Genomic DNA, 115,343 nt, shown 5'->3' with positions numbered 1-115,343 from the left:
CGGCGCGTCCAACGGCCTGACCGCGCCCAACGGCCCCTCCCAGGAACGCGTCATCCAGCAGGCGCTCGCCAACGCCGGGTTGTCGGGGTCCGAGGTGGACGCGGTGGAGGCGCACGGCACCGGCACGACCCTCGGTGATCCGATCGAGGCGCAGGCGCTGCTGGCGACGTACGGTCAGGACCGTTCCGAGCCGCTGTGGTTGGGGTCGGTGAAGTCGAACATCGGGCACACGCAGGCGGCGGCGGGCGTCGCGGGTGTGATCAAGATGGTGATGGCGATGCGGCACGGGCAGTTGCCGCGAACCCTGCACGTGGACGCGCCGACCTCGCACGTCGACTGGTCGGCGGGCCGGGTCGCCCTGCTGACCGAGGCCCGGCCGTGGCCGGAGACCGGGCGTCCCCGCCGTGCGGGCGTCTCGGCGTTCGGCATCAGCGGCACCAACGCGCACGTGATCCTGGAGGCACCGGACCCGGACCCGGCGGAGGAGACATCCTCCGACTCCCCTGTCACCCCCACGTCCGCGCCCGCCGCCGTCGCGCCGGTGCCGTGGCTGCTGTCGGCCAAGTCCGCGCAGGCGCTCCGGGCCCAGGCCCGCAGGCTACAGGCGCACGCGGCCGGGGCCCCCGACGCGGACGCGGACGGAATCGCCGCCGCGCTCGCCGCGCGGGCCCGATTCGCCCACCGGGCCGTGCTGACCGGACCGGAGGCCCTGGCGGCCCTGGTCCGGGGTGAGGCGCATCCCGGGCTGGTGACCGGCGAGGCCCGCGACTCGGGGAAGTCGGCGTTCGTGTTCTCCGGTCAGGGTGGTCAGTGGGCGGGGATGGGGCGGGGTCTGTACGGGGTGTTTCCGGTGTTCGCGGGGGTGTTGGACGAGGTGTGCGGGGTGTTGGGGTTGCCGGTGGAGGTGTTGTTCGAGGACGGGGAGGGGGTGTTGGGGCAGACGCGGTTCACGCAGGCCGGGGTGTTCGCGTTGGAGGTGGCGCTGTTTCGGTTGGTGGAGTGGTTGGGGGTTCGGCCGGATTTCGTGGTGGGGCATTCGGTGGGCGAGGTGGCGGCGGCCCACGTGGCGGGGGTTTTGGGGCTGGAGGACGCCTGTGCCCTGGTGGGGGCGCGGGGCCGGTTGATGCAGGGGCTGCCCGGTGGCGGGGCGATGGTGTCGGTGCAGGCGTCGGTCCAGGAGGTGGCGGGGTCGCTGGTGCCGGGTGTGGAGGTGGCGGCGGTCAACGCGGCGGACGCGGTGGTGGTGTCGGGTGACGAGGCGGCGGTGCTGGCGGTCGCCGAGGTGTGGCGGGGTCGTGGGCGGCGGGTGCGGCGGCTGGAGGTCAGTCACGCGTTCCATTCGGCGCGGATGGATCCGGTGCTGGACGAACTCGCCGAGGTTGCTAAGGGGTTGTCGTTCGGTGTGCCGGTGGTCCCGGTGGTCTCCACGGTGGCCGGACATCCGGTGGACATGGGGGAGCCGGGCTACTGGGTGCGGCAGGTGCGGGAGCCGGTGCGGTTCGCCGACGCGATGGAGTGGCTGTCGGGCCAGGGCGTCACGGGGTTCGTGGAGGTGGGTCCGCATCCGTCGCTGGTGCCGAACGGCTTGATGCGGCGTCACGGTGACTCCGTGGAGCGGCTGTTCGCGGGTCTGGGGCGGTTGTGGGCGGACGGCGCGGTGGACTGGACCCCGCCGGTCGGTGAGCCGGACGCACGGGTGCCCTCGTACCCGTTCCAGCACCAGCACTACTGGCTCCGGCCCACCACCCCGGCGGAGGGCCCCGACACGCCCGACCACCCGCTGCTGCGGTCCCTGGTGAAGCTCCCCGACGGGCAGGGCGTGGTGCTGACCGGGAAGCTCTCCGGGTCCGCCCACCCGTGGCTCGCCGAACACGTCATCGCGGGCTCGCCCCTGCTGCCCGCGATGGCGTTCGTGGACCTGGCCGTCCACGCCGGCGGGCACGCGGCCAGCCCCGTCCTGTCCGAACTGGTCTTGGAGGCGCCGCTCGTACTGTCCGAGCGTGACGGCGTGCACGTGCAGGTCACCGTCGGCGCGCCCGACGACACCGGACGCCGACCCGTCACCGTCCACTCCCGCACCTCCGCCGAGCCCGACGAGTGGACCCGCCACGCGACCGGCGTGCTCAGCCCGCCGACGGACCGGGCCGACCGGGCCGACCGGGCCGACGAGCCCGGCACGGACGCGCCCGGCACGGACGCCGACGAGGCCGCGCCGATCGACATCGGCGCGCTCTACGACCGGCTCGCCGAAGCCGGCTACGACTACGGACCGACCTTCCGGGGACTCACCGGCGTCCGGCGGCACGGCGCGGACCTGCACGCCGAGGCGAGCTTCCCGGCGGACCCCGGGCAGCTCACCGGCTACCGCGTCCACCCCGCGCTCCTGGACGCCGCCATCCAGCCGCTGACCCTGCTCGCCGGTCCCGGGGCCGAGGACGGCGGCAGTCCGGCGCGGCTGCCCTTCTCGTTCTCCGGCGTGACGGTCACCGGGTCGGCCGCGACGGTCCGCGTGGTGCTGCACCCGACCGGGCCGGACACCTGCGCGGTGCGGATCACCGACACCGCCGGGACGCCGGTCGTCAGCATCGACGAGATCGTCCTGCGGCCCGTCGAAGCGGCGGGTCCCGGGGCCGGGCCCCGGCCGAACACGCTGTTCGCCGTCGACTGGATCCCGATGGCGGCACCGGACGGCCCGGGCACCGAGACGGTCCTCCACGAGGTCGCCGGCGAGGGCGAACCGGTCACCGCCGCCCACGCGGTGACCCGGGAACTGCTCGGCCGGGTCCGGGAGTTCCTGGCCACCGACACGCCGGCCCGGCTCGTGGTCCTCACCGGCGACGACCTGGCCTCGGCCGCCGCCCGCGGCTTCCTGCGCAGCGCGCAGCACGAGCACCCCGGGCGCATCCTGACCGTCCGGCACGACGGCACGGCCGCCTCGCGGCGGGCGGTCCCCGCCGCGGTGCGCGCCGCCGTGGCCGACGGCGAGCCCGAGATCCGGCTGTGCGACGGCACCGCCCTCGTACCGAGGCTGGTGCGGGCCGCCCCGCCCGCCCCGACCGGGACTGCCGGGCCCCTGGACGGCGCGCCCCTGGACGGCACCGTGCTGATCACCGGCGGCACCGGCACCCTCGGCGTCCTGGTCGCCCGGCACCTGGTCGCCCGGCACGGCGCCCGGCACGTGGTGCTCGCCGGCCGCCGCGGCGTCGAGCCGCCCGGGCTCCGGCAGGAGCTGGGCGCCGCCCTCACCGTGGTCGCCTGCGACGCCGGCGACCGCGCGGCACTGCGGGACCTCGTCGCCTCGATCCCCGACCTGCGGGCCGTCGTGCACGCCGCCGGGGTCGTCGACGACGCCCTGGTGGCGACAATGGCACCGGAGCAGGTCGACACGGTGCTGCGCGCGAAGGCCGATGCCGCGTGGCACCTGCACGAGGCCACCGAGCACCTGGACCTGCGGGCGTTCGTGCTGTTCTCCTCGGCGGCCGGGGTGTTCGGCGCCCCCGGGCAGGCCAACTACGCGGCCGCGAACGCGTTCCTCGACGCGCTCGCCGAGCACCGGCACGCGCGCGGCCTGCCGGCCGCCTCCCTCGCCTGGGGCCAGTGGGCCGAGTCCAGCGGCATCACCGGGAACCTGACCGAGGCGGACCGCCGCCGACTGGCGAGGACCGGCATGCTGCCGCTGGCCACCGAGCAGGCCCTCGGCCTGTTCGACACCGCCCTGGCCGGCGGACGCCCGGCGCTGGTGCCGGTCCGCCTCGACCTCGCGGCGATCGACACCCCGCCCGCGCTGCTGCGCGCACTCGCCCGGCCGCGGCGCGCGCCGGCACCGGGGGCCGGCCCGGGCGACCCGGGCGACCCGGGCGAGCTGCGGGCCCGGCTCGACACCCTGCCCGAGCCCGAGCAGCGCGCGCTGCTGCTCGACCTGGTCGTCGGGCACAGCGCGGGCATCCTCGGGATGGCCCCCGGCGGGATCGACGACCCGCGTCAGCCGTTCCGCGACCACGGCGTCGACTCGCTGACCGCCATCGAGCTGCGCAACCGGCTCAACGCGGCCACCGGGCTCCAGCTCCCGGCGACCCTCGTCTTCGACTTCCCGACGCCCGAACAGCTCGTCCACCACCTCTACGGGCAGCTGTGCTCGCCGGAGAACCGGGCCACCGGGCCGATGGAGCGCCTGCTGCGCAAGGCCCTCGACGTGGGCCGCGCGCAGGACGGCCTCGACCTGCTCGCCACGGCGTCCCGGCTGGCCCCGGCCACCGACGCGCCCGAGGCCGGGGCGGTCGCCCTCGCGACCGGCTTCCTCCAGCCCCCGCTGGTCTGCCTGCCGTCCGCGCTGGCGTCCGGCGGCATCGAGGAGTACGGGCGGTTCGCCGCCGCGCTGGAGGCCGCCCGCGACGTCACGGCGGTCACCCTGCCGGGCTTCGCCGGCGACCCGCTGCCCGCGGACGCCGACGTCCTGGTCCGCGCACTCGCCGATGCCGCGTCGGCGGTCGCCGCGCCGGTGCTGGTCGGCCGCTCGGTGGGCGGGTGGCTGGCGCTGGCGACCGCCGGGGAACTGGAGCGGCGCGGGGCCCGGCCCAGCGCGGTGGTGCTCATCGACGGCTACCCCGACGACCTGCCGGGCGTGCTCACCGGCATGCTCGACGCCGGCCACCAGGTCCAGCCGGTCGACGACGACCGGCTGGTCGCCATGGGCCGCTACCTCGACCTGGCCGGCGCCCCGGAGCCCGTCACCGCGCCGGTGCTGCTGGTGGGCACCGGGAAGCGTCCGTGGCCCCGGCTGTCCACCACCGCGCAGGACGTGCTCACCGTCCCGGGCGACCACTTCACCGTCCTGGAGGAGCACTCCGCGGCCACGGCGCTGGCCATCAGCACCTGGCTCCTCGACTTCACCGGCTACGGCGCCGGGCTGTCCGAACTCAGGGGAAAGGACCACGCATGATCTGGGACAACGTCTACATCGGCGGAACGGGACGGTACCTGCCGCCCCGCACGCCCGCGACGCGGGCCGTGCCGGACACCGCGACCATGCGGCGGCTGCTCGCGCTGTCGGACTTCGTGTCGTTCACCAGCTCCGACGACGTCACCGAGCACGCGATGGCCGTGCACGCGGCGATCGGCGCCCTGCGCGAGTCCGGCCTCACCGGCGCCGACATCGCCATGGCCGCCTACGCCCAGATGGACCACCAGGACCACATGGCGTCCTCCTGCCACCTGCAGCGCGTCCTCGGCCTCGGCCACGCCCTCGTCTACGAGGTCGAGGCGACCAGCAACGGCGGCTCGGCCGCGCTGCAGTCCGCCGCCGCGCACCTGGTGGCCGACCCGGCCGCGACCGCGACCCTGGTCACCGCCACCGCCCGGTTCCTGCCGCCGCGCTGGGAACGCTGGCAGCCCAGCATCGGGATCTTCCTGGCCGACGGCGCGGCCGCGGCCGTCCTCAACCGCGAGTCCGGCCGGGCGCGGCTGGTCGCGACCGCCAACAGCTCCGCGACCCAGATGGAGGTCCTCGCCACCCCGACGATCCCGGACCCCGCGGGCCACCGGAACCGCACGCCGATCGAGGTCACCGGCCTGGCGCCGTACCTGACGCTGATGAGCGGGGCCCTGGTCACCGCGGTCGAGCAGGCCGCCAAGGAGGGCGGCGTCGGCATTCCCGACATCACCAGGTTCGTCGTCACCGGCCTGGGCCTGGCCCAGCTGGAGGTCGTCGTGCTGGAACCGCTCGGCATCGACCTGGGCCGCACCACCTGGCCGATGCTGCGCGAGCTCGGCCACGTCGGGCCGTGCGACCAACTGCTCGGCATCGACCACCTGCTGCACGACGAGACGCTCAAGCCCGGCGACACCGTCATGTCGATCGGCCTCGGCATGGGGTCGCGGTTCACCGCGGCCCTGCTGGAGGTCACCGAACCGCCCCGGCCCCGCACCGCCACCACCTTCACCGAACCGGTGCGCGCGGTGCGCGCGCAGGCCCCGTCCGCCGACGCCTACGTCATCGACCCCTCGGGCGGCGACGTCTTCGGCGAGGCCACCGCCCTGCGCGAGCGGGGCCCGGCCACCCGCGTCCGGCTGCCCGGCGGGGTGCCGGCCTGGGCCGTCACCGGGCACGACCTGGCGAAGAAGCTGCTGCTCGACCCGAGGGTCTCCAAGGATGCGAACAAGCACTGGCCGATGTGGCGCGACGGGGACATCCCGCCGGACTGGCCGCTGATCATGTGGGTCGCGATGCAGAACATGTTCACCGCCTACGGGGCCGACCACACCAGGCTGCGCAGCCTGGTGGCCAAGGCGTTCACCCCGCGCCGCATCGAGGCGACCCGGCCGCGCGTCGAGGAGATCACGGCCGGCCTGATCGCCGACCTGGCCGCGGTGCCGCCGGGGCAGCCGGTCGACCTGCGGGCGCGGTTCGCGTTCCCGCTGCCGATCCAGGTCATCACCGGACTGTTCGGGGTGAGCGCGGCGACGGGCGCGGACCTGCGCCGGCTGGTGGACGCGGTGTTCAGCCTCGACGCGGACCCGGCGGGGGTGCAGGCCGCCTCCGGCGAGCTGTACATGCTGCTCAAGGACCTGGTGGCCGCCAAACGGCGCGACCCCGGCGACGACCTGACCAGCGACCTGATCGCCGCGCAGGAGGCGGACGGCACCCGGCTGTCCGAGCGGGAACTGCTGGACACCCTGCTGCTGACCATCTCCGCCGGCTTCGAGACGACGGTCAACCTGCTCGACCACGCCGTCCACGCGCTGGCCACCCACCCGTCCCAGCTCGCCCTGGTCCGGTCCGGGACCAGCACGTGGGAGGACGTGGTGGACGAGACCCTGCGCTGGCAGGCACCGGTGCCGAACCTGCCGCTGCGCTACGCCGTGGAGGACATCGCCGCGGACGGCGTGCGGATCGGCAAGGGCGAGGCGATCCTGCTGTCCTTCGGCGCGGCCGGCCGCGACCCGGCGCAGCACGGGGCCGACGCGGAGGACTTCTCCGTCGCCCGGCCGTCGCGGGCCGACCACCTCGCCTTCGGGCACGGCGTGCACTTCTGCCTCGGCAGTCCGCTGGCGAAACTGGAGGCGACGACGGCGCTGTCCGCGCTGTTCTCCCGGTTCCCCGGGCTGCGGCTGGCCGTCCCGTCGTCCGCGCTCGAACCGCTGGGTTCCTTCTTCACCAACGGCCACAGGACCCTGCCGGTCATCCTGGAGGAGGACTGATGGCCCACTTCGCCTTCGTGAGCGCGCCCGCGTCCGGGCACGTCAACCCGACCCTGCCGCTGGTCGAGGAGCTGGTCCGGCGCGGTCACCGGGTCAGTTACGCCACCGGACCGGCCGCCGTGGGCGCCGCCGTCGCCGCCGGGGCGTCGCCGGTGACCCTGCCCTCGCAGCTGCCGCCCGGCATGGCGGAGCGCGGGGAGTTCACGGCGGAACAGCTCGCCGTGACGATGGAGTACTACCTCGACGACGCGCGCGCCGCCTTCCCGGTCCTGGCCGCGCACTTCGCGGCCGACCCGCCGGACGCGGTGTGCTACGACTCGGTGACCTTCACCGGGAGGATGCTGGCGAACCTGCTCGGGGTGCGGGAGGTCGCCCTGGTGCCGACCTTCGCGGAGAACGAGTCCTTCTCGGCGGCGCAGGTGTACCTGCCGGCCGACTTCGACCACGCCCACCCCCGGCTGGTGGCGGCGGTCCAGGACATGGGGAAGTTCGCGCAGGGCCACGCCTTCCTGGACGGCCCGGACCTGATGTTCGGTCACGTGCCCCCGACGAGCCTGGTGTTCGTCCCCCGCGAGTTCCAGCCGGCGGGGGACACCTTCGACGGGCGCTTCCACTTCGTCGGGCCGTCGCTGAGCGGCCGGCAGGCCGCCGAGGAGTGGAGCCCCCGGTCGCGGGCCCCGGTGCTGCTGATCTCGCTGGGAACCGTCTTCAACGACCGGCCCGCGTTCTACCGGACCTGCGTCGAGGCGTTCGGGGGCGGCGACTGGCAGGTCGTCATGGCGGTGGGCGGGCTGGACCGGGAGTCGCTGGGCCCGGTCCCGGCCAACGTCGAGGTGCACGCGCACGTGCCGCAGGTGGCGGTGCTGCGGCACGCCGAGGTGTTCCTGAGCCACGCCGGGATGAACTCGGTGATGGAGTCGCTCCACCACGGGGTGCCCGTCGTGGCGGTGCCGCAGATCCCGGAACAGCGGGCGATCGCCCTGCGGGCGGAGGAGCTGGGGGTCGGCAGGACGCTCGCCGAGCCGACCGTGCGGGGCCTGCGCGACGCCGTCCGGGAGGCCCGGTCCTGCCGCCCCCGGGCGGCGGCCCTGCGCCGGATCGTGCGCGGGGCGGGCGGCGCCTCGAAGGGGGCGGACGTCCTGGAGGAGCTGCTGACGCGGTAGCGGCCGGGCTCCCGCCCGGTGCCCGGCGGGGCGCGCGGCCGTCCGGCCGCGCGTTCTGCGGGGCGGGCCGGGCCGGGGCTGCCGGGCGGGGCGTACCCGGGTCACGGCCTGGGCACGAGGGTGTTCTCGTTGGTGCGGCCGCCGGCGTGGTCGTCGACGTTGCGGACGGTGGTGTCGATGATCTGGTGGACGGCGGTGTGGGTGTAGTAGGCCTGGTGGCTGGTGACGAGGACCTGGGGGAAGGTGATGAGGCGGGCGAGGGTGTCGTCGGTGATGCCCTGGAGGGACTGGTCGGTGAAGAAGACGCCGGTCTCCTCCTCGTAGACGTCGAGGCCGACGCCGGAGAGGCGCCCGGTGCGGAGGGCCTCGACCAGGGCGGCGCTGTCGACGAGGCCGCCGCGGCTGGAGTTGACCAGGATGGCGTCGTCCTTCATCCGGGCGAGGGCGGCGGTGTCGATCAGGTGGTGGGTGGTGGGGAGGAGGGGGACGTGCAGGCTGATCAGGTCGGCCCGGGAGAGGAGTTCGGGGAGTTCGGTGTAGGTCATGCCGAGTTCGAGGCAGGCGGGGTTCTCGGCGATGTCCCAGCCGAGGAGGCGGGTGCCGAAGCCGGCGGCGATGCGGGCGAAGCACTCGCCGATCTTGCCGGTGCCGATGACGCCGACGGTCATGCCGTGGACGTCGCGGCCGAGGAGGCCGTCGAGGCGGAAGTCGAACTCGCGGGAGCGGTTGGCGGCGCGGGTGAGCCGCCGGTTGACGGCGAGCGCGAGGGCCCAGGCGTGCTCGGCGACGGCGTAGGGGCTGTAGTGGGAGACCCGGGCGACGGTGAGGCCGAGTTCGGCGGCGGCGTCGAGGTCGATGTTGTTGAAGCCGGTGGAGCGCTGGGCGATCAACTCGGTGCCGCCCGCGGCGAGCACGGTGAGCACGTCGGCGTCGAGTTCGTCGTTGACGCTGGTGCTGACGGCGGGGTAGCCGGCGGCGAGGGGGGCGGTGTCGCGGTTGAGGAACACCGCCAGGGCGCGCAGGGCGTGGCGGTCCGCGAAGGCCCGTTCCAGGAGCGGTCGTTCGTCTGCTTGGACGCCGTAGGCGAGGATCTCCATGCGGTGAGGCTATCGCCGGGGGAGCGGGCGGGCGGGCCGCGACGCGCCCCCGGCGCACCGTTCGGTGGGGCGGGAGCCGACCGGCCGTCAGATGACGGTCTCGGCCTCCCGGTAGCGCTCCGCCGGGACGGTCTTCAGCTCCGCCACCGCCTCGCCCAGCGGCACCAGCTTGATCTCGGTGCCCTGCAGCGCCGTGATGTGGCCGAACGCGCCCTTGTGGGCGGCCTCCACCGCGTGCCAGCCGAAGCGGGTGGCCAGGACCCGGTCGTACGCGGTCGGGGTGCCGCCGCGCTGGGTGTGGCCCAGGATCACCGGACGGGCCTCCTTGCCGAGCCGGTGCTCCAGCTCGCGGGAGAGCTGGGTGGCGATGCCGGTGAACCGCTCGTGGCCGTACATGTCCTTGGTGCCCTCCTCCCACGGCATGGTGCCGGGCTCGGGCTTGGCGCCCTCGGCGCAGACCACGATCGCGAACTTCTTCTGCCGGTCGAAGCGCTCGCGCACCATCTCGGTCAGCTTGTCGATGTGGAACGGGCGCTCCGGGACGACGATGGCGTGCGCACCGGCCGCCATGCCCGCGTTCAGCGCGATCCAGCCGGTGTGCCGGCCCATCACCTCGACCACCATGACGCGCTGGTGCGACTCGGCGGTGGTCTTCAGCCGGTCCAGTGCCTCGGTGGCCACCGAGACGGCGGTGTCGAAGCCGAAGGTGACGTCGGTGCAGGCGATGTCGTTGTCGATGGTCTTCGGCACGCCGATCACCGGCAGGCCCGCGTCGCTCATCAGCTTCGCGGCCTTCAGGGTGCCCTCGCCGCCGATCGGGATGACCGCGTCGATGCCCAGGTCGGCGCAGTGCCGCTTGGCGCGCTCCACACCGTCGCGCAGGTGGCTGGGCTGGACCCGGGACGAGCCCAGGATCGTGCCGCCCTGGGCGAGGATGCCGCTCACCGAGTCGAGCGTCAGCGGACGGTGCACGCCCTCCAGGAGACCGCGCCAGCCGTCCTCGAAGCCGATGATCTCGTCGCCGTGGTCGACCACCCCCCGGTGGACCACGGAACGGATGACGGCGTTCAGGCCGGGGCAGTCACCGCCGCTGGTCAGGACACCAATACGCATTGCTTTGCCAACTCCCGAGCAGGATCGGACGGCCGGACTGGTGGGTGGGAATCGGACATCTCGTCCGAAACTGACCTGCTGCACAGCATACGGTTCCTGCGTCCGGCCGGGCCGAAACCGACGCGGGAGCGGCTTCCTCGACGCACCACACGTAACTGCGACCCGACCGCCGAGGAGGGTGTTGCGTCCGGGCTCTCCTATTCTCCTATGAAGTTGTCCCACGGGGGGACGGCTGACCACATGGCGGTCAGCCGTCCCCCACCGTGACCTCGGCTTACGCGCGGATGAACGCGCGGCCGAGCCGTACCGGGCCGCGCGCCCGGGCCGGGCGGGCCCACCCGCTCACGCCGGGCGGGCCGCGGCGATCCGCTCGGTGCGCAGCGCGTCGTACCAGGTGGTGTCGGCCGGCGGCAGCGCGTTCACGTCCAGCGCCAGCTTGATCAGCATGTCGGCGACGGCGGGGTTGCGGGCCATCACCGGGCCGTGCAGGTAGGTGCCGAACACGGTGTCGCGCCAGGCGCCCTCGGTGCCGTCGCCGGTGCCGTTGCCCCGGCCGACCTGGACGGTGGCCAGCGGGCTGACGCCCTCGCCGAGGTGGGTGATGCCCTGGTGGTTCTCGAAGCCGGTCAGCTGCGGCAGGTTCAGCTGCGGGTCGACGTCCGCCAGCACGTCGCCCACGCAGCGGGCGCCCTCGCCGCGCGCGGTCCACACGTCCAGCAGGCCCAGGCCCGCCTCGCGCTCGCCGAGGTCGTTGACGAACTCGTGGCCCAGGATCTGGAAGCCCGCGCAGACCGAGAAGATGATCGCGCCGTTCTCGGCCGCCCGGACCAGCCCGCCGTCGTTGCGCAGCCGCTCCGCCGCCAGCCGCTGCGGCCGGTCCTCGCCGCCGCCGATCAGGTAGATGTCGCCGCTGGTCGGCACCGACTGGTCGGAGCGCACGTCGATCCGCTGCACCCCGAGGCCGCGCTGGCGCGCCCGCCGCTCCACCACCAGCGCGTTGCCGCGGTCGCCGTACGTCGACAGCAGGTCCGGGTACACCCAGACCACCCGCAGGCTGCTCTCGCTCATCCTCGAAGACCTCCCGAACTGCTGCTGGGACGCGGGCCGCTGCGGCGCGCCCCCGCCGTACTGCTGCTGCGGCGCCTGCTGCTCGTACTGCTGCGGCGGCTGCTGTCCGTACTGCTGCTGGTGCTGCTGGTGCTGCTGGTGTTGCTGCGGCTGCGGCTGACCGTACTGCTGGTCGTACTGCTGCTGCTGTCCGCCGTACTGCTGCTCGCCGTACTGCTGTCCGGGGTAGGGCTGCGGCTGGCCGTAGCCCCCCTGGTCACCGAACTGCGGCTGCTGCCCGTAGTACTGGTCGCTCATCAGACCACCACGGCCTTGCGCAGCTGCTGGAAGGCGGTGTAGTTGGCGATGGCCTCGATCCGGCCGGCCGGGGCGGCCTCCACCGCCTGGGCGAGCGAGTCGACCACCTGGAACTGGAGGTTGGCGACCTCCAGGCGGACCGCCAGGTCGAGCTTGCGCTGGCCCATCACGAAGATCGGGTGGCCGGACAGCCGCTCGTAGTCGACGTCCCACAGCCAGGAGGTGTCGGTGCCGTCGGCGTCCAGCGCGTTCACCGACAGGACCACCGGGGTGGGCGGCCCGTCGATCAGCGAGAAGGTCTCCAGCCAGCCGGCCGGGTTCTTCGCCAGCAGCAGCCGGATGTCCCGGCCGCGGAACTGCACCACGTCGTAGCGGCCGGCCACCGCGGCCACCGCCTGCATCCGCTCCAGCGCGACCTGCGGGGCCACCCCGAAGACCGCCGCGACGGCGGCCGAGCTGGTGGCGTTCGCCAGGTTGGCGCGGCCCGGCAGCTGGAGCTGGATCGGCCAGGCGCCGCGGTGCGGGTCGATCACGTGGGTGCCCTGGAGCGCCCAGTGCGGGTTCGGGCGGCGGAAGCCGCACTCGCCGCAGAACCAGTCGTCGCCCGGGCGCTGCATCACGCCGCCGCAGGACGGGCACGACCAGGCGTCCTCCTTCCACGCCTGCCCGGCGGCCACCCAGACCACCTTCTTGCAGGACGAGGCGGCCCAGGTCACCAGCGGGTCGTCCGCGTTGGCGATGATCACCGCGTCGGTGTCCTTGAGGCCCTCGCGCCACTTCTCGGCCATCATCCGGGTCTCGGCGGCGCGGTCCAGCTGGTCGCGGGAGAGGTTCAGCAGCGCTATGGCCTTCGGCCGGGTGTCCCGGGCGACCATCGGCAGGTACTTCTCGTCCACCTCGATCACGCCGAAGCGGGCGCTGGTGCCGCCGGCCAGCGCGCCGGTGATGCCGGCCGGCATGTTCGCGCCCAGCGCGTTGGAGACCACCGGGCCGGCCGCCCGCAGCGCCTCGGCGATCAGCCGGGTGGTGGTGGTCTTGCCGTTGGTGGCGCTGACCAGGACCACGTCCAGGTGCTCGGTGAGGGTCGCCAGCAGGTCCGGGTCGAGCTTGAGCGCGACCTTGCCGCCGATCACCGAGCCGCTGCCGCGGCCCGCCTTCTGGGAGAGCGCTGCGGCCATCTTGCCGGCCGTCACGGCGATCTTCGCGCGGGCGGGCAGCGAGGCGTCGCGCGGGGCTTCCGAATCGGTGCCTGGCATGCTCAGGGGTTCCTCCTTGCTGCGGCACCGCCCGGGGCGTTCGACGATCCGCGGGCGGCGGGGACGGGCTCAGCCTACCGACTCCCGCCCGCACACTTGAGCAGGGGCGACAACCGGCGGCGCGAGCTCAGCCCTTCGGCAGCAGCGCGGCCCTCCGCCGGGGGCCCGGGGGAGAACGGCGGGGCCCGCCGCCGGGGCTCCCGGCGGCGGGCCCCGGGCGGGAGCCTCAGCGGGCGGGCCAGGGAGCGGGGAGCTTCTCGGTGGCCTCGGCGAGGTGGGCGGTGATGACCAGGGTGCCGTCCTCGACCTGGTAGTCGAGCGGGGCGGAGAGCCGGCGCATGGTGGAGATCAGGCCGGTGTTGGCGGAGGTGGTGACGGCGTAGACGGTCCGCACGCCCGCCTCCAGGGCGAGGGCGGCCATCCGGCGCACCAGGTCGACGCCCAGGCCGCGGCGCTGCCAGGCGTCCTCGACCAGCAGGGCGATCTCGGCGCCCTCGTCGTCCCACATCAGGTGGGCGAGGGCGACCAGGCGGCCGTCCGAGGTCTCGACGGCGAGGGTCTGGCCGTGGCGCGGGTCCAGCAGGTGGTCGAGGTAGCGGTCGGCGTCCCGGACCGGGCCGTGGTAGCGGCGGCGCAGCGACTCCGCGGAGCAGCGGGCGTGCATGGCCAGCGCGGCGGCCTTGTCCCCGGGGGAGGCCCGGCGGACGGTGAGCTCGGCGCCGTCGAGCCGGCCGATCCGGGCGGCGACCGCGGGGACGCGCGGGCCCAGCACGGTGTCCAGTTCGACCAGGGCGCGGGCCCGGGCGAACTCGGTGGGCGTGAACGGCAGGTGCGGGCGGGAGAGTTCGAGCAGGTCGCCGCCGGGCAGCGGCAGGCGCATCAGGTGCCCTTCCAGGCCGGCCGGGGTGTCGTCGCCGCGGCCGGGGTACTGCCGGATGGTGGCGCGTCCGAACAGCTGGCGCAGGGCGACCGGGAGTTCGGCGGCGTCCAGGGCGGTGCGGGTGGCCAGGGCGAGGACCTGGCGGGGGACGTCCACGAGTTCGTGGGCGTCGGCCTGGTCGGTCCAGATGTCCCAGCCGCCGGCGGCGGCGACGGCTGCGGCCAGCTCGGTGCGGGGCAGCTCCGCCGGGGTGCGCAGGATGAACTCGTCCACGGTGCAGTCGGGCAGCGGGTGGGCCTGCATGGAGACGATGTTGACCCGCAGCGCGGCCAGCGCCGTGCACACCCGGGCCAGGCTGCCGGGGGCGTCGGAGACGCTGGTGCGCAGCCGCCACAGCGCGGTCGGCTCCTCCGGCGCGTTCACCGCCCCGCCGCCCGGCGGTGCGGACGCCCCGGGCGGCCCGTGCGGGTGCCGGTGGGCGAGCCAGCCGCGGAACAGCGCGGTGGCGAGCATGGCCGCGGCGGAGGCGCCCAGCAGCACCGGTCCGTCGTTGCCGTGCACGACGACGTTGGCGACCAGGTCGGCGGCGGCGACGGCGGCGAAGACCGCCGCCAGCTCGACCGTCTCCCGGCGCCAGCGGTGCCCCCGCTTGCGCCGCCGCTCCTGCTGGTCCTCGGTGCCGGTGCCGTGGGTGTACGCCATGGTGTCCATGCCTGCATGGTGGCGCTCCGCTGTTTCACGATCACGAATCCCCCGTGACCTGACGGTAAATGTCTCCGCGGGCCCGCTCGGATCGGCGCTGATCCGCGCCCGCGATCAGTTGGACGTACGGCACCGGTCCAGGAGTTCCGCCCCGGCGGACTTCACCTCGTCCAGCAGCAGCCGCAGGTCCGCCTCGGTGGTGGAGGCGTTCAGCAGGCAGGCCCGGAGCATCTCCCGGCCCTGGTGCACGGCGCCGGTGACGAAGACCCGGCCGCGCCGCTGGACGGCCACCGGGAGCAGCGAGTTGAGCTTCTGCACGCCCTCCTCGTCCAGCCCGGCGGGGCGGTGGCGGAAGGCCACGATCGAGGTCTCCACCGGGGCGACGAGCTCCAGCTCCGGGTCCGCGTCGATCCACCCGCCCAGCTGCCGGGCCTGCGCGGTGCAGTGCGCGATGTCCCGGGCGACGCCGGAGCGGCCGCGGTGGGCGATGGACGCCCAGACCTTCAACGAGCGGAACGGGCGGGTCTGCTCGGTGCCGTACTCGGAGAACCAGCCGAGGTCGCCGGCCGCGTCGTCGCGCAGGTAGGACGGGACGAGGCTGAAGGTGCCGCGCAGCTCCTCGGCGTCGCGCACCAGCGCGCAGCCGCAGTCGACCGGCACGCCCAGCCACTTGTGCGGGTCCAGGGCCAGCGAGTCGGCCCGCTCCATGCCCGCGTAGCGGTGCGCGATGGTCCCGTCCAGCACGCCGAACGCCCCGTACGCGCCGTCCACGTGGAACCACAGGCCCTCGCGCTCGGCCAGGTCGGCGATCGGGGTGAGCGGGTCGACCGCGCCGGTGCCGACGGTGCCCGCGGAGGCCACCACCAGGAAGGGCAGCCGGCCGGCGGCGCGGTCCTCGGCGATCGCGGCCTCCAGGGCGTCCAGGCGGAGGCGGCCCTCGGCGTCGGAGGCGACGGTGCGCAGGTGCTTGGAGCCCAGGCCCAGCAGCTCGGCGGCCTTGCGCACGCAGCTGTGCGCCTCGCCGGTGACGTAGCCGACCAGCGGGGGCAGGCCCGCCAGGCCGTCCTCGCGGACGTCCCGGCCGGCCCTGCGGGCGGCCCGGCCGCGGGCGGCGGCCAGGCAGACGATGGTGGCCATCGAGGTGCCGGAGGTCAGGACGCCGCCGCCGGGCGGGTGCGGGAAGCCGACCAGCTCGGCGATCCAGCGCACCACCGCGCGCTCCAGGTGCACGTCGGCGTGGTCGCCGCCGGCCGAGCTGGGGTTCATCGCGCTCGCGGCCAGCGTGGCGAGCACGCCGGCGGGCTGCGGGGCGGAGTTCACCCAGCCGAAGAAGCGCGGGTTCCCGTTGCCCATCGGGTGCGGCATGATCCGCCGCTCGACGGTCTCCAGCAGCGCCGCCAGCGGCGCGCCCTCCTCGGGCAGCGGGAGGTCGAGCAGCGCGGTGCGCTCCGCCGGGTCCATCGGCTGCCACACCGGACGGTCCGGCAGCGCGTCGAGGTAGTCGGCCACCAGGTCTGCGGCCGCCCGTGCGGCCCCGCGGAAGTCGTCGTTCACAGCACAGATCGTAGGCGCGCCCGCCCCCGTGACCTGCGGCGGGTCCGCCGGGGCCGGGCGGGCGCCGCGGCGGCGGTCCTCCGCGGCCGGGCCGACCGCACCTCAGCGGCCGGGCCGGGGGCGACGGCGGTGGTGGTCCGCGCCGACAACCCGGCCGCGAGCCCGTGCCCGCGCGCGAATCGGGGGTACAAGGCTCTCGTGGCACCGGGCAGCGACCGGGCGGTGCCGGACCGGCGTCGGGCCGGTCGGGGTGCGGCCGCCCGGTCCGACCAGGTCGCCGAGCGCGTACCGGCGAGTACCAGCGAGTACCAGCGAGGAGGAACAGGTGGCACAGCAGCAGAGCACCGAGTCGGCGAGGCACTACCTGGACGAGAGCAAGAAGATGATCGAGAAGACCACGGACCCGGGGCAGCGCGCGATCGCCCTCGGCCTGGCCGCCCTGACCCACGCGGTCCTGGAGGCCGGCTTCGACCTCGCCGCCCGGCCCCCCGCGACCGCCGCGCCGGCCGAGGACGTCTGAGACCCCGCTGCCGGACGGGCCGTCCGCACCTCCGTACCGGAGGCTCCACCGCCGGCCCGGCGGGTTCGCGCGGTCAGTCGGTGCTCTCGCTCTCGGAGCCCCACAGGCCCACGATCCCGTCGAGTTCGGCCAGCTCCGCCAGCAGGCGGTACACGTCGCCGGTGCCTTCGATGGACAGGTGCACCTTGGTGCCGCCGGTGTCGGGCCCGGCGTCCTCCCCGCCGTCCTGCGGCGCCCGGTCGACCCGGACGCCGAGCACGCGGAAGCCCTGCGCCGTGCAGTGTTCCAGGGCGCGGCGCAGGGCTCCGCGCCCGGGCAGGTAGAGCAGGCGCAGGTCGGTCGCCGCGGGGGTGGAGATGGCCGGGATGCGGCGGGTGATCAGGGGGTAGCCGCGCACGATGAGCAGGTAGGCGCCGGTCACGGCCAGGGCCAGCACCCACAGCCCGCCCCCGCACGCCATCCCGACGGCCGCGGTCAGCCAGACCGTCGCGGCCGTGGTCAGGCCGCGGACGATGTCCCGCCGCACGAAGATCAGCCCGCCGCCGATGAAGCCGAGGCCCGAGACGATCTGCGCCGCCACCCGCGACGGGTCCAGGGAGACGTGCGGCAGGCCGAGCACGTTGTCGAAGCCGTGCTGGGAGACCTCCATGAACAGCGCCGCTCCGAGCCCGACCAGCGCGTGGGTGCGCAGGCCGGCGCTCTTCTGCTGGAACGCCCGCTCCAGGCCGATCAGCGTCGACAGCACCAGGGCCAGGCCGAGTTCGGTGAGCTGCCGGAGGCCCTGGCCGCTGCCCGGGTTCCACGGCGGTGACGCACTCAGGTGCACGAGCCCCTCCATCGGCTGACGCTCCGTTCGACGATCCGGCCCGGTCCGGGTCGGCCCGGTCCGGGTCGGTCCGGTGCGGGTCGGTCCGGTACCAGCCTGGCACGGCCGTCCGGGGCGGAGGGGCGCCGCCGGGCGCTCAGTCCAGGGTGGTGGACAGGCCGCCCGCCGAGCGGCAGTAGCCCTGGATCTCCTTGTCGCCGATCTGGGCGCACAGCCGCCCGGCGGCGCCCGCGCTGGTGTCGTTGACGGTGTAGTAGCTGACCAGGCCCTGGGTGCACGCCTTGCGCTGCCAGGTGTCCTTGGCGGTGGCGCACTGCTGGGCGGCCCAGTCCGGGCGGTCCAGGTTGTACTTCATGGTGCGCGAGCCGGCGCCCCGCGAGCAGTCCTCGCCGCCCCCGGCGGCCTGCGCGTTCAGGCACCACTGGAGGGCCTGGGCGAACGCCTCGGGGTGGTTGGCGTAGTCGTGCGAGGAGAGGAAGAAGGTCGGCGCGTAGAAGAAGCAGGCCGACTGGTAGAGGGCCGGCTGCTCGGGGCACGGGTAGAGCGGCTCGGCGGCCAGCTTGTCGGCGGGGAGGTTGGCCTTGGCCTTCTCGTCCTCCTCGTCGGGCGCGAACAGCTGCATGAAGACGCCCTCGGAGCAGGTGATCCGGCGGCTCTGGCTGGGGAACTTGTCGCACAGCGCGCGGGCGGCCGGGATGTCCTGCTTGGTGACGAACATGATGCCGTGGCCGACGCCGTGGATGCACGGGCCGGTGTTGGCGGGCGCGCACAGGGTCAGGATGTCGCTCTGCGGGTCCTTGGAGTTGGCGAGCATCTCCTCGACCGCGCCGTGCAGGTAGCCCGCCGCGCAGGTCTCGTGCGGGAAGGAGATCACCTTCTGGAAGTCCTGCTGGTAGCGCGCCACCGCGGCGTGCCCGAGCTCGTGCGCGATCGGGTGGCAGAACCGCACCGTGTACGGCTTGTCCTTGGTGATCTTGTCGAGGTCGGCGAGGGCGACGCCGGGGTCGGTGGCGGCCATCTCGGCCATCAGCTTGTTGCGCAGGGTCGACCTGGTCCACACCGCCGGGTCGCCGGTGGGGGAGGGGGAGCCGGCGGCGTCGGGCACGGCGCCGGGCCGCTGGCCGTCCGCGCCGGTGGCGGCGCTCGCGGCGGCGGGCTTCGGCGTCCAGTCGGTCACCATGACGGACCCGAGACCGAGGACGGCCAGCAGGACGGCGGTGACGACGGCGAACACGCGCGGTTGCATGACGGACGTTCCCCCTGTGATCGACACGGACGGTGCACGGCCCATCCTGCGGGGTGACCGCCGGAAACCGGGACAGGAACACCGCCGACGGGGTCAGCCGCCCGCCGCGATCACCCGAACACCGCCCGCGCGCCGTCCCTCCGACGGCGGCACCACATCATAGGTGCGCCCCCGGGCGCCCGGCCGCCCACCGCTCCCCGGCCCGCCGCGGCCCTCCCCGCCTCGCCCCGACCCGCCGCGGCCCGCCGGGAGGGCGCGTACGGCCGCCTTGTCTGGTGATCCTGCCCGGATTCGGGCAGGATCTTTGGCAAATGGACACTTCACGCCTAGGCTCCCGATCCGGACCTGCCTCACCGCACCCTCACGAGGACCTGCTCGCCCACCTCGCCAGGACCACTCCACTGGCCCCGGGGGAGGCCGCGCGGGTCGTCGCGGAAGTGCTGGCGTACTTCGCGGAGACCACCGAGGAGTACGTCCGCCGCCGTCACGGTGAGCTCCAGGCCCGGGGTCTGACCAACGACCGGATCTTCACCCGCCTCGCCGGGGAGCTGGCCGCCCGCCGGGTGGCCGCCCCGCAGTTGTCGGCCCGTCAGCTGCGGCGGATGGTCTACGGCTGACGGGAACGGCCCCGCCGCCCCCTCACGACTGACAGGAGCCCACGTCATGTGCGGAATCGTGGCCTACATCGGCCCCAAGGACGCCTCCCCCTTCCTGCTGGAGGGACTCCAGCGGCTGGAGTACCGCGGGTACGACTCGGCGGGCGTCGCGGTGGTCGCGCCGGCGACCAAGGGCTCCCCGGCCAGGCTGCGGATCTGCAGGACCAAGGGCCGGGTCGCCGACCTGGCCGCCGCCCTGCCCGCCCGCTTCAAGGGCGGCACCGGCATCGGCCACACCCGCTGGGCCACCCACGGCGTCCCCTCCGACGCCAACGCCCACCCGCACACCGACAACGAGGGCCGGATCGCCGTCGTCCACAACGGCATCATCGAGAACGCCGAGGAGCTGCGCGCCAAGCTCACCGCGGACGGCGCGGTGTTCCGCTCCGAGACCGACACCGAGGTGCTCGCCCACCTGATCGCCGCGCACCGCGCCCAGGGCGGCGAGCTGGAGGACGCGGTGCGGGCCGCGCTGGGCCTGGTCATCGGCACCTACGGCATCGCGGTCCTGGACGCCGAGCAGGCCGACCGGATCGTGGTGGCCCGCAACGGCAGCCCGATCGTGCTCGGCATCGGCGAGAAGGAGATGTTCGCCGCCTCCGACGTCTCCGCGCTGGTCCGCTACACCCGCCAGGTCGTCCACCTGGAGGACGGCGAACTGGCCACCGTCCGCGCCGACGGCTTCCGCACCTTCACCGAGGACGCCCGCACCGTCACCCGGCAGCCCTCGACGGTCGACTGGGAGGTCGGCTCCTACGACACCGGCGGCTACGCGCACTACCTGCTCAAGGAGATCCACGAGCAGCCCGGCGCGGTCGAGCGCACCCTCTCCGGCCGGCTCGACGAGCGCTTCGCCACCGCGCACCTGGGCGGCCTCAACCTGGACGCCCGCGAGCTGCGCGAGATCCGCCGGGTGAAGATCCTCGGCTGCGGGTCCGCCTACTACGCGGGCGAGATGGGCGCCCAGCTGATCGAGGAGCTGGCCCGCATCCCCGCGCACTCCGAGCCCGCCTCCGAGTTCCGCTACCGCAACCCGGTCATCGAGGCCGACACCCTGTACGTCGCGGTCAGCCAGTCCGGCGAGACGTACGACACGCTGGCCGCCGTCCAGGAGGTCAAGCGCAAGGGCGGACGGGTGCTCGGCGTGGTCAACACCGTCGGCTCGGCGATCGCCCGCGCGTGCGACGGCGGGATCTACCTGCACGCCGGCCCGGAGGTCTCGGTCGCCTCCACCAAGGCGTTCACCTCCACCGTGGTCGCCTTCGCGCTGCTGGCCCTGCACTTCGGCCGGGTGCACGACCTCTCGCCCGCCGACGGGCGGCGGATCGTCGCCGCGCTCAAGGCGCTGCCCGGCCAGATCCGCGAGGTGCTCGACCAGCAGGACGCGGTCGCGGAACTGGCCGCGGAGTACGCCGACAGCCAGGGGATGATGTTCATCGGCCGGGTCCGGGGCTACCCGGTGGCCCGCGAGGGCGCGCAGAAGCTCAAGGAGATCTCCTACGTCCACGCCGAGGCGTACCCGGCCAGCGAGCTCAAGCACGGACCGCTCGCCCTGATCTCCCCCGAACTGCCCACCGTCGCCCTGGTGCCCGACGACGAACTGCTCGACAAGAACCTCACCGCGCTCGGCGAGATCAAGGCCCGCGAGGGCCGCGTCCTGGCCGTCGCCCACCGCCCGATCGAGTCCCGGCTCGCCGACCACTGCCTGGTCGTCCCCAAGAGCGAGCCCGAACTCGACCCGCTGCTGCTCAACATCCCGCTCCAACTGCTCGCCTACCACGCGGCGGTGGCGCTGGGCCGGGACGTCGACAAGCCGCGCAACCTGGCCAAGAGCGTGACGGTCGAGTAGCCGCCGCCCCGGTGCGGGCACGCGAACGGCCCGGGCGCGCTCCGTGGCGCGGCCGGGCCGTCGATCGTCGGGGTGGGGCCGGGGGTCAGGCGCCCCGGCGGGCCCACAGCGGGGTGACCAGCAGGATGAGGACGGCGGCGGCGCCGATCTGGAAGATGTGCCGGATCCAGTCGATGCCGTTGGTGTCGGCCACGCCGAACGCGCTGGCCAGGGCGTTGCCGATCAGGCCGCCGACGATGCCGAGCAGGATGGTGAGCCACAGCGGGATCGGCTGCCGCCCGGGGATGACCAGCTTGGCCAGCACACCGATCACCAGACCGGCGATGATCGCCCAAAGGATCGACATGGTTCCTCCTCGTCCTACGGATTGACGGCCCCAACGGCGTCGTGCCGAACGCATGCCCGGCCGACGGCCGCTCATTCCTGTGAATTCGCTGGGAGAACGCGGTTGTTCGGCGCGGCATGGAACTACCTCCGGCGGGCAATCGTTCCGGGCGGCCGGCGGCGGAGGGTCCGCCCGCCAGGGGTCGCGCGAGCGGAGGCACAGCGTGAGCGAACAGCGGGAGGAACAGCGGGAGGACCTCGACGTGTGGGCGTACCAGGACGCCTCCGGACGTCCGGTGGGCGACCTGGTCGGGTACCACGTGGAGGCGGTCGACGGGCCGATCGGCAAGGTGGACCGGATGGCGGAGGACCTCGGGCCGCAGTACCTGGTGGTCGACACCGCGCCGTGGATCTTCCACCACCGGGTGCTGCTGCCGGCCGTGACGGTCCGCCAGGTCGACGAGGAGCGGCGGACCATCACGGTCGACCGCACCAAGGAGGAGATCGGGGCCGCCCCGCCGCTGGTCCGGGCCGAGCAGCACGCCGACCTCGACCTGAGGGCCGAACTGGCCCTCTACTACGGCCCGTTCTACGGCAACCGGCTGCCCTGAGGGGAGTGGGGGCGTTCGTCCGGACGGTGGGGCGCGGCGGAGTCGGCCCCGCCGCCCGGAGCCGGGCGGCCGTCGGGCCGGAGACCGTCCGGCCGGGCGCGTGCCGCCCCGGCCCGCACGGCCCCGGACGGTCGGTGACGACCGGGGCCGGCGGAAGGATGGAGTACGACCCGGCGCGGTCGGCGCCGGGGGTCTCCCGAGGTCGTGCGGGCTGGTGGTCGGGGCGAAGAAGTTGCTTGTACGTGCAATCCTAATGACCCCTTAAATCTTCGGAAAAGGAAAATCCGAGGCACCAGGATCTTGCATGCGCATGTACTCTTCTGCCAGGCGACACCTTGCAACGGAGGCCCCCATGGCAACGTCATCCCACGCGCCCCTGCGCACCTCCGACCAGGCCGCATGGAACCGGGTGCTCGCGCTCCACGCGTACGTGGAGCGGGAGCTGGCCCTGGCGCTGCAGCGGCGGCACGGGATCGGGCTGTCGGAGTACCGCTCGCTGGAGCACCTGCACCACTCCAAGACGAGCGAGCTGCGGATGCAGGACCTGGCGGACAAGGTCGGCCTGGGGCAGTCGTCGGTGACGCGCCTGGTGGGCCGCCTGGAGACGGCCGGCTTCGCCTTCAAGGACCTCTGCCCGTCGGACAAGCGGGGCGTGTACGCCGTCATCACGGACGAGGGGCGCCAGCGCTACCAGGCCGCCCGCGCCACCTACGCGGAGGTCCTGTCGTCCGCGCTGAACACCTTCACCGCCGACCCCGGACTGGGCCCCACGGTCCAGGCCCTGCGCGCCATCCAGGTCTGACCCGCGCCGGCCCGGCGGCCGGCCGCCCCGACCCCACCCCGAACGCGTCCCGCGTTCGGGGTTTTTGCTTGAACATGCAACTCTTGTGGTCTACGTCACACTCACTTCGCCAAGTACATGCTTGACCAAGCATCCAGTTGGTTCGGTAACTTCAACGTCGACACCGCACGAATTCGAACAGCCGGTCGGCTCTCGATCCGACGGCTGAGCCGACCGCGAGGAATCCCGCCGTGCCATCGTCCCTCCTGGCCGAGACCGTCGCCGCTCACGGCGAGAACCGGCCCCACCGCACCGCGTTCCACTTCACCGACCGGGCCGTCACCTACGGCCGGCTGAACGACCTGACCGGGAGCCTGCGCGCCCAGCTGGCGCGGCTGCGACTCCCGGCGGGCAGCACCGTGTGCGTTCCGGCGCACAAGGACCCGCAGACCATCGCGCTGCTGCTGGCCGTCTTCCGCGAGGGCCACATCGCCCTCGCGCCCTCACCGGGCCTGGGCAGCGCGGCACTCGAACGCCTGGCGCACCAGGCCCGCGTCTCCCACCTCCTCACCGCCGCCGCCGACGGCACGCTCACCGCGCTGCCGGTACGGGCGGAGCACGGCGAGGCCGAGGGGTTCGCGGTGCCGGACCCGCAGCGGACCCAACTGCTGCTGACCACCTCCGGCTCGACCGGCACGCCGAAGATCGTGCCGATCGAGACCGCCGGGTTCGACGCCTTCGCCGACTGGGCCGTCGACGAGTTCGCGCTCACCCCGGACGAGACCGCCCTGTCCTACGCACCCCTCAACTTCGACCTCGCCCTGCTCGACGTCTGGACCTTCCTCCGGCTCGGAGCGAGCGTCGTCCTGGTCGAACAGCAGCGGGCGACCGACGCCGCGCACCTCGCCGCGCTGGCCGGCCGGCACGACGTCACCTTCGTCCAAGGCGTGCCGATGATGTACCGGCTGCTCCTAGAGGGAGGCGGCACCTTCGCCGCCGTGCGCCACGCGGTCTTCACCGGCGACCGCATGCCGGTCGACCTCCTGCGCCGCGTCCCGCCGGCGTTCCCCCGGGCCGCCTTCCACAACGTGTTCGGCTGCACGGAGACCAACGACTCCTTCATCCACCGCGTCGACCCCGCCGCCGTGGACGGCCCGGTGCCCATCGGCCGCCCCATCCGCGGCACCGACGCCCTGGTCGTCGACGCCGAGGGCGCCCGCCTCGACTCGGCGGGCACCGGTGAACTCCTGGTGTCCACGCCGTTCCAGACCGGGGGCTACCTGCGGCAGGACCTGAACGACGCGGTGTTCACCCACCTCGACGGCCGGGTCTTCTACCGCACCGGCGACATCGTCACCCGCACCGCCGAGGGCCTCCACTTCCTGGAGGGGCGCGCGGACTGGCACGTCAAGGTCCGGGGCGTCCGCACCAACCTGCAAGAGGTGGAGAACGTCATCACCGCCCACCCGGACGTCGCCGAGGCGGTGGTCGTGCCGCTGCCGGACCCGCAGGCCGGCGTCCGGCTGCACGCCCACGTCACCCGGCGCCCCGGCGCCGACCTCACCAGCCTCCGGCTGCGCACCCACCTGGGCCGGCAGCTGCCGCGCCACGCCATCCCGGCCTCGGTGCACCTCACGGCCGCTCCGCTGCCCCGCACCTCGACGGGCAAGCCCGACCGGAACCTGATCAAGCAGAACCTCACCAAGGGGAGTGACGCATGAGCACCACCGCCATCGCCGCCGAGGTCCGCGCCTACATCGTGGACCAGTTCCTGGCCGGGGAGGACGTCTCGGACCTCACCGGCGACTACGACCTGCTCGACTCCGGAGTCATCGACAGCCTCGGCCTGGTGAAGCTGCTCGGGCACCTCACCTCCGTCTACCGGCTGCCGGTCGACGACATCGACTTCGGACCGGACGACTTCCGCACCATCGACGCCATCGTCGCGATGATCGCGGACCACCGCCCGGCCGCGGCCGCCTGAGCGACCGCTCCGACGGTCCGGCCCCCGAGCCGCCCGGGCCGACCGTTCCAGCTGTCCGGCCGCTCCGAAACCGCTCCACCCGCTCCCCCCGGTCCGGCTCCCGCACCGTCCCGCCCGACCGGCCGCACCGAACCGACGCACCACCCGATTCCGAAGGAGAACCAGAGAGATGTTCACCCGCAGCCTCGATGACGTCGCCGCAGTCGAGTGGGGCAACGGTCTGAGCTACCGGCTCCTGACCAAGCGCGACGGCATGGGCTTCGCCGTCGCCGACACCCTCGTGCGCAAGGGGACTTCGAGCGCCCTGCAGTACCGCAACCACCTGGAGGCCTGCTACTGCATCGGCGGCTCGGGCGAGGTCGTGGAGAAGGACGGCACCCGCCACAAGATCGTGCCGGGCACCATCTACGTCCTGGACCAGCACGACCCGCACTACCTGCTGGCCTCCCCCGACGAGGACCTCCACCTGGTGTCGATCTTCAACCCGCCGATCAACGGGGACGAGAAGCACACCCTGTCCGAGGACGGGTTCTCCCAGTACTGAGCCGCCACCGCCCCTCCGGCCGCCGGTGCGCCGCCCGGCCCGGTTCCCGCGCACCGTCGGGGCCCGGGCCGGGCACCCGGCCGCGCGCGTCCGCGTCCGCGGCCGTCCGCGCGGGCCGGCGGCCGTCGTCATGGCACGACCCCGATCCACCGCTGCCCGATCCCCTGCCGAAACGGACCCCAGGATCTCCCGTGACCGATGACCTCTTCCACCTCACCGCCCCGTGGGCCGAGCAGCTCAACGCCGACACCCGCGAGCTGGACGCGGCCGGCGCCTTCCCGTACGGCAAGTGGAAGGCGATCCAGGAGAGCGGCCTGCTGCGCGTCCCCTTCGCCCCGGAGTTCGGCGGCGCCGGCCGCAGCCTCACCGAGACGATGCGCGCCCTGGAGGGACTGGGCCACATCTCCCGGGACGCCGGCCTCTCGTTCTCGGCCTCGACGCAGATCGTGTCCGTGGGCACGCCCCTGCAACGGTTCGCGAGCCGCGAGCTGAAGGAGGAGCACCTGCCGAGGATCGTCTCCGGCGAGGCGATCACCGCGCACGCGATCACCGAACGGTCCGGCGGGTCGGACGCGGTGAACCTGGCCACCGTCGCCCACCGCGACGGCGACCACTACGTCGTCACCGGCGACAAGATGTTCATCACCAACGCGCCGGTCGCCGACCTCTTCCTGCTCTACGTCCGCACCGGGAAGCCCGGCCCCTTCGGCCTGACCACGCTGCTCGTCGACGCCGACACCCCCGGCCTGACCGTGGGCCCCGCGCTGGACAAGATCGGCCTGCGCACCAGCCCGATCGGCACGCTCGCCTTCGACGGCATGCGGGTACCGGTCAGCCGGCGGGTCGGGGCGGAGGGCGCCGGGTTCCGGGTCCTCGACTACGTGATGAAGCGCGAGGTCCTCTTCGGCTTCTCCCTCACCCTCGGCGAGATGACCCGGCGCCTGGAGGAGACCGTCGCCTTCGCCAAGGAGCGCCACCAGTTCGGCCGGCCCATCGGCTCCTACCAGGGCGTCTCCCACAAGATCGCGGACATGAAGATCCGGGTGGAGACCGCCCGGAAGTGGCTCACCGACACCGGTGCCAAGGTCGAACGCAACGAGGACGCCGCGCTCGACCTGGCGGCCACCAAGACCGTCGTGTCCGAGGCCAACCTGCAGACCGCGCTGGACGCGGTGCAGATCCACGGCGGACGGGGCGTGCTCACCGAGCACGGGATCGAGCGCGACCTGCGCAACTCGATCGCCGGAACGATCTACTCCGGCACCTCCGAGATCCAGCGCAACCGCATCGCCATGCTCCTCGGACTCTGAGCGACAGGAATCCCGACATGACCGACCGAACGGACCACCTCACCCGCCCGACCGAGTTCCTCGACCACCAGACCGAGGAGGTGCAGACCTTCATCGACCACGCCGTCAAGGACCGCTCCGCCGACCCGCGGACCAACGCGGTCGAGCTCTACTACGCGGTGCGCGACGGCGTCGACTACGAGGTCTACGGCGCCCCGCTGACCCGGGAGGGCCTCCGGGCCTCGCACACCGCCACCACCAAGTCCGGCTTCTGCCTGCACAAGTCCGTGCTGTACGCGGCCGCCGTGCGCGCCCTGGGCATTCCGTCCCGCCTGGTGTACGGCGACGTGCGCAACCACCTCGCCTCGCCCCGGCTCCTGGAGCACGTCGGCGGCGACGTGTTCTTCCACGGCCTCACCCAGGTCCACCTCGAAGGCAGGTGGGTCAAGGCCACCCCGGTGTTCAACAAGCTGCTCTGCAAGCTGTACGGGATGCGGGCCCTGGAGTTCGACGGGCTCAGCGACAGCCTGCACCACCCCCACGGGGGCGGCGGCGCGATGGAGTTCCTCACCGACCACGGCGCCTTCGACGACGTCCCGTACGACTTCGTCCTGGAGGCCATGCGCCGCAAGCACCCCAAGTTCCTCGACGCCGGCGGCACCGGCACCGTCAGCGGCGGCCGCCTGGCCGACGAGTCCGCCCCCACCCGGTAGGAGAGAAGCCCGTGACCAGCACCCCCTCGCCCGTCGACGGATGGGACGCCTCGACCCGCATCGGCGTCGTCGTGCCGCATGCGGACGTCGGCCCCGAGGCCGAACTGCAGGCCGTCGCCCCGGCCACGGTGTCCGTCCACGGCTCGCGCGTCCACTTCGCCGCCATGCGCGCGGGCGGCGAGATGGACGAGAAGATCCCGTACGACCCGATCCTGTCCTTCGTCCAGGCGCCGTACCTGGACGACGCCGTGGAACTGCTGGCGGCCTCCCCGCTGCACGCGCTCGCCCTGGGCTTCACCTCCTCCAGCTACGCGTTGAAGGCCCGGGGCGAGCGGGAGCTGTACGAGCGGCTGCTGCCCGTCACCCGGGGCCTGCCGATCACCGGGACCACCAAGGCCGCCCGCGCCGCCTTCGACGCGCTCGGCGCCCGCCGCATCGCGGTGGTCAACCCGCCGTGGTTCGACGACGCGCTGTCCGGCCAGGGCGCGGACTACTTCCGCGAGTTCGGGTACGACGTCGTCCACCACGGCCCCTGCGGGCTGCCCTCGAACCAGAAGGCCATCACGCCCGAGAACCTGTCGGAGTGGATCCGCACCGCGGTGGCCGCCCACCGACCGGAGGCCGTTCTGGTGGCCGGCAACGGAATCCGGGCGGTCGGCACCATCAGGGCCCTGGAGCAGGAGCTCGACTTCGACGTCGTCACCGCGAACCAGGTGATCCTCTGGCACGCCCTCCACCTCGCCGGTGCCGCTGCCACCGCCTACGGCATCACCGACTACGGACGCCTGTTCACCACGACCCCCGACGACGACCACGCGTGACCCCGCCGGACGCCAACCGGACCGGTGCGCGCCGTTTCGCGATCCGATCCGCCGGGATCGCGCCACGGCGCGCGGGGAGTTGGCGAAGTGGCGACTGGAATCCCTTTTCCCCCGGAGAAAAATAGTGGTCATTCCTTAATGTGGGTGGCTGTGCGGAAATTTCGCAGCCGCGACACGGGAGGGAAAACTATGAGGGGATGGGACTCCGTGGCCCTGTTCACGGATCAGCTCTTCGGCCACCTGCGCAGGGCCGACCAGCGCAGGTGGGCCCACGCGTACGTCAACGGCCTCCTCAGCACACCCGGCAAGAAGTCCATCCGCCGGCTCGCGGCCGTGGCGTGTGACTCCCCGACGGCATCGCAGGCCCTGCACCAGTTCATCAACGAGAGCCCCTGGGAGTGGGAGCCGGTGTGCGACGAGTTGCGCCGGTGGGCCGAAGCCCAGGTCCGGCCCAGGGCCTGGACGGCCGCCCCCGTGGTCCTGCCCAAGCGCGGTGAGAAGTCGTGCGGAGTGCACCGCCGATTCATTCCGCAGACCGGACGCACCGTCAACTGCCAGGTGAGCGCCGCCGTTTTCATGTCGACAGACGCGGGCGAACTTCCGGTCGGCTGGTGCCTCGTCCTGCCCGAGCCGTGGGCCCGGGGCCCCCTGCGCGAACGCGCCCGCATCCCGTGGACCGTCACGTCCTCGCCTGAGGGCCAACTCCTCGACGTGCTCGACGCGGTGGTGCGGCGTTCGCAGTACGAGCCGGTGCCGGTCGTCGTCGACCTCGACGGCTACCTGGACCCGCGCCGGCTGCTCGACGGACTGATCGAGCGCCGGCTGGACTTCGTCGTCGCGATCCCCGACGGCTTCCCGCTGGCCCCGCTGGAGCCGCAGTCCTCCGGTGCGCGCCGGCCGGTGATCGCGGCGGCCCGGGTGCTGAGCGACTGGGGCGCGGAGGCCCGTCCCGCCGGCGCGAGACCCGGCCGCGGGCCGGTCCAGGACGGCATGGTCCAGGCGCCCGGAGTCCTCGCGGCCGACCAGAGACCCCGGCCGCTCCGCCTGTTCACCCAGCCCGACGGCCGTCCGGAGGGTCCGGGCCAGCTGTGGATCACCAACATGGCGCACCGTCCGGTGGAGGAGCTCTTAGGGTACGCGGAGCGGCACCCGGCGACCGGCGAGGCCGTCGACCTGCTCCAACGGCGCTTCGGGCTGCGGGACTTCGAGGGCCGCTCGTTCCCCGGCTGGCACCACCACATGGCGCTGGTGTCGGCCGCCTTCATCTACAGCCGTCTGGCGGCCGACCCGGCCCGGCGGGGCGCCCGGCCCGGCCCGGACGGGGGGAGCGGCGACGGGCCGAGGCCACCGCTCGGGCCCGGCGCACGGTGGGCTGAGGAGAAGGCTCCGAGCTATCCCGTCGCGGTCTGAACCGGCCGCGCGGGGCCGGGGAGGCGGGCCGGCGGCCAGCCTCCCCGTTCCGGCGGTGACGGCCCGTCGGTGCCCGCCGGCCGTCCCGGCCCGTTCCGGCGGTGCGATTGACAGCAAGATGTATGTTCATGCAAACTCTATCCGCGCGCCCGATTTTTCTGCGGGCTCAGATAATTTGTACATACAAGCAACTACTGGGGATTCCATGCCTGACGTCACGGCGCCCATCGCCCGCCCCCCGGCCGCGGTCTGAGCGGGGGAGCAGCGGTGCGCACTTCCGAGCTTTCACAGAGCGAGCTGACCGAGTACGCACGTGAGGCGGTACGGATCAGCCGCGAGCACGTCGCCGGGGGCGGCATCCCGTTCTCCGGCGTCGTGGTCAACCGCCACCGGATCCTCGGCACCGGCGTCAACCGGGTGCGCGAGGACAACGACCCCACCGCGCACGCCGAGGTGACGGCGCTGCGCGAGGCCGCCGCCGCGTACGGGCTGCACGCCACCGCCGGGGCCACCCTGTTCGCCTCCGGCGAGCCGTGCGCCCTGTGCTACATGGCCTCGCTGTACTTCAACGTCAGCCACATCGTGAACGTGGTCGACCGCAGGACGGTCGCCCGGTACGGCTTCGACTACACGAACTCGTACGCGATCTTCGCCGACGATCCGGAGAACTGGCCGATCAAGGTCACCCGGCTCCAACTCCCGGAGGGGACGGAGCCGTTCGAGGAGTTCCTCGCGATGGAACGGGGGCGGTCATGACCGGTACGGCGACCGGCAAGGTCGGCATCAAGGTCTGGTCGGACTACGTCTGTCCGTTCTGCATGCTCGCCGAGGGGCCGCTGCAGGAGGCCGTCCGCGACCTCGACGTCGAGATCGAGTGGATGCCGTTCGAGCTGCGGCCCCACCCGACCCCGACCCTGCGCCCGGAGGACCCGTACCTGCCGGCGATCTGGGAGCGTTCGGTCTACCCGATGGCCCGGCGGATGGGCGTGGACCTCACCCTGCCGACGGTCTCCCCGCAGCCCTACACCCGGCTCGCCTTCGAGGGCTACCAGTACGCGGCCGAGCACGGCAGGGCCGCGGAATACACCCCGCGCCTCCTGCGGGCCTTCTTCCAGGAGGACCGGGACATCGGCCGGATCGACGTCCTCGCCGACATCGCCGCCGAACTCGGGCTCGACGCCGACGAGTTCAGCCAGGCGCTGATCGACGGCAGCTACACCGAGACCCACCGGGCGGCGCTGCGGACCGCCGAAGCCTTCCGCATCTCCGTCGCTCCCACGATCATCATCGACGGGCGCCACCGCATCGAAGGCGTCCCCACCGCGGCCCAGCTCCGCAAGGCCGTGCTCGACGCCCGGGCCGAACAGGACGCCGCCGGCGAGGCCCCCGCCTGCCGGATCGACGGGTGCTGACCTGACCCGGGCACCGGGCCCCCGCACCGGCCGGCCGGCGGAACGTCGCTGACGCCGTCGACCGGCCGGGCCACCCGGGTGCGGCGCGACGCCCGACCGCATCGGCCCGCCCCGCCGTCCGCTCCCGCCCGCCCCGCCGTCCGCTCCCGCCCGTCGGCGCGCAGCGGCACACCGCCCCGCCGCGACCTCCCGTGCCGCAGACCGTTCCCGTTCCCTCGTCCCCCGGCGCAACACCGACCTCCAACGAACGAAAGGACCAGCCATGCAGTGGTTCTACCTCGCGATCGCGGACATCTTCGAGATCGCCGTCGCGATCGCGGCCGGCAAGGCCGAAGGCTTCAAGAACCGCCCGTGGACAGCCGTCACCCTGATCACCGGCGCACTCGGAACCTTCTTCCTCAGCCGGGCGCTGCTCACCTTCGACGTGGGCGTCGGTTACGCGATCTGGACCTCCGTCGCCGGCATCGGCATCACCCTCCTCGGCGCGCTGCTCTTCGGGCAGCGCCTGAACTGGCGCAAGGCCGTGGGCATCGTCGTCATCATCGCCGGGGTCGTCGGCCTCCAGCTCAGCGGCGCCGCCTGAGAACCCCGGCTCCGGCCCCGTCCCCGTTCCCGTCCGACCCCCCTCGAAAGGACTTCCGCACATGTCCGACACCGGGCGCAACTCGGCCAATTCCTGGATCGTGCTCCTCCTCGCCGGCGTGTTCGAAGTCGGCTACGCGCTCTCCGTCGGCGGAAGCCACGGCTTCACCCGCCTGACGTGGTCCCTGGTCGCCGTCGTCTTCTTCCTGCTGACGCTCTGGGCGCTGAGCGTCGCACTGCGCACTATCGACGTCAGCATCGGCTACGCCGTGTGGGCCGGTATCGGCTCCGTCGGCGCGGCGCTGCTGGGCCCCGTCATCTTCGACGAGACCCTCACCGCGGTCCAGGCCGTGTGGCTGGCCGTGATCATCGCCGGAGTGATCTGGCTCAAGCTCGCCGACCGGCCGGCCAAGACCCCGCAGGACACGGCCGTGCCGCTGGAGGCCAAGACCGTCGACGCCTGACGGGTGCCGCCGCCGCGAGCGCCGCGCTGCCGCTCCCCGGCCACCCGACCGAGCCGGGCCCCGATCGGGTGGCCGGGGGCGGTCGGGGCGCCGGGGAGACGCGGTCGTGCCCGCGCCCACACCCCCTGCGGCCCCGTCCGGCGCGGTGACAAGGTCACGGGCTCACCGCCCCTCGCGGGGGCACGGCTTCACGGGCTCACGGCCAGGACCAGGTACGCGCCGAGGATGGCCAGGTGGACGCCGCCCTGGAGCGGGGTGGCCCGCTTGGGGATGACGGTGAGGGTGCCGACGGCGACGGTCAGGGCGAGCAGGACCATGTGGTTCGCGCCCAGGCCGAGTTCGAGCGGCCCGGAGAGCCAGCTGGAGGCGATCGCCACGGCCGGGATGGTCAGGCCGATCGAGGCCAGGGCGGAGCCGAGGGCCAGGTTGAGGCTGATCTGGACCCGGTTGCGGACCGCGGCCCGGACGGCGGCGATCGACTCGGGCAGCAGCACCAGCAGGGCGATCACCACGCCGACCACCGCGTTGGGCAGGTCGGCGGCGGCGACGCCGCGCTCGATGGTGGGCGAGACGCCCTTGGCGAGGCCGACCACCGCGACCAGCGCGACCGAGAGCAGCGCGACGCTGACCAGGGTCTCCCGCATGGTCGGCGTCTCGGAGTGCTCGTCCAGCGGGTCGACGACCTCGCCCGCCGCGGTGACGGGCAGGAAGTAGTCCCGGTGGCGGACCGTCAGGGTGGAGACGAACAGGCCGTAGATGACGATCGAGGCGGTCGCGGCGAAGACCAGCTGGGTGGTGGAGAACTGCGGGCCGGGCTGCGAGGTGGTGAAGGTCGGCAGCACCAGACTCAGCGTGGCCAGGGTGGCGATCGCACCGAACGCCGCGCCGGTGCCCTCCGCGTTGAAGACCGCCACCCGGTACTTCAACGCGCTGACCAGGATGGACAGTCCGAGGATGCCGTTGCAGGTGATCATGACGGCGGCGAACACGGTGTCCCGGGCCAGGCCGGCGCTCTTGTCGCCGCCGTCGGCCATCAGCGTGACGATCAGCGCGACCTCGATGATGGTGACGGCCACCGCCAGCACCAGCGAGCCGTACGGTTCGCCGACCCGGTGCGCGATGAGTTCCGCGTGGTGCACCGCCGCCACCACCGAGACCGCCAGGAAGCAGGCCACCAGGGCCACCACCGGCCAGGGCAGGTCCCGGTGCCAGGTCGCCAGGAGCAGCAGGAACGCCAGCACCGGGGCCACGGTCGTCCACTGCAGGTAGTGCGGTCGCGGGGAGGAAGCCATACGGCCGAGCTTCGCAGATGGCACCGGCCGCGCCCGGAAGTGACACTCGTGGCGGTGGCCACGGCGGCCACGGTAGCCACGGCGGACGGCGAGGAGCGGCGCGGATGGTCGGACGGCGGGCGGTACTGGCGGCGGCGCTCGGACTCACGGCGGGCTGCGGCGCAGCGCGGGGAGGGTCGGGCGGACGGCCGCCGACGGCACCCGGCGCCGACGTCCCGTCCGCGCCGTCCACCGCGCAGCCGTCCACTGCCCCGTCCGCCGCCCCGTCCGCCGCGCAGCCGCCCGCGCCGCCCCACCGGGAGCAGGTGCTGGCCCGGTACGCCGGGCGGGCGCCGCAGCGCTGGGGCACCGACCTGCCGGGCGTGGTGGCGACCGTTCCGGGCGGGGCGCTGGCGCTGACCTTCGACGCGTGCGGCGGGCCGGGCGGGGACGGGTACGACGCGGCGCTGATCGGCACCCTGCGGCGCCTGGGGGTGCCCGCCACGCTGTTCCTGAACGCCCGTTGGGTGGACGCCAACCCGGGGCCGTTCGCCGAGCTGGCCGCCGACCCGCTGTTCGAACTGGGCAACCACGGCACCGCGCACCGCCCGCTCTCGGTGACCGGCCGTTCGGCGTACGGCATCACCGGGACGGCGGACCCGGCCGCCGCGTACGAGGAGGTGGCGGGCAACCGGGCCAAGCTGGCCGGGCTGCTGGGGCGGGCCCCCGGCTGGTTCCGGGCCGGGACGGCGCACTACGACGAGGTCGGGGTGGCGCTGGTGGGGGAACTGGGCGAGCGGGTGGCCGGCTTCGCGGTGAACGGCGACGGCGGCGCGACCTTCACCCCCGGCCAGGTCGCCGCCACGGTGACCGCCGCGCCGCCCGGATCGGTGGTGATCAGCCACCTCAACCACCCGGCGGCCGGCACCGGCGAGGGCTACGCGCGGGCGCTGCCCGCGATGCTGGACGCCGGGTGCCGCTTCGTCCGGCTCTCGGACCCGATCTAGACCGTGACGCCGGTCAGCTCGCGGGCGCCGCTCAGCCGGGAGGAGAGCAGCCGGACGGGGGAGAGCGCGGTCAGCGCGCAGGCCAGGGCCGGCGCGGCGGGGACGGTGCGCTGCCGGTAGGTGCGGGTCAGGATGCCGAGCACCACCACGGAGGCGCCGACCCCGACGTTGCCCAGCGCGAACAGCGGCAGCCCGGGCCCGCCGGGGGGCGAGCGGCACCAGCGGGGCCGCCGCCACGCCGACCAGCGAGCCGCACACCAGGGTGCAGGCGGTGCCGAAGCGGGCGGCCAGCCGGGGGTGAGCGCCGCGCCGAGCAGGCTTCCGGCGCCCTCGGCGGCCGTCAGCACGCCGGCCGGTGCGGCCGGGGCGTTGCAGGGGGCGCGCTCACCGCCCGCGGCACCACCGTGCACGGCGTCTGCACCCGGCGCCCCGACCAGCGGGCCGCGTCCGCCGCCCACCGGACGATCCCGCTCCCGCTGCTCTCGGACGCCGTGCTACGGCTGAGCGGCTCATCCCGGTGTTCGACGCCGACCGGACGGTGCGCGGGGTGCTCTACCCCGTCCCTGTCCCTGTCCCCGTTCCCGACCCCGGCGGCTCGGTGGGCGGAGCGCCGGCGCTGCTCGACGAGCTGACGGCCGCCCAGCGGTAGAGCAGCACCGAGGCGACGGCGGCCAGCGCGCACCAGGTGGAGACGAACGCGAGGCGCCACAGCAGGGCGCAGACCAGCGCGCCCAGGCCGGTGACCCACCCCAGCAGGCGCAGGTACCGGTCGCCCGAACCCAGCAGCGCCCCCAGGACGGCCACCAGGTACCCGGCCAGCAGCGGCCCGGCCGCCGGCACGCCGATCGCGTACCCCAGCGTGTGGCCGTGCACGTGCGCCACCACCGGGTGCCGGGCGACCGCGAGCGCCAGCGGGACGGCGACGGCCGCGCCCAGCGCGGCGCACCACAGCGCCGCGCGGCGGCGGGTCGCGCACCACACCGCCGCCGGGACGTACAGCGGCAGCAGCGGCAGCGCGATCACCGCCCACACCGTCCGGGCCCACGCCCAGCCCGACCAGACGCCCGCCTCCACCAGCTGGTGCCCGCCCAGCAGCAGCGGCAGCGCGGCCAGCGGCAGCCGCCGCGAGACCCCGGCGCGCACCACCGCGGCGGCGCCGACCGCCGCCACCGCGCCCCCGGCGATCAGATCGGCCTCCGCGCTCCAGCACATCCGGCCAGCGTACGAGCCGACGGCCCGTCAGTACGACCGCGCCGCGAGGGCGCAGGCCCGCGCCCCGCTCCGGGCGGTCGGCGGGCGCCGGGGCCGAGCTGCCGTCCGCCCGCACGGCCGATTCGTGCGCGGCGACCGCGTCCGCGACCCGGTCGGCGGATGCGCCGCCCCCGGGGCGGGCCCGGGGCCGCGCACCGCGCACCTGCGCCCTCGCGGCGCGGTCGAACAGGAGCCGACGGCCTGCGCCCGTACCACCACGCCGCGCCGGCCGCCCTCGCCGACCTCGGCTGGACCGACCGCACCCGCGACCCGGCAGACCGCCGCCGCCCCACCCTCACCGCCGCCGGCCGCACCCGCCTCGCCGCACTCCGGGCCGGGGCCCGGGCCGTCCAGGACGGCCTCCTCGCCCCCTCGACCCCGCCGAGCGCACCGCCCCGCACGGCCTGCTGCCGCGCCCGCACCCCGCGACGCCCGGCTGCGCCGGGGCTACCGTGGAAGTGCGTCGCGGCGGCCGGTCGCGTCGCGGCGGGCGCTCCAGGGGCGGTGACCCCCCGTCAGAGGGCCCCGGGCGCGGCACCGTCCGCACCATCCGGCCCCGGACGGGCGGGGCCCCGGCGAAAGGCAGCACAGGACCATGAGCGACACCACCGACCAGGCCCCGCCCCCGCCGCCGTACCGGCCGCTCGACGAGGACTGGGACAGCGCCCTCGCCGTCGTCGCCCACCCCGACGACATGGAGTACGGCGCCGCCGCCGCGGTCGCCCGCTGGACCGGCCAGGGCAAGCGGATCAGCTACCTGATGGTCACCAGCGGCGAGGCCGGCATCGACGGCCTGGACCCCGGGCAGTGCCGGCCCGTCCGGGAGCGCGAACAGGTCGAGTCGGCCCGGATCGTCGGCGTCGGGACGGTCGAGTTCCTCGGCCACCCCGACGGCACCGTCGAGTACGGGCTGCCGCTCCGCCGCGACCTGGCCCGGGCGATCCGGCGGCACCGCCCCGACATCGTGATCACCATCAACTTCCGGGACAGCTACGGCGGCGTCTTCCCCAACCAGGCCGACCACATCGCCGTCGGCCGGGCCGCCCTGGACGCAGTCCGCGACGCGGGCAACCGCTGGGTCTTCCGCGACCTCGCCGCCGAGGGACTCGACCCCTGGAACGGCGTCCGCCAGCTCTGGGCGGCCGGCTCCCCCGACGCCCGGCACGCCGCCGACACCACCGACACCTTCGCCGCCGGCGTCGCCTCGCTGGAGGCCCACCGCGCCTACCTCGACGGCCTCGGCGGGGAGATGGCCGACGCCGCCGGGTTCCTGGAGGGCATGGGCCGGGCGGCCGGCTCCCGCCTGGGCACCCGCTTCGCCGCCGCCTTCGAGGTGATCCCCCTGCGCTGACCGGGACCGGGACCGGGCCGACGGCTCACCGGCGGTCGCTGGGGAGGTCGCTGCCGTCGCTGTCGCCACCGTCCCCGCCGTCGCCCTGATCGCCGTCCGGGCCGCCCTGGCGCGGGATGCGGCCGGCGGCGGTGTCGCGGGGCGGGCGGTGGCGGCGGCGGAGCCAGGTGCGGACGGCCAGCAGGACGGCGAGGGCGGCCAGCACGGCGAACAGGAGCACCTGGTAGCGGACGGCCTCGCGGTAGAGGGTGTCGATGTTGCTGCCCGCGAAGTAGCCGACGGCCGACCACACGCCCGCCCAGAGGGCCGCGCCCGCCGCGTTGGCGAGCAGGAAGCGGCGCCAGGGCATGCCGGTGGTGCCCGCCAGCAGGCCGTTGGTCTGCCGCAGGCCGTCCACGAAGCGGGCGCCGGTGACCACCAGGGCGCCCCGGCGGCGGAAGAAGGACTCGGCCCGGGCCATCCGCTCCGGGGTGAGGCGGACGTACCGGCCCCAGCGCTGCACCAGGGCCAGGCCGCCGGTGCGGCCCAGCACGTACGCCAGCGCGTCGCCCGCGAACGCGGTCAGGACGGCCACCAGCAGCAGCACCGGCAGCGACAGCTGCCCCGCGCCCGCGTACACGGCGGCCAGCACCAGGATGGTCTGGCCCGGGACCGGGAGCAGGCAGTTGTCGAGGAAGACCAGCACCCCGACCGCGAGGTAGCCGTAGTCGTCGAGCAGCGGGGCGAGGTGGGCCAGCGGGCCCGGCAGGGTCGGCGACAAGGGCGGGTGCTCCTCCTACCGGGATCGGACGGGGACCGGGATCAGCGCTGCTCCCCGTCGGCGCGGTGCTCGACGAGGCAGTCGGGGCCGGGGTAGACGAGGCCGGCGTGGCCGTCCTCGAAGCGGACCAGGTAGGGCGGTTCGCCGTCGGTGCCGCGCACCTCGACGATCTCACCCGTGCGGTCGGCCATGCCGACCGACCTGCTGTACATGTGGACGTGGTCTCCCACGGTGGCTCGCATCGGACAACTCCCGCCGGCGGATCGGACAGGGCCTTCGGACTTCCCTTCCACTCTGCGGCGGCTACCCGGACGGCGCAAAGCCGAACCCGTCACCCGCGCGGCGGGACGTCGGCGAGGTAGCTGCGCACCAGCCGCTTGCACTCGGCGATCAGCGCCGGGTCGCCCGCCGGATCGGCCCGGAACGCCAGCTTCAGCACCGCGTCCGCGCACTCCATCGCCACCCGCAGGGCCAGCCCGTACCCGGGCGCCGCGAACAGCCCGCCGCCGATGGCGCGCAGCCGGACGGCGACCGCCGCGTTGTTGTCCAGCTCGGCGTCCAGCAGGTGCAGCTCGTCGACCTCGGCGGGGACGGTGCCGACCAGACCGAAGTCCAGGTGACCGAAGCCCGGCACGGAGCGCTTCATCGTGACGAACTCGTCCACCGCGTGGTCGGTGAAGGCGGCCAGGTCGGGGGAGCCGGCCGCCGCGACCCGGCGGGCCAGGCCGTCCAGGAAGCGGTCCAGGTTGCGTTCGGCGAGGGCCGCCAGCAGGCCCTCCTTGCCCGCGAAGAACTGGTAGAGGGTGCCGATCGGCACCCGGGCGCGCAGCGCCACCTCCTTGGTGGTCAGCCCGGCCGGCCCGGTCTCGTCCAGCAGCCCCGCGCAGGCGTCCAGCAGCCGCTCGTAGCGCTCCTGGCTGCGCTGCTGCACCGGCCGGCGGCGCGCCCCGGCGGCCGGGGCGCGGGCGGCGCGGGCGGCGGGCGCGGCGGGGGGCGGGGTCATGACGCCACTCTGCCGCATCCGGTCGGGCCGGGGCGAATCCCGGCCGCCGCGGTGTGGTTGGCTGGCGGACCATGAGCGAGGAGCGGGTGGCGGACGCGGCGGACGGGGCGGACGGGGTGAAGGGGACGGACCGGGCGGACGCGGCGGACGGAGTGGACGCGGGGGACCTGGTGGACCCGGCGGCCCCGGTGGTGACGGTGCAGCGGGCCGGGCGGATCGAGGACGGGGCGTGCCGGCACCTGCTGGTGTGGCGGGCCGGGCCGGGCTGGCGGATGGCCGGCTCCGGCGTCCTCGGCGGCGGCCTGGGCGAGCGGCACTGGGTGCTCAACGCCCAGGTCCGGGCCGGGTACGGGCGGATGGACCCGGCCCTGCACCTGGCCGAACTCGCCGCCGCGCAGGGCCTGACCGGCCCCGGCACCGGCCTGATGACGGCCGCCGAGGTGGACGCCTGCACCTGGGCCCGGGACGGCGGCGCCACCGCCGTGGTCACCACCGGCATCGGCGTCCCCACCTGGGCCGCCGCCCCCGAGGTCCCGGCCGCCCGCCACGCGCCCGGCACCATCAACATCCTGGCCGTCGTCCCCGCGCCGCTCTCCGACGCCGGGCTGCTCAACCTGCTCACCACCGCCACCGAGGCCAAGGTCCAGGCCCTGCTGGAGGCCGGGTACGACTGCTCCGGCACCCCCTCCGACGCGGTCTGCGTCGCGGTCCGCGCCCCGCGGCCGGGCGCGGCGGTCGAGCCCTTCGGCGGCCCCCGCTCCCGCTGGGGCGCCCGGCTGGCCCGGGCCGTCCACCGGGCCGTCCTGGCCGGGGCGCTGGCCGACCGCGAACGCCGCGCCGGGTACGACGGCCCCCCGACCCACCCGGCCACCGGGCCCGGCTGCGGGTGCGAGGACGTGCTGGCAGGCGGGGGGAGCCGGGCGGTCCGGGCGACGGCGGGGTGAGCGGGGGCCCTCGCCGGTCCGGTGCGGTCCGGTGCGGACGGGCGGGGGCTGACGGGGGGTCAGGTGCCCGGCAGGTGGTCCTGGTCGATGACGTAGACCCGGGTGGGCTCGGGGGCGTCGGCGCAGTGGCGGCCGAGCTTCTCCCAGCGGGACTCGGGGCTGTGCAGCGGGCGGTGGCAGCGGCGGCAGCGGACCACGGGGGCCGGGCGGCGCTCGACGGCCGTGCCGGGGAGCGGGGGTTCGGTGCTGTCGCGCTGATCACTCACCGCAACAGTTCACCACCGCCGGGCGGCGGGCGCGAGAGGGGGGTGCCGCCGGGGACCGTCGGGTGGCATTCAGGCGATCTTCACCGGAGCGTCCGATCTGATCGGATGAATGTTCACCGGCCGTCTCCGAACAGGTCATCTCGGGGCGTGAACCTCCATCGGGCGAAGGCGAGGTTCCGCTTCCGCACCACCACACCACGAAGGGAAATCCCGTGGACCTTCCCGGCTTCCGGGTGTCGCGCCGCCGGGCCGACGAGATGACCATCGCCGAGCAGTACGAGTACTGGCAGGACGTCCGCAAGGGCGTGTCGCGGCGCAGCGTGCTGCGGGCCGGGATCTTCGGCGCCGCCGCCGTCGCGGCCGGACCGATGCTGCTCAGCCGCCCGGCGTACGCCGACACGCCCGGCTCGGCCGTGGTGCCGTTCGGCCGGCACCTCGCCTTCGGCAACGACCCGGCCACCCAGATGCGGGTCGGCTGGCAGGTGCCGTCCGCGGTCACCAACCCCGTGCTGCGGGTGGGCACCTCGCCCACCGACCTGAGCCAGACCGTGCAGGCCGAGATCCGCAACCTGCACAGCGACTACGGCACCGGCGCCCCGCTGGAGCAGTACTACGGGCACGCCGCGCTCGACAAGCTCGAACCGAACACCACGTACTACTACGCCGTCGGCCACGAGGGCTTGGAGGCCGCGTCCGGCCCGGTGAACTCCTTCACCACCGGCCCCGCCGGCAGCGGCTCCGGCCTCAAGCCGTTCACCTTCACCGCGATGGGCGACCAGGGCGCCAGCGCCCAGGCCGCGCTGGAGAACGCGCAGATCACCGCGCAGAACCCGGTCTTCCACCTGCTCGCCGGCGACATCTGCTACGCCGACCCCAACGGCCAGGGCAAGCTGAACGACAGCTACAACCCGGCGGTGTGGGACGGCTACCTCAAGCAGATCGAGCCGGTCGCCCAGTCCGTGCCGTGGATGGTCGCCACCGGCAACCACGACATGGAGGCCTGGTACTCGCCCAACGGCTACGGCGGCCACGCCAAGCGCCTGGACCTGCCGACCAACGGCCCCGCCAACTGCCCCAGCGTGTACGCCTTCACCTACGGCAACGTCGCGGTGCTGTCGCTGGACGCCAACGACGTCTCCTACGAGATCCCGGCCAACAAGGACTACTCGGGCGGCGCCCAGACCAGCTGGCTGGAGCGCACCCTCGCCGACCTGCGGGCCAAGCCCGCCATCGACTTCGTCATCGTCTTCTTCCACCACTGCGCCTACGCGGTGACCACCAGCCACGTCTCCGACGGCGGCGTCCGGGAGAAGTGGGCCCCGCTGTTCGACAAGTACAACGTGGACCTGGTCATCAACGGCCACAACCACATGTACGAGCGGACCGACCCGATCCGCGGCGGCAAGCCGACCCGCACCGCGGGCGTCGGCGACACCGTCAGCCCCGTCACCGACGGCACCACCTACATCGTCGCGGGCGGCGGCGGCGCGAACCTGTACAGCCTGCCCTCGAACGGGCCGGAGAGCTACGCGGGCAACGTCAAGGACGCCTCCGGCGTCGCGGCCGGCTACTTCGGCGCCGGCGGCAAGGTCACCGAGGCCGTCGACTGGTCCCGGGTGCGCTACCGCGGGCACAACCTGCTCGCCGTGGACGTCAAGCCCGCCGCCCCCGGCGGCACCGCCACCCTCACCGTGCGCGGCATCTCGGTGGAGGGCGCCAAGGCCGGCACCGAGATCGACCGGGTCACCATCGCCCGCACCGCCGCCACCGTCGACACCCCCGCCTTCGGCTCCGGCGCGCTGCTGGCCGGCGCCGCGCTCGCCGCCGGCGCCGGGTACGCGGGCTACTCAGCCTGGCAGAAGCACCGCAGCGGACTCGAGGTCCCCGTCTCCTGATGAACGCCGCACACCGGCGGACCCCGGCCGGGACCACCCGTCCCGGCCGGGCCCCGCAGCTCACCGTCTTCGCCGGGACCCGCCCCGAGATCGTCAAGCTCGCCCCCGTCGTGCACGCCCTGCGCGCCGCCGGGGCCGGCGTCCGGGTCGTCGCCACCGGCCAGCACCACGACCGGCGGATGGCCGGCTCCTTCTTCGCCGACCTGGGCCTCCCCCCGGACGAGTCCTGGGAGCTGACCGGCGACGAGGCCGCCCGCACCGGCGCCCTGCTGGCCCACGCCCTCACCCACTTCGCCGCCGGGCCGCGCCCCGACCTGGCCGTCGTCCAGGGCGACACCTGGACGGTGCCGCTGGTCGCGCTCGCCGCCCGGCGGCACGGCGTACCCGTCGCGCACGTCGAGGCCGGGCTGCGCTCGCACAACCCGCTCTCCCCGGAGGAGAACAACCGCACCGTCGCCGCCGACCTCGCCACCGTACACCTGGCCCCCACCGAGGGCGCCCGGGACAACCTGCTGCGCGAGGGCGTCCCGGCGGACGCCGTGCACGTGGTCGGCAACACCGTGCTGGACGTGCTGCGGACCTCGGGCGTGGCGGCGGTGCCGGTCGAGCGGCGGCGCGGCGTCCTGGTCACCGCGCACCGCCCGGGCACGGTGGACGCGCCCGAACGGCTGGCCGCGCTGGTCGCCACCGTCCGGGCGCTGGCCGACAGTTGCGGGCCGGTGGTCTTCCCGCTGCACCCGCGCACCGCCGACCGGCTCGCCGCGCACCGGCTCACCGACGGCCTGCGGCACCCCGGCATCGAGCTGCTGGAACCCCAACCGCACGGCCGGATGCTGGAGTTGATCGCCACCTCGGCGCTGGTCGCCACCGACTCCGGCGGCCTCCAGGAGGAGGCCGGCTGGTTCGGCGTCCCCGCCGTCGTGCTGCGCGAGAGCACCCCCCGGCCCGAGGGCGTCGCCCTCGGCCAGGCCGCGCTCGCCGGACTCGACCCGGCCCGGGCGGTGGCCGCCGCCCGACGGCTGCTCGACCCCGCCGAACAGCGCCGGATCGCCCACCTGCCCTGCCCCTACGGCGACGGGCGCACCGGCGAGCGGATCGCCGCCCTCGTCACCACCCTGCACCGCGCGGACCGGCTCGCGCTGCGCGAACCCGGACCGGGGGCGGCCTGATGCGGATCCTCGCCGTCGGCGCGCACCCCGACGACATCGAACTCGGCTGCGGCGCCACCCTGCTGAAGGCTCGGGCGGACGGCGCCGAGGTCGGCCTGCTGGTGCTCACCGACGGCCGCCTCGGCCCCGGCGACCCCGCCCTGCGCGACCGCGAACAGCAGGCCGCCGCGCGTCAGTTGGGCGCCCGACTGTACCGGGGCGGCTTCCGGGACGGCGAGTTGGCGCACGACGCCGCGCTCACCCGGCGGATCGAGGACGTCCTCGCCGAGTTCCGGCCCGACCTGGTGCTCACCCACGCCGCCGAAGACTCCCACCAGGACCACCGCGCCGCCGCCCGCGCCACCGTCGCCGCCGCCCGCACCCACCCCCACCTGCTGCACTACGAGGGCCCCACCACCTTGGACTTCCACCCCACCGTCTACAGCGACGTCACCGGGCACGTCCCCGGCAAGCTCGCCCTGCTGCGCCACCACCTCTCCCAGGTGGTCGGCTCCCGCCGGGTCGACCTCGACGCGCTCGCCGCCCAGGCCCGCTTCCGCGGCTTCCAGGGCCGGCTGGAGGCCGCCGAGGCGTTCACCGCCACCCGCAGCCTGCTCACCCTCACCGTCACCGCGCCCGCCGCGCCCGCCGTCCCCCGGCAGGTCCGGGCATGACGCCGACGGCGGACTCCGGTGCGGGGGACGTGAGTTCCGGTGCGGGGGTAGTGGGTTCCGGTGCGGGGGCGGTGGGTTCCGGTGCGGGGGTGCGCTGCCGGGGCGTCCTGCTCGACCTCGACGACACCCTCTACCCGCAGGCGCAGTTCCTCGCCGCCGCCTGGGACGCGGTCGCGCAGGCCGCCCCCGCCGCGCTGCGCCCGGCCCTGCGCGCCGCGCTGGCCGAGGTGTGCGCCCAGGGCAGCGACCGGGGGCGGATCGTGGACCGGGCCCTGGAGCGGGTCGGCGGCTACGAGGCCCGGACGGCGGCCGAACTCGTGGACGTGTTCCGGGAGTTCCGGCCGGTGCGGCTCGACCCGTACCCCGGCGTCGCCGACCGGCTGGCCCGGCTCGCCGCGGCCGTCCCGCTGGTGGTGCTCACCGACGGCAACCCGGCCCAGCAGCGCGCCAAACTCGCCGCCACCGGCCTCGCCCCGCTGCTGCCGCACGTGGTGTGCACCGACGAACTGCCCGGCGGGCGGGCCGCCCGCAAGCCCGCCCCCGACGGCTTCCGGCAGGCGCTGGCCCTGCTCGGGTGCGCGCCCGGCGAGGCGCTGATGGTCGGCGACCGGCCCGACAAGGATGTCGCGGGCGCGGCCCGGCTGGGCATCCCGGTGCTCCGGGTCCGGCAGGGCGAGTACCGCCAGAAGGCGGACCACGGAAGCGAGTCGGCGTCCTTCGGGACGGTCGCGGAGGCGCTCGACGCCGTACGGGAGGCGCTGTGAAGCGGGCGCGGTGGGCGCTTTCGACGGTCGGGACGACGGTGGCGGCGGCGGTGGTGCCGGTGGCGGCGGTCCTGGCGGCGGCCGGGCTGCTGGGGTGGCGCCCGGCCTGGGCGCACCACGCACTGGCCGGCTTCCTCGCCGGGGTGTTCGGGCTCTACCTGCTGCGGCACCTGGTGCTGCTCGCCGGGGCGCTGCACGCCCGTCCCCAACCGGCCGACGAGCAGGGGGTGTTGCCGAGCGTCACGGTGCTGGTGCCCTGCCACGACGAGGCCCGGGTGGTGGACGGGCTGACCCGCGCGCTGGCCGCCCTCGACTACCCCGCCGACCGGCTGGACGTGGTCTTCGTCGACGACCGCTCCGCCGACGACACCGGCACCCTGCTGGAGCGCGCCGCCGAGGCGCACCCCCGCTGGCGGGTGCTGCGCCGGGCCGCGGACGCCGTCGGCGGGAAGTCCGCCGCGCTGAACGAGGCGCTGGAACTGGTGCGCGGCGAGATCACCGTCGTCTTCGACGCCGACCACCAGCCCGAACCCGGCTGCCTGCGGGCCCTGGTACGGGCCTTCGACGACCCCGGCACCGCCGCCGCGCAGGGGCGCTGCGTGGTGCGCAACCCCGGCGACAGCCTGATCGCCCGCCTGGTCGCCGTCGACTACCTGTGCGGCTACCTGGTCAACATGGCCGGCCGACGCAGCGCCTTCGGGCTGCCCGCGTACGGCGGCGCGAACTGCGCGGTGCGCACCTCGGTGCTGCGCGAACTCGGCGGCTGGAACGTCGACTCCGTCACCGAGGACACCGACCTGACCGTCCGGGTCTGGCTCTCCGGCCGCCGGGTCGGCTACGCGGAGGACGCCGTCGACACCGAACTCGCCGTCACCACGCTGCGCGGCTACTGGCGCCAGCGCTACCGCTGGGCGCGCGGTCACCAGCAGGTCTGCGCCGACCACCGGGACGCGCTGCTGCGCTCCCGGCACCTGGGCGTCCTCGGCAAGGTGGAGGCCCTGCTGTTCCTGTACCTCTACCACGTGCCGGTGCTGTGCGCCGTCGCCCTGCTGCTGGCGGGCGTCGAAGCCTCCTGGCCCGGACTGGCGCTCACCGTGCCGCTGTGGCCGGTCGCCCCGCTGATGCTGGCCGGGCCGGTGCTGGAGATCGGCGGCGGACTCGTCCGGGCCGGGACGCGGCGGCGGGAGGTCTTCCTACTGCTGCTGTTCCCCGCGCTGTTCGTGCTCTCCATGCTGCTGTGCACCCGGGCCCTGATCGACCGGCGGGTCGGCTCCGCGTACTCCTGGGTCAAGACCGAGCGCACCGCGGCCGCCCCCAACGCGGCGATCGGGGCCCGGCTGTGAGACTCCCGACCCTCCCCGGGGCGGCGCGCCCGTCCCGGCCCCGCCCGGCGGTCGGCCCGGCCCGGCCGCTGGCCCCGCTGCTACGGGTCCTGGCGGTCATCGCCACCACCCTCGCCCTCGGCCACTGGGCGGCCGGTCCGGTCACCCGGGCGGAGGCGGCGGCGACCGGGACGGTGGCCCGCTGGTGCGGGCTGTCGATGGTCCGCCAGCTGCCCGGCACCGACCTGGTGCACGGCTTCCACGGGTACCAGCCGTTCTTCATCCGGATCACCCCGTCCTGCTCGGCGCTCACCGTCGTGACGGCCTGCGCGGGCGTCTCGCTGCTGATCCTCGGCGGGACGTGGCGCCGACGGCTGGTCGGGGCGGTCGCGGCGGCGGCGCTGTTCGCCACCGCGAACCTGGCGCGGCTGGTGGCCGTGCTCTGGGTGGGCCAGGACTACGGCATCCCCACCATGGTCGGCTTCCACGACTGGGGCGGCACCCTCTGGTCCTACCTGATGCTGCTGCTGGCCGTGCTGCTGATGGTCGCGCTGCGGATCGGACGCCGCCCGCGACGGCCGGGCGGCACGGCCGAGGCGGACCGGGCGGGCGGGGCGGGCGAGGCTGACGAGACGGACCGGGCGGACAGGGCGGGCGGGGCTGACGAGACGGACAACGCGGACGAGGTGGAGGAGCGATGACGGTGCGGGTGCTGGTGACCGGGGGCGGCGGGCCCGCCGGGGTGGTGCTGGCGCGGGAGGCGGCCCGGGCCGGCCTGGTGCCGGTGGTGGGCGATGCGGACCCGCACGGGGTGGGCTTGCACCTGGGCCACGAGGGCGTGCTGCTCCCGGCGGCCGGCGAGGCGGACTTCGCGCAGCGGCTGCTGGCGACCGCGGTCGAGCGGCGGTGCGACGCGCTGGTGGTGACGGTCGGCGAGGAGCTGGAGCAACTGGCCGGACGGGAGCGGGAGTTCGCGGACAAGGGGGTCGCGGCCTGGTTCCCCGCGCCGGAGACGGTCACCGCCTGCCTGGACAAGTGGGCCTTCGCCCGGGCCGTCGAGGGCATCCCCGCCCCGGGGACGTCGCTCGGCGGGCCGGGCGAGCTGCCCGGCCCGTGGATCGTCAAACCGCGGCGCGGGCGCGGCTCGCGGGACGTCCACGCGGTGCACGACCCGGCGGACTTCCCGACCCTGCTGCGCCGCGTCCCCGAGCCGATCGTGCAGACCCTGCTGCCGGGGCGGGAGTTCACCGCGGACTGCCTGATCGGCCGGGACGGCACCGTGCACGCCGCCGTGCCGCGCTGGCGGACCCAGGTGCGCGGCGGCATCGCCACCCGCGGGACGACGTTCGCGGACCCGCGGGTGGACGTCCTGGTGGCGGAGCTGACCGGGGCGCTGGGCCTGACCGGCCTGGTCAACGTCCAGGGCTTCCTGGCGGAGGACGGCCCGGCCCGGGTGGTGGAGGTCAACCCGCGCTGCTCGGGCGGCCTGCCGATCTCGCTGGCGGCGGGCGCGGACCTGGTCGGCCAGTACCTGCGGCTGCTGCGCGGCGAACCGGTCCGGCCGGAGGCGCTGCGCTGGGCGGCCGGGGTGACGACGGCGCGCAGCTTCGCCGAGCACCGGGTGTCGGCACCGGCACCGGCACCGGCACCGGTGCCCGTGCCCGTGCCCGTGCCCGTGTCGGCGTCGGCGTCGGCCTGACGTCCGCTCGGGCGGCCCGGTGGGCGGGTTCGGAGACCTGCTCGACCCTACCGCCGCGGTGGACGCCGTCGCCGACGCGCCCGGACGGGACCTGCGCAACGCGGGCGACGTGGTGCCGCCGCCCGGCGGGTGGCTGCGCCGCTACCGGGTCGCTGGAGCTGTAGGGCGCGACCGTCGCGGTACGGCGGGGCCCCGTCACGTCACGGCGGGCTCCCGTCGCCGGGTCCCCGGCCGCGCTGCCGGGCCGGCGGGGCGCGCCGCCGCCCGACGGCGGTGCCGACGGTGCGGGGTCAGTGCGGGCGGCGGACGGTCAGGTCCCGGCAGCGCCAGGAGAGCCGGCCGCTGTTGGCGCGGGGGCTGCGGTGGCCCCAACGGCCGCCCGCGACCGACAGGTTGACGATGATCCAGGCCCGCCAGCCGGAGCCGACGCCCCGGCCGTCGGCGTACACCTCGCGGCCGTCCAGCTCCCAGCGGACCGAGTCGGGGCCGAACAGGCAGGCGAGGGTGAACCACCGGCCCGGCGTCACCAGGTCGTCCAGGTAGGCCGGGTCGCCGGGGCGGACGTGGTTGCTCAGCTCCAGCATCCGCGGGTGGTCGTCGTGGTACTCCATCACGTCCACCTCGCCGTGGCCGGGCTGCGACCGGCCGGGGGCGACGTCCCGCCCCCAGGTCCAGATCGCGGGCCAGACGCCCTGGTCGGCCGTCACCTGGCAGCGGGCCTCCAGCCGGTCCCCGGTCCGCAGCTCGAACCCGCCCGCGGTGCCCTCGGTGGTCACCAGCGGCGTCCGCCAGCTGCGCGCGCTCTCCCGCACCGCGGTGAAGCGGTCCCCGTCCGGGCCGTAACCGGGCACCAGGTGGTCGAGCTTGTTGTCGTCCGGGTTCCGCCCGCCCCGCGGGTACGCGGAGGAGGCGCCGGCCGCCCACTGGGAACGGTCCGAGAACGGCGCGTCGAACACGACCGGCGCCTGCGCAGGGTCGGTCGGCTGCGGCGCGGCGGTCGGCTGCGGGACGGTGGGCTGGTGGGCGGTCGCCTGCGAGTCGGTGGACTGCTGGTCGGGCGGGGGAGGGGTGCTCACTCGTTCACGCTCCGGTGGTGCGTCAGGTTCCGGCAACCCAGGGCATTCCCGGCCAAAACCCTCCCACACCCTCACCCGACCGGCGCACGGAGGCGAGCCGCCGAGCCCGCGCACGCCCCTTTCATCCGCTCAATGACGGTACGTCCGGTGTGCTGCCCCCCGCCCGCCCCGGGGCGGCGGCGCCGCGCCCGGTTCAGCCACCTCCGGGCGGGCACTCGGCGTCGACCAGGGCGGCCGCCCGGGACGGGTCCTGCCCGGCCCGGTCCAACAGGCCGTCCGCGTGGTAGGCGAGCGGACCGGAGCCGTGGTGGATCTCCAGTTGCAGGTCCGCGGAGAACCGCGGCCAGACCAGCGCGGCGTCCAAGTCCGGCCGCCGGACGTCCAGTTCCTCCAGCAGGCGCCAGGCCAGAGCGGACCGCTCCGCGCGCCGGACCGGGTCGCACGCTTCCAAGGCCGCCGCGATCCCCGGATCGTCCGGGTCTTCCGCCGCCAACGCGGCCAGGACGGGCAGCAGTTCGGGGCGGCCGAGGACCGCCGCGGCGGACAGCGTCAGCGCGTGCGGCCGCCGGTACGTCTCCAGCAGGTCGATCAGCCGGGGCAGCACCGAGACGTCCTGGCGGTTGGCCAGGCCGCGGACCGCCTCCTCCGCCACGTCCTCGTCCTCGTCGTCCAGCCGCTCGTGCAGCGCCGCCCGGACCGCCGGGCTGTACGCCTCGTCCAGGGTGCCGACCGAGAACACCGCCGCGTCCCGCACACCCGGGTCCTCGTCCCGGCACAGCGCCAGCAGGGCCCGCACCCGGGGCGAGTCCGGGACGGGCTCGCCCGCGAACGGCAGCGCCTTCGCCACCGCCCGGCGCACCTCCGCGTCCGGGTGCCCGGCCGACCCCAGCAGCACCGGCAGCGCCCGCACGTCCCGCGCGGACGGGTCTTCGGCCGGGGGCCGGGAATCGTCGGTCATGCGCCCGAGTGTGGCCCGTCCGGGGCGGTCGGCGCCACGTGATTGCCGGGACCTGGCGGGCGGGCGCGCGGCGCGGGTGGGCGGCGGGCGGGGCCGACGGGGCTACACTGGGCCGCGGTCGTGACGCCCCCGGGCGTCCGGAGCGTCGGGAGGTGAGAGCAGTGGAGCGCAGTAGTCCGGGTCGAAGTCGGCCCCGCTCCGGGACGTTCTCATCCGCTCCTGGCCCCCGGCACCACCGCCCGCGCCGCGCCGCCCGCTGAACCCCCGCGTTCACGCCCGGCCCCGCCCCGCGCCCGCGTGCGACCGCCACCGGGGCCCGCCGCCCCGCCCGCCCGTCCGCGTCCGTCCGGGCCCGGCGGCACCAGAACCGTGGAGGTACCGCCGTGTCCGACTGGCGTGTGCGCGCCGTGCGCGCGAGCAAGCGACCCTTCAGCCGTCCCGCCTCGCGGCCCGCCGACCGCACCGCGGCCCCCGAGCACTCGATGGACCCGCGCTCCGAACAGCACCCCCACCCCGACGAACCCGTCTCGCTGGAACGCTCCGTCGTCGACGCCGCCGTCTACCGCGACGGCCGCCGGATAGAGACACCCACCAGCCTCGCCGAGATCTACCGCGAACTCCCCGGCAAGCCCGGCACCATGGCCTGGATCGGCCTCTACCGCCCCGCCGAGGCCCAACTCGTCGAAGCCGCCGAGAAGTTCGACCTCCACGAACTCGCCCTCGAGGACGCCATCGTCGCCCACCAGCGCCCCAAGCTGGAACGCTACGGCGACACCCTGTTCGTCGTGCTGCGCGCCGCCCGCTACCTCGACGACGTCGAGGAGGTCGACTTCGGCGAGATCCACCTCTTCGTCGGCCCCGACTTCGTCCTCACCGTCCGGCACTCCCAGTCGCCCGACATCTCCATGGTCCGCAGCCGCCTCGAAGCCGACCCCGAACTGCTCGCCCTCGGCCCCGAAGCCGTCCTCTACGCCGTCCTGGACGCCGTCGTCGACGGCTACGCCCCCGTCATCGCCGGACTCCAGCACGACATCGACGAGATCGAGACCGAGGTCTTCGGCGGCGACCCCGAGGTCTCCCGCCGCATCTACGAACTCTCCCGCGAGGTCATCGATTTCCAGCGCGCCACCGGCCCCCTGCTGGAGATCATGCGCTCCCTGGAGGGCGGCTTCCAGAAGTACGGCACCGACGAGGAACTCCAGCGCTACCTGCGCGACGTCGCCGACCACGCCACCTACGCCGCCGAACGCGTCGACGGCTTCCGCCAGATGCTCCAGAACATCCTCACCGTCAACGCCACCCTGGTCTCCCAGCGCCAGAACGAGGAGATGAAGCAACTCGCCGAGGCCGGCCACGCCCAGAACGACGAGATCAAGAAGATCTCCTCCTGGGCCGCCATTCTCTTCGCCCCCACCCTCATCGGCACCGTCTACGGCATGAACTTCGACGAGATGCCGGAACTCCACTGGATGTTCGGCTACCCCTTCGCGATCGGCCTGATGGGCGTGGTCTGCGTCAGCCTCTACCTGATCTTCAAGCGCCGCAATTGGCTGTAGCGGCAAGCTGGTTGCGGCCCGAACCCGGTGCGGGGCCGGATCGAGGCCGGGCCGGGGGCGGGTCGAACCGGTCGGCGAGTGGGTCTCGGTGGAGCGGGTGGGGTCGGTGACGCCGCTGCCCAAGCTACCGTCGGGTGTCCGGGGACCGACGCGGCCGTCCGTCCGGGGGCCCCGGGGCGACACTGGCGGCGGGGCACGCCGGGCCACCCCGCGGGAGCGTCCGGGGAGCGGCGCGACCCCCGCCGGGTGGCGGCGCTCCATGGTCGTGCGTCGCGGCCCCGTCGCCACAGGGTCGATGGTCCCGTCGGCGGCGGCCTGAGGGCCCCGGTTCCGGGGCCGTTCCGCGACGGGAAGCCCTGGCCGGAGGGGTCTGGCGGGCCGTGGGCCGGGCGGGGTGCTGCGCGGCGCAGGGCGTGGGGGACGTGCTGGGCGGCGTACGGGGTGGCCCGGCGAGTGGTGGGGGCGGGCAGCAGTTCGGCGAGTTTCTGCGAGAGCCGGACCGTCACCGCGCATGGGCGTCCGCCACCGGTAGCAGGACGGGGTCCAGGGGGTGCCCGCACGCAACGGAGTGGCCCCGGGCCGGGGGCCGGGGCCACTCCGGCGTGGCGGGTCAGGCGACGGCGGGGCTCGCCACCCGTTCGCGGCGGCGCAGCAGGCTGCCCAGGGCGAGGCCGCCGGGGCCGGCGGCGGCGATCAGCAGGAACGCCCAGGCGAACATCGCGGCGGGCTCGCCGCCGTTCTGGATCGGCCACAGGGCGTGCTCCTGGTGGACGCTGAAGTAGGCGTAGGCCATCGAGCCCGAGCACACCAGCGCCATGGGCCGTACCGCGATTCCGAGCAGCACCAGTACGCCGCCCACCAGCTGGATCAGCGCAGCCCACCAGCCGGGCCACTCGCCGACCTGCGGCGCCTTGCCGTGGGCACCGCCGAAGACGCCGAACAGGGTGGCCGCGCCGTGGCAGGCGAACAGCAGGGACACCACGATCCTGCACAGGCCCAGGAGGATGGGTCGGGCACGTTCGGCGAGCCGCGAAAGGTCTTCGGTCATGGGAACTCCTCGTGTGGGGACGAGACCTGGAACGGGTGCTGGGAGCGTGCACCGGGACGGCGAACCGCCCGACTTGATGAGCTGCGATCAATTCTGGCGCGGCGTCAGTTCCGGGGCCAAGCTTGGAATGCTCTGAGAATCCTATGAATGCCCGCCCGTGCCCCACCGCCGGAGCCGGCGGCGGTGGTCGAACCGGGGCCGACCGCGCAGCCGCGCGGGATGTCGTACGGGACGGCGAGGCAGCCGTGCAGCGAGCGGGTGGAGCCGTCGCGGGCGGGCTGCTTGATCCGGAAGTCCAGCGGCAGCCGCACTCGTCGGTTGAAGTCCTCGAACCCGCCCAGGACTTCGGCGATGGTGTCGCGGATCCGGTCGTGGTCCTCGACGTACCGCTCCCAAGGGCGTGGCGCTGTCCGGCAGCGCCGCGCGGGCGATCCCGGCGACGATGGCGGGCTCGGAGAGCAGCAGCGGGGAGGCGGGCGCTTCATGCCGCGGGACAGGTGCACCATGCTCATCGAGTCCTCGGCGGAGCTGGATTGTTCGCCGCCGCGCCGGCGGTCCTTCTCGGTGCGGCCCGGGCAGGGCAGGATCAGCGCCCACCGCCCGTGCACGAGGTGGCTGCGGTTCAGCTCGGTCGACACGTGCACGATCCGCGCGCCCCGCTCGTGCGCCGCGGCGAGCGCGGTGAGCATCCGGGGCGCGTTGGAGGCGGCGTTCACGCCGAGGACGAACAGGGCGTCGGCGGTCTCCCAGTCCTTGAGGTCCACCGTCCCCTTCCCGGTGCCCAGCGCGGCCTGCAGGGCGCGTCCGCCGGCCTCGTGGCACATGTTGGAGCAGTCCGGCAGGTTGTTGGTGCCCAGCTCACGGGCCATCAGCTGGTACAGGAACGTCGCCTCGTCGCCCAGCCGTCCGGAGGTGTGGAACGCGGCCCGGTTCGGGTCGTCCAGCTTCCGCAGGGTCCGGCCGACCAGCTCGAACGCGTCCCGCCACGCGATCGGCCGGTACCGGTCGGTCTCCGGGCCGTACACCATCGGCTCGGTCAGCCGGCCCCGGTCCTCCAGCGCGAAGTCGCTCCACTCCGACAGCTCGGTGACGGTGTGCGCCGCGAAGGACGCGCGGTCCACGCGCTTGCGGGCCATCTCCCAGCTGACGTGCTTGATCCCGTTCTCGCAGAGGTCGAGCTTCAACCCCTTGAGGTCGTCCGGCCAGACGCAGCCGGGACGGTCGAAGCCGCCGTCCTCGTGGTTCATCCTCATGATCGCGCGCGGCTCGTCCAGCTATTCGCCCTCGCGGACCAGGAACTTCGCCACACTCTTCGCCGCGCCTCAGCCGGCCGCCGGGGCGCGTCCCCGACGCCCGGTCCGACGCCGTCGGGGACCGTGGCGACGGCAGGGTCGGCGGGGGCGGGCCGGGGGTCTTCGGAGGAGTGCACGGTGGTCGCCTTCCGGGGCGGAGCGGCGGGCGCCCGACGGTGGCACTCGGTCGGCGGACCCCTCGCTCGAAGCCTCGCCTCCCAGGAAGCCGGCTCCGCGGACATCGCGCCCGCAGAGGCGTCCCGGGGCAGGTCGTTACCGGGTCCGGGCGGGCCGCGACCGTACGCTCTCCCTCGGCGGCAGTGGCCGGTGCACGGGCGGGCGGAGGCGACGGGGTGAGTGACGGGCCGGCGGAGCAGCGAACCGGGACGGCGTCGGCCGGGACGCCACCGACCGGGACGGCGTCGGCCGGGACGGGGGAGGCCGGCGCACCGACGGAGCCGGAGGCGGCCCGGACGGAGCAGGCCGAAGGGACGGACCAGGCCGAACGGGCGATGGGCTTCGCCCTGGCGCTGGGGCAGCGGCTGTTCGAGGCCGGGGCCGAGACCAGCGCCGTCGACGCCGCGCTGGCCTCGGTGGCCGCCGCCTACGGCCCGCACGACGACCTCCAGGTGGACATCACCGCCCGGACGATCACCCTCTACCACCGCCCGGCGGAGGGCCGGCCGACGTCGATGACCCGGGTGACCCGCACCGACGAGAGCCGTTCCCTGGACGACCTCAACCGGCTCTACCGGCTGGTGCTGCGGATCCGCTCCGGACGCCTGCCGCTGGCCCGGGCCGAACGCCTGCTGGCCGACTCCGACCGGCTCTCCCGGCGGCCGTGGATCGCCGGCGCCCTCGGCGGGGCCACCCTGGCGGCCTCGATCAGCCTCCAGGCCGGCGGCACCGCGGGCGCGGTGGTGACGGCGTTCGTCCTGCAACTGCTCTCCGGCCGGCTGGGGTGGCTGCTGGGCCGGGCCGGGCTCCAGCCGTTCTACCGGTCGGCCGCCCAGGGCGCCGCCACCGTCGGCGCCTGCACGCTGCTCCTGCAACTCGACGTCCTCACCGGCCGGGAGGCGGTGGCCGCCGCCGCGGCGGTGCTGGTGCTGCTGCTGCCGATCCTGTCGGTGGTCTCGCTCGCCGAGGACGCCGTCAACGGCTACGCGCTGATGGCCGCGAGCCGCCTGATCACGGTGGCCACCCTGTTCGCCGGGCTGCTCGGCGGCACCGCCCTGGCCGGCCTCGCCGTCCGGGACTGGGCCGACAGCGCCCACTACGTGCACTTCGCCGCGCTGACCCCGCCGGTGGTGCTGCTGGCCTCCGCCGTCGGCGCGGCCGGGAACGCCGCCTTCAACGGGGGCGGGCCGCGCCTGCTGCTGCCGGCCACCGCCGCCGGGCTGGTCGCCGGGGCCGCCAACCTCGTCCTGCACACCGCCCTCCCGGTGCCCGCCGCCCCGGCCGCGTTCTGCTCCTCGGCGCTGCTGGCCCTACTCGCCGCCCTCGCCGCGCCGCGCCTGCACCTCACCCCCACCGTGATGATCCTGTGCGGCATCACCGGCGCCCTGCTGCCCGGCCCCGCGGTCTTCCAGTCGCTCGCCGCGGCGGCGGCCCGCACCGGCGGCGCGGGCGCCGGTTTCGCCAGCGCCCTGCTGACCACCGCCTCCCTCGGCTTCGGCGCGGTCCTCGGCACCACCCTCGGGCTGCGCCTGCTCGCGGCCCGCTCCCGGACCCGTCCGGCCGCCGCCGCCGCACCGTCCGTGCCCTGAACCGCGCCGCCGCCGTCCCGCTGTCCGCTCCACCGTCGCCGTCCCGCCGCCCGTCCCCGAACCGCGCCGCGACCGTAACGGCCGGGCCCGACCGACTGGCCCATCGGGGTGAGCCCGGCGGGTGTCGCGGCCGGTCGCGGTGCCCGCGGGTCCTATCGTCGGCAGGGCTCCCGGCCGGGGGCCGCGGGGCGACGAGTGCGGGGAGTGGCATGGCGACCGGAATCCCCCCGACCGAGCATGTCCCGCAGGCACCGGCGTCGCGGGTGCTGCGCCGGTGGCGGCTGTGGCTGGTGCCGGGGGTGCTGAGCGCGCTGGTGGCGCTGGTGCTGTCGCTGCTGTACATGGGCGGCATCCTGTCGCCGCAGGACGACCTGCACCGGATGCCGATCGCGCTGGTCGACTCGGACGCCGGGCCGCCGCTGCCCGGCCGCTCGGCGCCGCTGGGCGCAGAGCTGGCGGACGCGGTCGCGGCCGGGACGCCGCCGGGGCAGGTGCAGTGGCAGCGGCTGTCCATGGCCGAGGCGCAGGACCGGCTCTCCTCGGGCCGGGTGTACGGGGCGCTGGTGGTGCCGGAGGACTTCACCCGTAGCGTGGCCGCGCTGACCACCGGTCAGGCGACGGCCCGGCCGGTGCTGCTGACGCTCACCAACCCGGGCACCGGCTCGCTGGCGTCCTCGCTGGCCGGACAGATCACCCAGCTCGCGGCGCACCGCTCCTCGACCCGGCTGGGCGAGCAGCTGACGGCCGCCGCGCCGGACGCGCCCGCCACCTCGAAACTGCTGCTGGCCGACCCGGTGGACGTGCAGGTCCGGCAGGGGCACCCGATCGCCCGGCACACCGGGCTCGGCCTGAGCGCCTTCTACTACACGCTGCTGCTGGTGCTGGCCGGCTTCCTCAGCGCCAACCTGGTGCACAACGGCGTGGACGCGGCGCTCGGCTACGCGGACAGCGAGATCGGCCCCTGGCACTCGCGCCGCCCGACGCTGCCGATCAGCCGGACCCAGACCCTGGTGGTGAAGATGGCGATGACGGCCGGACTGTCGGCCGTCACCGCCTCGATGATCATGCTGGCCACGATCGGCATCCTCGGCATGGACGCCCCGCACCCGGCCCTGCTCTGGGTCTTCTCGTTCTGCGCCTGCCTCACGGTCGGCCTGGGCGTGCAGGCGATCAACGCGGCGTTCGGCTCGATCGGCCAGCTGGTCGCGATGTTCGTCTTCATCGCCCTGGCCCTGCCCTCCTCCGGTGCCACCATCCCGCTCCAGGCCACCCCGTCCTTCTACCGCTTCCTCGGCGCCTTCGAGCCGATGCGCCAGGTCGCCGGCGGCGTCCGCGCGATCCTCTATTTTGACGCCCGCGCGGACGCCGGCCTGACCCGGGCCTGGCTGATGATCCTGCTCGGCTTCGCGGTGGCCCTGGTCTTCGGCTTCGCCATGACCCGCTACTACGACCGCAAGGGCCTGCACCGGATGGTCCCGGCACCGTCCTGAGCGGGCCCGCGCGCGTCCGGGGAGGGTGGCCGGCCCCGGTCGCTGCTGCTGCGGCGGCGGCGCGGAACTACCGGTCGTGCGGCGGGAGTTCGCCGGAGCCGCGGGGGATGAGGCGGGTGGGGACGGTGACCGTGCGGGCCCGGCTGTGGTCGCCGTCGAGGCGGGCCAGGGCGATCCCGGCCGCGGCGGTGCCGATGGCGACCGGGTCCTGGGCGACGGCGGTGACGGCGGGTTCCAGGACCTCGGCGAACGGGAGGTCGTCGAAGGAGACGGGCGCGACGTCGCGCCGGCCGGCCCGGGCGGTGCCGAGGACCGTGCCCATGGCGGCGAAGTTGTGGGCCGCCAGGATCGCGGTCGGCGGCTGCGGGGCGCGCAGGACGCGCTGGACGGCGTCGGCGGCCTCGGCCTCGGTGCGGCCGTCGAGGACGAGCGCGCGGTCGTGGGGCAGCCGGGCGGCGTCGAGCGCCTCGCGGTAGCCGGCCAGGCGCTCGCGGCGGGTGTAGAGGGTGGCCGGGCGGTCGGCCCGTCGCCGTTCAGCACCCGGGAGACGGCCCCGGCTCTGTTCCCGCCCCCGCCCCCGGCTCTGTTCCCGCCCCCGCCCCCGGCTCTGCTTCCGCCCCCGGTCCTGCTCCCGGCCCTGGCTTCGAGCGGGCGGGGCTCCCTAATATGAGCACTCCTCGCGTTTACCGGATCGTGCCGTCTGGAAGGACCCCCATGACCGACCGCTACGACCTGCCCGCCGGCTTCCGCTGGGGCGCCTCCACCGCCGCGTACCAGATCGAGGGCGCGGTCGACGAGGACGGCCGGGGCCCGTCGGTCTGGGACACCTTCTGCGCACGGCCCGGCGCGATCCGGGACGGCGACACCGGACGCACCGCCTGCGACCACTACCACCGCTGGCCCGAGGACGTCGCCCTGATGCGCGAACTCGGCCTCGACACCTACCGGTTCTCGCTCGCCTGGCCGCGCGTCCAGCCCACCGGCCGCGGCCCCGCCAACCCCGCCGGACTCGACTTCTACGACCGCCTGGTCGACGGCCTCCTGGACGCCGGCATCACCCCGCTGCCCACCCTCTTCCACTGGGACCTCCCGCAGGCCCTCGAAGACACCGGCGGCTGGCTGCACCGCGACACCGCCCACCGCTTCGCCGACTACACCGCGCTGGCCGCCGACCGGCTCGGCGACCGCGTCCCCGCCTGGATCACCCTCAACGAGCCCTTCGTCCACCTGGTCTACGGCCACGCCCTCGGCATCCACGCTCCCGGCCACGCCCTGGTCCTCGACGCCCTCCCCGCCGCCCACCACCAACTCCTCGCCCACGGCCTGGCCGCCGCCGAACTGCGCACCCGCGGCCTCGACGTCCTGATCGCCAACAACCTCACCCCCGTCCGCCCCGCCACCCCCGACCCCGCCGACGTCGCCGCCGCCGACGCCTACGACGCCCTGCACAACCGCCTGTTCACCGACCCCCTCCTCCTCGGCCGCTACCCCGACCTCACCGCGTACGGCCTCGGCCCCGAACCCGACCTCGGCGGCGCCGTCCGCGACGGCGACCTCGCCCTCATCGCCGCCCCCGGCCTCGACGGACTCGGCGTCAACTACTACAACCCCACCCGGATCGCCGCCCCCACCGACCCCGGCCTCCCCTTCGCCGAAGCCCCCGTCGAAGGCGTCCCCCGCACCCACTTCGGCTGGCCCGTCGTCCCCGAGGGCCTGCACGAACTCCTCCTCGCCCTCCGCGACCGCTACGGCACCGCCCTCCCCCCGGTCACCATCACCGAGAACGGCTGCTCCACCGACGCCACCCTCGACGACACCTTCCGCATCGACTACCTCGCCACCCACCTCGACGCCCTCGCCCGCGCCACCGCCGACGGCATCGACGTCCGCGGCTACTGCACCTGGTCCCTCCTCGACAACTTCGAATGGGCCGAGGGCTACAGCCAGCGCTTCGGCCTCGTCCACGTCGACTTCACCACCCAAGTACGCACCCCCAAAGCGTCGTTCGCCTGGTACCGCGACCTGATCGCCGCCCACCGGGCCGACTGAGCAGGGAAGTCGGCCTCTGGCGCGTTGCTGGACGGATGGCCTTCGGCTGACGAAGGCGGGGTGTCTTCGGGGCGTTCGGGGCGTTCGGGGCGAGGGGCGGACCGTGGCGCCGCTCCACCGGCAACTGACCGCAGTGCCGGTGGAGCAGGGGCGACGGAGGGCGGGCTCAGCTCGCGGTGCAGGTGAGCGTCGGTACGGCGTTGGCGCCGGTGCGGGTGCCCTGGAAGCCGAAGGACGTGCTGCTCCCCGCGGCGACGGAACCGTTGTAGCCCATGTTCACGGCGGAGACCGACGCTCCGGTCTGACCGGCCGTGGCGTTCCAGGTGTTGGTGATCCGCTGATCGCCACCGTAGGTCCAGGTGACCTTCCAGGAGGTGACCGCGGAGGTGCCGGCCTTGACGGTGACGGCGGCGGTGAAGCCGCTGCCCCAGTCGCTGGTGGTGGTGTAGGTCGCGGTGCACCCCTTGTCGCCCGGCCCGGTGGCGCCGGACGTGGTGACGGTGACCGGGGCGGACGCGGCGGAGGCGTTCCCGGCCGCGTCACGGGCCTTGACGGTGTAGGTGTAGGCGGTCCCGGCGGTCAGGCCGGTGTCCGCGTACGAGGTGCCGGTGACGCTCGCGACCTTGCCGCCCCCGCGGTAGACGTCGTAGCCGGCGATGCCGGTGTCGTCGGTGGAGGCGGTCCAGGACAGCGCCACGCCGGAGGCCGTCGCGGTGCCCGTCAGACCGGTGGGCGCGGTGGGTGCCGTCGTGTCGCCGCCCGTACCCCCGCCGGTGTGCTTGAAGTCGCCGAGTTCGTCGAGGGTGATGACGTACGGGTCGTCGTACACCCGCTTCAGGAAGTCCGGCGAGTTGTTGCCGCCGTCCTGCTCGAAACCGGACCAGGCCACGAAGTACGACCAGTCGGCCCGGTAGGCGCGCAGCAGGTCCGGGTCCGGGACGGTGCCGACCTCCGACAGGGCGGCGATCCTGGTGTCGCCGGTCAGCGCCAGCTCGCGGTCGTAGGTGAGGGCCACCGGGCCGTGGTCGCCGGCCGTGGGGTAGGAGTCGGCGCTGACCATGTCGACCACGTCGTCACCGGGGTACCAGGCCGGGTCCACGGAGTTCCACTGCCAGATCAGGTTGTGGACGCCGTCGACCCCGGTGAGCCGGTCGTGCACCAGCCGGTAGAGGGCCTTGGCCGACTCCGGCCCCTTGGCCCCCCACCAGAACCATCCGCCCTCGGCCTCGTGCAGCGGCCGCCAGATGACCGGCACGCCCGCGTCCTGCAGCCGCTTGAGCTGGACGGAGATGGCGTCGATGTCGCGCAGCAACAGCTTGTAGTCGTTCGAGGTCGGGTCGGCCAGGGCCGCCTGGACGTCGAAGGTGGTGGAGTCGGCGTAGAAGCCGCGCCACCACTCCTTGCCGGGCTGGTCGATCAGGCCGCTGGGGGCGTTCCAGTGCCAGCAGAAGGCGACGATGCCGCCGCGCCTGTCCCAGGCGATGGCGTTGTCGGTGTCCTGGCCGGTGGTGCCGCGCTCCACCCGGCTGGGGGAGTAGTCCATCATGTCCAGGCCCTCGACGGCCGGTGCCTTGCCGACGTTGGCCTCGATCCACCGCTCGTCCGCGGAGTCCTGCTGGCCGCTGAGGATGTCCTTGCCGTAGTGCGCCGTCAGGTACTTCATCAGCGACTTGGCCTCGGGAGTGGCCCGGGGGTCGGTCAGCTCCCCGGTGACGGCGTGGGGCGGCCGGGCGGGTGCCGGGGTGAGGGAGATCGAGTCGACCAGGTACCAGCCCCAGTCGCTGCTGATCGTCACGGTGTTGGCGCCGGCCTTCAGGAGCACGTTGCCGGCCGCGACGTCCGTCCAGCCGGTGGTGGCGGGAAGCGCGATCTCCCCCACGGTGCCGTTGTTGACCAGCAGGTTCGCCTTCTTGTCGCCGTACGGTCCGGCGTAGCGGACCGACAGGCTGTAGAGGCCGCCGGGGCCGTCGGGCACGGTGACCGTCAGGCTGTCGCTCGACTGGTCGAAGCCCTCGACGTAACCGGTGCCCTGGAAGCCGGTGACCGACGTTCCGACGGTCACGCCGTTCAGCGCGCTGTCCTCGGCCTGGTACACCTGGGTCGAACCGGCTCCGGCCGCCTGGGCGGTGCCCGGTTGCAGGGCCGCCGCCGCCGGGAGGGCGAGCGCGGCCGACAGCGCCAGACCGAACAGCCTGATTGTGAACCGTGTGCGGGGGGACAAGAGGGGCCTCCTCGTTCCGTGGGCGACAGCGACGTGGGCCGGCTGTGTGGGCCAGCTGCGTGGGAGCGCTCCCAAAGAAGCGCGGGGTGACCCGGGTGTCAAGCCTTCGCGCGAGCGGTCGCGTTCACCTGCTCCGCACCACGTAACTTCCTGTTCCTGCGGATCGCCGCCGCGCGTCCGGCGCCGGCGGAGCGGGGCGCGCTGCCGGGCGGTCCGCCGGCCGCCTCCTGGTCGGCGCCCACCGCCCTGTGGGCGGGCGTCGCGCTGATGGCGGTGCCCGACGTCCTGCCGGCCCGCTCCCCGCTGCGCGGGTACCGCACCCTGCCGGCCGCGTGGGAGGAGGACCGGCGGAGGACCGGACGTGAGGGCGGACCGGCGCTCCGAATGGTCCGCGGGCCGCTCGGCGGGGTCATCCGGCCGAGCGGCCCACGGGCGAAGAGGGGGACGGGCGGGGCGGCGTCAGTGCAGGGTGCGGGCCGCCGCCGCGTCGTAGGGGCGGAGGTCGGCGGTGCGGCCGGAGAGGACCTTGGCGGCCCACTGCGGGTCCTGGAGGAGGGCGCGGCCGACGGCGACCAGGTCGAACTCGTCGCGCTCCAGCCGGTCGAGCAGGTCGTCGATGCCCTGGACCGGCGCACCCTCGCCCGCGAAGGCGCCGAGGAAGTCGCCGTCGAGGCCGACCGAGCCGACGGTGATGGCGGGCAGGCCGGTGAGCTTCTTGCTCCAGCCGGCCAGGTTGAGGTCGGAGCCGTCGAACTCGGGGGTCCAGTAGCGGCGGGTGGAGGCGTGGAAGGCGTCGACGCCGGCCTCGGCGAGCGGGGCGAGGACCGCCTCCAGCTCCTGCGGGGTCTCGGCGAGCCGGGCGTCGTAGTTGTCGGACTTCCACTGCGAGTAGCGGAAGATGACCGGGAACCGGGGCGAGACGGCCGCGCGCACCGCGGCGACCAGCTCGGCGGTGAACTTCGTCCGGGCGACCGGGTCGCCGCCGTACCCGTCGGTGCGGCGGTTGGTGCCCGCCCACAGGAACTGGTCGAGCAGGTAGCCGTGCGCGCCGTGCAGCTCGACGCCGTCGAAGCCGATCCGCTCGGCGGCGGCCGCGGCCTCGGCGAACGCGCCGATCACGGCGTCCAGGTCGGAGCGGGTCATCGCCTGCCCGGTCCCCTCGGTGCCGTCCAGCCGGATGCCGGACGGCCCGATCGCGGGGGCGTCCGGGAACGGCTGCTGGCCCTGCTTGCGCACCATGCCGATGTGCCACAGCTGCGGGACGATGGTGCCGCCCGCCGCGTGGACGTCCTCGGCGACGCGGGCCCACCCGGCCAGCTGCTCCTCGCCGTGGAAGCGCGGGATGCGGTCGCTCTGGCCGGCCGACTCGTGGCCGACGTACGTCCCCTCGGTGACGATCAGCCCGACGCCGGCGGCGGCCCGGCGGGCGTAGTACCCCCGCACGTCCTCGCCGGGCACGCCGCCGGGCGAGAACTGGCGCGTCATCGGCGCCATCGCGATCCGGTTGGGCACGGTCAGCCCGTTGATCGCGACGGGCCGGGACAGCACCTCGGCCGCCCGGGAGGCGGTGGAGCCCGCGGAGTCGGCGGAGTCGGTGCCCGGGGTGGGCTCGGTGACGGTCATCGAGGTTCCTCACGGTCGGTGGCGGCGGACGCCCGTGTGCAGCTGGTCCCACCCGTCAACCGCCCTGCGCGCCGACGCATTTCGCCTCCTCCGCCCGCCCCGCTGTGATCCGCGTCACCCGGGAGGGGGAGGGGAGGTGCGGGTCGGGGGTGGTGCCCGCCGAACGCCGCAGCCCCGGCCCGGGGTGCGGGACGGGGCTGCGGGGGAGCGCCGGAGGACGGACGGGGGTCAGGCGGCGGCCGGGGCCGGGAGGTCCAGGCCGCGGGTGGTGACCAGGTGGGCGGTGCCGTCCACCAGGCGGTAGGAGAGGCCGACGACGGCGGTGGTGCCCGCGGCGACCGCGGCCGCCAGCGTGTGCGAGCGGTCCACCAGCAGGGACACGGTGTGCCGTATGTGCTCGTCGATGAAGTCGGAGTTGTCGGTGTAGCCGGCGGCGTTGGCGGCCAGCACGCTGGGCGTGACCCGCTCGATGACGTCCCGGACGAAGCCCTCGCCGCTGGAGCCCGCGGCGACGGCCTCCCGGGTGGCGCCGACGGCGCCGCAGGAGTCGTGGCCGAGGACGACCACCAGCGGCGTGCCGAGCACGCTCGCGCCGTACTCGATGCTGCCGAGGACCTCGGGGCCCAGTACGTGGCCGGCGGTGCGGACCACGAACAGGTCGCCGAGGCCCTGGTCGAAGATGATCTCGGCGGCGAGCCGCGAGTCGGAGCAGCCGAACAGCACGGCGAACGGGGTCTGGGACGGCGCGGTCTGGGCGCGGCGGGCGGCGTCCTGGTTGGGGTGGTTCGGGGAACCGGCGACGAACCTGCGGTTGCCCGCCAGCAGCGTCTCGAAGGCGACCTGGGGGGTGAGGTGTGCGGCGTCAGTCATGCCCGCAGACTACGTCCCCCACCCGCTCCGGGCCATGCCCGGGCCACGTCCTGGACTCTCCCGCGCCGGGACCAAACCATGATCAAAGGGGCGATCCCGGCCGAAATCGTTCGGATAGCGGTGCCCCGGGGGCGATATTCGCAGCCGTTCCGGGCCGCCGGTGCGCACATCCTCCTCCGGACGGTCGGCGGGGGCGACGCCGACCGGTGTCGACCGGGCCGGACCGGGTCGCCCGGGCGTCAGCACATGTAGTCGGCGCTGCCCTGGTGGCGCCGGCCGGACCAGTTGATGAAGAAGATGTCGTAGACGCCGTGTCGGAAGCCGTTGCCCGCGACGTAGGTGGAGGTGCGGAACTGCTGGAACTGGCCGTCGCCGTAGTTGTTGGCGTAGGCGGCGGGGCAGCCCAGGCTGCTCAGGTCGGCGACGGGGGACGACGCCGCGGCGGGGCCGGTCGGCGTGAGGGCCAGGGCGCCGGCGAGGGCGGTGACGGTGAGTGCTCGGGCGGCGCGGCGCGGGGCCATCGGAACTCCTGGGGACGTCGGCGGCGGGGCCGCCGGGGCGGGGAGCGGCCGGGCCGGGGGAGCGAGGGCCGTCCCGGCGTGCAAGATCCTGCTGGGGTGCGGCCGCCCCGGTCAATGGTCTGGACCACTTGGCCGGAAGCGTGACCGGATCGCGCTGTCCGGGTTTCGCGCTGATGCGACGTCAGGATTGTTGTGCGGGACTTAGGTTGGAGACCGGCTCGGTGAACGCCGTTGCCTGGAAGGGTGGTTTCCTTGGCCGCCCGGGCGCACGCATGCCGGCCGATCGCCGGAAAGGGTGAACAGCGGGACGGTCGGCGAAAAGGCGGGGCGCGCCGGACGGTTCCGCGTCATGATCGGACGTCGGCAGAACGGAACCGGAAGGCGGCGGGACGCGTGGTCGAAGGCTGGAAATGGGACGACACGCTGTTCGCGGGGGCGGCCCCGTACTACGCCCGTGGCCGGCTCCCGTACGCGCCCGGGCTGGCCGACGCGCTCGCCGGGGCGCTGCGGCTGGACGGCACCGGGCGGCTGCTGGACGTCGGCTGCGGGCCCGGCACGCTCGCGCTGGGGCTCGCCGACCGGTTCGCCGAGACGGTCGGGCTGGACGCGGACGCCGCCATGGTCGCCGAGGCGGCCCGGTCCGCCGCCCGCGCCGGACTCGCCGGACGGACCCGCTGGGTGCACGCCCGGGCCGAGCAACTCCCGTACGGTCTAGGGACGTTCGACATCATCGCGTTCGCCCAGTCCTTCCACTGGATGGACCGGGAGCCGGTCGCCGCGACCGCCCGCGACATGCTCCGCCCCGGCGGCACCCTGGTGCACCTCGCCGACTGGAAGTCCGAGCCGCTCCCCGCCGACCCCGCCCCGCTGCCGTACCCGCCCGTCCCGCAGCCCGCGATCGACGCCCTGGTGCGCCGCCACCTGGGCCCGGTCCGCCGGGCCGGGCGCGGCGTCCTGCCGCACGGCACGCCCGGCGGCGAGTCCCGGGTGTACGCCCGGGCCGGGCTGCTGGGCCCCGAGCGGCTGGTCGTCCCCGGCGGGCAGGCGCTGGAGCGGGACGCGGACCAGGTGGTGGCGGGCGTGCTGTCGCTGTCCTCCTCTGCGCCGCACCTGTTCGGCACCGGACTGCCCGCCTTCGAGGCCGAACTGCGCGCGCTGCTGCGGGAGTTCTCGCCGTCCGGCCGGTTCTCGGTGCGGCAGCCCGGCAGCGAGGCCGTCCTGTGGCGCAGGCCCGGCGGCTGAGACCGGTGGTCGGGACCGGCGGTCGGGGCCAACGGCCTCCGCTCAGGCGCCGTGGGAACCGTCCGCCGGTTCGCGGTAGAGCGCCCAGGTGGCCGCGGTGAGGGCCGCCGCCGCGATCAGGGCCCAGCCGGTCTGCCCGTGCAGGACGAGCACGGAGCCCGGGACGACACCGGCGAGCATGGTCAGGGCGGCCAGGACGCGGCGCCGCCGGCGGGGCGAGTGCGGCTCGGCGGCGAGGCTGGTGAGCGTCATGGTGAGGACGGTGGTGGTCAGGTCGGGGACGCCGAGGCTGCGGACCGTCGCGTTGCGGATGCCCATGGCCACGGCCAGCAGCGCGATCACCCCGTACTGGACGTCCCCGCCGGTGCCGGCGGCGAACACCACGCCCGCCGCCGCCAGGTGCAGCAGCGTCTCCGCGACCAGCGCGAACCGCAGCCGCCCGGCGGTCAGGCGCCCGGCGAGGGCCGCGCCGAGCAGGAACGCGGAGAGCGAGGTGATCGACCCGAGGACGGAGAAGCCGGGCGCCCCGGCCAGGGCGAAGCCGATGACGACCACGTTGCCGGTCATGTTGGCGGCGAAGACGTGCCCGAGGCCGAGGTAGCTGACGGCGTCGATCAGCCCGCTGACCACGGTGAGCCCGAACAGCGCGAGCGCCAGCGGGTCGCCGTCCTCGGTACTCGCCCCGACGGCCTTCGCTGTGGACACGGCACTCCTCCCGGACGTTTCCCGACCCCCCGTCAGCAGTGTGCCGGACCCGCCGGGGCGGCGGCAGGTCCGGTGACGGCGTGTCAGCGGCCCGCCCGTCGAGGGCCGGTGGTGCACCGGAGGCGGGTCAGCAGCGGCCGGGGAAGTGCCGGGCCGGGCCGGCCGGTGTGCCGCGCGGTGGGCGGGCGGCCGAGGACGGGGTCGCGGGGAGGCCGATCGCGTGGCGGGCCTGGGTGAGGGCGGCGGTCCAGTCGCCGGTGAAGCGGATCGCCCGGTCGTCGATGTAGACGGCGGCGCCCAGCTTCTTGTTGGTCACCAGCAGGCAGTCGCCCTGCCAGTAGGCGCGCTCCGGGTCCTCGTCCACCAGCGTCTCCAGCCCGGAGTGCTCGCGCAGCCACCCCGCCACGGCGGGGTGGAAGCGGCGCGGGCGGGCGGTCATGATGAACACCGAACGGACCCGCTTCAACGCGCGCAGCGACTCGATCGCCCCCGGGACCGGCCTGCCGTAGATCCGGCCGTCCTGCCAGCCGTCGTCGTGCGCGACCAGCGTCTGGTCGAAGTCGATGCCCACGGCGTGCGAGGCGGGCGAGGCGGGGTCGAGCGGGACGACGGTCATGGGAGCGGTCTCCTTCGGTGCGGTCGCGGCCGGCTGTCGGCCGGTTCGAAGGAGGGGAGTCGGGCGGGCCGGTCCGCTTACCGGGTTCGGCCACGTTCGGTGATCAATGCACTCCATAGAGTGAACGGCTCCGGTAAGTTCCCTGCCGGACGGGGAAGTTGGCGGGAGCCGCGAACGTGCGAGGCCGACCGGGCCTCAGGCCGAGGCCCACCGCGCCGGGCCGAACCAGCGCTCCAGCGCCGCCACCAGCCCGTCCGGGCCCGCTGACCCCGCCCCCGGCTCCGCCCCGGGCGCCTCCGCCGCCTCCCCGCCGACCCACGCCACGTGCCCGTCCGGGCGCAGCAGCACCGCGGGGGCCGGCAGCTCCGGGCAGCCGTCCACCAGCACGTCCACCCGGTCCTTCCAGCCGCCCGCGTCCAGGCCCGCGTCCGCGGACAGCCGCCCCGTCCGGTCCAGCAGCAGGCCCCGCCCGGCGTGCATCCGCTCGTACAGCCGCCCCGCCCCCGGGTCGTCCACCAGCCGCACGTCCCGCAGGCGGCGGCCCAGCAGGGCCGGGCCCGGGCCGAGGTCGTACCGGAGGTCGACGCCCGAGATGACGCCGGTGATGTACCGGTTGACGTCCGGGAAGTCCATCAGCCGGGCGAACACCCCGCGCAGCGCCACCGCGCTCGGTGCCGTGCCCAGCAGCGTCATCTGCGCCCGGGTGTGCGCGATCACCGCCGCGCCGACCGGGTGCCGCTCCGCGTGGTACGTGTCCAGCAGCCCCGGCGGGGCCCAGCCGGCCACCTCGGCGGCCAGCTTCCAGCCCAGGTTGAACGCGTCCTGCACGCCCAGGTTCAGCCCCTGGCCGCCCGTCGGCGGGTGGACGTGCGCGGCGTCGCCCGCCAGCAGCACCCGGCCCGATCGGTACCGCTCCGCCTGCCGGGTCGCGTCCCCGAACCGGGACAGCCAGCGCGGCGAGTGCACCCCGAAGTCCGTCCCCGCCACCGCGCGCAGCCGGGCCCGGAACTCCTCCAGGGTCGGCGCCGCGCGGTCCTCCGACACCCCCTCCGCCGGAACGATCACCCGGTACACCCCGCCGCCCTCGTGGTGCAGCCCGAACCGCAACTGGGTGCGCCGGACCTCCGCCACCACCTCGGCGATCCGCTCCGGGTCCTCCGCCGCCTCCATCTGCCCCAGCAGCGTCTGCACCGTCGCCGGCTCGCCCGGGAACGCCACCCCCGCCAACCGGCGCACCGTGCTGCGCCCGCCGTCGCACCCCACCAGCCAGCGCGAGCGCAGCCGCGCCCCGTCCGCCAACTCGACCTCCACCCCCTCGCCGTCCTGGACCAGCCCGACCACCTCGCAGCCGCGCCGCACGTCCGTGCCCAGCTCCCCGGCCCGCTCCCACAGCAGCCGCTCCGTCACCGGCTGCGGCGTCGCCAGCCCGTACGGGTGCGCCGTGTCCATCCCCTCCGGCCACGGCCGCGCCTCCCCCGCGAACAGGCCGCCGACCCGGAACTCCTCGCTCACCGCCCGGAACCGCTCCAGCAGCCCCCGCTGGTCCATCACCTCCACGCTGCGCGCGTGCAACCCCTGCCCCCGGGACTCCCCGGTCGGCGCCGCCAGCCGTTCGAGCAGCACCACGCCCACCCCGTGCAGCCGCAACTCGCACGCCAGCATCAACCCGGTCGGCCCGCCGCCGACCACCAGCACGTCGATCATCAACTCTCCTCGACCGCCCGGCGGGTGAGAAAACACCACCTACCGGACTTCTCGCTTCTTCCCATCGCCGACCGGACATTCTGCGCCCCCACGGGGCCCTTGCGGCAAGGCCCCCCGTGCGCGCTACCTTGGAAGTGGCGGGGAGTGTCGGGAGCGCGGGGAGTCAGGAGCGCCGGGAGCCGGGAACGCGGGGCGGCTCAGCGGACCACGTCGAAGACGTTCTTCTGCACGCCGTTGGAGAAGGCCGCGAACTCGACCAGTTCCAGCTTCTGCACGTCCTTGTCGGTGTCGCTGAACAGCCGCTTGCCCGCGCCCAGCAGCAGCGGGAACACCAGCAGGTGGTAGCGGTCGACCAGGCCCGCGTCCGACAGCGCGTGGTTCAGGCGGGCGCTGCCGTGCACGACGATCGGGCCGCCCTCGGTCTCCTTCAGGGCGGCCACCTCGTCCACCGAGCGAAGGATCGTGGTCGGCCCCCAGTCGTCGACCAGGCCGTCCGGGCCCAGGGTGGTCGACAGCACGTACTTCGGCAGGACCTTGTAACGGGCGAACTCCGGCATGCCCGGCCACACCGGGCTGAACGCCTGGTAGCTGACCCGGCCCAGCAGCACCGCCCCGGCCTGCTCCTGCTCCCGGCCCTTGATCTCGAACGCCTCCGGGACGAAGTCGATGTCCTTGAACGTCCAGCCGGAGTTGCGGTAGCCCGGCTCGCCGCCGGGGGCCTCCATCACGCCGTCCAGGGAGACGAAAGCGGTGCTGATCAGCGTGCGCATCGGGGGTACCTCGTTCTGTCGGTGGTTCTGTCGGTGCTACGGGTGGCGGTGCGGGCGGGCGGGGTCAGGGGCGGTGGGCGGGTGGGACGGGCAGGGCGGACAGCCAGTGCTGCCAGGCGCTCCCGGCGGTGCGGGCGTCGGGGGCCGGCTCCGCGAACAGGTGGTGGAAGAGCAGCAGCACGCCCGCCGGGTGCAGGAAGGCGTACAGCCCGTCGGCGGTGCGGACCTCGAAGCGCTCGCCGTCCGACCACACCAACTCGCCGTCCAGCGGCGGCAGTCCGGCCGGTTCGGCGTGCACCCGGGCGCCGACCGGCGGGTCGGGCGGGAGGCCGAGGGCGGCGGTCAGCGCGGCCCTGACCTCCCCGGCGGGACGGTCGGCCGTCGGGCGGACGGCGAACACCGGGACGGCGGTGCGGCCCGCGAAGTGCGCCAGGTACTCGCGCAGGGTGTGCAGGTGGAACGGCCAGCCGCTGCGCAGCGCGTCGTACTCGTCCGCCCAGTCGTCGCCGAGCAGGCCGCTGTGCACCACCCGCAGGACGGTGCTGCCGCCGTCGCGGCCCTCGACCAGGTACTCGAAGGCCATGAACCGGCCGTCCGGGCCCGGTTCGGTACGGGTGGCGAAGCGCCTGCCCGGCTCGTACGCGGTGACGGTCGAGGTCGCTCGGTGGCCGCCGGTCTCCACCGCGGCGGTCCCGCCGACCCGGGGGTCCACCTCGTTGCGGCCCATGAACCACGCGTCGATGCCCGGGCCGGTGGCGATCGCCGCCCAGACCTGCTCCGGGTCGGCCGGCAGCGCCAGCTCGAATTCCAGCTCGAAGGGGTGCGGCACGGGATCAGCCCTCCTGCGGGGTCCGAGTCGGGGACGGGGGCGGGGACGACGGGTGCGAGGACGGGTTCCGAGTCGGGGGCGGGGCGCCGGGGGGTGCGGTGTCCGGGACCTGGTGCAGGCCGACCACCACCCGGTGGACACGGCCCTGCGGTGCCGACTCGTCGTGGTAGCGGCCCACCAGGGCGGTGACCGCCTGCGAGAGTTCCTCCGCGAACGCCGCCCGGTCGGCCGCCGAGGCGAACCGGACCCGGGCGTCGATCCCGAACGAGGCCACCCGCTGCCGGGCCCGGGCCGCGCCCGTCAGCAGCGAGCCGACCTCCTGCACCATCCGGGCACCGAGCGCCAGCAGCCAGCGCGCGGAGAGCTGGTCGGGCGAACGCGACGGGTCCGGGCTGACCGCCGCCAGCGCGGCCGGCGAGATCACGTACGAGGCCGCGGTGGCCCGGTACACCCGCTCCGTCATGCTCCCCCTGCGGCGCTCCTCGGCCAGCTCCACCAGGCCGTGCCGCTCCAACTCCTTCAGGTGGTAGTTGACCTTCTGCCGAGGCAGCCCGAGCCGGGCGGCCAGCATGGCGGCCGAGCCCGGCTCGGCCAGGGCCGCCAGCAGCCGGGCCCGCATCGGGTCCAGCGAGGCTTCGGCGGCGGCGGGGTCCTCGATCACGGCGACGTCCAACACCCCTCCAGGATCACACCGACAAATTTTTCTGTCAAGGAGGGGAAATTTTTCGGCGTGGTCACGGCGGGGAAGGGCTTCGACGGCGGATGACCGGGCCCGTTTCCGGTCGGCGGAGGCCGGGCAGGCGCGCTGGCACACGTGCCGGTCCGTCGCTCCGAGGCGGACCGGACCCGACGGGAGGTCACCACGATGGGACGGCAGGAACGCCCACTGCACGACATGGGTGGGGCGATCGGCCCCGCGGACACCGGCTGGCAGGAGCCCGAGGAGGATCGGGAGCCTGTCGACGACGGCACCGAGCGCGAGCCCGCCCCGATCGGCAAGGGCGGCACGGCGAATGTGGCGGGCAGCGACGAGCAGCAGCCCGAGATCGCCGAGGGGCCGGTGCCGGGCGTCCAGCCGGACGAGCGGCTCACGGGCGGCGGCGGTGGCGTCACCCGGGAGCTCGACCCGCCCGGCCCGCCGAAGGTCCCGTCCCGCCCGGTGCGCCCGGACGCGGTGGAGGACGCCCCCGCCGCGCTCGACCCCGAACGGGCCGACCCGCCCGACCCGGCGGCGTTCCCCGAGGACGAGGGCCTGCCGGACCTGGAGGACGGCTCGCCCACCGCCCGGGCCGCCGCCGACCCGCAGCGCCCGTCCGTCCCCGGCGACCGGCCGGTCGCGGCGGAGTCCTTCGGCGTGACGGGCGAGGAGCAGGCCCGCGGCGAGTCCCTGGACCAGCGGCTGGCGGCCGAGCGGCCGGACGTGGGGGAGCCGGGCAGCGAGGAGGAGGACGAGCCCGGGTCGCGCCCCGGGCTGACGGCGGAGGAGGCCGCGATCCGGGTACGCCGGGAGGGCTAGCGCGGGAGCGCCGACCCGCCTGCGGATGAAGGGACTCGGTAGGTGGGCGAGTAGGCGAGCGGGTGGTCGGGCGGAAGGCCGGTGCCGGAGGTGGGCCGGCCGGACCGGCCACCGCTCGGCGGTCGGGCGGTCGGGCGGTCGGGGGGTCGGGCGGTCGGGCGGTGGCGCCGATCGGACGGGGCGCGAGCCGGATGGTGCGGTCGGCGGGGGTATGCGGGCGGCGGGTGGAATCGGCGACGGGCATGTGCCACTCTCGGCGCAGCCGAGGAGCGGTGCGGGCCGGGGAGGCGGCCGGTTCGGTGATGGAGCACCAGGTCGGTTCGGTGATGGAGCGCCAGGTCGCCGGCCCGGCGACGCCGAGGTCCGCGCGGTCGTGGGACCAGGAGAACCAGCGGCACCGGTGGAACAGGTGGAACAGGTGGAGTGTGTCGGCGAGGCGGAGCACGCTGCCCCCGGTGGGTCCGCACAGGTGCACGTTCTCGGTCGGGCGAAGCGGGAGCGGGGTGTGCGTCCGCCCCGGGCCGCCGCCGCCGTCGCGGGTGTCGCGGCGGGCCGACCGGGCGGGCCGGGTGCGGCGATTGGGTGAACACCCCGGGGGTATGCGCGGGGCGGGGATGGGCGCGTGGTGGACGACGTCCTGGACGAGCAGGGCCGAGGTGGAGTCATGACAGGGCCGCACGGTTACCGGATCACCGTCCCCGGGCGACCGGGGGCGCACGCCCCGCAGGTGGTGGTGCTGGTATACCGCTCGGCGGAGACCACCGATGAGGGCCTCGCCGTCTACCTGAGCGCGGACGGTCTGCGGGTGACGGTGCACGGCACGGTCGCCTGCTTCCTGGAGCCCTACCCGCCCGGCCTGTGCCACCCCTTCGGGCACGCCTACCCGTTGGCCGAGAGCTGAGCGGACGGGCCGCGAGTCGGCGGCCGGACAGCCGGACCGGGCCGCCCGACGAGGTGTCGGTCGGCCCGGACGGCTGCGGCCCGGACGCCCGCCGGCCGGACCCGGCAAGCCCGGCGGCAGCGGGTCAGGTGGTGGCGGCCGACGAGGCGGAGAAGGCGGTGACCAGGGCGCGGTCGAAGGCCGGCAGGTCGTCCGGCTTGCGGCTGGAGACCAGCGTGTTGGGGCCGTTCGTGCAGACCACGACCTCGCGGTCGACCCAGTGCGCGCCCGCGTTGCCCAGGTCGGTGCGCAGGCTGGGCCAGGAGGTGACGGTGCGGTCGCGGACGACGTCGGCCTCGACCAGCGTCCAGGGCCCGTGGCAGATCACCGCGACCGGCTTGCCGTGCTGGAAGAACCCGGAGACGAACTCCACGGCCTTCTCGTCCGTGCGCAGGAAGTCGGGGTTGGCGACGCCGCCGGGCAGTACCAGCGCGTCGAAGTCGCCGGCCGAGACGTCCGCGACGGTCGCGTCCACCGTGAACGAGTCGGCCCGGTCCAGGTGGTGGAAGGCCCGGATCTCGCCCGGCTCGGTGGAGACCAGGCGCGGGGTGCCGCCGTGGTCCAGGACGGTCTGCCAGGGCGAGGTCAGCTCGACCTGTTCGGTGCCCTCGGGTGCGACCAGGAACGCCACGGTCACCCCCTCCAGCTCCTGCAGCTCGCCGGTGCTGCCGGTGCCGTTGGTGTCGCTCATGTCGGCTCTCCGTTTCTCGGTGGGTACGCGGGAGGGGTCCCCCTCCCGGCACGTTTCACCACGAACGGCATCGGCCAAACCGGTGTGAATGGAGCAAAAGGGGTGGCCCGGCGGCCTAGGGTGGAGGCGGCGGAACGGGTGGCGGGTCGGGCGGCGGAGGCGGTGAGGCACGGTGGACGGCGAGAAGTCCGGGCTGGAGGCCACGGTCGACCGGCTGCGCACCGAACTGGAGGGGCTGCGCACCGCGATGCGCACCCGGGCGGTGATCGAGCAGGCCAAGGGCGTGCTGGTGGAACGGCTCGGCTGCACGCCCGACCAGGCGTTCGACGCCCTGGTGCGCCGCTCCCAGGACGAGAACCGCAAGCTGGCGCAGCTCGCCGCCGACCTGGTCGCCACCGCCGCTCCGCCCCCGACCGCACGCGAGACCCCCGCCGTGGACACCCCGGGTGCCGCCGAACCACCGCCCGCCGCACCGGCACGGCCCGAGGCCGGGAGCAAGGGCAGAAGCGGCGGCAAGGACGGCAAGGACGGCAAGGACGGCAAGGACGAGGACGAGCCGGAGACCGAGGACGGGCTGGCCACCCGCTTCCACCTGGCCGCCGCCGCGCTCACCACCGCCACCGACCCCGACGAGCTGGCCGAACGCCTGCACCGGGCCGCCCTCGACCCGCTCGGCGCCCGGGCGCTCGTCCTCGCCGTGTGCGAACCGGACGGCGCGCTGCGGCTGGTCGGCGCGCACGGCGTGTCGTCGCGGCAGCTCAGCCAGTGGCAGCGGATTCCGCCGCGCACCCGGGTGCCGCTCACCGAGGCCGTCCGCACCGCCCGGCCGGTGTGGGTGACCGACCGGCGCGAGTTCGCGGCCCGCTACCCCGAGCAGGACGGCGGCGACCTGGTCCCCGGCACCACCGTCTGCGCCCTCCCGCTGCACGCCGGCGGGCGGCTGCTCGGCGCGCTCAAGATCGGCTGGCCGGAGCGCTACCGCCCCACCCCGGCCGCCGAGGCCCACCTGGCCGCGCTCGCCGACCTGGCCGCCGACACGCTGCTGCGCCTGCCCGTGGCGCTGCTGCCCGAGGCGCCGTCCGAGGTGTTCGACCCGGTGGACGCCCCGTGGTTCCGGGCCGTCCTGGACGGCCTGCTGGACCCGGTGCTGGTGCTGCGCGCCGTCCGCGGCCAGGACGGGAAGGTCGCCGACCTGCGGGTCGAGTACGCCAACGCGCCCACCGTCGACCTGGCCGGACGGTCCGCCGCCGAGCTGCGCGGCCGCCGGCTGACCGAGCTGTACCCCGGCACGGTCGCCTCCGGGACGTTCGACCGCCTGCGCACCGCCGCCGCCGACGGCATCCCCTACCGGGGCGAGGCGGAACGGTACGTCGAGACGGTCGCGGGCAGCCCCCGGGCCAGCGCGATGACGGTGTGCGCCACCCCGTTCCAGGACGGCCTGCTGCTCACCTGGCGGGCCCACGACGAACGCGACCGGCGGATCGCCCAACTCGCCCAGGCAGGCCGGCTGGCCCGGGTCGGCACCTGGGAGTGGCGCCCCGGCGAGCGCCGGATCTCCTGCTCGGACGGCGTCCCGCAGCTGTTCGGCACCCCCGCCGGAACCGACCTCCTCGACCCGCGCACCGCCCTCGACGCGATCGCCCCCGCCGACCGCGAGCCCGTCCGCGCCGCCGCCCTGGCCCTGCTGGACGGCCGCACCCCCGTCACCGTCGACTTCGCCGTCCGCGCCGCCGACGGCTACCGCAACCTGCGCGCCCTCGGCGAGGCCGCCGTCGCCGACGACGGCCGCCTGCTCGCCCTCAGCGGCGTCGTCCAGGACGTCACCCCGTGGCGGCGTGCCGAACAGGCCCTCAGCGACACCCGCGACCGCCTCGCCGACCAGCGCCGCCGCACCGGCGACGAGCAGCGCGCCGTCCACGCCCTCCAGCAGGCCCTGATGCGCGCCCCGGCCGGCCGCCCGGTCCGCGGGCTCGACAGCGCCGGCCGCTACCTGCCCGCCGAACGCGAACGCAAGGTCGGCGGTGACTGGTACGACCTGCTCGACCTGCCCGACGGCACCGTCCTGCTCGCCATCGGCGACGTCTCCGGGCACGGCCTGACCGCCGCCGTCGCGATGTCCCAACTCCGGTACGCGCTGCGGGGGATCGCCTATGACGGCGCCCCGCCCGGGCAGATCCTCGACCGGCTCGACCGGATGCTCTGCCACCAGCGCGCCGACCACATCGCCGCCGTCACCGTCGCCCGCCTCGACCCCCGCACCGGCCACCTCGCCTGGGCCCGGGCCGGCCACCTGCCCCCCGTCCTGCTCCGCGACGGCACCGCCCGCAGCCTCGACCCGCCCCCCGGCCTGGTCCTCGGCGTCACCCCCGGCGCCCACCGCCCCACCGCCGAACTCCACCTCGCCCCCGGCGACACCCTGCTGCTCTACACCGACGGCCTGATCGAACGGCGCGGAGCCGGCCGCCGGGGCGGCACCGAGAGCGGGGACCGCGCCGGGAGCGGTACCGGGAGCGGTGGCGGTACCGGGAGCGGTGGCGGGGCCGGGGCCGACCTGGACAGCGGTGTCGGCCGACTGCTCCACGCCTGCGCCGACTACCGCGCCGACCCGGACCCGGCCGAACTGCTCGACCACCTGCTGCGCCGCTTCGGCGCGCCCAACCCCTTCGACGACATCTGCCTGCTCGCCGTCCGCCGCCGCCCGGGCGCGCACCGGGGGTGAACCCCCGGTGCGGGGCGCGGCGCCGGGCAGGGGTGCACGCCGCAGGTGCACCTGCGGCGTGCACGTTCCGGGGTCACTCCTCGTCGCTGGCGATCTCGATGCAGGCGAGGTCGATCTGGTCGGCGAGCTGGCGGACCAGGTCGGCGAGGGCGCCGGTGGTCGCCGGGTCGAGCCGGCTGTCCTCGTGGGCCGCCCACTCCTCCCACTCCTCGGGCAGCGCCCGCAGCAGTTCGACCACCTGGAGGGCCGGAATGGCCAGGCCGCCGGACAATCCGCAGATCACCGGAACGCTGAGTCGCTCCACGGCGTCCACCTCCTCCTGCGCTTGCGTCGTACGTCCATGTGCGGTGTTCATCCGGGCGTCTGCCCGGGGCCGTCGGGGGGAAACGGGGCCGCGCCGCGGCCGCGGCGGCGGTGGCTGGTGTCGCACAGCGGGTAGCGGCGGCTGCGGCGGCAGGTGCAGACCGCGACGACCGGGCGGTCGCAGGGCAGGACGGTGCCGTCCGGCAGGAGCAGTTCCACCGGGCCGTCGATCAGCAGCGGGCCGCGTTCGGTCAGCCGGACCCGGGGCGGGGGCGGTCCGGCGGCGGGGGAAGGTTCAGTCGCGGACACCGCGGATCACCACCAACTCCTCGGTGCGGACGCCGGGTTCGATCAGCCCGATCTGTTCGAACCACGGTGCGCGGGCGGTCATCACCGGACCGAACTCCTGCCGCCGCCGGGCGGCGACCGCGGTCCGCAGCCCGGCGGCGCGCAACTGCCGCACCGTGGCCTCGGGCCGGGCCAGCGAGGACTGCACGAGCAGCAGCACCCCGCCCGGAGCGAGCAGCGCGGGCACCCGGCGGCACAGCCGGTCCAGCAGCAGGCGCCCGTCCGGCCCGGCGTCCCAGGCCCGGGCGGGGCCGGGCGGCGGCGGTCCGGGGCGCGGCGTGGGCACGTACGGGGGGTTGCTCAGCACCAGGTCGTACCGGTCGCCCGGGGCGGGCGCGGTGAGGTCGCGGTGCCGCACGCGCAGCGGGAGGCCGTGCAGGTGGGCGTTGAGCCAGGCGGTGGCGAGCGAGAGCCGCGACAGGTCCACGGCGGTCACCCGGCAGCCGCGCCGGGCGGCGGCCAGGGCGAGCGCGCCGGAGCCGGTGCCGATGTCCAGGCACCGGGCGCCGGGCCGCAGCGCTTCCCGGCCGAGTACGTCCAGCAGCAGGTCGGTGTCCCCCTGGGCGGGGTACACGCCGGGCGGTCGTAGCAGCAGCATGCGTCCGCGTATGCCCGACCGGCCGGGGGCGACACCTCGGGGGGCGGGGGCGGGGGCGGGGGCGGGGCGGCGCTGCGGTTCAGTGCGGGACGGCGGCGGTGCCGCTGGTCGCGGCGGTCGCGGCGGTGCGCCGGGCGAGGTCGTCGACGACGGCGGTGAGGCGGCCGTGCCGGGCGAGGGCGGCGCGCTGCCGGTCGGCGCCGCAGCCGGTGGCCAGCAGCCGGGCGGTCAGCTGCCGGGCGAGCCCGAGGTCGTCCGTGCGCAGCAGCGCGGGAGTGGTGAACTCGACCAGTGCGGGCAGCAGTTGGCGGGCGGGCCGGAGCGCGCCGGTGAGCGGGTCGGGCAGCCGGGCGTCGAGGGCGTCGGCCGCGGCGCGGCGGTGGGCCGACCGCAGCGGGCCGTCGGGCAGCGGCCGGACCCCGGTCCGCGGGTCGAGCAGGGTGTGGGCGAGGGCGCGCAGCAGGACGGCGAGCAGCAGGACGGTGTCCAGGTCGGCGTTGCTGTCGGCGATCCGCACCTCCAGGGTGGGCAGGTGCTCGGACGGCCGGGCGTACCAGTACAGCATCCGGCGGTCGAGGATCACCCCGTCCGCGATCAGCCGGTCCAGGGCGGCGCGGTAGCCGGGTTCGTCCAGGACGGGCGCCGGGCCGACGGTCGGCCAACTGGCGTGCCGTTCGGGCCGGAGGGCGGCGGTGCCCCGGTCGATCCCCTCGCAGAACGGGGAGTTGGCGCAGAACGCCTGGAACAGCGGCAGCCAGCCGCGCAACCTGGCGTTCAGGAAGAGCGCCTGACGGGGCGTCAGCTCGCCCAGGTGGACGTGGCAGCCGCACAGTTCGGCGCCGATCTGGTCGGCGACGCCGTCGATCCGGTCGGCCAGCCGCAGGTAGCGGGGCAGCGGGGTGACGGGCAGCGGGTGGCGGCTGGGCAGCACGGCGGTGCCGGTGGCGGCGAGCCGGCACCCGGCCCGGTCGGCGGCGGACAGCAGCACGCCCCGGGTGCCGGCCAGTTCGGCGCGCAGTTCGGCGGCGGTGCGGACCGGGCGGGTGCAGCCCTCCACCTGGGTGGCCAGGAACTCGCGCTGGGCGCGCGGCCCGAGGATGCGGGCGGCGTCCGCGACCACGGCCTCGGCGGCGGGCACGGTCACCCGGCCGCCCGGGCCGACCAGTAGGAACTCCTCCTCGACGCCGAAGCGCAGCAGCGGCGGCCGGGGGTCGGCCGGTGCGGTGCTCACGCCGGGCGCCCCGGGACGGGACCGGCCGCGTCGCGGAGGGGCGGGGCGGGTGTGGGGGCGGCAGCGGCGGCGGCCGGGGCCGTCCCCGCGTCGTCCGGCGGCAGCGGGTGCGCGGCGGGGCGCGGCGGGCGGGGCGGGCGGGGCGAGCGCGGGAGGCCGGGACCGGCCGGGCAGCCGGCCCGGGTGCCGACGGCCCCGGCGGTGGCCGCGTACCCGGACCGGTCGAGCGGGCGCGGGAACGCCCCGGAGCCCTCCGGCGTCCGGCTCGGCGGTTCGGTGCGCGCGGTCATCGACGGGTTCCTTCCGGCCGCAGGTCCGGGCGGGGCCCGGCCGCGGGCGCGGGTTCGGGTGCGGGCTCGGGCAGGGGGACGCGCAGCGAGGAGCCGGAGCCGGGCTCGGGGCCGGAGCGCCAGGCGGCCGTCAGGTGGTCGGCCAGCCGGTCCTCGGCCCGGGCGTAGGCCAGTGCGCCGAAGGCGATCTCCTGCGCGGGGCAGTCGGGCAGGGTGAGCAGCGGCTCGATCACGGTGTGCCGGACCAGCTGCTCGTGGACGGCGTCGGCGAGGACGTGCTCCCGGTAGAAGAGCGTCCCGCGCGGGCTGGCGCCGAGACGTTCGAACGCCTCGGCGAGCCGGGCCGCGCCCGGCGGGGAGGTGATCTCCACGGCCGCGAACTGCCCGACCAGCGCGGCCCGCAGGGACCGGTGCAGGCCGAACAGCGACATCGTGTTGACGACGGCCAGCGCGGGCGCGGGCACCGCGTCCAGGTACGCGCCGTAGGTCGGGTCGAGGCCGAAGTCCGCCATCATCCCGGCGAACAGCTCGGCGTGCGCCCGCTCCGGCCGCCCCGCCCCGTACTCGTCGTACTGCACCGCGACCAGGGCCGCCTTCGCCGGGTTCGGCAGCCGGGGCACCGCCCACATCTGCGGGTCGGCCTCCTTCAGGTGGTACAGCGAGCGGTGCGCCAGGTACTCGCGGGCCTGCTGCCGGGTGCCCGCCGACCGCAGGTGGTACGAGGGGCCGTCACCGTCCGGGGGTTCGACCAGCAGCCCGGCCAGCACGTCCGCCAGCGGCGGCGGCTCGCCCACCTCCCGGCGCAGCGCCTCCAGGAACGCCCGCTCCAGCCGCCCGCGCAGCGCGAGCAGCGGCGGCGACCACTCCCAGGCCGGATCGACGTCCGCAAAGCCCCGGTAGTGCAGCTCGTAGCAGACGTACAGGGCGAGCTGGACGTCCTCGCCCCAGGGGTCCGCGTCCCAGGGGTCCGTGTCGCGAGGGTCCCCGCTCCGGGAGTCCGCCGGGAGGCCGGTCGGCACCGACACCGGCAGCGGCGTCAGGTCGGTGGGCGCGGGGCGGCGCAGCGCGGCGAGGACGGCGGCCGAGAGCGGGCCGCGGGCGGCGGGGAGGACGGGGTCGGTGGCGGTGGTGGTGGCGGTCGTACGGGCATCGGTCGGCACGGGAGTGCACCTCATTCCGAACGCAGTTCCAGGACACAGCACTTGGGCCCGCCGCCGGCCTTCCGCAGCTCCGGGAGGTCGACCGGCACCGGGACGAACCCCGCCGCCCGCAGCTGCCCGGCCAGGCCCCGCGCCCCGTCCGGCAGCACCACGTGGCGGCCGTCGCTGATGGCGTTCAGGCCGAACGCGGCGGCGTCCGACGCGTCGGCCAGGATCGCGTCCGGGTAGAGGCGGCGCAGCAGGCGGCGGGCCTCCGGGGCGAACGCGTCCGGGTAGTACATCACCCGGGAGTCGTCCAGGACGGCCAGCGCGGTGTCCAGGTGGTAGTAGTGCGGGTCGGTCAGCCGCAGCGACACCACCGGTCGGCCGAACACCCGCTCGGCCTCCCGGTGGGCGGCCGTGGTGGTGCGGAAGCCGCTGGCGGCGAGGATGCGCGGCCCGGCCGCCAGCAGGTCGCCCTCGCCCTCGTTCACCTCGACGGCCGTCCGGACCTGCGGGAACCGCGCGGCGGCGAACCAGCGCCGGTGCGCCGCCGACTCGCCCGCGCGCTCCGGGTGCCGGAACCGCGCGACCAGCACCCGGCCGTCGACCACCGTCGCCCCGTTCGCGGTGAACACCATGTCGGGCAGGCCCGGCTCCGGCGCGAGCAGGTCGACCCGGTGGCCGAGGGAGCGCAGCACCGACGCCAGCCCCCGCCACTGCCGCAGCGCCGCCGCCCGGTCCACCGGACGGTCCGGGTCCATCCACGGGTTGATCGCGTACTCCACCGCGAAGTGCTCGGGCGGACACAGCAGGTAACGCCGCCGCCGGACGGCCGGACCGGCGAGCCCGGCGGCGGTGGGGGCGGGGGAGGCGTTCATGCGCCGCGTCTGTCCACCGCCGTCCGGAGCGAAACGGCGCACCGGGCGCGGCGGGGAAGGGGCGGGGGCAGGGACGGTGGGCCGGAAGAGGTCGTCCGGCGGGCCCGCCGCCGTTCGTCAGCCGTCCCGGTGCCCGCCGGCGGCGGCCCCCGCCCCCGTGTCGGTGCCTGCGCCCAGCCGGGTGCACACGGCGGACAGCGAGGCCCAGGCCGCCGCCCTGGTGCGGTAGCGGAACCGGGTCAGCAGCGGGCCGAGCCGCGGGGCCCGGCCGGGCGTCGTGCGCACTGCGGTCACCGCTCACCGGTCCGGGGGCGGGCCAGCGCGCTGTCGTCCAGGCCGGCCAGCAGTGCGCCCACCGAGGCGTGCACCTCCAGGGCGCCCGCGTCGCGCAGTTCCGCGGCGGCGAGACCGCCGGTCTCCACCCCGAGGCACGGGGTCCCGGCCCGGTTCGCCGCCTCGACGTCCCACACGCTGTCGCCGACGAACACCGAGCGGTCCGCCCGGGCGCCGACCTGTTCCAGTGCGGCGCGCACCAGGTCAGGGGCCGGTTTCGAGGCGGCCACCGCGTCCGCGTCGGTCACCGCGTGCACCGCGTCGTCGGCGTCCAGCACCTTCCGCAGCACGTCCAGTTCCCGGCCCGACGCGGAGGTCGACAGCACCACCCGCCACCCGCGCCCGGCGCACTCCCGGAGCAGCTCCGCCGCCCCCGGGAAGGCCCGCAGGCCGGGCCAGTGCTGGGCGTACAGCGCGAGGTGCGCGGCGCCGATCGCCTCGTCCTCCGACCGGTCCCGGTCGTCCCCGAGCAGGTGGTCGAGCAGTTGGTCGCTGCCCATGCCGATGGCCCGGTGGATCGGGGCCGCGTCCACCTCGTGCCCGAACTGCGCCAGCGCCTGCCACCAGGCGAGGGTGTGCAGGTACGTGGTGTCCACCAGTGTGCCGTCCACGTCGAACAGCGCGGCCGCGACGTCCGCTGCCATGCCCTTCGCCTCCTCCCGAACCGTTCCTCCGCCCGGAACCGTTCCGGTGCGGGCCCCCGTCTACCCGGGCCGCCGCACCCCACACCCCCGGCCTCCGACCGGGTCCCGGCGACCCGGCGGGCGTGCACCTGCCCTGCCTCGACCGGTACCGCCCTCGACCTGCACTCGGCCTCGGCGGATCCGGCGGCGGGGCGCCGGAGCGTCGACACGGACCGGCCGCCGCCCGTCGGTGTTCGACGGGCGGCGGCCGGGGTGCGGGGCTCAGCGCTTGAACGCGCCCTTGACCTTGTCCACGCCTTCGGCGATCCGGTCCTTGGCCTTGTCGACGCCCTGCTTCGCCTGGGACTCGGCCTGGTCGCCGCGGCCCTCGTTCTCCAGCCGTTCGTTGCCGGCCGCGGCACCGGTCTTCTCCTTCGCCGCGCCGACGGCCTCCTCGGCCTTGTGCTTCATGCGGTCGGATGCGTCACTCATGGGTCGGTCCTCCTCGATCGTGCGGTCGTTTCGTGCGGTCGTTCCCTGCGTCGTTCCGGTCCGGTCACGGGGCGGGGTCGCCGGGCGGCGGTGGCCCCGTCAGTGCGTGAAGCGGTGGCGCGGGCGGCCCTGCGGGCGCTGGGTCGTCGTCGTGGGCCGGTCGGCGGACGACAGGTCCGCCCTGGTGGCCCCCGATTCGTCGGTGCGGTCCAGCGCCACGGGGGTGTCCTGCACGGGAGCCGCCCGGTGGTGGCGGCGCCAGCGCAGGCCGCCACGCATCAGGGCGAGCCCGGCGCAGAAGAGCAGCGCGAGCGCCAGCCCGGCCAGGAACGCGCCGAGGGTGCTCATGGTGGCGATCTGGTGGCCGAGCACGGTGACGCCCGTCTCGGGCCCGCCGCCGAGGTTGTCGGCGATCAGCAGGCCCGCGAACGCACCGGACGCCGCGAACAGCAGAAGTCCGAGCAGCAGCATGGTCCAGGTCCTTTCGCTAGCTCCGTTGCTTCCTGGTCCCGTGGGGTCCGTTGCCCGGTTGCCCCTGGTTCGGTCGCGTCTGCCCAGTGCGCCCGGACCGAATCAGCCCCGCCGCGGCGGGTGGCGTCCGCCGGAACGGTCACGGCGGCCACGGCGGTCACGGTGCGGTGCGGCACGTTCCTCCCGCCCGCCCGACGGCACCGCCGCCGGGGTGTCCGACCGCCCGTGCCGGAACGGAGAGCCGGGGGAGGAGAAGGGCGGGGCCCAGGGGGGCGGTACGCGGAGGGGGACGCGGCCGTCATGGTGGCGGACCTGGCCGTCGGCTGCTGGGGCAACCTGCCCGGAGGGTCCGTGTGCGCCGCCGCCCCGCTGAGCCGGTTCTTCCGGGCGCGGGCACGGGCGCGGGGCGGGTGTCGGCGGGGCCGGGGCCGGCCGGGCCGGGCCGCTCGGGGCGGTCGGGCTCCGGCCGGCCGGCGGGAGTGGTCAGAGCTCCTTGATACGGGCCTTGAGCAGGCAGAACTCGTTGCCCTCGGGGTCCACGAGGACGTGCCAGGACTCCTCGCCGGTCTGCCCGATGTCGGCCGGGCGGGCACCGAGGGCGAGCAGTCGCTCCAGTTCGGCGTCCTGGTCGCGGTCGGTCGGGTTGACGTCGATGTGCAGCCGGGACTTGCCGGGCTCCGGCTCGGCCCGGGCGCTCAGGAACAGCGTCGGCTGCGCGCCGCCGAAGCCCTCGCGCGGGCCGATCTCGACGCTGCCGTCGTCCTCGCGGCCGAGCACCACGAAGTCCAGCACCTCGCACCAGAACCGCGCCAGGACCTCGGGCTCCCGGCAACCGAGTACGAGTTCACCGATCCGACACGCCATCGACCGAACCTGCTTCCGCTGAGGGGATGTGACGGTACGTCCGCACCCCGCGGCCCCACGGCCGCCGCAGCGCGGACCCGCCCGCGACCGTACCCGGGGGAACGGCCGGACGCGACCGGTTTTCCCGCCCGGAGTGTCGCGCCCGGGGCGCCGCGCGCCGCGCACCTGTCCGTGAGGGCCTATCACTCCCGTGAGACCCCGTAACGACGCCCCGCCCCGCCCTGCCGGGTGTGGCAGTGCGGGGCGGGGCGGTCGTCCGGGGTCACGGGCCCGGTGGTGGGGGGCTGGGCTGCGGGACGGGTTCGGGCTGCGGGTCGGGGTGGAGCGGGGGCCCGGGGCGGCCCGGCGGTTCCGGGTCCGGGAGCGGGTCGGGGCGACCGGGTCCGGGGGGTCCGGGGTTCGGGGGCTGCGGGTCGGGCGGGACCGGGGCGATCGGCGGGTCCGGGTCCGGGAGCGGCGGGGTGGGGGAGAGCGGGCCGGGCGGATCGGTCGGCCGGGGCGGGACGTCGGGCGGGTCGGGCGGCCGGACGTCCGGGTCGGCGGGCACCGGGATGGTCATCGCGGTCACCGCCCCAGGGCGTGCGCGAGCTGGTCCTTGTTCATCTTCGAGCGGCCCTTGACGCCGCGCTGCCGCGCCTCGTTGTACAGCTGGTCGTACGTGGGGCCGCCGGCTCCGCGGTGCGAGCGCTTGCCGCCCCGGTGGCCGGAGGAGACGTCGTGGATGGAGCTGCGGCTGGCCGTCCGGCTCTCGCCGTGCCGGGCGCGCTCCTTGTTGACCGTGCGGGCGGCGATCTCCTCGGCGCGCTTCTCGCTCGATCCGCGCTCCAGCTGGCTCTCCTTGATGTGCTCATACTGCCGCTCCCGCTTGGGGCTCGATCCGGCGGGCATGGTCGGACTCCTCTCGTCGCGGACGGTTCACTGGCCCGCATACCCGGATCAAGGCGGGTGAATCGGAGGAATCCGGTTCGCGGCGGCCGGACGGGGGTAGGAATAGGTCGCCATGCCGGGCGCACCGCCCGGCGCGGCCGACCCGCAGGGGTCCGTCACCCCACGGCATGCGAGCCGCGAGCCGCGTGCTGGGAGCCGTCGCCTGAAGAAGCCGGGTTCCACGGTTCTCCGCCCGCCCTGCCGCCGTGCGGCCCACCGAGTCCCGGACGGGGTCTTTCCACCGTCCGGAGCCCGGCACGCCGCAGTCCGCGCAGGGAGGGTCCCACCGTTCCCCGGAGATGACTCCCCGTGACCACCACGTCCACTCCGCGCGGCACCCCCGCGTCCGGCAGCGCCCCCGCGTCCACCCCCGGACCAGGGACGGCCGAGGTCGACCCGATGCACCGGCCCACCCGGCGGGAGATGCGGGCGATGGGCAAGTACGAGGCGCGCCGCCTCAGCGACGCGCTGTTCGCCCGACTGGCCGAACTGCCCCCCGAGGATCCCGCCCACAGCTACGTCCGCGGCACCCTGATCGAGCTGAACATGCCGCTGGTGCGGTTCGTCGCCGCCCGGTTCCGGCACCGCCCCGAGGAGCTCGACGACATCATCCAGGTCGGCACCGTCGGGCTGATCAAGGCCGTCGACGGCTTCGACCCGGAGCGCGGCGTCGAGTTCGTCACGTACGCGATCCCCACCGTCTCCGGCGAGATCAAGCGGTTCTTCCGCGACACCTCGTGGCCGCTGCGCGTCCCGCGCAGCGTGCAGGAGCGCTACCTGGCCGCCGCCCGCGCCTCCGACCGGCTCGAACAGAGCCTCGGCCGGCTGCCCGACACCGCCGAACTCGCCGAGGAACTGCACGTCACCGAGGAGGAGGCCGCCGAGGGGATCGACGCCGGACGGCTCTGCCGCTGCGACTCGCTCGACTCGCTGCGCGACGAGGACTCCGACGACAGCGGCAGCGCGCTGATCAACCGGCTCGGCGGCTGCGACCCCGAACTGGAGGTCGCCGAACTCCGGGTGATGGCCAAGCCGTTCATCAGCCGACTGCCCGAACGGGAACGCGCCGTCCTGCTGCTGCGGTTCTGGGGCGGACTCACCCAGAACGAGATCGCCGCCGAGATCGGCGTCTCCCAGATGCACGTCTCCCGGATCCTCTCCGCGACCCTCGCCGGACTGCGGGCCGAGATCGAGGGCGCGGCCGGGGAGGGCCAGACGCGGGGCGAGGAGGACGCCGACGGCATGCGCGACGAGCCGGGCGAGGAGGAGGCCGGGTGCGCGGTGCACGGCGCGGCTGATTGAGGTCCGGGCCGCCCGGGTAGCCGCGAGGCCGTGCCACCCGGGGGACGAGGAGCCGACGCCGAACGGCAGGAGGTGTTCGCACGTGGACGCACAGCCCGGCCCGGGCCCCGGTGTCCCGCTCACCGTCACCCCGCTCACCGTCGTGCTGCGCCACCCGCCCGGCGCGCTGGTGGTGCGGCCCGAGGGCGAACTCGACCACGACAGTGTCGAACCCCTCCTGGACGCGCTGGAACAGGCGGTCGACGACCGGCCCGGACGGGTGGTGGTGGACTGCGGCGGCCTCGAGTTCTGCGACTCCACCGGCCTCAACCTGCTGCTGCGCGCCCACGTCGCCGCCCGGCGGACCGGCCTGCCGCTGCTGCTGGCCGCGCCCGGGCGGATGGTCGGCCGCCTACTGGAGATCACCGGCGCGGACGAGGTGCTGGCCGTCCACCCCACCGTCGAGGACGCGCTCGCGGCGGACCTGGGTGAACCGGCGGACCTGAGTGGACCGGCGGACCTGGGTGGACCGGCGGAGCCCGGCAAGTCCGGCGCGGACGACCCGTCCGGGGCCCCGTGATGGCCGCGCACCCCGCCGACCCGGCCGACCCGGCCTACTCCGCCGCCCCCGCCGGGCCGGTCCCGGCCGGGCCGGAGCGGCGGTGCCTGCCGCTGGCCGCCGCGCCCGGGGCGGTCGCCCGGAGCCGGGAGTTCACCCGCGGCGCGCTGCGGACCTGGGGCTGGCTGGCCGCGCCGGACGAGGGCACCCGGGCCGCCGCCCAGGACGTCCTGCTGATGACCAGCGAACTGGTGACCAACGCCTGCCAGCACGCCGCCGGGCCCTACGCGCTGGAGCTGACCAGGTACGGGCCGCTGCTGCGGGTCGCCGTCCGGGACGCCGACGACCGCCCCCCGGTGCTGCGCCCGCCCGCGGAGCCCGCCCGACCCGGCGGGCACGGACTGCGGGTGGTCGACCGGCTGGCCGCCGCGTGGGGCAGCGAACCGGCGGTAGGCGGCGGGAAGACGGTGTGGTTGGAGATCGTCCGCCCCCCGGCGGAGCCCTGAACGCGGTGCCACGGCGGTGCCACGGCGGTGCCACGGGGGAAGCGGGGAGCGAGTCCCGCCCGCCGGGGCCGGGTCGGGACGGGGGACGCGCAGGTCCGGGCAGGTCCGAGGCCGGACAGGTTCGATCGACACGGGTCGGGAGCGGTCGGGAGCGGTCGATACCGGTGGGAGCGGTGCCCGGCGGGGTCGGCGGCCAGTACGCTCGTCGTCCCGGTCGGAGCAGGGTGCGGGGCGAGGACCCCGTACGCCCCCGGCCGGGCGGACGCCGAGACGTACCGGGAGGCGCCGTGGACCGTCGCAGCTTCGTGGGGTTCGGCGCGGTCTCGCTCGCCGCGCTGGCCGCACCCGGCGGGCCCGGCGGGGCGGCCGACCCCGGGCGGCTGGGGAGGCTGCTGGGCGGCACCCGGGTGGACGCCGAGTTCGTCGCCTGGCTGGAGAGCGGCGGCCGCGGACTGGCCGCCCTGCCCGCCGAGCAGCGCGGCCGGACCGCCCGCCTGCTGGACGCCCAGCTCGCCACCGTCCGCACCCTGATCACCACCGGCCGGTACGACGAACCCACCGGTCGGCGGCTGCACCGGCTGGCCGCCTCGCTCGCCACCACCAGCGGCTGGCACCTCTTCGACCGGGGCCGCCACCCCACCGCCGGACGCCGGTGGGAACTCGCCCTCCAGTCCGCCCACCGCGCCGGCGACCACGGACGCGCCGCCGGGATCCTCGCCGACGCCGCCTACCAGGCCACCTGGCTCGGCCGGCCCGCCGCCGCCACCGACCGCCTCGACTACGCCCTCACCGCCACCCTCCACCCCACCGCCCGCGCCCTGCTGCTGCTCCGCCGGGCCCGCGCCCACGCCGCCCGCCACGACCCGGCCGCCTGCCGGCACGACCTGGCCGCCGCCGAGCGCGCCCTCGCCACCCCGTCCCCCGACCCGGCCCCCGCCTGGTGCGCCTGGATGGGCCCCGCCGACCTCGCCGTCGACTCCGGCGGCTGCCTGCTCGACCTCGGCCGCCCCGCCGCCGCCCGCACCCGGATCGCCGAGGGACTCGCCCAGCTCCCGCCCGCCCGGGCCAAGACCCGCGGCGTCTTCCTCGCCTACCAGGCCCGCACCCACCTGCGCACCGGCGAGGTCGAACAGGCCCTCGCCGCCACCGCCGAGTCCCTCGACCTGGCCACCCGGATCGGCTCCCCGCGCTGCGCCGCCCTGGTCCGCGGCCTGGCCCCGGCCTTCGGCCCGTACCGCCGACAGCCCGGCGTCCCGGAGCTACTGGAGCGGATCGGCGCCGCCGGGGCAACCCGGGTGGGCTGATCGGGGGTGCGCCGGGCGCGGAGGTGTGCCGGGGGCCGGGCCAGGGCAGACGCGCCCCCGGCCCGCCCGGACGCACCGGGCGAGGGCCGGACGACGGAGGTCGAAGATGTCCGCACCGCACCGCCGCACCGCCGCTTCCGCCGCCGGGGACGGCCCGGCAGCCGTCGAGACCGACGTCCCGGGCCGGTTGGACCGGCTCCCCTGGTCACCCTGGCACTGGCGCATCCTGATCGGCCTGGGCACCGTCTGGATCCTGGACGGCCTGGAAGTCACCGTGGTCGGCAACCTGGCCGCCCGGCTGGCCGAGCCGGGCAGCGGCATCGCGATCAGCAGCGCCCAGGTCACCACCGTCGCCGCCGCGATCTACGTGGCGGGCGCCTGCACCGGGGCGCTGTTCTTCGGCTGGCTGACCGACCGGCTGGGCCGGAAGAAGCTGTTCATGCTCACCCTGGCCGTCTACCTGGTCGCGACCGGCATCACCGCGCTGTCCTGGACGCCCTGGTTCTTCTTCCTCTGCCGGTTCTTCACCGGCTTCGGCATCGGCGGCGAGTACGCCGCCATCAACTCGGCGATCGACGAACTGATCCCGGCCCGGGTGCGCGGCCGGATCGACCTGATCGTCAACGGCAGCTTCTGGATCGGCGCCGCGCTCGGCGCGTTCGCCTCCATCCTGCTGCTGAACACCTCGCTGTTCGCCACCGACGTCGGCTGGCGGCTGGCGTTCGGCATCGGCGTGGTGCTCGGCCTGGTCATCCTGCTGGTGCGCCGGCACGTCCCGGAGAGCCCGCGCTGGCTGTTCACGCACGGGCAGGGCGAGGAGGCGGAACGGATCGTCGCCGAGGCCGAGGAGATCGTCGAGCGCGAGACCGGCAAGCCGCTGCCACCGGTGGACGAGCCGCCGATCACGATCCGCGAGCGCGGCCCGATCGGCTTCGTCACCATCGCCCGGACCCTGGTCTCCACCTACCCGCGCCGCACCGTCCTGGGCCTGTCGCTGTTCATCGGACAGTCCTTCCTCTACAACTCGATCACCTTCGGGTACGCGGCGATCCTCACCCAGTTCTTCGACGTCCCGGCGGGCCGGACCGGCTACTACTTCGCGGTGATCGCGGTCGGCAACTTCCTCGGGCCGGTGCTGCTCGGCCACTTTTTCGACTCGGTCGGCCGCAAACCGATGATCGCGGGCAGCTACATCGGCTCGGGCGTGCTGCTGTTCGGCACCGCCTGGCTGTTCGACCACGGCTCGCTGAGCGCCACCACCATGACGGCCTGCTGGACGGTCGTGCTGTTCTTCGCCTCCGCCGGGGCGAGCGCCGCCTACCTGACGGTCAGCGAGATCTTCCCGCTGGAGACCCGGGCGCTGTGCATCGCCTTCTTCTACGCGGTCGGTACGGCGGCGGGCGGTATCTCCGGCCCGCTGCTCTTCAACGGCCTGGTCAGCAGCGGCGAGGTCGGCGACGCGACGCTGGCGTTCTGCATCGGCGCGGCGCTGATGGTGGCCGCGGGCCTGGTCGAGGCGTTCCTCGGCGTCCGGGCCGAACGCCGCAGCCTGGAGTCGCTGGCCGCGCCGCTCAGCCAGGTCGAACGGGCCGACGCCGGCACCTGACGCCGGGGCGGCGGCGTACGAGCGCGGTGCGGGGACGGCCTCCGAGACGGGCCGTCCCCGCACCGCGCCGCTCCGGGGGTCAGGAGAACTTGAACCAGTTGAGGTTGACGAAGTCGGCGGGCTGGCCGCTGCTGAAGGTCAGGTAGACCGTCTGCGACCCGGTGATCCGGCTCAGGTCGGCCGGGACGGTCGTCCAGGTCTGCCAGCCGCCGGTGTTGCCGACGGCGAAGCTGCCGACCGGGGTCGCGGTGGGGCTGCCCAGGCGGACCTGGACCAGGCCGCTGACGCCGGCCGCCGCGCCGGAGGCCACCCGGGCGTCGATCCGGGTGGCGCCGGCGGAGCCGAAGTCCAGCGAGTAGCGCAGCCAGTCGCCGTTGGCCAGCCAGCCGACGTCCGTGCCGCCGCCGGTGTCGGAGCACGTCTCGGTCTGGGCACCGGACTGCGCGGTGTACGACTCGGCCTGCACGGTGCCGAACGCGCTGCCGCCCCCGCTCGGCGGCGGGGTGGTGCTGCCGCCACCGCCGCCCGCCAGGCCGCCGACGGTGATCACCCAGCGGGTGGGCGCGCCGGACTGCACCTTGCCCTCGAAGTCGACGCCCGCCGGGTGGACGTCGTCGTACGGGAAGGCGTAGCCGAGGCCGTCGGGCGTGGTGGAGTGCAGGATCCGGGCGTAGTGGTTGGTGCGGGCCTGGGTGTAGAACGCGGCCGGGTTCTCACCGGTGGGCTGGTTGGGGTTGCTGAGCAGCGTGGTGCGGTTGAACGCGGCGGCCAGCCGGGCGCTCAGGTTGCCCATCAGGTCGTTGCCGGTGGTGAACGGCGCGTCGCTGCAGGAGAAGATCGCCAGCGTGGACGGCTTGGCGAAGGACCCGGCGCCGGGGAAGGTGAGCGTGTTGCCGCTGACCCGGCCGGTGAACGCGCCCCAGGTGTACTGGGTGTCGATCCGCAGGTCGGTGCTCGCGTACTTGCTCCACACCTGGTCGACGTAGGGCTCGAAGTACCCGCTGAACAGGGAGCTGTTGCCGCGGATCGCCAGGTTCGGGGCGAGCACCCGCAGGTCGCCGCCGCTGCGGTTGACGACCAGCTTGCTCCAGTCCGAGCCGTCGGCCGAGGACTGGGCGCGCAGCGCGGACGCCACCCGGGCCAGGCCGTCGGAGGGCAGGCCGCGCACCGTCTGGGTGGCGCCGCCGGAGACCTCCAGCTGGAAGGCGATCGGCAGGCAGACCATGTCGACGAAGGTGATGTTGCCGAACAACTGGTCGTTGTTGAAGGTGAATTCGCAGAAGTCGTGCCGGACGTCGATGTTCGGGTCGCTCGGGTTGACCACCGAGGGCAGGGCCAGGCCGCCGCCGCGGTTCATCAGGAAGGTCAGCTTGGCGCCGACCGAGAAGTAGATCCGTCCGCTGTCCAGGTGCGGCAGCGTCACCCGGCGCGGCGCGGCCCCCGAGGCGTTCAGCGCGATCGCGCAGTCCACGCCCAGCGGGGTCTGGTCGTTGGCCGGGTTCGGCGGGTGGTACAGGCTGGAGCCGTTGGACTGGAGGAAGGCCCAGCCGCCGCCGGCCGCCGGGTCGCGGCCGACCACGTAGGCGTAGACGGTGTTGTTGCCGGTGGTGTTGGCGAGGTCGAGCGCCAGGGTCGCCGGGGTCTGCGCCTGGGCCTCGCCGCCGCCGAACGCCAGGTAGCCGGCGGGCAGGGCGAGGGTGGCGGCGGCCAGCAGGGAGCGGCGGGAGAGCTTCGCCGGGGGGCGGTGCGTCATGGCGTGGGGGAGTCCTCTCGGGCGGGGGAGGGGAGGAAGGGACGCGTGGGTGGTGCGGTGCGGTGCGGAGGTGCGGTGAGGGGCGCGGCCGGCCGGCGGTAGGTGCCGGACGCGGCCGGCCGCGCGGGGAAGGGGCCGGTGGGGGACGGCCCGTGGTCGGAGTGTCGGAGTGTCGGGGTGTCGGGGTGTCGGGGTGCCGGGGTGCCGGCGGGTGGGCCGGGTCAGGGCTGACCGGGCGTCAGCCGAGCGTCCACTTCTGCGCGGCGGTGCCGTTGCAGGTCCACAGCTGGAGCCGGGTGCCGTCGGCGGCGGAGCCGTTCGGGGAGTCCAGGCACTTGCCGGAGCCGGGGTTGAGGAAGTCGTTGCCGGAGCGGTGCGTCCACTGCTGGGCGCTGGTGCCGTTGCAGGTGTAGAGCTGGATCGCCGCGCCGTCGTTGTGGGAGGCGGCGGCGACGTCCAGGCACTTGCCGAGGGCGCGGACGGTGCCGTCGCTGCCCACGGTCCACTGCTGGGCGGCGGCGCCGGTGCAGTTGTGCAGCTGGATCGGGGTGCTGTCGGCGCTGGAGCCGCCCGCGACGTCCACGCACATGCCGCCGGGGCCGGTGATCCGGCCGGTGGAGGTGCCGCCGGTGCTGCCGCCCCAGGTGGTGGTGTGCACGTAGTCGACGGTCATGGTCTGCGGGTAGGTGGAGGAGCCGTCGGGGTTGCCGGGCCAGTCGCCGCCGACCGCGAGGTTGAGGATCACGAAGAACGGGTGGTCGAAGACCCAGCGGTTGCCGCCCAGGTCGGCGGGGGTGCGGGTCTGGTAGGCGGTGCCGTCCACGGACCAGGTGATGGCGGTGGGGCTCCAGTCGACGGCGAAGGTGTGGAAGGCGTCGGCGAAGGACTGGCCGCCGGGCAGGCTGTACGGGGCGCCGATGCCGCCCGCGCCGGAGTAGCCGGGGCCGTGGATGGTGCCGTGCACGGTGCCCGGTTCGCGGCCGATGTTCTCCATGATGTCGAGCTCGCCGCTGGTGGGCCAGCCCGCGGTGGAGAGGTCGTTGCCGAGCATCCAGAAGGCGGGCCAGATGCCCTGCCCGCGCGGGATCTTGATCCGGGACTCGAAGTGCCCGTACGCCTGGGTGAAGGTGCGGGCGGTGTTCAGCCGGGCCGAGGTGTACTGGCAGGTGCCGTACCAACAGGACAGGCCCGGGTCGGAGTTGCGCTTGGCGGTGATCACCAGGTGGCCCTGGCCGTCCAGCGCGGCGTTCGCGGCGCCCGCCGTGTAGTACTGCAGCTCGTGGTTGCCGTTGCCCGAACCGCCGGTCTCCAGCGTCCACTTGGCGGGGTCGACGGCCGAGCCGGCCGGTCCGTCGAAGTCGTCGCCCCAGCTGCCGGCGGCCACCGGGGCGGCGGCCGGGGCGACGGCGGCGGCCCGGGTGGCACCGGTGGGGGAGGTGCCGAACGGTGCGGCGGCCACCAGGGTGGTGGCGACGAGGAGCACGAATCCGCCGAGGGACCAACGGCGCGTGCGGGTGGCAGCAGCCATGGAGGAATCCTTTGTCTGAGAGCGCTCTCTGCGGCGGGGCGCCTCCGCCGGTTGGCCTGAATCGTACGGACGGGATATCGGCATGGCAACGTCAAAGAACGGCCGATTTTCCCGAACTTCGGCGGTAACTGGCGTTCAGGACTTGGAGGCTGACGTCGGTTGGCCGGACGGAGACCCGTGAGAGCGCTCTCTCGGGCGTGACGGGTGCCTCGCCGGGGCGTGCTGGGCAGCGGTCCGGACGACATGTAAGGTAACCCTTGCCTAACTGACCGGGGTGGCGCTAGGAGCGTGGGAGGCGAGCGGTGGCCGGACTGTGCGCGGAGTCGTCGGACTCGGGGAAGGACTCGGGACCGAGGTCCGGACGGGGCCCGGAGCCGAGCCCCGACCTGCTGTCCTGCCTGGCCGGCCTGCGGGCCCACCGGGGCGCGACCGTGGTGCTGAAGTTCGGCGGGAACGCCATGGTGGACCGGGAGTTGAAGGCGTCCTTCGCCCGCTCCGTGGTGCTGCTGCGGTACGCCGGACTGCGCCCGGTGGTGGTGCACGGCGGCGGCCCGCAGATTGACGCGCACCTGAGCCGGATCGGCGTGAGCGCGCCGTTCGCGGGCGGGCTGCGGGTCACCACGCCCGAGGTGATGGACGAGGTCCGGATGGTGCTGGCCGGACGGGTGCAGCGCGAACTGGTCGGCCTGCTCAACGCGCAGGGCCCCTTCGCCGTCGGCCTGACCGGCGAGGACGCCGGCACCCTGGCGGCGGTCCGCCGCTGGGGCCGGGCGGACGGGCGGCCGGTCGACCTGGGCCGGGTCGGCGAGGTCGCCGAGGTGCGCACCGGGCTGCTGGACGCCCTGCTCGCGGACGGCCGCATCCCGGTGCTCTCCTCGATCGCCCCCGCCGCCGACCGCTCCGACGGCGCCGTCTACAACGTGAACGCCGACACGGCCGCCGCCGCGGTGGCCGGGGCGCTCGGCGCGCGGGCGCTGCTGATGCTCACCGACGTGCCCGGCCTGTACCGGAGTTGGCCCCCGCAGGGCGGCCCGATCGGCCGGCTGACGGCCGGTGAGCTGGCCCGGATGCTGCCCGGACTGGCGGGCGGCATGGTGCCCAAGATGACGGCCTGTCTGGCGGCGCTGCGCGCCGGGGTCGGCGAGGTGCGGGTGCTGGATGGGCGGGTGCCCGACGCGGTGCTGCGGGCGTTCGGCCCGGCCGCGCCCGGCACCCGGGTGGTCCGCGACCCGGCGGCGGGGGCGGTCGCGGGTGCGGGGGCAGGTGCGGGGGCAGGTGCGGGGGCGGTCGCCGGCGCGGGTTCGGACGCGGGCGCGGTGCTCGCCGGCCGGTAGCCCGCGGGCAAAGGCGCTGGCCGCGGCGCGGACTGAACTTGACTCAGCCGCCCGCGGTAGGGGAAGTTAGGTAAGCCTTACCAAAGTAAAAAGGGGGTGCGGGTCCACCCGCCCCCGCCGCACCGGTACCGGGAAGAGGGAAGGACGCGCATGTCGCTGGAGAACGAGGCGGTCCGCACGGACGGGGATGTCGACGACCTGGTCGGCATAGGCTTCGGCCCCGCCAACCTCGCCCTCGCGATCGCGGTCGACGACCACAACCGGTCCGCCGGCGAACCCCCGCTGCGGGCCAGCTTCCTGGAGCGCCAGGAGGGCTTCGGCTGGCACCGGGGCATGCTGCTGGACGGCGCGACCATGCAGGTCTCCTTCCTCAAGGACCTGGTCACCCAGCGCGACCCGCGCAGCCGCTTCACCTTCCTGTCCTACCTCCAGGAGCGCGGCCGGCTCGCCGACTTCATCAACCTGAAGACCTTCTACCCGACCCGGCTGGAGTTCCACGACTACTTCGAGTGGTGCGCCGCCGAGTTCGCCGACCGGGTCGGCTACGCCCGCACCGTCACCGGCATCCGCCCGGTCACCGGGCCCGACGGCCGCACCGAGCAGGTCGAGGTGGTCTCCGAGGCCCTCGGCGGCGGCGACCGCCGGGTCCGGCCCGCCCGCAACATCGCGGTCGGCACCGGCCTCACCCCCCGGCTGCCCGAGGGCGTCCGCACCGGCGCGCACCTTTGGCACACCCGCGACCTGCTGCTGCGCGCACCGGAGTTGGCGCAGCGCCCGCTCAGGCACCGACGCATCGCCGTGGTCGGCGCCGGGCAGTCCGCCGCCGAGGCCGTCGAGTTCCTGCACCGCGCCTTCCCCGAGGCGGAGGTCTGCGCCGTCCTCACCCGGTACGGCTACAGCCCCGCCGACGACAGCCCGTTCGCCAACCGGATCTTCGACCCGTCGGCCGTGGACGAGTTCTACGCCGCGCCCGAGACCGCCAAGCGGACCCTGCTGGCCCAGCACGCCAACACCAACTACTCGGTGGTGGACGGCGAGCTGATCGAGGCGCTGTACCGCACCGCGTACCAGGAGAAGGTCGCCGGGCACGAGCGCCTGCGGATCCTGAACGCCACCCGGCTGACCGCCGCCGAGGAGGGCCCCGGCGGCGCCCGGGCGCACGTCCGCTCGCTGACCACCGGCCGCGAGCAGGTCCTGGAGTGCGACGCGGTGGTGCTCGCCACCGGGTACACCCACGTCGACCCGCGCGAACTGCTCGGTGAGCAGCTCGCCGCCGCCTGCCGCACCGACGAGCAGGGCCGGCTGCGGGTCGACCGCGACCACCGGGTGCTCACCGACGACCGCCTCGACGTCGGCATCTACCTCCAGGGCGGCACCGAGCACACCCACGGCATCACCTCCTCGCTGCTCTCCACGCTGGCCGTGCGCTCCGGCGAGATCCGCGACTCGATGCTGCTGCGCCGGGCCGGCCGCGACCTGCGGGCCCGCGGCGCCGCGACCGCCGCCGCCACCGCCTGAGCCCCGCCGCGCCCGAACGCCGCCGGGGCCCGCACCGCGCGCCGCCCCGGCCCGGCCGGCCCACCCCGACCCCGCGTCACCTCCGGAACGGACCCCACGACATGACCGCCCCCGTCGGCTTCGACCCCGACACGCTGCGCGCCGAGATCGCCGACCTGCTCGGCGAGCGCCCCGAGGACATCCACGACGAGGACGACCTGCGCGACCTCGGCCTGGACTCGATGCGGGTGATGCACCTGGTCGAGACCTGGCGCGCCCGCGGCGCCCGGGTCGAGTTCGCCGACCTGGCCGACCTCGGCACCGCGCCCACCCTGCTGGCCTGGTCCGCGTACCTGACCCGGGCCTGACCCGGGCCCGCGCACCACCCGCCGTACCCCGCCGTTCCCGCCGCCCGCACCACCCCCCGCTAGGAGAACCATGAACACCCGCGCCCTGACCTCCCGCACCGCCAGAGCGCTCGCCGCGGCCGCCGCCGTCGCGCTCGCCGCCACGGCCTGCGGCTCCAGCGGCGACGGCGGCAGCAAGGACGCCGCCCCGAGCGGCGGCGCCGTCAACAGCGCCGGCCCGGTCACCGTCGAGGCCACCAACGGCAAGATCACCGTCCCGGCGGACGTCAAGCGGATCGTCAGCATCTCGTACGCCACCGGCGCGCTGCTCGACCTGGGCGTGCAGCCGGTCGGCACCAGCACCATCGACGAGAACAACCCGATGGAGCTGCTGCCCTCGCAGACCGAGGCCGCCAAGAAGATCGAGCCGATCGGCTCCGGCATCGAGATCAACATCGAGAAGGTCGCCTCGCTGCGCCCGGACCTGATCATCGTCGAGGGCGCCACCGCGTTCGACTGGGGCGTCAGCAAGCTCGAAGGCATCGCCCCCACCCTGTACTTCGGCATCGACAAGCCGGTCGACCTGCTGAACGCGCAGGAGAAGATCGCCACCGCGGTCGGCAAGCAGGCGGAGTTCAAGAAGCTGAAGTCCGACTACGACGCCAAGGCCGCGAAGATCAAGACCACCTACGCGGACAAGCTCAACTCGACCAAGTGGACCATCGCCTCCTCCTACGGCGGCGGCGAGTTCCTGGTCGACACCGCCACCTCCTGGGTCGGCCGGGTGCTGAACGACGCGGGCGCGAAGTTCTCCCAGGCGTCCGCCGACACCACCGACCACGAGGTCACCTACTCGGTGGAGAAGCTCGACGTGCTCGCCGACGCCGACATCATCCTGATCCCGAGGACGGCCGCCACCGGCGAGGTCCCGCAGGACACCAAGGACCTGGACAAGCAGCCGTCCTGGCAGAACCTCAAGGCGGTCAAGGCCGGCAAGGTCGTCCCGCTGACGTACGCCACCACCGACCGCTACGGCACCTCGATCGACGTCCTCGACCAGATCGAGACCGTCCTCAAGGGCCAGTAGCACCGGCGCAGTCGGGCGGGCCGCTTGCGGCAGCGGCCCGCCCGACGCGTTCCCCGCACCACCCCCCGCGAGAGCACCCCGTACGGGCACCCGTACCGGCCGACCTCGGGCGGGCACCCCTCGCGCGAGCACGACGCGCGAGCACGACGCGCGAGCACGACGCACGAGCACCACGCACGAGCACCACGCCGCGGCCCCGGCCCGCGCCCACACCGGGCCGGCGGCCGCCGACACCGGGAAGGGCCGGACCATGGCTGGCACCACGACCACGCAGGCCGAGCACGGCGACCGGGAGGAGCTGACGGCCGCCCAGGCCGGCGTCCTCTCCGCGCAACGGATCGACCCCGGCAGCCCGGCCCACAACGTCGGCCAGTACGTCCGGATCGACGGCCCGCTCCAGCCCGACCTGCTCGAAGCCGCCCTCGCCCGCACCCTCGCCGAGTCCGACGGACTGCACCTGGCCGTCGCCGAGGGCACCGACCGGGCCCGCCGGCGCCGCTTCGACCCCGACGCCTGGACGCTCGCCCGGCTCGACACCAGCGCCGCCACCGACCCCGAGCAGGCCGCCGTCGACCTGGTCCGCCGCCAGCTCGCCCGCCCCGCCGACCTGGAGCGCGAGGCGCTGCACGGCGCGCTGCTGGTGCGCACCGGCGAGCAGCGGCACCTGTGGTTCCAGTGGTTCCACCACCTGGTGATCGACGGCTACGGCGTGGCCCTGTTCACCCGCCGGGTCGCCGAGGTGTACACCGCACTGGTCGCCGGGGACGCCGTCCCGGACAGCCCGCTGCGGCCCGCCGCCGTCCTGCGCGAGGCCGAACGGGCCTACGCCGGGGGCGAGTCCGCGGCGGCCGACCGCGACTGGTGGCTGGCCCGCCACGCCGACCGCCCGGAGGTCCGCGCCCTCACCGAGCAGCAGGCCGCCGCCGCGCCCGCCGCGCTCCGCCACCGGATCACCCTGGACGCCGGGCGCACCGCCCCCGTGCTGGCCGCCGCCCGGGCCGCCCGAGCGACCTGGGCCGAGGCCGCGCACGCCGCCCTCGCCGCCTACCTGCACCGGATGACCGGCACCGCCGACCCCGTCCTCGGCCTGCACCTGATGGCCCGCACCGCGCCCGGCACCCCGCGGGTGGTCGGCATGGCCGTCAACATCCTGCCGCTGCGGCTGGCCGTCGACCCGGCCGACGGCTTCGACGCCCTGCTGCGCCGCTCGGCCGCCGAACTGAAGGACGTCCGGCGCCACCAGCTGTACCGGGGCGAGGAGTTGCGCCGCGCGCTCGGCCTGGTCGGCACCGACGGGCGGCTGTACGGGCCGCTGCTCAACATCAAGCCCTTCGACCTCGACCTGGACTTCGCGGGCAGCCCCGGCCACACCGTCAACCTCGCGGCCGGCCCGGTCGACGACCTCTCGCTCTCCGTCGCCAAGACCCCCGACCACCGGCTCCAGCTGGAGTTCGACGCCAACCCGCTGCTCTACACCGAGGCCGAACTCGCCCTGCACGCACGCCGGTTCACCGCCCTGCTGGAGCGCCTGGCGGCCGAGCCGCAGCGCCCGCTCGGCACCCTGGACCTGCTCGCCGACGAGGAGCGCGCGGACGTCCTGGAGCGCTGGAACGCCACCGCGCGGGAGGTGCCGCCCGGCACCCTGGCCGAGCGGATCGCCGCCCGGGTCGAGCGGACCCCGGACGCCCCGGCCGTGACCGCCCCCGACGGCGAGCTGACGTACCGTCAACTCTGGCTCCGGGCCGGGGACCTGGCCGAGGAGCTGGCGGCGCACGGAGCCGGTCCCGACACCGTGGTCGCGGTCGCCGTGCCGCGCTCCACCGACCTGATGGTCGCCCTGCTGGGCGTGGAGCGGGCCGGCGCCGCCTACCTGCCGCTGGACACCGACCACCCCGCCGAGCGGCTGGCCGGCATGGTCGAGGACGCCGACCCGGTCCGCGTCCTCACCGTCGGCGCCGTCCTGGACCGGCTCCCGGCCGGGGCCCGCGCCCGCGCCCTGCTGCTCGACGCCCGCGAGCCCGACGCGCCCCGGGCCGCGCCGGTGCCCGCCGGACCCGACCACGCCGCCTACGTCATCTACACCTCCGGCTCCACCGGCCGCCCCAAGGGCGTCGTCGTCACCCACCGGGCCATCGCCAACCGCCTGGAGTGGATGCAGCACGCGTACCGGCTCGCCGCCGACGACCGCGTCCTGCAGAAGACCCCGGCCGGGTTCGACGTCTCGGTCTGGGAGTTCTTCTGGGCCCTGTGCGAGGGCGCCACCGTCGTGCTGGCCCGCCCCGACGGCCACAAGGAGCCCGGCTACCTCGCCGACCTGATCGCCGAACGGGCCGTCACCACCCTGCACTTCGTCCCCTCCATGCTGCGGGCCTTCCTGGAGGAGCCCGGCCTCGCCGCCCGCTGCGCCACCCTGCGCCGCGCCTTCTGCTCCGGCGAGGCGCTGCCCGCCGACACCGTCGAGCGCTGGTACGCCGCCCTCCCCGACGTCCCGCTGCACAACCTGTACGGCCCCACCGAGGCCGCCGTCGACGTCACCCACCACCGCACCGCCCCCGGCGCGGGCACCGTCCCGATCGGCCGCCCGGTCTGGAACACCCGCCTGTACGTGCTGGACGCCGCGCTGCGCCCCTGCCCGGTCGGCGTGCCCGGCGAGCTCTACCTGGCGGGCGTCCAGCTGGCCCGCGGCTACCTGGGCCGCCCCGGCCTGACCGCGTCCCGCTTCGTCGCCGACCCCTACGGCGGGCCCGGCGAGCGGATGTACCGCACCGGCGACCTGGTCCGCCACCGGATCGACGGTAGCGTCGAGTACCTGGGCCGCACCGACGACCAGGTCAAGATCCGCGGCTTCCGGATCGAACTCGGCGAGGTCGAAGCCGCCCTCGCCGCCCTGCCCGGCGTCGACCAGGCCGCCGTCACGGTGCGCCAACTCCCCGGCGGCGCACGGCAGCTGGTCGGCTACGTGGTGCCGCCCGCCGCCGACCCGCAGGCGCTGCGCGACCGGCTGGCGCTCACCCTGCCCGAGTACTTCGTCCCCGCCGTGCTGGTCGGCCTGGACGCCCTGCCGCTGTCCGTCAACGGCAAGCTCGACCGCAAGGCGCTGCCCGCGCCGTCCGCCGACCCGGCCGGCCCGACCGCGCCGCGCACCGCGACCGAGCGCATCCTGGCCGCGCTGGTCGCCGAGGTCCTCGGCCTGCCGGTGGACCAGGTCGGCGCCGACGACAACTTCTTCTCGCTCGGCGGCGACAGCATCTCCGCCATCCAACTGGCCGGCCGGGCCCGGCACGCCGGGCTCGCCCTCACCCCGCGCACCGTCTTCGACCGGCGCACCGTCGCCCGGATCGCCACCGCGCTCACCCCGCTCGACACCCCGGCGCCCGCCGCCCCGGCCGCCCCCGCCGTCGACCGCGAGGGCCCGCTGCCCGCCACCCCCATCGGCGAGTGGCTGCGCCACCGGGGCGGCCCGATCGGCCGCTTCGGCCAGGCCGTCACCCTCACCGTCCCCGCCGGACTCGACCCGGACCGCCTCGCCGCCGCCCTCGACACCCTCACCGCCCACCACGACGCCCTCCGGCTGCGCCTGCACACCGCCCCCGCCGCCACCGCCGGGGCCGCGCCGGACTGGACCCTGGAGGTCCGGCCCGCCGCCGCCCTGCCCGGGGCCGAACTGCTGCGCCAGCTGCGGGTCGAGGCCGCCGAGCTGACCTCCGCCGCCGAGGTCGAACGGGAGGCCGCCGCCGGCCGGCTCGACCCCGGCCTCGGCGTGCTGCTCCAGGCCGTCCACCTGGACGCCGGGCCCGAGCGGTCCGGGCTGCTGGTGCTGGTGGTGCACCACCTCGCCGTCGACGGCGTCTCCTGGCGCATCCTGCTGCCCGACCTGCGGGACGCCTACCAGGGCCGCCCGCTCGCCCCCGTGCCGACCTCGCCCCGGGCCTGGGCGCACGGCCTGGCCGACGCCGCCGCGAGCCCCGCCGTGCAGGCCGAACTCCCGTACTGGAAGCAGCAGTCCGCGCACCCGCAGGCCCCGCTGCTGGCCGAGGCGCCGCTCGACCCGCGCCGCGACACCGCCGCCCGCACCCGCCGCCTGCGGCTCACCCTGCCCGCCGGGCGCACCGCGCCGCTGCTCACCACCGTCCCCGCCGCCCGCCGGGCCGGCGTCGACCACGTCCTGCTGGCCGGCCTCGCCCTGGCCGTGCAGGAACGCCGCCGCGCCCTGCACGGGGACGCCGCCGCCACCACCCTGCTGCTGCGCCTGGAGGGCCACGGCCGCGAGGACCAGCTCGTCCCTGGCGCCGACACCTCGCGCACCGTCGGCTGGCTGACCAGCGAGTTCCCGCTGCACCTCGACCTGGCCGGCCGCCAGGAGCCCGGCGCCGCGCTCGCCGAGGTCAAGGAGCGGCTGCGCGCCCTGCCCAACGCGGGCACCGGCTGGGGCCTGCTGCGCCACCTGGACGCCGCCGGGGCGCTCGCCCTCGCCGACGCCCCCGAGCCCCGGCTGCTCTTCAACTACCTGGGCCGGTTCGGCGCGGGCGGCGAGCCCTGGACGCCCGCCCCCGAGGCCGGGGACGCGATCACCGCCACCACCGACCCCGACCGGCCCTGCGGACACGCCCTGGAGATCGGCGCGTTCGTCCACGAGCGGGCCGACGGCCCCGAGCTGACCGTCCACCTCACCTGGCCCGAGGCGCTGTTCGGCGAGGCCGAGGTCCGGGCGCTGGCCGAGGAGTGGTTCGACCGGCTGGACGCCCTCGCCCGGTGGGCGGCCCGCCCGGACGCCGCCGCGCCCACCCCCTCCGACGTGCCGCTCGCCCCCGTCGCCCAGGCCGACCTGGACGCCCTCGCCGCCCGCTACCCGGGCCTGGAGGACGTGCTGCCGCTCTCCCCGCTCCAGGAGGGCCTGCTCTTCCACGACCGGATGCTGCCCGCCGGCGACGACGCCACCTACACCTCGCTCACCTCGCTCGACCTGGACGGCCCGCTGGACCGCGCCGCCCTGGTGCGGGCCGTGGACACCGCCGTGGCCCGGCACGGCGCGCTGCGCGCCGCCTTCGCGCTCACCGCCGCCGGCGAGCCCGTGCAGGCCCTCGCCGCCCCGGCCCCCGTCCCGTGGACCGAGCACGACCTGTCCGGGCTCGACGCCGACCGGCAGGCCGCCGAGGCCGCCCGGATCGCCGACGGGCAGGCCGCCCGCCGCTTCGACCTGGCCCGGCCCCCGCTGGTGCGCTGCGCGCTGCTCGCGCTCGGCCCCGAGCGGCACCGGCTGCTGCTGACCCGCCACCACATCGTGATGGACGGCTGGTCCACGCCCGTGCTGCTGCGCGAGGTGCTGACCGCCTACCGGGGCGAGGAACTGCCCGCCGCCCCGCGCTGGGCCGACCACCTGGCCTGGCTGGCCGGACGCGACGCGGACGCCGACACCGCCGCCTGGCGCCGCGCCCTGGCCGGCCTGGAGGGCCCCACCCTGCTCGCCGACGCCCTGGGCGCGACCGCCCCCGGGGAGGGCGCCGGGGCCGCCCGCGAACTGGAGCTGCCGATCCCGGCCGAGCTGGCCGCCGCGCTCACCGCCACCGCCCGCCGCCACGGCCTGACCCTCAACACCCTGGTGCAGGGCGCCTGGGCGATCCTGCTGGGCCGCCTCACCGGCCGCACCGACGTCGTGTTCGGCACCACCGTCTCCGGCCGCCCCGGCGAACTCCCGGGCGTGGAGGCCGCGGTGGGCCTGTTCAGCAACACCCTCCCGGTGCGCTGCACGCTCGACGAGGACGAGCCGGTCGCCGACGCGCTGGCCCGCCTCCAGCAGGCCCAGGCCGCGCTGCTCGACCACCAGTACCTGGGCCTGGCGCAGATCCAGGCCGCCGCCGGACACGGCACCCTGTTCGACACCCTGCTGGTGTTCGAGAACTACCCGATGCGGCCCGGCGAACTGGCCGCCGGAGCGGTGCGCGTCGCGGGCATCGGCAACCGGGGCGCCACCCACTACCCGCTGACCGTCCTGGTGCTGCCCGGCGAGCACCCGCAGCTCACCGTCGAGTACCGCCCCGACACCTTCGCCCCCGACCGGGCCGCCGCCGTCGGCGCCCGCCTGCTGCGCCTGCTCGCCGCCATCGCCGCCGAACCCGCCACCCCCGTCGGCGCGCTGGAGGTGCTGACCGCCGAGGAGCGGCACACCGCGCTGGACGCCTGGAACGCCACCGGCCGCCCGGTGCCCCCCGGCACCGTGGTCGACGCCTTCCGGGCCACCGCCGCCGCCCACCCCGACCGGACCGCCGTCGTGCACGGCGCCGAGCGGCTGACGTTCCGTCAGCTTGCCGACCGGGTCGACACCTACGCCCGCCACCTGGCCGCGCTCGGCGCCCGCCCGGACACCGTGGTCGCCCTCGCCCTGCCGCGCTCCGCCGACCTGGTCGCCGCCCTGCTCGGCGTGCTCGCCGCCGGCGCCGCCTACCTGCCGGTCGACCTCGACCACCCGGACGAGCGGATCGCCCTGATGCTCGCCGACGCCGCCCCGCTGCTCACCCTCACCACCGCCGGACTCGCCGCCGAACGCCCCGCGCTGGCCGACGCCGAACTCGGCGCCGTCCCGCTCGCCGAACTCGGCACCCTGGACGCCGAACCCGTCCGCCCCGAGCCCGGCCACCTCGCCTACGTCATCCACACCTCCGGCTCCACCGGCCGCCCCAAGGGCGTGCAGGTCCCGCACCGCGGCCTGGCCAACCTGCTGGAGCACCACGGCGGCACCGTCTTCGCCCGGGCCGTCGCCGCCGCCGGCGGGCGGGTGCTGCGCGCCGCGCACACCGCCTCGTTCTCCTTCGACTCCTCCTGGGAGCAGCTGCTGTGGCTGCTGCTCGGCCACGAACTGCACGTCTACGGCGAGGAGTTGCGCCGCGACCCGCAGGCCCTCGCGGCCCGCCTGACGGCCGACCGGATCGACACCCTGGACGTCACCCCGTCCTTCGGCGCCCAGCTCGTCGAGTGGGGCCTGCTGGACGACCCGGCGCACCGCCCGCTGCTGTTCCTGGTCGGCGGCGAGGCCGTCGGCGACACCCTGTGGCGGCGCCTGCGGGCCACCCCCGGCGTGCTCGGCCACAACTTCTACGGCCCCACCGAGTACACCGTCGACACCCTCGGCGCCGACCTCGCCGACAGCCCGACCCCCTTCGTCGGACGGCCGATCGGCAACACCCGCACCTACGTGCTGGACGCCCGGCTGCGCCCCGTCCCGCCCGGCACCCCCGGCGAGCTGTACGTCGCCGGGCCCGGCCTGGCCCGCGGCTACGGCAACCGGCCCGCGCTGACCGCGTCCCGCTTCGTCGCCGACCCGTACGGCGGGCCCGGCGAGCGGATGTACCGCACCGGCGACCTGGTCCGGCACCGCCCCGACGGCAGCCTGGACTACCTGGGCCGCGAGGACGACCAGGTCAAGATCCGCGGCTTCCGGGTCGAACCCGGCGAGGCCGAGGCCGCGCTCGCCGCGCTGCCCGGCGTCGCCCAGGCCGCCGTCGTGGTCCGCCCCGCCCCCGGCGGCGCCAAGCGCCTGATCGGCTACGTCGTGCCCGCCCCCGGCGCCGGCGCCGACCCCGCCGCGCTGCGCAAGGCGCTCGGCGAGGCGCTGCCCGAGTACCTCGTCCCCGCCGCGCTGGTCCTGCTGGACGCGCTGCCGCTGAACGTCAACGGCAAGCTCGACCGCCAGGCGCTGCCCGAGCCCGGCGCCGACGCCTACGCCGCCCCGGCGGGCCGGGCCCCGCGCACCGCGCGCGAGAAGCTGGTCTGCGAGGCGTACGCCGAGGTGCTCGGCCTGCCCGCGGTCGGCGTCGACGAGGACTTCTTCGCCCTCGGCGGCCACTCGCTGCTCGCCACCCGGGTGGTCGGCCGACTGCGCGCCGCGCTCGGCGCCGAGGTCGCCATCCGCGCCCTGTTCGAGGCCCGCACCCCAGCCGCGTTCGCCGCCCGGCTGGAGGACGCCGGCACCGGCTACGCCGCCCTCACCGCCCGCCCGCGCCCCGAGCTGGTCCCGCTCGCCCCCGCGCAGGCCCGGCTCTGGTTCCTGGACCGCCTCCAGGGCCCGTCCACCGCCTACACCATCCCGTGCGCCCTGCGGATCGACGGCGAACTCGACGCCGACGCCCTGGAGGCCGCGTTCGGCGACGTGCTGGCCCGGCACGAGGCGCTGCGCACCGTCTGCGCCGAGCAGGACGGCCGCCCCTACCAGCGCGTCCTGACCGCGGAGCAGGCCGGGATGCCGTTCGAGGTCCGCCAGGTGGCCGGGCACCGGCTGGACGCCGAGACCGCCGCCGCCGGCGCGCACGTCTTCGACCTGGCCGGGGAGATCCCGGTGCGCGCCGTGCTGCTCAGCGCCGGACCGCACCGCCACGTGCTGAGTGTGGCCCTGCACCACATCGCGGGCGACGAGTGGTCCGAGGGCGTGCTGCTGCGCGACCTGGACGCCGCGTACGCCGCCCGCCGGGCCGGGCGCACCCCCGAACTCCCGCCGCTGCCGCTCCAGTTCGCCGACCACACGCTGTGGCAGGCCGAACGGCCGATGCAGGAGCAGTCCGCGTACTGGGCCGAGAAGCTGGCCGGGCTGCCCGCCGAACTCGCGCTGCCCGCCGACCGCCCCCGCCCCGCCGAGGCCAGCGGGCGCGGCGGCGCCGTCCGGCTCGCCCTGCCCGCCGAACTCCAGTCCCGGCTGGGCGAGTTCAGCCGCACCAGCGGCGCGACGCCGTTCATGGTGGTGCAGGCCGCCGCCGCCCTGCTGCTGGGCCGGCTGGCCGGCACCGCCGACGTCGCGCTCGGCGCGCCGGTGGCCGGCCGCGGCGACGAGGCACTGGAGCAGCTGGTCGGCTTCTTCGTCAACACCCTGGTGCTGCGCCACGACCTGAGCGGCGACCCGGCCTTCGCCGAGCTGGTGGAGCGCGCCCGGGAGACCGTGCTCGGCGCGCTCGCCCACCAGGAGCTGCCCTTCGACCGCCTGGTCGAACTGGTCAACCCCGAACGGAGCCTGGGCCGCCACCCGCTGTTCCAGGTGATGGTGCAGTACCGCAAGGAGGCCGGCGGCCTGGACCGGCTGCTCGGCGCCCGCACCGCCCTGCTGCCCGACCCGGTGCACGCCGCCCGCTTCGACCTGGCGTTCACCTTCGTGGAGTCCGCCGACGGCACCCGCACCGACCTGACCGTCATCCACGCCGAGGACCTGTTCGACCGGGCCACCGCCCGCCTGTTCGGCACCCGCCTGCTGCGCGTCCTGGACCAGGCCCTGGCCGACCCCCGGCAGCCGATCGCCCGGATCGAGCCCACCTCCGCCGAGGAGCTGCGCGGCCTGGCGGGGGAGTGGAACGCCACCGCCATCCCGGTCCGCGCGGGCACCCTGGTCAGCCGGATCGCCGAACAGGTCGCCGCCACGCCCGACGCGGTCGCCGTCGACTTCGAGGGCGAACAGCTGACCTACCGCCGACTGTGGGACAGCGCAGGCACCTTGGCGGGCGCGCTGACCGCCCGCGGGGCCGGACCGGACGCGGTGGTCGGCGTCGCCGTCCCGCGCTCCACCGACCTGATGGTCGCCCTGCTGGGCGTGGAGCGGGCCGGCGCCGCCTACCTGCCGCTGGACACCGAGTACCCGGCCGAACGCCTCGCGGGCATGATCGAGGACGCCCGCCCGGTCTGCGTGCTCACCCTGCCCGGCGCCACCGACGCCGTCCCGGCGGTGGACGGCGTCCCCGTCCTGCCGGTCGACGCCACCGGCCCGCGGGACGCCGCCCTCACCGAGCCCGGCCCCGACCACGCCGCCTACGTCATCTTCACCTCCGGCTCCACCGGCCGCCCCAAGGGCGTGGTCGTCACCCACCGGGCCATCGTCAACCGCCTGGAGTGGATGCGGGAGCTGTACGCGATCGGCGCCGCCGACCGCGTCCTGCAGAAGACCCCGGCCGGGTTCGACGTCTCGGTCTGGGAGTTCTTCCTCCCGCTGACCGTCGGCGCCCGCGTCGTGCTGGCCCGCCCCGGCAGCCACCGCGACCCCGCCCAGCTGGCCGACCTGACCGCCCGCGCCGCCGTCACCACCTGCCACTTCGTGCCGTCCATGCTCGCCGCGTTCACCGCCGCCGCCGAGAGCGACCCGGCCCTGCGCCGCCGGTTCGCCACCGTGCGACGGGTGTTCTGCTCCGGCGAGGCCCTGCCCGCCGCCGCCGTCGACCGCTTCCTGGCCCTGTGGCCGCAGATCGAACTGCACAACCTGTACGGCCCCACCGAGGCCGCCGTCGACGTCACCCACCACCGGGCCTGGGCCGGCGCGGGCACCGTCCCGATCGGCCGACCCGCCTGGAACACCCGCCTGCACGTGCTGGACGCCGCGCTGCGCCCCTGCCCGGTCGGCGTGCCCGGCGAGCTCTACCTGGCGGGCGTCCAGCTGGCCCGCGGCTACCTGGGCCGCCCCGGCCTGACCGCGTCCCGCTTCGTCGCCGACCCCTACGGCGGGCCCGGCGAGCGGATGTACCGCACCGGCGACCTGGTCCGCCACCGGATCGACGGTAGCGTCGAGTACCTGGGCCGCACCGACGACCAGGTCAAGATCCGCGGCTTCCGGATCGAACTCGGCGAGGTCGAGGCCGCCCTCGCCGCCGTCCCCGGCATCGCCCAGGCGGCGGTCGCGGTCCGGCAGCTCGCCGGCGGCACCCGGCAGCTGGTCGGCTACGTGGTGCCCGCCGCCGGCTCCGGCGCCACCGGCCACGGCGCGCGGGCCGCGCTGGCCGCCACCCTGCCCGAGCACCTGGTGCCCGCCGTGGTGGTGGAACTCGCCGCCCTGCCGCTGTCCGTCAACGGCAAGCTCGACCGCAAGGCGCTGCCCGACCCTGGACGGCAGCCCGCCGGCCCGGCCGCCGCCCCGACCGCCGTCCAGGCCGCCGCCGCCCAGGCTCCGGCCCGGCGCGGGTCCTCCGCCTTCGCCCGGGTGTTCGCGGAGGTGCTGGGCCTGGCCGAGGTCGGCGAGGAGGAGAACTTCTTCGCGCTCGGCGGCGACAGCATCGTCTCGCTCCAGGTGGTCAGCCGGGCCAGGAGCGCCGGGTACGCGATCACCACCAAGGACGTCTTCCAGCACCCGACGCCCGCCGCGCTGACCGCCGCGTTCGGCGGCGCCGCACCCGCCGAGCCCACCGCCCCCGCCGCCCCGGCCGCGCCCGCCGCCGTCCCGACCGAGGGACCGGTGCCGCTGCTGCCCGTCGTGCACTGGCTGCGCGAACGCGGCGGCCCGGTCCGGCGGTTCAACCAGTCCGTGCTGCTCGCCGTCCCCGGCGGACTCGGCGAGCAGGCGCTGCGCACCGCGCTCGCCGCCCTGGTCGAGGCCCACCCCGCGCTGCGCACCGCGCTGGACGACACCGACGGCCTGTGGACCCAGCAGGTCCTCCCGCCCACCGCCGACCCCGCCCTGCTGCGCCGCGTCCCCGCCCCCGGCAGTCCCACCGCCGAACGGCTCACCGCCGAGGCCGACCGGGCCGCCGACGCCCTCGACCCGGCCGCCGGACGGATGCTGCGCGCCGTCTGGTTCGACGCGGGCGAGCAGGCCGAGGGCCGGCTGCTGCTGACCGTCCACCACCTCGCCGTGGACGGCGTCTCCTGGCGCATCCTGCTCCCGCGCCTGGCCGCCGCCCACCGGGAGGCCGCCGCCGGCCGCCGCCCCGCCCCCGCCCCCGAACCCGTCGCCCTCCGCGACTGGGCCGCCCACCTGCACACCCACGCCCAGCAGCGCAGCCGCCTCGCCGAGACCGCCCACTGGCGCACCGCGCTCACCGGCCCGCCCGGGCCGCTCGCCCACCTGGCCGCCGACCCGGCCCGCGACACCGCGGCCACCCTGCGCACCCTGCGCCGCACCCTGCCCGCCGACCGCACCGCCCCGCTGCTCGCCGTCCCCGGCACCGGCACCGACGAACTGCTGCTCGCCGCCCTCGTCCTCGGTCTGGCCCGCACCCGGCCCGACGCCGCCCCCGCGCTCCAGCTCGACCTGGAGGGCCACGGCCGCGGCGGCCACGACGGCCACACCCCCGACCTGTCCGGCACCGTCGGCTGGTTCACCACCGTCCACCCCGTCCGCCTCGACCTGGCCGGACTCGACCCCGCCGCCACCGCGGACGCGCTGGACCGGGTCCGGGAGCAGCTGCGCGCCGCCCCAGACAAGGGGCTCGGCCACGGCCTGCTGCGCCACCTCAACCCGCAGACCGCCCCGCTGCTGGCCGCCGCCCCGGCCTCCCCGGTGCTGTTCAACTACCGGGGCCGCACCGACCAGGCCGCCCCGTCGGCGGGCGGCTGGCCGCTCGCCCCGGCCCCCGAACGCGCGGCGGTCTCCGCCGGGGCCGGACCCGACCCGGCGACCCCGGCCGGGTACCCGCTGGAGATCGACGCCGTGGTCGTCGCCGACCGGGACGGCCGGCCGGAGCTGGTGGTCGAACTGTCCTGGCCGCAGGCCCTGTTGACCGAGGCGGAGGCGGCCGGGATCGCCGACGCCTGGCTCGCCGCGCTGGACGGCCTCGGCGCCCTCGCCGGCGCCACCGCCGACCGCCTGGCCGGCACCGGCAGCACCGGCACCGGCTCCGCCGCCCCGGCCGCGGCGAACCCGCCGCTGGTCACCCTCAAGCAGGCCCAGCTCGACCGGCTGGAGTCCAAGCTGCGCGGGCGCCGCCGCCGATGACCACCCCCGCGCCCCCCACCCACCCCTCCTCCGAGCCCAGGACTGAGAACCCCGCGATGAACGACTCCACCACCCCGCACGACGACCCGCAGGCGTCCGGCTCGACCGGTGCGACCGGTGCGACCGGTGCGGCCCCGTCGGACCTGGAGGACGTGTACCCGCTGTCCTCGCTCCAGGAGGGCCTGCTGTTCCACGCGCTGTACGACGACGCCGCGCGGGACGTGTACGTGGTGCAGTCGCACCTCGACCTGGCCGGGCCGGTCGAGGTGCCCCGGCTGGCCGCCGCCGTGGACGCGCTGCTGGAGCGGCACGCCAACCTGCGGGTCGGGTTCTGGTACGAGGACCCGCAGGACGTCCTGCAGTTCGTCCAGCGCACCGTGGAGACCCCGCTGCGGGTCGCCGACCTGGCCGGGCGCGGGCCGGACGCCGTGCAGCGGGAGATGGACGCGGACTGGCGGCGCCCGTTCGAGCTGGACGCGCCGCCGCTGCTGCGCCTCGCCCTGCTGCGGCTGGGCGCCGACCGGCACCGGCTGGTGCTGACCTGCCACCACCTGCTGCTGGACGGCTGGTCGATGCCGATCGTGGTGCGCGAGCTGCTCGCGCTCTACCGGGGCGAGCCGCTGCCGCCGGTGCGCCCCTACCGGGACCACCTCGCGCTGCTGGCCACCCGGGACACCGCCGCCGCCGAACGGGCCTGGGCGGCGGCCCTCGCCGGGTTCGACACCCCGCACCCGGTGGCCCCGGCGGTCGCCGGGGCGGGCGCGGTGGAGCCCGGGCTGGTCGTCCGGCAGGCGGGGGCCGAGCTGACCGCCCGGTTCGCCGCCGCCGTCCGCGGCCGGGGGCTGACCCTGGGCAACGTCGCGTACACGCTGTGGGGCGTGCTGGTCGGAGCGCTCACCGGCAGCACCGACACCGTGTTCGGCACCACCGTCTCCGGCCGCCCCGCCGACCTGCCGGGCGCGGAGGGCATGGTCGGCCTGTTCATCAACACCGTCCCCGTCCGGGTGCGCCCCGCCGCCGGAGCCACCCTGGCCGCCGCCGCCGCGGAGGTGCAGTACGCGCAGGCCGAGCTGATGGAGCACCAGCACCTCGGCCTGGCCGCGATCCAGCGCGCCGCCGGGGCGGGCGGCGCGCTGTTCGACACCCTGCTGGTGGTGGAGAACTACCAGGGCGGCGGCGAGGCGCTGAAGACCGCGCTGGCCGGCACCGGCGGCCCGACCGTCACCGCGCTCGGCGCCCGCGACGCCACCCACTACCCGCTCGGCCTGACCCTGCTGCCCGGCGCCGACCTGAGGCTCGAACTCGAGTACCGGCCCGACGTGTTCGACGCCGAGACGGCCGCCACCGTCGCTGAGCGCTTCCTCGCCCTGGTCGAGCGCTTCGCCGCCGACCCGGACACCCCGCTGGCCCGCCTCGACCTGCTCACCGCCGCCGAGCGCGCCGCGCTGCCCGCCGCCACCGCCGGCCCCGCGCTGCCCGCCGTCCCGCCGCCGGGCATCGACGCCCTGCTGCGCGAGCGCGCCGCCGAGGCCGCCGGGAGCGGCACCGCCGCCCGCGCCCTGGTCGGCCCCGCCCTCGACGGCACCCGCACCACCCGCACCTTCCCCGAACTCGACGCCGACGTCGACGCGTTGGCCCACCTGCTGCTGGCCGGGGGCCTGCGCGCCGAACAGCTCTGCGCCCTCGCTCTGCCGCGCTCCACCGAGGCGGTCACCGCGCTGCTCGCCGTGCTGCGGGCCGGCGGCGCCTACCTGCCGATGGACCTCGACCACCCCGACGAGCGGCTGGCCCTGCTGCTGGACGACGCCCGCCCCGCCGTCCTGCTCACCACCCGCGCCGTGCTGGCCCGGCTGCCCGAGCACCCCGCCGCCACCGTCGTGCTGCTCGACGACCCGGAGGTCCGGGCCCGGCTCGCCGCGCCCGTCGCGCCGGTGACCGTCCCGGTCGCCCCCGCGCAGGCCGCGTACGTCATCCACACCTCCGGCTCCACCGGCCGCCCCAAGGGCGTGGTGCTCACCCACGCGGGCCTGGCCAACCTCGCGCACGACCACCTGACCCGCGAGTTCGCCGCCGCCCGCGCCGCCGCCGAGTCCGCCACCGGGGAGCCGCGGCTGCGCGCCCTGCACACCGCCTCGTTCTCCTTCGACTCCTCCTGGGAGCAGCTGATCTGGCTGCTCGGCGGCCACGAACTGCACCTGCTCGGCGAGGACGACCGCCGGGACGCCGAGGCCGTCGTCGCCTACACCCGCGCCGAGCGGGTCCACGCCCTGGACGTCACCCCCACCTACGCCCAGCAGCTGCTGGACAGCGGCCTGCTGACCGGCGAGCACCGCCCGCCGGTGCTGCTGCTCGGCGGCGAGGCGCTGCCCGAGGCGCTGTGGACGCAGCTGCGCGAGGCGCTGCGCGCCGCGCCCGGCACCACCGTGCTCAACTACTACGGCCCGACCGAGTTCACCGTGGACGCCCTGGTCGCCGACCTCGCCGACAGCCCCACCCCGGCCGTCGGCCGCCCGCTCACCGGCGGCAGCGCGTACGTGCTGGACGCGCTGCTGCGGCCGGTGCCGGACGGCGCGCCCGGCGAGCTGTACCTGGCGGGCGTGCAGGTGGCGCGCGGCTACCTGGGCCGGCCGGGCCTGACCGCGGGCCGGTTCGTCGCCGACCCGTTCGGCGAGCCGGGCAGCCGGATGTACCGCACCGGCGACCTGGTGCGCCGCCGCCCCGACGGCACGCTCGACTACCTGGGCCGGGCCGACGAGCAGGTGAAGATCCGCGGCTACCGGATCGAACTCGGCGAGATCGAGGCCGCGTTGGCCGAGCACCCGGCCGTCGCGCACGGCGCGGTGCTGGTCCGGCGCGGCCCCGTCGACCGGCTGGTCGCCTACCTGGTGCCCTCCGGCGCGGGCGAGCTGGACACCGCCGAGGTCCGGGCCGCGCTGGCCGCCCGGCTGCCCGCGTACATGGTGCCCTCCGCGTTCGCCGTGCTGGACGCCCTGCCGCTGACCGTCAACGGCAAGCTCGACCGCGCCGCGCTCCCCGAGGACGCCCTCGACTACGCGGGCGCGGCCGGTTCGCGCGCCGCCGAGACCGCGACCGAGCACCTGCTGTGCGAGCTGTACGCCGAGGTGCTCGGCCTGCCCGTGGCCGCCGACGGGGAGGCCCCGCCGGTCGGCGCGGAGGACGACTTCTTCCGGCTCGGCGGCGACTCGATCTCCTCGATCCGCCTGATCGGCGCCGCCCGCGCCGAGGGGCTCGCCCTCAGCCCGCGCGACGTCTTCGAGCGGCGCACCCCCGCCGCGCTGGCCGCGCTCGCCGACAGCCGGGAGGCCGCCACCGCCGGGCCCGCACTGCCCGAGCTCCCCGCCGCCACCGAGGCCGAACTCGCCGCCGTCCGGGCCGCCGCCCCGCACCTGGAGATCGAGGAGGTCTGGCCGGTCTCCCCGCTCCAGGAGGGCCTGCTGTTCGAGGCCGACTACGACGACAGCGCCGTGGACGTCTACACCGCCCGCGACGTCATCACCCTCGACCGCCGCGTCCCGCTGGAGACCCTGCGCGCCGCCGTCGCCGCCGTGCTGGGCGCCCACCCCAACCTGCGGGCCGGCTTCCTGCAGACCGGCCCCGACCGGCCGGTCCAGTTCGTGCCGCGCGCCGTCGACGTGCCGCTCACCGAGACCGATCTCTCCGGTCTGACGGACAATCAGTTCGCCTCGTGTCTGGAGGAGTTGAAGGCTGCCGAGGCCGCCACCCGGTTCGACCCGGCCGCGCCGCCGCTGCTGCGCCTGGTCTCGGTGCTGGCCCCCGGCGGCGGGCAGTGCATCCTGGTCACCAACCACGCGCTGCTCTGGGACGGCTGGTCCTCCGGCCTGTTCCTCCAGGAGCTGCTGAGCCGCTGCGCCGGCCTGCCCGCCCCCGAACCCGGCCTGCCCTACCGGGAGTTCCTGCGCTGGCTGGCCGCCCGCGACGCCGAGCAGGGCGCCGCGGCCTGGCGCGAGGCGCTGGCCGGCCTGGACGAGCCGACCCTGCTCGCCCCGCAGGCCCGCGAGCGGGCCGGGCTGCTGCCGCACTCCGTCACCGCCCGGCTGAGCACCGAACTCACCACCCGCGTCAGCGCGTTCACCCGCGCCCACGGCCTCACCCTGAACACCGTGCTGTCCGGCGCGTGGGCGCTGCTGCTGGCCGGGCTGACCAACCGGCAGGACGTGGTGTTCGGCGCCACCGTCTCCGGCCGCCCCGCCGAACTGCCCGGCATCGACGGCACCATCGGCATGTTCCTCAACACCGTCCCGGTGCGCGCCACCCTGGACGGCGGCGAGGGCGTCGCCGCGTTCCTGGCCCGCCACCAGGCCGAGCAGGCCGAGCTGCTGCCGCACCACCAGACCGGCCTGGGCGCGATCCAGCGCGGCACCGGCTTCGGCCGCCTCTTCGACACCCTCCAGGTGCTCCGCAACACCCCCGCCGACGCCGCCAGCCGGGCCGAACTGCGCGAACGCCTCGGCGTCCGCGAGGTCGAGGACGTCGACGCCGCGCACTTCCCGCTGATCTTCATCACCAACCCCGGCGAGGCGCTCACCTTCGAGTGGAAGTACCGCCCCGACGTCTTCACCCGCACCGAGGTCGAACAGCACGCCCAGCGCCTGATCGTCCTGCTCGACCAGCTCACCGCCGACCCCGACCGCCCCGTCCGCAGCCTGGACGTGTTGACGGCGGGGGAGCGGGAGTTGCTGGCCGGGTGGGCTTCGACGGGTCGGGAGTTGCCGTCGGCGTCGGTGGCGGAGTTGTTGGCGCAGCGGGCGGTGTCGGTGCCGGGGGAGACGGCGCTGGTGTTCGGGTCGGAGTCGTGGTCGTACGCGGAGTTGGATGCGCGGGTGGACCGGTTGGCGCGGTTGTTGGCGGCGCGGGGGGCTGGTCCGGAGACGGTGGTGGCGTTGGGGTTGCCGCGGTCGTTGGACATGGTGGCGGCGCTGTTCGCGGTGTTGCGGGCGGGTGCGGCGTACCTGCCGCTGGAGTTGGACTACCCGGCGGACCGGCTGGCGTTCATGGTCGAGGACACCGCCCCCGTCGTCCTGGTCACCCACAGCACCGCCCTGCCCCGGATGCCGTTCACCCCGGGCGTGCCCCGCCTGCTGCTGGACGACCCGGCGGTGGTCGCCGAGCTGGCCGCGCTGCCGGCCGAGCCGTACCGGGTGCCGTACGACCCGGACGCCGCCGCGTACGTGATCTTCACCTCGGGTTCGACGGGCCGCCCCAAGGGGGTGGTGACGCCGTACCATGGTCTGACCAACATGCAGTTGAACCACCGCGAGGCGATCTTCGATCCGGTGGTGGCCTCGGCCGGCGGCCGTCGCCTGCGCATCGCCCACACGGTGTCGTTCTCCTTCGACATGTCGTGGGAGGAGCTGCTCTGGCTGGTCGAGGGCCACGAGGTGCACGTCCTGGACGAGGCGCTGCGCCGCGACGC

At 75.5% G+C, this 115,343-nt stretch carries 93 protein-coding genes and 2 pseudogenes (1 of these 95 only partly in view); 48 read left to right on the top strand and 47 right to left on the bottom strand.

The window, feature by feature from the left end; all coding sequences use genetic code 11:
- From K353_RS34245 to K353_RS05935, 3 genes are all read left to right on the top strand, one after another.
- The coding region annotated (locus tag K353_RS34245) for a type I polyketide synthase (protein ID WP_158585354.1) crosses the window boundary (this coding region is incomplete at its 5' end): on the top strand, window positions 1-4,939 show 4,939 of its 6,513 nt. Its footprint begins 1,574 nt before the window's first position.
- Entirely contained in the window at window positions 4,936-7,197 is a 2,262-nt protein-coding gene (locus K353_RS37125; RefSeq protein WP_158585353.1) for a cytochrome P450, read from the top strand. The genes K353_RS34245 and K353_RS37125, both read left to right, overlap by 4 nt.
- On the top strand, window positions 7,197-8,360 hold the full coding sequence (locus K353_RS05935; protein ID WP_199527997.1) for a macrolide family glycosyltransferase: 1,164 nt from the start codon (window positions 7,197-7,199) through the stop codon (window positions 8,358-8,360). The genes K353_RS37125 and K353_RS05935 overlap by 1 nt, the downstream gene beginning before the upstream one ends.
- 101 nt (window positions 8,361-8,461) lie before the next feature.
- Here K353_RS05935 and K353_RS05930 read toward each other — a convergent pair whose 3' ends face one another.
- From K353_RS05930 to K353_RS05905, 6 genes are all read right to left on the bottom strand, one after another.
- Complete coding sequence (locus K353_RS05930) at window positions 8,462-9,457, bottom strand: 2-hydroxyacid dehydrogenase (RefSeq protein WP_111552481.1); 996 nt, start codon at window positions 9,455-9,457, stop codon at window positions 8,462-8,464.
- A gap of 87 nt (window positions 9,458-9,544) precedes the next feature.
- Window positions 9,545-10,570 (bottom strand): 6-phosphofructokinase, encoded by a 1,026-nt coding sequence (locus K353_RS05925; RefSeq protein WP_111552480.1) that lies wholly within the window; start codon window positions 10,568-10,570, stop codon window positions 9,545-9,547.
- Window positions 10,571-10,912: 342 nt separating this feature from the next.
- The gene (locus K353_RS05920; RefSeq protein WP_111552525.1) at window positions 10,913-11,638 is read right to left on the bottom strand and encodes a type 1 glutamine amidotransferase; all 726 of its coding nucleotides are present in this window, start codon (window positions 11,636-11,638) and stop codon (window positions 10,913-10,915) included.
- A 296-nt stretch (window positions 11,639-11,934) separates the two neighbouring features.
- Window positions 11,935-13,191: a MurT ligase domain-containing protein gene (locus tag K353_RS05915; RefSeq protein WP_111552479.1), complete on the bottom strand. Its 1,257-nt coding sequence runs from the start codon at window positions 13,189-13,191 to the stop codon at window positions 11,935-11,937.
- A gap of 226 nt (window positions 13,192-13,417) precedes the next feature.
- Entirely contained in the window at window positions 13,418-14,782 is a 1,365-nt protein-coding gene (locus K353_RS05910; RefSeq protein ID WP_199527996.1) for a GNAT family N-acetyltransferase, read from the bottom strand.
- 105 nt (window positions 14,783-14,887) lie between these two features.
- Entirely contained in the window at window positions 14,888-16,327 is a 1,440-nt protein-coding gene (locus K353_RS05905; RefSeq protein ID WP_233533388.1) for a pyridoxal-dependent decarboxylase, read from the bottom strand.
- Window positions 16,328-16,652: 325 nt separating this feature from the next.
- Between K353_RS05905 and K353_RS05900 the strand changes: the two genes are divergently transcribed.
- Complete coding sequence (locus K353_RS05900) at window positions 16,653-16,847, top strand: hypothetical protein (protein ID WP_111552477.1); 195 nt, start codon at window positions 16,653-16,655, stop codon at window positions 16,845-16,847.
- 73 nt (window positions 16,848-16,920) lie between these two features.
- Here the strand turns inward: K353_RS05900 and K353_RS05895 are convergent, their stop codons facing one another.
- Together K353_RS05895 and K353_RS05890 are read right to left on the bottom strand one after the other, a co-directional pair.
- Window positions 16,921-17,673, bottom strand: coding sequence for an MgtC/SapB family protein (locus K353_RS05895; protein ID WP_111552523.1), 753 nt, complete (start codon window positions 17,671-17,673; stop codon window positions 16,921-16,923).
- 136 nt (window positions 17,674-17,809) lie between these two features.
- Entirely contained in the window at window positions 17,810-18,919 is a 1,110-nt protein-coding gene (locus K353_RS05890) for a hypothetical protein (protein WP_111552476.1), read from the bottom strand.
- A 311-nt stretch (window positions 18,920-19,230) separates the two neighbouring features.
- Between K353_RS05890 and K353_RS05880 the strand changes: the two genes are divergently transcribed.
- Complete coding sequence (locus tag K353_RS05880; RefSeq protein ID WP_100834935.1) at window positions 19,231-19,536, top strand: hypothetical protein; 306 nt, start codon at window positions 19,231-19,233, stop codon at window positions 19,534-19,536.
- A gap of 46 nt (window positions 19,537-19,582) precedes the next feature.
- On the top strand, window positions 19,583-21,424 hold the full coding sequence (gene glmS, locus K353_RS05875) for a glutamine--fructose-6-phosphate transaminase (isomerizing) (RefSeq protein ID WP_111552474.1): 1,842 nt from the start codon (window positions 19,583-19,585) through the stop codon (window positions 21,422-21,424).
- 85 nt (window positions 21,425-21,509) lie between these two features.
- Here the strand turns inward: glmS and K353_RS05870 are convergent, their stop codons facing one another.
- Window positions 21,510-21,770, bottom strand: coding sequence for a GlsB/YeaQ/YmgE family stress response membrane protein (locus tag K353_RS05870; RefSeq protein ID WP_111552473.1), 261 nt, complete (start codon window positions 21,768-21,770; stop codon window positions 21,510-21,512).
- A gap of 202 nt (window positions 21,771-21,972) precedes the next feature.
- On the opposite strand from K353_RS05870, the gene K353_RS05865 reads away from it, so the two are divergent.
- The 13 genes from K353_RS05865 (at window position 21,973) to K353_RS05805 (ending at window position 32,359) form a co-directional block, all read left to right on the top strand.
- The gene (locus K353_RS05865; RefSeq protein ID WP_233533387.1) at window positions 21,973-22,359 is read left to right on the top strand and encodes a PRC-barrel domain-containing protein; all 387 of its coding nucleotides are present in this window, start codon (window positions 21,973-21,975) and stop codon (window positions 22,357-22,359) included.
- A gap of 352 nt (window positions 22,360-22,711) precedes the next feature.
- A complete protein-coding gene (locus K353_RS05860) occupies window positions 22,712-23,161 on the top strand; it encodes a MarR family winged helix-turn-helix transcriptional regulator (RefSeq protein ID WP_111552472.1) in 450 nt (149 codons plus the stop codon).
- Window positions 23,162-23,391: 230 nt separating this feature from the next.
- Window positions 23,392-24,861, top strand: a complete 1,470-nt coding sequence (locus K353_RS05855; protein WP_111552471.1) for an AMP-binding protein — start codon at window positions 23,392-23,394, stop codon at window positions 24,859-24,861.
- Window positions 24,858-25,124 carry a phosphopantetheine-binding protein gene (locus K353_RS05850; protein WP_111552470.1) on the top strand — a complete coding sequence of 89 codons (267 nt, stop codon included), beginning with the start codon at window positions 24,858-24,860 and terminating at the stop codon, window positions 25,122-25,124. The genes K353_RS05855 and K353_RS05850 overlap by 4 nt, the downstream gene beginning before the upstream one ends.
- 169 nt (window positions 25,125-25,293) lie before the next feature.
- On the top strand, window positions 25,294-25,668 hold the full coding sequence (locus K353_RS05845) for an ectoine synthase (protein WP_111552469.1): 375 nt from the start codon (window positions 25,294-25,296) through the stop codon (window positions 25,666-25,668).
- 191 nt (window positions 25,669-25,859) lie between these two features.
- Complete coding sequence (locus tag K353_RS05840; RefSeq protein WP_111552468.1) at window positions 25,860-26,978, top strand: acyl-CoA dehydrogenase family protein; 1,119 nt, start codon at window positions 25,860-25,862, stop codon at window positions 26,976-26,978.
- A gap of 17 nt (window positions 26,979-26,995) precedes the next feature.
- Window positions 26,996-27,670 carry a transglutaminase family protein gene (locus tag K353_RS05835; protein WP_111552467.1) on the top strand — a complete coding sequence of 225 codons (675 nt, stop codon included), beginning with the start codon at window positions 26,996-26,998 and terminating at the stop codon, window positions 27,668-27,670.
- Between the two features lie 11 nt (window positions 27,671-27,681).
- Entirely contained in the window at window positions 27,682-28,491 is an 810-nt protein-coding gene (locus K353_RS05830; protein WP_111552466.1) for a maleate cis-trans isomerase, read from the top strand.
- 207 nt (window positions 28,492-28,698) lie between these two features.
- Window positions 28,699-29,901, top strand: a complete 1,203-nt coding sequence (locus K353_RS05825) for a transposase (protein ID WP_158585352.1) — start codon at window positions 28,699-28,701, stop codon at window positions 29,899-29,901.
- A 267-nt stretch (window positions 29,902-30,168) separates the two neighbouring features.
- Window positions 30,169-30,657, top strand: coding sequence for a nucleoside deaminase (locus K353_RS05820; RefSeq protein ID WP_111552464.1), 489 nt, complete (start codon window positions 30,169-30,171; stop codon window positions 30,655-30,657).
- The gene (locus tag K353_RS05815) at window positions 30,654-31,313 is read left to right on the top strand and encodes a DsbA family protein (protein WP_111552463.1); all 660 of its coding nucleotides are present in this window, start codon (window positions 30,654-30,656) and stop codon (window positions 31,311-31,313) included. Before K353_RS05820 ends, K353_RS05815 begins: the two co-directional genes overlap by 4 nt.
- Window positions 31,314-31,575: 262 nt before the next feature.
- Window positions 31,576-31,896 (top strand): multidrug efflux SMR transporter, encoded by a 321-nt coding sequence (locus tag K353_RS05810; protein WP_111552462.1) that lies wholly within the window; start codon window positions 31,576-31,578, stop codon window positions 31,894-31,896.
- Between the two features lie 61 nt (window positions 31,897-31,957).
- A complete protein-coding gene (locus K353_RS05805; protein WP_111552461.1) occupies window positions 31,958-32,359 on the top strand; it encodes a multidrug efflux SMR transporter in 402 nt (133 codons plus the stop codon).
- A 188-nt stretch (window positions 32,360-32,547) separates the two neighbouring features.
- Here the strand turns inward: K353_RS05805 and K353_RS05800 are convergent, their stop codons facing one another.
- Complete coding sequence (locus K353_RS05800; RefSeq protein ID WP_111552460.1) at window positions 32,548-33,651, bottom strand: calcium:proton antiporter; 1,104 nt, start codon at window positions 33,649-33,651, stop codon at window positions 32,548-32,550.
- A 104-nt stretch (window positions 33,652-33,755) separates the two neighbouring features.
- Here K353_RS05800 and K353_RS05795 point away from each other — a divergent pair, with 104 nt between their 5' ends.
- On the top strand, window positions 33,756-34,637 hold the full coding sequence (locus K353_RS05795) for a polysaccharide deacetylase family protein (RefSeq protein WP_111552459.1): 882 nt from the start codon (window positions 33,756-33,758) through the stop codon (window positions 34,635-34,637).
- Here the strand turns inward: K353_RS05795 and K353_RS34235 are convergent.
- Both K353_RS34235 and K353_RS05785 read right to left on the bottom strand, forming a co-directional pair.
- A complete protein-coding gene (locus K353_RS34235; protein ID WP_158585351.1) occupies window positions 34,634-35,047 on the bottom strand; it encodes a hypothetical protein in 414 nt (137 codons plus the stop codon). The two genes, K353_RS05795 and K353_RS34235, sit on opposite strands and share 4 nt — an antisense overlap.
- 142 nt (window positions 35,048-35,189) lie before the next feature.
- Window positions 35,190-35,849, bottom strand: coding sequence for a DUF6629 family protein (locus tag K353_RS05785; protein WP_111552458.1), 660 nt, complete (start codon window positions 35,847-35,849; stop codon window positions 35,190-35,192).
- Between the two features lie 634 nt (window positions 35,850-36,483).
- Between K353_RS05785 and K353_RS05780 the strand changes: the two genes are divergently transcribed.
- Entirely contained in the window at window positions 36,484-37,239 is a 756-nt protein-coding gene (locus K353_RS05780; RefSeq protein WP_111552457.1) for a PIG-L deacetylase family protein, read from the top strand.
- Window positions 37,240-37,264: 25 nt separating this feature from the next.
- On the opposite strand, the gene K353_RS05775 is transcribed toward K353_RS05780, so the two are convergent.
- From K353_RS05775 to K353_RS05765, 3 genes are all read right to left on the bottom strand, one after another.
- Complete coding sequence (locus K353_RS05775; RefSeq protein ID WP_111552456.1) at window positions 37,265-37,999, bottom strand: DedA family protein; 735 nt, start codon at window positions 37,997-37,999, stop codon at window positions 37,265-37,267.
- Window positions 38,000-38,040: 41 nt separating this feature from the next.
- Window positions 38,041-38,241 (bottom strand): DUF1918 domain-containing protein, encoded by a 201-nt coding sequence (locus tag K353_RS05770; RefSeq protein ID WP_111552455.1) that lies wholly within the window; start codon window positions 38,239-38,241, stop codon window positions 38,041-38,043.
- An 89-nt stretch (window positions 38,242-38,330) separates the two neighbouring features.
- On the bottom strand, window positions 38,331-39,002 hold the full coding sequence (locus tag K353_RS05765) for a TetR/AcrR family transcriptional regulator (RefSeq protein WP_111552454.1): 672 nt from the start codon (window positions 39,000-39,002) through the stop codon (window positions 38,331-38,333).
- 71 nt (window positions 39,003-39,073) lie between these two features.
- Between K353_RS05765 and K353_RS05760 the strand changes: the two genes are divergently transcribed.
- Entirely contained in the window at window positions 39,074-39,946 is an 873-nt protein-coding gene (locus tag K353_RS05760; protein ID WP_111552453.1) for an adenosylcobinamide amidohydrolase, read from the top strand.
- A 59-nt stretch (window positions 39,947-40,005) separates the two neighbouring features.
- Here the strand turns inward: K353_RS05760 and K353_RS05755 are convergent, their stop codons facing one another.
- Window positions 40,006-40,212 carry a DUF6011 domain-containing protein gene (locus K353_RS05755; protein ID WP_111552452.1) on the bottom strand — a complete coding sequence of 69 codons (207 nt, stop codon included), beginning with the start codon at window positions 40,210-40,212 and terminating at the stop codon, window positions 40,006-40,008.
- A gap of 212 nt (window positions 40,213-40,424) precedes the next feature.
- Between K353_RS05755 and K353_RS05750 the strand changes: the two genes are divergently transcribed.
- The 7 genes from K353_RS05750 to K353_RS05720 all read left to right on the top strand — a co-directional run bounded on the left by K353_RS05750 (window position 40,425) and on the right by K353_RS05720 (window position 47,714).
- Entirely contained in the window at window positions 40,425-42,107 is a 1,683-nt protein-coding gene (locus tag K353_RS05750; RefSeq protein ID WP_370447562.1) for a purple acid phosphatase family protein, read from the top strand.
- Window positions 42,107-43,276 (top strand): non-hydrolyzing UDP-N-acetylglucosamine 2-epimerase, encoded by a 1,170-nt coding sequence (gene wecB / locus K353_RS05745; RefSeq protein WP_111552451.1) that lies wholly within the window; start codon window positions 42,107-42,109, stop codon window positions 43,274-43,276. The genes K353_RS05750 and wecB overlap by 1 nt, the downstream gene beginning before the upstream one ends.
- Window positions 43,276-43,929 (top strand): PIG-L deacetylase family protein, encoded by a 654-nt coding sequence (locus K353_RS05740; protein WP_111552450.1) that lies wholly within the window; start codon window positions 43,276-43,278, stop codon window positions 43,927-43,929. The genes wecB and K353_RS05740 overlap by 1 nt, the downstream gene beginning before the upstream one ends.
- 71 nt (window positions 43,930-44,000) lie before the next feature.
- A complete protein-coding gene (locus tag K353_RS05735; RefSeq protein WP_158585350.1) occupies window positions 44,001-44,693 on the top strand; it encodes an HAD family hydrolase in 693 nt (230 codons plus the stop codon).
- Window positions 44,690-46,036, top strand: coding sequence for a glycosyltransferase family 2 protein (locus K353_RS05730; RefSeq protein ID WP_111552448.1), 1,347 nt, complete (start codon window positions 44,690-44,692; stop codon window positions 46,034-46,036). Before K353_RS05735 ends, K353_RS05730 begins: the two co-directional genes overlap by 4 nt.
- Window positions 46,033-46,716, top strand: a complete 684-nt coding sequence (locus tag K353_RS05725) for a hypothetical protein (protein ID WP_111552447.1) — start codon at window positions 46,033-46,035, stop codon at window positions 46,714-46,716. The genes K353_RS05730 and K353_RS05725 overlap by 4 nt, the downstream gene beginning before the upstream one ends.
- Complete coding sequence (locus tag K353_RS05720; protein WP_146616401.1) at window positions 46,713-47,714, top strand: ATP-grasp domain-containing protein; 1,002 nt, start codon at window positions 46,713-46,715, stop codon at window positions 47,712-47,714. Before K353_RS05725 ends, K353_RS05720 begins: the two co-directional genes overlap by 4 nt.
- A 290-nt stretch (window positions 47,715-48,004) precedes the next feature.
- Here K353_RS05720 and K353_RS05715 read toward each other — a convergent pair whose 3' ends face one another.
- Together K353_RS05715 and K353_RS05710 are read right to left on the bottom strand one after the other, a co-directional pair.
- Window positions 48,005-48,790: a family 16 glycosylhydrolase gene (locus tag K353_RS05715; RefSeq protein WP_158585349.1), complete on the bottom strand. Its 786-nt coding sequence runs from the start codon at window positions 48,788-48,790 to the stop codon at window positions 48,005-48,007.
- Window positions 48,791-48,983: 193 nt separating this feature from the next.
- Window positions 48,984-49,748, bottom strand: coding sequence for a HEAT repeat domain-containing protein (locus tag K353_RS05710; protein WP_111552445.1), 765 nt, complete (start codon window positions 49,746-49,748; stop codon window positions 48,984-48,986).
- Between the two features lie 383 nt (window positions 49,749-50,131).
- On the opposite strand from K353_RS05710, the gene K353_RS05705 reads away from it, so the two are divergent.
- Window positions 50,132-51,304, top strand: a complete 1,173-nt coding sequence (locus K353_RS05705) for a magnesium and cobalt transport protein CorA (protein WP_111552444.1) — start codon at window positions 50,132-50,134, stop codon at window positions 51,302-51,304.
- Window positions 51,305-51,914: 610 nt separating this feature from the next.
- On the opposite strand, the gene K353_RS05700 is transcribed toward K353_RS05705, so the two are convergent.
- Both K353_RS05700 and K353_RS05695 read right to left on the bottom strand, forming a co-directional pair.
- Window positions 51,915-52,352 (bottom strand): DoxX family protein, encoded by a 438-nt coding sequence (locus tag K353_RS05700; RefSeq protein ID WP_111552443.1) that lies wholly within the window; start codon window positions 52,350-52,352, stop codon window positions 51,915-51,917.
- Window positions 52,353-52,564: 212 nt separating this feature from the next.
- A pseudogene (locus K353_RS05695) lies at window positions 52,565-53,827 on the bottom strand (molybdopterin-dependent oxidoreductase); the annotation flags it as partial.
- A 170-nt stretch (window positions 53,828-53,997) separates the two neighbouring features.
- On the opposite strand from K353_RS05695, the gene K353_RS05690 reads away from it, so the two are divergent.
- A complete protein-coding gene (locus K353_RS05690) occupies window positions 53,998-55,410 on the top strand; it encodes a threonine/serine exporter family protein (protein ID WP_146616400.1) in 1,413 nt (470 codons plus the stop codon).
- A 209-nt stretch (window positions 55,411-55,619) separates the two neighbouring features.
- Entirely contained in the window at window positions 55,620-56,900 is a 1,281-nt protein-coding gene (locus tag K353_RS05685; RefSeq protein WP_111552441.1) for a YhgE/Pip domain-containing protein, read from the top strand.
- A gap of 67 nt (window positions 56,901-56,967) precedes the next feature.
- On the opposite strand, the pseudogene K353_RS05680 reads toward K353_RS05685, so the two are convergent.
- A pseudogene (locus K353_RS05680) lies at window positions 56,968-57,396 on the bottom strand (substrate-binding domain-containing protein); the annotation flags it as partial.
- A gap of 218 nt (window positions 57,397-57,614) precedes the next feature.
- Between K353_RS05680 and K353_RS05675 the strand changes: the two are divergent.
- The gene (locus K353_RS05675) at window positions 57,615-58,949 is read left to right on the top strand and encodes a GH1 family beta-glucosidase (protein ID WP_111552439.1); all 1,335 of its coding nucleotides are present in this window, start codon (window positions 57,615-57,617) and stop codon (window positions 58,947-58,949) included.
- 166 nt (window positions 58,950-59,115) lie between these two features.
- Here K353_RS05675 and K353_RS36780 read toward each other — a convergent pair whose 3' ends face one another.
- The 4 genes from K353_RS36780 to K353_RS05655 all read right to left on the bottom strand — a co-directional run bounded on the left by K353_RS36780 (window position 59,116) and on the right by K353_RS05655 (window position 64,184).
- Window positions 59,116-61,170: a glycosyl hydrolase gene (locus K353_RS36780; protein WP_158585348.1), complete on the bottom strand. Its 2,055-nt coding sequence runs from the start codon at window positions 61,168-61,170 to the stop codon at window positions 59,116-59,118.
- Window positions 61,171-61,629: 459 nt separating this feature from the next.
- Complete coding sequence (locus tag K353_RS05665) at window positions 61,630-62,793, bottom strand: NADH:flavin oxidoreductase (protein WP_111552438.1); 1,164 nt, start codon at window positions 62,791-62,793, stop codon at window positions 61,630-61,632.
- 228 nt (window positions 62,794-63,021) lie between these two features.
- Window positions 63,022-63,663: a carbonic anhydrase gene (locus K353_RS05660; RefSeq protein ID WP_111552437.1), complete on the bottom strand. Its 642-nt coding sequence runs from the start codon at window positions 63,661-63,663 to the stop codon at window positions 63,022-63,024.
- Window positions 63,664-63,902: 239 nt separating this feature from the next.
- Window positions 63,903-64,184, bottom strand: a complete 282-nt coding sequence (locus tag K353_RS05655; RefSeq protein WP_111552436.1) for a hypothetical protein — start codon at window positions 64,182-64,184, stop codon at window positions 63,903-63,905.
- A gap of 393 nt (window positions 64,185-64,577) precedes the next feature.
- On the opposite strand from K353_RS05655, the gene K353_RS05650 reads away from it, so the two are divergent.
- Window positions 64,578-65,426 carry a class I SAM-dependent methyltransferase gene (locus K353_RS05650; protein WP_111552435.1) on the top strand — a complete coding sequence of 283 codons (849 nt, stop codon included), beginning with the start codon at window positions 64,578-64,580 and terminating at the stop codon, window positions 65,424-65,426.
- A 42-nt stretch (window positions 65,427-65,468) separates the two neighbouring features.
- Here K353_RS05650 and K353_RS05645 read toward each other — a convergent pair whose 3' ends face one another.
- The 6 genes from K353_RS05645 to K353_RS05620 all read right to left on the bottom strand — a co-directional run bounded on the left by K353_RS05645 (window position 65,469) and on the right by K353_RS05620 (window position 70,726).
- Window positions 65,469-66,131: a YoaK family protein gene (locus tag K353_RS05645; RefSeq protein WP_111552434.1), complete on the bottom strand. Its 663-nt coding sequence runs from the start codon at window positions 66,129-66,131 to the stop codon at window positions 65,469-65,471.
- Between the two features lie 127 nt (window positions 66,132-66,258).
- Window positions 66,259-66,747 carry a hypothetical protein gene (locus K353_RS05640; protein ID WP_111552433.1) on the bottom strand — a complete coding sequence of 163 codons (489 nt, stop codon included), beginning with the start codon at window positions 66,745-66,747 and terminating at the stop codon, window positions 66,259-66,261.
- A 195-nt stretch (window positions 66,748-66,942) separates the two neighbouring features.
- Window positions 66,943-68,451: an FAD-dependent monooxygenase gene (locus tag K353_RS05635; protein WP_111552432.1), complete on the bottom strand. Its 1,509-nt coding sequence runs from the start codon at window positions 68,449-68,451 to the stop codon at window positions 66,943-66,945.
- A gap of 197 nt (window positions 68,452-68,648) precedes the next feature.
- Window positions 68,649-69,221, bottom strand: a complete 573-nt coding sequence (locus K353_RS05630; RefSeq protein ID WP_111552431.1) for a dihydrofolate reductase family protein — start codon at window positions 69,219-69,221, stop codon at window positions 68,649-68,651.
- A gap of 64 nt (window positions 69,222-69,285) precedes the next feature.
- On the bottom strand, window positions 69,286-70,050 hold the full coding sequence (locus K353_RS05625) for an SRPBCC domain-containing protein (protein WP_111552430.1): 765 nt from the start codon (window positions 70,048-70,050) through the stop codon (window positions 69,286-69,288).
- A gap of 4 nt (window positions 70,051-70,054) precedes the next feature.
- The gene (locus K353_RS05620; protein WP_233533386.1) at window positions 70,055-70,726 is read right to left on the bottom strand and encodes a helix-turn-helix domain-containing protein; all 672 of its coding nucleotides are present in this window, start codon (window positions 70,724-70,726) and stop codon (window positions 70,055-70,057) included.
- Between the two features lie 189 nt (window positions 70,727-70,915).
- Between K353_RS05620 and K353_RS35260 the strand changes: the two genes are divergently transcribed.
- Complete coding sequence (locus tag K353_RS35260; RefSeq protein WP_233533385.1) at window positions 70,916-71,566, top strand: hypothetical protein; 651 nt, start codon at window positions 70,916-70,918, stop codon at window positions 71,564-71,566.
- A 664-nt stretch (window positions 71,567-72,230) separates the two neighbouring features.
- A complete protein-coding gene (locus tag K353_RS05605) occupies window positions 72,231-72,467 on the top strand; it encodes a DUF6296 family protein (RefSeq protein ID WP_111552428.1) in 237 nt (78 codons plus the stop codon).
- Between the two features lie 124 nt (window positions 72,468-72,591).
- Here the strand turns inward: K353_RS05605 and K353_RS05600 are convergent, their stop codons facing one another.
- A complete protein-coding gene (locus tag K353_RS05600) occupies window positions 72,592-73,143 on the bottom strand; it encodes a type 1 glutamine amidotransferase domain-containing protein (RefSeq protein ID WP_305000287.1) in 552 nt (183 codons plus the stop codon).
- A 226-nt stretch (window positions 73,144-73,369) separates the two neighbouring features.
- Here K353_RS05600 and K353_RS05595 point away from each other — a divergent pair, with 226 nt between their 5' ends.
- Window positions 73,370-75,916, top strand: coding sequence for a SpoIIE family protein phosphatase (locus tag K353_RS05595; protein WP_111552426.1), 2,547 nt, complete (start codon window positions 73,370-73,372; stop codon window positions 75,914-75,916).
- 73 nt (window positions 75,917-75,989) lie between these two features.
- Here the strand turns inward: K353_RS05595 and K353_RS05590 are convergent, their stop codons facing one another.
- The 13 genes from K353_RS05590 to K353_RS05530 form a co-directional block, all read right to left on the bottom strand.
- Complete coding sequence (locus K353_RS05590; RefSeq protein ID WP_146616399.1) at window positions 75,990-76,220, bottom strand: DUF6213 family protein; 231 nt, start codon at window positions 76,218-76,220, stop codon at window positions 75,990-75,992.
- Window positions 76,221-76,267: 47 nt separating this feature from the next.
- Window positions 76,268-76,528, bottom strand: coding sequence for a CDGSH iron-sulfur domain-containing protein (locus tag K353_RS05585; RefSeq protein ID WP_100834872.1), 261 nt, complete (start codon window positions 76,526-76,528; stop codon window positions 76,268-76,270).
- The gene (locus tag K353_RS05580; RefSeq protein WP_111552425.1) at window positions 76,515-77,165 is read right to left on the bottom strand and encodes a HemK2/MTQ2 family protein methyltransferase; all 651 of its coding nucleotides are present in this window, start codon (window positions 77,163-77,165) and stop codon (window positions 76,515-76,517) included. The genes K353_RS05585 and K353_RS05580 overlap by 14 nt, the downstream gene beginning before the upstream one ends.
- 79 nt (window positions 77,166-77,244) lie before the next feature.
- Entirely contained in the window at window positions 77,245-78,396 is a 1,152-nt protein-coding gene (locus K353_RS05575; RefSeq protein WP_111552424.1) for a YbdK family carboxylate-amine ligase, read from the bottom strand.
- Window positions 78,393-78,686 (bottom strand): hypothetical protein, encoded by a 294-nt coding sequence (locus K353_RS05570; RefSeq protein ID WP_111552423.1) that lies wholly within the window; start codon window positions 78,684-78,686, stop codon window positions 78,393-78,395. Before K353_RS05570 ends, K353_RS05575 begins: the two co-directional genes overlap by 4 nt.
- Window positions 78,683-79,861 (bottom strand): iron-containing redox enzyme family protein, encoded by a 1,179-nt coding sequence (locus tag K353_RS05565; protein ID WP_111552422.1) that lies wholly within the window; start codon window positions 79,859-79,861, stop codon window positions 78,683-78,685. The genes K353_RS05570 and K353_RS05565 overlap by 4 nt, the downstream gene beginning before the upstream one ends.
- Window positions 79,858-80,706 (bottom strand): dimethylargininase, encoded by an 849-nt coding sequence (gene ddaH / locus K353_RS05560; protein ID WP_111552421.1) that lies wholly within the window; start codon window positions 80,704-80,706, stop codon window positions 79,858-79,860. The genes K353_RS05565 and ddaH overlap by 4 nt, the downstream gene beginning before the upstream one ends.
- Before the next feature lie 117 nt (window positions 80,707-80,823).
- Window positions 80,824-80,991 carry a hypothetical protein gene (locus tag K353_RS34230; RefSeq protein ID WP_158585347.1) on the bottom strand — a complete coding sequence of 56 codons (168 nt, stop codon included), beginning with the start codon at window positions 80,989-80,991 and terminating at the stop codon, window positions 80,824-80,826.
- A gap of 5 nt (window positions 80,992-80,996) precedes the next feature.
- Window positions 80,997-81,683, bottom strand: a complete 687-nt coding sequence (locus K353_RS05555) for an HAD family hydrolase (RefSeq protein ID WP_100834867.1) — start codon at window positions 81,681-81,683, stop codon at window positions 80,997-80,999.
- A gap of 261 nt (window positions 81,684-81,944) precedes the next feature.
- A complete protein-coding gene (locus K353_RS05550) occupies window positions 81,945-82,154 on the bottom strand; it encodes a CsbD family protein (RefSeq protein WP_111552420.1) in 210 nt (69 codons plus the stop codon).
- A 99-nt stretch (window positions 82,155-82,253) separates the two neighbouring features.
- On the bottom strand, window positions 82,254-82,625 hold the full coding sequence (locus K353_RS05545) for a hypothetical protein (protein WP_111552419.1): 372 nt from the start codon (window positions 82,623-82,625) through the stop codon (window positions 82,254-82,256).
- Between the two features lie 483 nt (window positions 82,626-83,108).
- Window positions 83,109-83,489 carry a VOC family protein gene (locus K353_RS05540; protein ID WP_111552418.1) on the bottom strand — a complete coding sequence of 127 codons (381 nt, stop codon included), beginning with the start codon at window positions 83,487-83,489 and terminating at the stop codon, window positions 83,109-83,111.
- A 564-nt stretch (window positions 83,490-84,053) separates the two neighbouring features.
- Window positions 84,054-84,377, bottom strand: coding sequence for a plasmid stabilization protein (locus K353_RS05530; protein ID WP_111552416.1), 324 nt, complete (start codon window positions 84,375-84,377; stop codon window positions 84,054-84,056).
- Between the two features lie 348 nt (window positions 84,378-84,725).
- Between K353_RS05530 and K353_RS05520 the strand changes: the two genes are divergently transcribed.
- The 5 genes from K353_RS05520 to K353_RS05500 all read left to right on the top strand — a co-directional run bounded on the left by K353_RS05520 (window position 84,726) and on the right by K353_RS05500 (window position 89,672).
- Complete coding sequence (locus K353_RS05520) at window positions 84,726-85,718, top strand: SigB/SigF/SigG family RNA polymerase sigma factor (RefSeq protein ID WP_233533383.1); 993 nt, start codon at window positions 84,726-84,728, stop codon at window positions 85,716-85,718.
- 82 nt (window positions 85,719-85,800) lie between these two features.
- Window positions 85,801-86,277: an STAS domain-containing protein gene (locus K353_RS05515; protein WP_233533382.1), complete on the top strand. Its 477-nt coding sequence runs from the start codon at window positions 85,801-85,803 to the stop codon at window positions 86,275-86,277.
- Window positions 86,277-86,762, top strand: a complete 486-nt coding sequence (locus K353_RS05510) for an ATP-binding protein (protein ID WP_111552414.1) — start codon at window positions 86,277-86,279, stop codon at window positions 86,760-86,762. The genes K353_RS05515 and K353_RS05510 overlap by 1 nt, the downstream gene beginning before the upstream one ends.
- A 287-nt stretch (window positions 86,763-87,049) precedes the next feature.
- Window positions 87,050-88,066, top strand: coding sequence for an XRE family transcriptional regulator (locus K353_RS05505; RefSeq protein ID WP_111552413.1), 1,017 nt, complete (start codon window positions 87,050-87,052; stop codon window positions 88,064-88,066).
- A gap of 106 nt (window positions 88,067-88,172) precedes the next feature.
- Window positions 88,173-89,672, top strand: a complete 1,500-nt coding sequence (locus tag K353_RS05500; RefSeq protein WP_111552412.1) for an MFS transporter — start codon at window positions 88,173-88,175, stop codon at window positions 89,670-89,672.
- Window positions 89,673-89,751: 79 nt separating this feature from the next.
- Here K353_RS05500 and K353_RS05495 read toward each other — a convergent pair whose 3' ends face one another.
- Together K353_RS05495 and K353_RS05490 are read right to left on the bottom strand one after the other, a co-directional pair.
- The gene (locus K353_RS05495; protein WP_111552411.1) at window positions 89,752-91,425 is read right to left on the bottom strand and encodes a beta-1,3-glucanase family protein; all 1,674 of its coding nucleotides are present in this window, start codon (window positions 91,423-91,425) and stop codon (window positions 89,752-89,754) included.
- Between the two features lie 238 nt (window positions 91,426-91,663).
- Complete coding sequence (locus tag K353_RS05490) at window positions 91,664-92,953, bottom strand: glycoside hydrolase family 16 protein (protein ID WP_111552410.1); 1,290 nt, start codon at window positions 92,951-92,953, stop codon at window positions 91,664-91,666.
- Between the two features lie 386 nt (window positions 92,954-93,339).
- On the opposite strand from K353_RS05490, the gene argB reads away from it, so the two are divergent.
- The 6 genes from argB to K353_RS05460 all read left to right on the top strand — a co-directional run.
- Window positions 93,340-94,287, top strand: coding sequence for an acetylglutamate kinase (argB, locus tag K353_RS05485; protein ID WP_233533399.1), 948 nt, complete (start codon window positions 93,340-93,342; stop codon window positions 94,285-94,287).
- A 150-nt stretch (window positions 94,288-94,437) separates the two neighbouring features.
- Window positions 94,438-95,805: a lysine N(6)-hydroxylase/L-ornithine N(5)-oxygenase family protein gene (locus K353_RS05480; protein WP_111552409.1), complete on the top strand. Its 1,368-nt coding sequence runs from the start codon at window positions 94,438-94,440 to the stop codon at window positions 95,803-95,805.
- Between the two features lie 101 nt (window positions 95,806-95,906).
- On the top strand, window positions 95,907-96,152 hold the full coding sequence (locus K353_RS05475; protein ID WP_111552408.1) for a phosphopantetheine-binding protein: 246 nt from the start codon (window positions 95,907-95,909) through the stop codon (window positions 96,150-96,152).
- 70 nt (window positions 96,153-96,222) lie between these two features.
- Complete coding sequence (locus K353_RS05470; RefSeq protein ID WP_111552407.1) at window positions 96,223-97,218, top strand: ABC transporter substrate-binding protein; 996 nt, start codon at window positions 96,223-96,225, stop codon at window positions 97,216-97,218.
- A gap of 250 nt (window positions 97,219-97,468) precedes the next feature.
- Window positions 97,469-109,888, top strand: coding sequence for a non-ribosomal peptide synthetase (locus tag K353_RS05465; protein ID WP_111552406.1), 12,420 nt, complete (start codon window positions 97,469-97,471; stop codon window positions 109,886-109,888).
- Between the two features lie 56 nt (window positions 109,889-109,944).
- Window positions 109,945-115,343: non-ribosomal peptide synthetase (locus K353_RS05460; protein ID WP_199527994.1), on the top strand; the 5,399-nt coding region annotated here is incomplete at its 3' end.

The organism is Kitasatospora sp. SolWspMP-SS2h, from assembly GCF_003259315.1.
GTDB lineage: Bacteria > Actinomycetota > Actinomycetes > Streptomycetales > Streptomycetaceae > Kitasatospora > Kitasatospora fiedleri.
Note: the sequence above shows the minus strand (reverse complement) of the source record. Positions and strands in the feature narration are given on the sequence as shown.

Excerpts from the sequence above, each read along its gene's own strand:
- K353_RS05780 (WP_111552457.1), top strand. The coding sequence starts at position 36,484 with ATGAGCGACACCACCGACCAGGCCCCGCCCCCGCCGCCGTACCGGCCG.
- K353_RS37125 (WP_158585353.1), top strand. The coding sequence starts at position 4,936 with ATGATCTGGGACAACGTCTACATCGGCGGAACGGGACGGTACCTGCCG.
- K353_RS05490 (WP_111552410.1), bottom strand. The coding sequence starts at position 92,953 with ATGGCTGCTGCCACCCGCACGCGCCGTTGGTCCCTCGGCGGATTCGTG.
- K353_RS05465 (WP_111552406.1), top strand. The coding sequence starts at position 97,469 with ATGGCTGGCACCACGACCACGCAGGCCGAGCACGGCGACCGGGAGGAG.
- K353_RS05565 (WP_111552422.1), bottom strand. The coding sequence starts at position 79,861 with ATGAGGTGCACTCCCGTGCCGACCGATGCCCGTACGACCGCCACCACC.
- K353_RS05805 (WP_111552461.1), top strand. The coding sequence starts at position 31,958 with ATGTCCGACACCGGGCGCAACTCGGCCAATTCCTGGATCGTGCTCCTC.
- K353_RS05700 (WP_111552443.1), bottom strand. The coding sequence starts at position 52,352 with ATGACCGAAGACCTTTCGCGGCTCGCCGAACGTGCCCGACCCATCCTC.
- K353_RS05635 (WP_111552432.1), bottom strand. The coding sequence starts at position 68,451 with ATGATCGACGTGCTGGTGGTCGGCGGCGGGCCGACCGGGTTGATGCTG.
- K353_RS05910 (WP_199527996.1), bottom strand. The coding sequence starts at position 14,782 with ATGGACACCATGGCGTACACCCACGGCACCGGCACCGAGGACCAGCAG.
- glmS (WP_111552474.1), top strand. The coding sequence starts at position 19,583 with ATGTGCGGAATCGTGGCCTACATCGGCCCCAAGGACGCCTCCCCCTTC.
- K353_RS05810 (WP_111552462.1), top strand. The coding sequence starts at position 31,576 with ATGCAGTGGTTCTACCTCGCGATCGCGGACATCTTCGAGATCGCCGTC.
- K353_RS05795 (WP_111552459.1), top strand. The coding sequence starts at position 33,756 with ATGGTCGGACGGCGGGCGGTACTGGCGGCGGCGCTCGGACTCACGGCG.
- K353_RS05545 (WP_111552419.1), bottom strand. The coding sequence starts at position 82,625 with ATGCTGCTGCTCGGACTTCTGCTGTTCGCGGCGTCCGGTGCGTTCGCG.
- K353_RS05890 (WP_111552476.1), bottom strand. The coding sequence starts at position 18,919 with ATGCAACCGCGCGTGTTCGCCGTCGTCACCGCCGTCCTGCTGGCCGTC.
- K353_RS05850 (WP_111552470.1), top strand. The coding sequence starts at position 24,858 with ATGAGCACCACCGCCATCGCCGCCGAGGTCCGCGCCTACATCGTGGAC.
- K353_RS05685 (WP_111552441.1), top strand. The coding sequence starts at position 55,620 with ATGGCGACCGGAATCCCCCCGACCGAGCATGTCCCGCAGGCACCGGCG.
- K353_RS05925 (WP_111552480.1), bottom strand. The coding sequence starts at position 10,570 with ATGCGTATTGGTGTCCTGACCAGCGGCGGTGACTGCCCCGGCCTGAAC.
- K353_RS05500 (WP_111552412.1), top strand. The coding sequence starts at position 88,173 with ATGTCCGCACCGCACCGCCGCACCGCCGCTTCCGCCGCCGGGGACGGC.
- K353_RS05550 (WP_111552420.1), bottom strand. The coding sequence starts at position 82,154 with ATGAGTGACGCATCCGACCGCATGAAGCACAAGGCCGAGGAGGCCGTC.
- K353_RS05540 (WP_111552418.1), bottom strand. The coding sequence starts at position 83,489 with ATGGCGTGTCGGATCGGTGAACTCGTACTCGGTTGCCGGGAGCCCGAG.
- K353_RS05665 (WP_111552438.1), bottom strand. The coding sequence starts at position 62,793 with ATGACCGTCACCGAGCCCACCCCGGGCACCGACTCCGCCGACTCCGCG.
- K353_RS05765 (WP_111552454.1), bottom strand. The coding sequence starts at position 39,002 with ATGACCCCGCCCCCCGCCGCGCCCGCCGCCCGCGCCGCCCGCGCCCCG.
- K353_RS05640 (WP_111552433.1), bottom strand. The coding sequence starts at position 66,747 with ATGACCGTCGTCCCGCTCGACCCCGCCTCGCCCGCCTCGCACGCCGTG.
- K353_RS05760 (WP_111552453.1), top strand. The coding sequence starts at position 39,074 with ATGAGCGAGGAGCGGGTGGCGGACGCGGCGGACGGGGCGGACGGGGTG.
- K353_RS05495 (WP_111552411.1), bottom strand. The coding sequence starts at position 91,425 with ATGACGCACCGCCCCCCGGCGAAGCTCTCCCGCCGCTCCCTGCTGGCC.
- K353_RS05655 (WP_111552436.1), bottom strand. The coding sequence starts at position 64,184 with ATGGCCCCGCGCCGCGCCGCCCGAGCACTCACCGTCACCGCCCTCGCC.
- K353_RS05920 (WP_111552525.1), bottom strand. The coding sequence starts at position 11,638 with ATGAGCGAGAGCAGCCTGCGGGTGGTCTGGGTGTACCCGGACCTGCTG.
- K353_RS05845 (WP_111552469.1), top strand. The coding sequence starts at position 25,294 with ATGTTCACCCGCAGCCTCGATGACGTCGCCGCAGTCGAGTGGGGCAAC.
- K353_RS05475 (WP_111552408.1), top strand. The coding sequence starts at position 95,907 with ATGACCGCCCCCGTCGGCTTCGACCCCGACACGCTGCGCGCCGAGATC.
- K353_RS05935 (WP_199527997.1), top strand. The coding sequence starts at position 7,197 with ATGGCCCACTTCGCCTTCGTGAGCGCGCCCGCGTCCGGGCACGTCAAC.
- K353_RS05605 (WP_111552428.1), top strand. The coding sequence starts at position 72,231 with ATGACAGGGCCGCACGGTTACCGGATCACCGTCCCCGGGCGACCGGGG.
- K353_RS05720 (WP_146616401.1), top strand. The coding sequence starts at position 46,713 with ATGACGGTGCGGGTGCTGGTGACCGGGGGCGGCGGGCCCGCCGGGGTG.
- K353_RS05570 (WP_111552423.1), bottom strand. The coding sequence starts at position 78,686 with ATGACCGCGCGCACCGAACCGCCGAGCCGGACGCCGGAGGGCTCCGGG.
- K353_RS35260 (WP_233533385.1), top strand. The coding sequence starts at position 70,916 with ATGGGACGGCAGGAACGCCCACTGCACGACATGGGTGGGGCGATCGGC.
- K353_RS05555 (WP_100834867.1), bottom strand. The coding sequence starts at position 81,683 with ATGGCAGCGGACGTCGCGGCCGCGCTGTTCGACGTGGACGGCACACTG.
- K353_RS05630 (WP_111552431.1), bottom strand. The coding sequence starts at position 69,221 with ATGCGCACGCTGATCAGCACCGCTTTCGTCTCCCTGGACGGCGTGATG.
- wecB (WP_111552451.1), top strand. The coding sequence starts at position 42,107 with ATGAACGCCGCACACCGGCGGACCCCGGCCGGGACCACCCGTCCCGGC.
- K353_RS05800 (WP_111552460.1), bottom strand. The coding sequence starts at position 33,651 with ATGGCTTCCTCCCCGCGACCGCACTACCTGCAGTGGACGACCGTGGCC.
- K353_RS05710 (WP_111552445.1), bottom strand. The coding sequence starts at position 49,748 with ATGACCGACGATTCCCGGCCCCCGGCCGAAGACCCGTCCGCGCGGGAC.
- K353_RS05740 (WP_111552450.1), top strand. The coding sequence starts at position 43,276 with ATGCGGATCCTCGCCGTCGGCGCGCACCCCGACGACATCGAACTCGGC.
- K353_RS05480 (WP_111552409.1), top strand. The coding sequence starts at position 94,438 with ATGTCGCTGGAGAACGAGGCGGTCCGCACGGACGGGGATGTCGACGAC.
- K353_RS05815 (WP_111552463.1), top strand. The coding sequence starts at position 30,654 with ATGACCGGTACGGCGACCGGCAAGGTCGGCATCAAGGTCTGGTCGGAC.
- K353_RS05510 (WP_111552414.1), top strand. The coding sequence starts at position 86,277 with ATGGCCGCGCACCCCGCCGACCCGGCCGACCCGGCCTACTCCGCCGCC.
- K353_RS05770 (WP_111552455.1), bottom strand. The coding sequence starts at position 38,241 with ATGCGAGCCACCGTGGGAGACCACGTCCACATGTACAGCAGGTCGGTC.
- ddaH (WP_111552421.1), bottom strand. The coding sequence starts at position 80,706 with ATGAACGCCTCCCCCGCCCCCACCGCCGCCGGGCTCGCCGGTCCGGCC.
- K353_RS05675 (WP_111552439.1), top strand. The coding sequence starts at position 57,615 with ATGACCGACCGCTACGACCTGCCCGCCGGCTTCCGCTGGGGCGCCTCC.
- K353_RS05835 (WP_111552467.1), top strand. The coding sequence starts at position 26,996 with ATGACCGACCGAACGGACCACCTCACCCGCCCGACCGAGTTCCTCGAC.
- K353_RS05580 (WP_111552425.1), bottom strand. The coding sequence starts at position 77,165 with ATGCTGCTGCTACGACCGCCCGGCGTGTACCCCGCCCAGGGGGACACC.
- K353_RS05785 (WP_111552458.1), bottom strand. The coding sequence starts at position 35,849 with ATGTGCTGGAGCGCGGAGGCCGATCTGATCGCCGGGGGCGCGGTGGCG.
- K353_RS05870 (WP_111552473.1), bottom strand. The coding sequence starts at position 21,770 with ATGTCGATCCTTTGGGCGATCATCGCCGGTCTGGTGATCGGTGTGCTG.
- K353_RS05930 (WP_111552481.1), bottom strand. The coding sequence starts at position 9,457 with ATGGAGATCCTCGCCTACGGCGTCCAAGCAGACGAACGACCGCTCCTG.
- K353_RS05860 (WP_111552472.1), top strand. The coding sequence starts at position 22,712 with ATGGCAACGTCATCCCACGCGCCCCTGCGCACCTCCGACCAGGCCGCA.
- K353_RS05915 (WP_111552479.1), bottom strand. The coding sequence starts at position 13,191 with ATGCCAGGCACCGATTCGGAAGCCCCGCGCGACGCCTCGCTGCCCGCC.
- K353_RS05470 (WP_111552407.1), top strand. The coding sequence starts at position 96,223 with ATGAACACCCGCGCCCTGACCTCCCGCACCGCCAGAGCGCTCGCCGCG.
- K353_RS05880 (WP_100834935.1), top strand. The coding sequence starts at position 19,231 with ATGGACACTTCACGCCTAGGCTCCCGATCCGGACCTGCCTCACCGCAC.
- K353_RS05660 (WP_111552437.1), bottom strand. The coding sequence starts at position 63,663 with ATGACTGACGCCGCACACCTCACCCCCCAGGTCGCCTTCGAGACGCTG.
- K353_RS05530 (WP_111552416.1), bottom strand. The coding sequence starts at position 84,377 with ATGCCCGCCGGATCGAGCCCCAAGCGGGAGCGGCAGTATGAGCACATC.